The sequence below is a fragment of the Polaromonas sp. P1_F6 genome (assembly GCF_056405695.1).
On the sequence record NZ_JBFUBQ010000011.1, the window covers coordinates 1 to 100,169 of the forward strand.

The window sequence follows — 100,169 nt, forward strand, 5'->3', positions numbered from 1 at the left end:
ATTCTTCAACAACTATCGCCCCCAGTTCTACTTCCGCACGACGGACGTGACCGGTGCGATCGAGTTGCCAGAAGGCAAGGAAATGGTCATGCCAGGCGATAACGTGTCGATCACCGTCAAGCTGATCAACCCGATCGCCATGGAAGAAGGCCTGCGCTTTGCCATCCGCGAAGGCGGCAAGACCGTCGGCGCCGGCGTCGTTGCCAAAATCATTGCGTAATTTCCGCAAACCATAAGGAATTACCATGGCCACCAAGCAAAAAATCCGCATTCGCCTGAAGGCGTTTGATTACAAGCTGATCGACCAGTCGGCAGCTGAAATCGTTGACACTGCCAAGCGCACCGGTGCGATTGTCAAGGGCCCCGTGCCCCTGCCAACGCGCATGAAGCGTTTTGACATCCTGCGTTCGCCCCACGTCAACAAGACGAGCCGCGACCAGCTGGAAATCCGCACGCACCAGCGTCTGATGGACATCGTGGACCCTACGGACAAAACCGTGGATGCCCTGATGAAGCTCGACTTGCCGGCTGGCGTGGACGTCGAAATCAAGCTGCAGTAAGCAAAAAATCGGGGTTTCGGCCACAAGCTGGCCCCCAAATCGACAGGTTTTAGCCCAGGTTTGCCATTTTTGGCCGCCTGGGCTATACTCTTGGGCTGTCCTTTGCATATTGGCTTCTTGCTTCTATGGATTGGGCGGTTTTATTAACAGTCTTTCACATCAAAACGTCTGTGGCCAATTGAAGTCGCAGCGGTGAAAGTTACGAAAGAACACATCATGAGTCTGAGCAACTCCCTCGGGTTGCTGGGCCGCAAAGTTGGCATGATGCGTCTGTTCACGGATGATGGGGACACAGTTCCTGTTACCGTGGTGGATGTATCGAACAACCGCGTGACCCAGGTTAAAACCGAAGCAAATGACGGCTACGATGCCCTTCAAGTGGCATTTGGCGCACGCAAAGCATCGCGCGTGACCAAGCCGGCCGCTGGCCACCTTGCGAAAGCAGGCGTTGAGGCTGGTGAAATCCTGAAAGAATTCCGCGTGACGGCTGACGTCGCAGGCAAATACGCTGCCGGTACTGTTGTGCCCGCAGCCGACGTGTTTGCCGTGGGCCAGCTGGTGGACGTGCAGGGCACCTCCATTGGTAAAGGCTACGCCGGCACCATCAAGCGCCACAACATGAGCTCGCAGCGCGCGTCGCACGGTAACAGCCGTTCGCACAACGTTCCCGGCTCCATCGGTATGGCGCAGGACCCCGGCCGTGTGTTTCCTGGTAAACGCATGACGGGCCACCTGGGTGACGTCACCGTGACCACGCAAAACCTGAACATTGTGCGCATTGACGAAGCCCGTCAGCTGCTGATGATTCGCGGCGCTGTGCCTGGTTCCAAAGGCGGTTTTGTCACGGTTCGCGCCGCGATCAAGGCCAAGCCCACCACCGCTGCTAAAGGAGCGAACTGATGCAGGTCGAACTCCTGAATGACCAAGGTCTGGCTTCGTCCAAAGTGGACGTGCCTGATACCGTATTTGGTCGCGAATACAACGAAAGCCTGATTCACCAGGTGGTCGTGGCCTTCCAGGCCAACGCCCGCCAGGGTACCCGGGCCCAGAAGGACCGTGAGCAGGTTCGTCACTCGACCAAGAAGCCGTTTAAACAAAAGGGCACCGGTCGTGCACGTGCTGGTATGACGTCTTCGCCACTGTGGCGCGGCGGCGGTCGTATCTTCCCGAACATGCCTGATGAAAACTTCACGCAGAAGATCAACAAGAAGATGTATCGCGCCGGCATGGCGTCCATCTTCTCGCAACTGGCGCGCGAAGGCCGCCTGGCTGTGGTTGATTCGCTGGCTGTGGATTCACCCAAGACGAAAGTCCTGGCTGACAAGTTCAAGGCCATGAACCTCAACTCGGTGCTGGTCATCGCTGATGTGGTTGATGAAAACCTGTACCTGGCTTCCCGCAATCTGGTGAACATCCTCGTGGTTGAGCCCCGTTACGCCGATCCGGTGTCGCTGGTTCACTACAAGAAGGTTCTGGTCACCAAGGCCGCCATGGACCAACTCAAGGAGATGTTCGCATGAGCGCCCGTAACCCATCTTCTCCAAAACTGAAATTCGACGAAGGCCGCCTGATGCAGGTTCTGGTCGCTCCCATCGTGTCTGAAAAGGCGACGATGATTGCGGACAAGACCAATGCCGTGACCTTCAAGGTGCTGCAGGACGCTACCAAATTTGAGATCAAGGCTGCTGTGCAGCTGATGTTCAAGGTGGACGTTCAGTCGGTTGCCGTCCTCAACATCAAAGGCAAGACCAAGCGCTTTGGCAAATCCGTGGGCCGCCGCGACAACATTCGCAAGGCCTACGTGACGCTCAAGCCAGGTCAAGAGCTCAACCTCGGTGGGGAGTCTGCGTAATGGCTGTCATTAAAATGAAACCCACCTCTCCCGGCATGCGCGGGATGGTGAAGATCTCCCGGGATCACCTGCACAAGGGTGAGCCTTACGCGCCGCTGCTGGAGCCACAATTCCAGAAGTCCGGCCGTAACAACAACGGGCACATCACGGTTCGCCACAAAGGCGGTGGTCACAAGCACCACTACCGCGTGGTCGACTTCAAGCGCAACAAGGACGCCATTCCGGCCAAGGTCGAACGTATCGAGTACGACCCCAACCGCACGGCCCACATTGCTCTGCTCTGCTACGCCGACGGCGAGCGCACCTACATCATCGCCCCCCGCGGCCTTGAAGTCGGCGCCACGCTGATCAGCGGTTCGGAAGCGCCGATTCGCGTCGGCAACACCCTGCCGATCCGCAATATTCCTGTCGGTTCGACGATCCACTGCATCGAGATGCAAATCGGCAAGGGCGCGCAAATCGCCCGCTCTGCCGGCACCTCTGCAACCTTGTTGGCCCGCGAAGGTACCTACGCCCAGGTGCGTATGCGCTCCGGTGAAGTTCGCAAGATCCACATCGAATGCCGCGCCACCATTGGTGAAGTCGCCAACGAAGAACACAGCCTGCGCCGTCTCGGCAAGGCCGGTGTGAAGCGCTGGATGGGTATTCGCCCGACCGTTCGCGGTGTGGTGATGAACCCCGTTGACCACCCGCACGGCGGTGGCGAAGGCAAGACCGGCGAAGGCCGTCATCCTGTCGATCCATGGGGTAACCTGACCAAGGGCTACCGCACCCGCAACAACAAGCGCACGCAAGTGATGATTGTTTCGCGTCGCAAGAAGTAAGGCTAACCCATGACACGTTCACTCAAAAAAGGTCCGTTTGTCGACCATCATTTGGTAGCCAAAGCCGACAAGGCCGTTACCAACAAGGACAAAAAGCCGATCAAGACCTGGTCGCGTCGCTCCATGATCCTGCCCGAGTTCATCGGCCTGACCATCGCCGTTCACAACGGCAAGCAGCACGTACCTGTCTACATCACCGATCAAATGGTTGGCCACAAGCTGGGCGAGTTCGCACTCACCCGGACTTTCAAAGGTCATCCGGCTGATAAAAAAGTTGTGAGAAAGTAAGGAAAAGACCATGGAAACACGTGCAACCCTCCGGGGCGTTCGTCTGTCGGTCGACAAGGGCCGTCTGGTCGCTGACCTGATCCGCGGCAAGAAAGTGGATCAAGCCCTCAACATCCTGAATTTCACGCAGAAAAAAGCTGCTGGAATCATCAAGAAGGTTGTGGAGTCCGCCATCGCCAACGCTGAACACAACGATGGCGCCGACATCGACGAGCTGAAGGTGAAAACCATCTACGTCGAACAAGGTGCCACGCTCAAGCGTTTCTCCGCGCGCGCAAAAGGCCGCGGCAACAGCATCAGCAAGCCCACGTGCCATGTGTACGTGGTCGTTGGCAACTAAAGGCAGCAGGATATGGGACAAAAAATCAACCCAACCGGGTTTCGCCTTGCAGTTAGCCGCAACTGGTCTAGCCGCTGGTACGCAAGCAACCGTGATTTCGCCGGCATGCTGGCTGAAGACATCAAGGTTCGCGAGTATCTGAAGGCCAAGCTCAAGAACGCTGCGGTTTCGCGCGTTCTGATCGAGCGCCCCGCCAAGAATGCCCGCATCACGATTTTCTCGGCACGTCCGGGCGTCGTGATCGGCAAAAAAGGTGAGGACATCGAGAACCTCAAGAAAGAACTGAGCCGCCAGCTGGGCGTGCCGGTCGCCGTGAACATCGAAGAAGTTCGCAAGCCTGAAATTGATGCCAAGCTCATCGCTGACAGCATCACCCAGCAGCTTGAAAAACGCATCATGTTCCGCCGTGCGATGAAGCGCGCCATGCAAAATGCCATGCGTCTGGGTGCCCTGGGCATCAAGATCATGTCGTCCGGCCGCCTCAACGGCATTGAAATCGCTCGTTGCGAGTGGTACCGCGAAGGTCGCGTGCCCCTTCACACCCTGCGCGCCGACATCGACTACGGCACCTCCGAAGCCAAGACCACCTATGGTGTGATCGGCGTCAAGGTCTGGGTCTACAAGGGCGACACGCTGGGCCGCAACGATGCGCCAGGCGCCAAGATGGTGGAAACACCGGCCGACGAAGAACGCAAGCCGCGCGGCCCACGCCGTGATGCCCGTCCTGGCGATCGCCCTGGTTCCGACCGTCCTGCTCCACGCGGTGCCCGTGCACCACGCGGTGCGACCAACACCGCTCCGGTAGATGGAAGCGACAAGCCGGCTGAAGCTACTCCTGGTAGCGAAGCCCCGAAAACCACCGTTAAGCGCGTCCGTAAAGCCGCGCCAGCTGCAGCAGCTGACGGTGCCAAGACCGAGTAATCGGTCTATTAACGGAGAATCAAAATGCTGCAACCCGCTCGCAGAAAATACCGCAAAGAGCAAAAAGGCCGTAACACCGGCATCGCAACCCGGGGTTCCTCGGTTGCGTTCGGTGACTTCGGTCTTAAATGCACTGACCGTGGCCGTTTGACGGCCCGTCAAATTGAAGCCGCACGCCGTGCGATTTCCCGTCACGTCAAACGTGGCGGCCGTATCTGGATCCGTGTCTTCCCGGACAAGCCGATTTCCCAAAAGCCTGCTGAAGTGCGTATGGGTAACGGTAAAGGTAACCCAGAGTACTACGTGGCTGAAATCCAGCCCGGCAAGATCGTCTTTGAAATCGTTGGTGTGCCTGAAGAGCTGGCCCGCGAAGCGTTCCGCCTGGCATCCGCCAAGCTGCCGCTGCGCACCACCTTCGTCAGCCGCATGATCGGCCAGTAAGGGGAAATGACAATGACCAAATCTACTGAACTGCGCCAAAAAGACGTTGCCGGCCTGAAAACCGAAGTCAAAGAGCTGCAAAAAGCCCACTTTGGCCTGCGCATGCAAAAAGCCACGCAGCAACTGACCAACCTTTCCACGCTGCGTTCCACGCGTCGCAGCATCGCTCGCGCCAAGACTATCCTGGCCGAAACCATCGTCAAGCAAGGAGCCAAAAAATGACGGAAGCTAAAAAATCCCTCAAGCGCACCTTGATCGGCAAGGTGGTCAGCGACAAGCGCGCCAAGACTGTCACGGTTCTGGTTGAGCGTCGTGTGAAACATGAGCTGTACGGCAAGATCGTATCGCTGTCCAGCAAGTACCACGCCCATGACGAAAAAGGCGAGTACCACACGGGTGACGTGATCGAGATCACCGAAAGCCGCCCGATCTCCAAGACCAAGAACTGGGTTGTGACCCGTCTGGTTGAAAAGGCTGCGGTCGTTTAAGTCTTGAGTTCAACTTAGGCTGACTCCGGTCACGCTCAAAAAAACGGCTCACTTCGGTGGGCCGTTTTTGTTTGTGCTTTCTGCGATGCCGCTGGTGTGCCGCCGTCCCTCCGGGCTTTCGAAGTATGACCTTCACGTGCGCGCCGCCTTTTGCACAGTGAGCACACGCTTGCTGCCGCCGCACTACACTTCGGGGTTGATTTCCCCACTTCATTCACAACCCATCCATTCTTGAGGAGCACACCATGATCAAAGTAGGCGACACCCTTCCGGCCACCACGCTGATGGAATTTTCTGAAGTTGAAGGCAACGGCTGCAGCATTGGCCCCAATCCGGTCGACGTGGCCAAGGCCACCGCCGGCAAGACCATCGCCTTGTTCGCGCTTCCCGGTGCGTTCACGCCCACCTGTTCGGCCAAGCATGTGCCCGGCTACGTAGAGAAGTTCGCTGAACTGAAGGCCGCAGGTGTTGACGAGATCTGGTGCCTGAGCGTGAACGATGCGTTTGTCATGGGCGCCTGGGCACGCGACCAGAAGACCGGCGACAAGGTGCGCATGCTGGCCGATGGCAGTGCAGAGTTCGCCAAGGCCACGGGCCTGACGCTGGACCTGACGGCGCGCGGCATGGGCCTGCGCAGCAACCGCTACTCCATGCTGGTCAAGGATGGAAAGGTCGCCAGCCTGAATGTTGAAGGCCCAGGCAAGTTTGAAGTCAGTGATGCCGCCACGTTGCTGGCGCAAGCCAAAGGCTGATCACGCTGCCCCCCCGGCCCTTACGGGTCTGTCAAAGCCGCTGCCTCTTTGTCAGCGGCTTTTTTATTGTGCTCTGCTGGTGATGGCGGATTGACGTCGGCTAGTTAATTGCTATCAATAACATAGCTGCTTGCGCAAAGCCCCATTGGCCTGCAGCATGTTTTCCTACAAATCGACCTTGAGATAGTGCGCGCCCGGGATCGGGTTGTGATAGTAGGGCGGTATCTCGGAGAATCCCAGCTCGGCATACAGGGCGCGCGCCGATTCCATGTCGTCCAGCGTGTCCAGCAGCACCGAGGAATAGCCCGCCACGCGCGCAGCATCCAAAGTCGCCTCCGCCAGCTGCCGGCCCAGACCGAGACGGCGAAACGGCAGGCGTACATACAGCCGCTTCATTTCCCCGGCATTCGGGTAGTCGACCGAGTCCAGTGCACGCAGCGCGCAACAGCCGGCGATTTCGCCGTCGACCAGGGCCAGCAGCAGCGCACCCTCAGGGTCATCGTACTCACCGGGCAGCTCGGCCAGTTCGGCCTCAAAGTTCTGGAAGCACAGGTCAATGCCGAGCTGCTCCGCATATTCGCGAAAAATCAGCCGCGTGGCAGCCAGCTGCGCCGGCGTGTCGGGCGTGATGAACTGGATGGAGGGGCGTTGCACGGATCGGCAGGAAGAAGTCGACAACCAGTTTACCGTGATTTGCAACTGGAGAGCAGGCCCGGGACGCCCCGGCCGGAGGCATCAAAATGCAGCAGGCGCGGCCAGTGTAGACACCCAGTAAGCCACGCCACCGCAGATCGCCAGGATCAGCGCTGCAGCCAGGCGCGAGACCGTGTCGTCCCGCGATGGCGGAGCCGGCACCACCAGCTCCTTGTCACCGTGCAGCATGGCGCCGACCAGGTTGTGCTTGCGGGTCAGGTAATAAACGATGGCCGCGATGTGCAATACCACCAGGGCCAAAAGCACCCATTTGCCAATGTTCTTGTGGTAGTTGGTTGTCAGGCTGACGGTGGCGTTGGAGACGAAACGTGTCAGGGGGCCGGCAAAGGCAATTTCGTCGTCGCTCAGCAGGCCCGTGCCGACCTGGGCCACCAGAAATCCCAGCATGGCGAACACCGAACCCGCACCTATCGGGCTGTGGCCGACACCGTGTTCGGGCTTGCCCTGGCCTTTGAGGTAGTTGATGACGCTTTGGGGCGCATAGATGAACGCCCCAAAACGAGACCAGCGCCCACCCACCAGGCCCCAGACAACGCGAAACAGCAGCAGGGCGAGCACGGTATAGCCAAACCGGAAATGCCAGACCATGGCGTTGCCACCGATGGTGCCGGTAATGGCCAGCCCAAGCACACAAGCCACCAGCGCCCAGTGAAAAAACCGCGTGGGGAAATCCCAGACGCGCACCTTGTGAAGGTTTTTATTGGTGTACATGCTCACTCCTCGTTTTTGTGGTTGTTCTATGCAACGGTGCCCTTTATACGGCCTCGCTGCCACTTGGTGCTTTCCCGTAGCGCATAAGTTCCTGCGGAACTTATCTGGTCTGGCTAAACTCAGCCCTATGGCAACAGGCAAAGTGTGTTGCCATTGCCCCATCTTAAGAAAAAACCTACGAGGAAACCCATGAAAGCTTTTGCCTGTATCGCCGCAGCCGCCACATTGATGGCCATGGCTGCTCCGGCCTCCGCGCAGTTTGCCAAACCCGAAGATGCCATCAAATACCGCCAGAGCGCGTTGTTTGTCATGGGCCAGCACTTCGGGCGTGTCGGTGCCATGGCCAACGGCCGTGTTCCCTTCGACGCCAAGGTTGCAGCGGACAACGCAGAAATTGTGGCCGAGATGGCCAAGCTCCCGTGGGCCGCCTTTGGCCCCGGCACCGACAAGGGCGGCAACACCAAGGCCAAGCCTGAAATCTGGGCCGAACAAGCCAAGTTCAAGGAAGGCCATGAAAAGCTGGTCGCAGAGACCGCCAAGCTGGCCGCCGCGGCCAAGACCGGCAACCTTGATAACCTGAAGACCGCTTTCACGGCGACGGCTGGCAGTTGCAAGGCTTGCCACGACGCCTTCAGAAATCAGTAACACCCCCGTCCAGGCTCACTGCGTGTAGCCTGTTCCCCCCTCGAGGGGGCGGCGCCTGGGGCCGGCGAAGCCGGACCCTCGGCCCCCGCTTGAATGGAGACATCTCCGTCCCGGGGTTGGGCAACAAAAAAGCCGGTTCGTTTGAACCGGCTTTTCTTTTGGGGGAGCGAAACGCTTCAGGTCTCTTTGAGAAGCTTTTCAATCAGCTGGTGCAGCGCCGCAAAGTCGGGCTCGCCCACGTACTGTTTGACGATCTCGCCGCGCTTGTTGACCAGATAGGTTGTCGGCGTGAGCTGCACATCGCCCCATGCTTTGGCCACTGCGCCGGTGTTGTCGATGGCCACCTTGAAAGGTAGTTGGCGCGTCTGCGTGTAATTGACGACATAGCTGGGTGGGTCGTAGCTCATGGCCACGGCCAGCGTGTCGTAGCCTTGGGATTGGTATTTGTTGTAGGTCGAAATGACCTTCGGCATTTCTGCCACACAGGTCACGCAGCTGGTGGCCCAGAAATTGACCAGGGTGACCTTGCCTTTGAGGTCTGCGGTGGTTTTTTTGCTGCCGTCCAGCAACACAAAGGTCGACTCCGGCGCGGCCTCGGCGCCGCCACATCCCGGCAGGCAAGCAAGGGCCGCCACAGCCAAAATACCGGCCAGTGCCGTGCGGCATACTGTCAGGCGGGATGTCAATTTCATTGGAAGGACCTCATCATGCAACGTCGCAATTTTAACCAGGCCGGCGTCAGCGCGTTGGGCGCACTGATATTGGCCACCTACCACCAGGCCCACGCACTCTCGCTCGGGGACTTGTCGGGCATCAGCAATGCCGACGCCAGCGCCGGCCTGAAAACAGCCCTCGAAAAAGGTGCTGTCGCCGCCGTCGCCCTGCTGGGCAAGACAGATGGATTCCTCGGCAACCCAAAAGTTCGCATTCCCTTGCCCGGATATCTCGAAGATGCTTCGAAATTGCTAAAAAACTTCGGCCAGGGCAAGCGGATCGATGAACTGGTGACGTCCATCAACCGGGCCGCCGAAGCTGCCGTGCCCATGGGAAAGGACCTGCTGGTCAATGCGGTACGCACCATGAACGTGAATGACGCGAAAAACATCCTGACCGGCGGCGAAACCTCGGTGACCACTTTCTTCGCTGAAAAAACCCGCGCTCCGCTGGGCGTGAAGTTTCTGCCCGTGGTGACCAAGGCGACCGAAAAAGTCGGCCTGGCCAACAAGTACAACGAATTCGCCGGCCGGGCCGCCGGCTTTGGCCTGGTCAAGAAAGAAGACGCCAACATCCAGCAGTACGTAACCGGCAAATCGCTGGACGGCCTGTACCTGATCATCGGTGAGGAAGAAAAGAAGATCCGGCAAGACCCGGTAGGCACCGGCAGCGCCATCCTCAAGAAGGTCTTCGGATCCATGAAATAACGGTTTTGCTGAAATGTCGCACCGGAAATCGGTTTTCAGCCCATATAGCGCGGGCGCAAGCAGCTATCAAAAAGTGAGCGACATAGAGGGCAGGGCGGCGGGATCTGGTTGAGGAACAGAGACGGCGTTCTCATGCGCCGGGCGGCTCCGAAAAAAACGCATTTGCTTACATGCGGTTGGTAAATATGACCACGCGGGAAATGCCTTAACAGCCCCGCCGATAAACGTGCTCTGATCAGGTTGCAGCGAACGGTCTGGAGCGGCTGCGGATACCGCGGATCACCGACGGTATGTAAAGAATGCCGCTCAAGCCGCCAAGCTGGGTTATGCAGGCTTCGTCCCGTGGCTGGGGGGCAACGGATGGACGCCGGCATGAAGCGCCGCCACGTCAGCAAATCCGGACAATTGCCGAAACATGGATTTATCATCAAGAAGGACAGCCATCGCTTCTCAGTGGGTGGCAACCTTGCGGTTCACGCTTCGGGGTTGCGTCCGGTTCGGATTCGCGCTTCGCACTCCCGCACGAAACCCACGAGGTGAGCCATGAACGAGCACCCCGATCCATGCTCCAGGGGCGCCAGCCCAGACCCTTCTGCCGCCACGGTTTCGGCGGTCACGGGATTGGGTGAGCGGCTGAAGCTGCTGCTGGCTGTGCTGACGTTCGCCTCCCATGCCGCCATCGCGGCCCCCTTGCTCAATGAGCCCATCCAGCCAATCCCCCTCACACTGAAGCAGGACCCGGCCCGTGTCGAAATCGGGCGGCAGCTGTTTCACGATCCACGCCTGTCCGGAAACGGGCGCGTGTCCTGTTTCAGCTGCCATGATTTGAGCAAGGGCGGCGGTGACGGCCGTGACCGCTCCGTCGGGCTTAACGGTGGGCTGACCGGTGTCAATGCCCCGACGGTGTTCAATGCGGCGCTCAATTTCAGGCAATTCTGGAACGGCCGCGCCGAATCGCTGGAGTCCCAGGTAGACCATGTCATGCTGAACCCGATCGAGATGGGGGCGAAGTGGGAAGATGTGGTTCGCAAGATAGCGGACGACGCGAAATACAAAAGCGCGTTTGGTGCGGCCTACAAAGACGGCGTGACCAAAGCCAATATCCAGAACGCCATCGCGACATTCGAACGGACGCTGATCACACCCAACTCACGCTTCGACAAATATTTGCGTGGTGACACCAACGCCATTACCGACGCGGAGAAGGTCGGCTACGCCAAGTTCAAGCAGTACGGGTGCGTCGCCTGCCACCAGGGCGTCAACGTGGGCGGCAACATGTTCCAGAAATTCGGCGTCATGGGCGACTACTTCGCAAAGCGCGGCAGCCCGACGGAGGCCGATCTTGGCCGGTACCTCGTCACGAAGGTGGAAAGCGACAAGCACGTCTTCAAGGTACCGAGCCTGCGCAACATCGCGCTGACGGCGCCTTATTTTCACGATGCCTCGGCCAAGACACTGGAAGATGCCGTCGATGTCATGTTCAGGTACCAGCTCGGACGCGTTGCCTCCAGGGAAGACAAGGAATCCATCGTCAAATTCCTCAATACGCTCACCGGCGAACGGGACTTCAAACCGTGAAAAAAAAGAATCAACTTGCCCTGGCGCCTATGGCGGTAATCACCGCCGTGCTGCTGTCCATCCTGGTGTTCCTGTATAGCAAAACCCAAAGCTTCGACGAGTCGCACTACTTTGAGGATATGGCTGTGCTGCGCCACCTGAAGCAGCTGGACGCGCAATGGGAGCTGGATGTGCTGAAGTCCAGGATCGGGATCAACACGCACTACGATGCGCTGGCCGATAACCAGGGCGGGATGGCCCGGCTCATGGAACAACTCGAGTCGGGCACCCACGCCCACAAGCACGATGCATCGGGGCAGGTGGACAAGCTCGCGGCGCTGGAACGCGCCGTGCAGGACAAAGCCGCCCTGATCGAGCAATTCAAGTCGCACAACTCTGTGCTGCGAAACTCGCTGGCCTTTCTTCCCACCGCGGCGGAAGATGTCCAGCAGTCGCTCGGGCCCGGCCGCGGCGCCACAGAGCCGGCGCTCCGGCAGATTTCGTCTGGCGTTAGCAGGCTGCTGCTCGCGAGCATGCTGTACAGCCAGAGCCCGACCGACGAAAAGGGTGCCGAGATAGAAGAGGAACTGGGCCGGCTTGACGGCAAGCTGCGCCATACTCCGCCGGGCATTGCCGACAGGCTGGGGATCTTCCGCGCGCATGTCCAGACCATCTTGCGCGAACAAAAAACAGTCAATGAACTTCTCGCGGGTATTTCCTCGGCACCGACCGCCAAGTTGCTCGATGCGGCCAACGATGCATCAACGATCGAGCAGCAGCGCGCGGGGGTGGAGGGCGAGCGCTACGGCCGCTACCTGCTAATTTTCTCGGCCGTGCTGGTGGCTCTGCTGCTGTATGCAGCCCTTCACGTGTTTCGCAGCCATGCCGTGATCCGGCGCGTCAACACGGAACTCCAGGCGGCCAATGAGCACCTTGAACAGCGCGTGCAGGAACGGACGAAGGAGCTGCGCCAGGCGCAAAGCGAGCTGATGACCACTGCGCGCCAGGCGGGCATGGCCGAGATTGCCACCAATGTGCTGCACAACGTGGGCAACATCCTCAACAGCGTCAACGTCTCGGCCGACCTCATCGGCAGCACCTTGCACAAATCCAGGGTGCAGGGGCTTTCCCGGGGCATGCAGCTGATGAACGAGCACGCCGCAGACCTGGCCCATTTTCTGGTTCACGACGAGAAGGGCAAGATACTGCCCGGCTATTTGAATGGGATCTCCCAGACCCTGGTGCAGGAGCAGCAGGGCATGCTCAAGGAGCTGGAACTTCTCACCAGAAGCATCGACCACATCAAGGACGTCGTCGCCACGCAGCAATCGTACGCAGGCGGCGGCAGCATCGTTGAGCCGGTGCAGATCAGCGACCTGGTGGAGGACGCGCTGCGGATGAACGGTGTCTCACTGGCGCGCCACGGAGTCACTGTGGTGAAGGAGTTCGCGCAGGTGCCAGAAGCACTGCTGGACCGCTCACGGGTCCTGCAGATTCTCGTGAACCTGATCAGCAACGCCAAAAATGCCATGGCGGGTATGCCGGCCGCATCGCACCAGATCACATTGCGGGTGGAGCCTGTTGGCGAGTCGACCTTGCGGGTCTCTGTCATGGATAAGGGAGAGGGGATACCGGCGGAAAACCTCACGCTGATTTTCTCGCACGGATTTACGACGCGCAAAACAGGCCACGGCTTTGGTTTGCACAGTTGCGCGCTGGCAGTCAGCCAGATGGGCGGGACACTTTCCGCTCACAGCGACGGGCCGGGTCTGGGGGCCACCTTCACACTGGAGCTGCCAATGGATATCGCGCAGACCAAATCATGACGCAGCTACAGAACCAGCGCATCCTGCTGATCGACGACATGCTGTCGATCCATGAGGACTTTCGCAAAATCCTCGCTGCGAAACCGGTGGCGCGTGATCTGGACGTTGCCGAAACCGAGTTGTTTGGTGAGGTCACGCAGATTTCCTACGGTGATTTTGAACTGGACTCCGCTTATCAGGGCGCCGAAGGTGTGGCCAAGGTGGAGGAATCCATCCGGGCCGGGCGGCCCTATGCCATGGCTTTTGTGGACATGCGCATGCCGCCGGGCTGGGACGGGGTGGAGACCATCGAGCGGCTTTGGGGTGTTGATCCGCATGTGCAGATCGTGATCTGCACAGCCTACTCCGACCATCCTTGGGAAAATGTGCTGGCGCGGCTGGACGTGCAGGACCGCCTGCTGGTGCTCAAAAAGCCATTCGACATGATCGAAGTCAGCCAGCTCGCGAGAACACTGACCGCCAAATGGGAGCTGGCGCGGCGCGCGGCAGCACAGGTGAGCAGCCTGGAAGATACCGTGCAGGATCTCAGGGCAACCGAAGCGGCTTTGCGCCAGTCCAACAAGGAACTCGAAGCCTTCTCGTATTCGCTCGCGCATGACTTGCGCTCTCCCCTGAACTCGATTGACGGCTTCAGCCACTTGCTGCAAAAGGCGGTCAGCGGTGATGCGGCGGAACGCGCGAGGCATTACCTGAGCCGGATACGCGAGGGAGTCAGGCAAATGGGTGAGCTCACGGATGGCCTTCTGCTGCTGGCCCAGGTGTCCCGTACCAACCTGAAGATCGAGACAGTCGACCTCACGGCAATAGCCGAGCGCGTGCGCGGTGACTGCCAGAAACGCAATACCGCGCGAGATGTGAAAGTCCACATAACGCCCAACCTTACCGCTGTGGGTGACTCCGCGTTGCTGTGCCAGGTAATGGAAAACCTTATTTCCAACGCATGGAAGTTCACCGTCCATGCCACTGCCCCCGAGATCTGGGTTGGGGCGCAGCACCCCGACAACGAAAGTACGGTCTATTTTGTCCGTGATAACGGCGTCGGGTTTGACATGACGTACGCGGACAAATTGTTCGGTACCTTCCAGCGCCTGCATTCACCGGGTGAGTTTGCAGGGATGGGAATCGGGCTGGCAAGCGCTCACCGGATCATTTCCCGTCACGGCGGTCGTATCTGGGCCGAAGGGGCGGTGGGGCAAGGTGCCACATTTTTCTTCACCATTCCATCGCCTGTGCGGCAACACTCGCCCGATGAAAGCCCGGCTGATGCGAAAAAACACAGGAGCCAGCCATGACTCAACTGCAGAACCGGCGCATTTTGCTGATCGACGACATGCCGTCCATCCACGAAGACTTCCGGAAAATTCTTGCGTCCAGGCCGGTTGCGCATGACCTGGACGATGCCGAAGCCCTGTTGTTTGGCGACGCCGCACCGGTATCCGATGATGGCTTTGAGCTGGACTCGGCCTACCAGGGACGTGAGGGTCTGGACAAGGTCGAGGTCTCCGTTCGGGCCGGGCGGCCCTATGCCATGGCCTTTGTGGACATGCGCATGCCGCCGGGCTGGGATGGTGTGGAGACCATCGAACGGCTCTGGCGCGTTGATCCAAAGGTACAGATCGTCATCTGCACCGCCTACTCCGACCATGCCTGGGAAGATGTGTTCGCGCGGCTGGAAGCCCGGGATCGTCTCCTGATTCTGAAAAAACCGTTTGATCCGGTTGAAGTCAGCCAGCTGGCAAGAATGCTGACCACAAAATGGGAGCTGGCGCAGCAGGCGGCAGCGCAGGTGAGCGGCCTGGAGGAAGCCGTGCAGGAGCGCACCCGCGCCTTGCATGACAGCGAATCACAACTGCGCCAGATCACGGACAGTGTGCCCGCCTTGATTGCCTATATCGACGCCGAACAGCGCTTTCAGTTCCATAACCTTGCCTACGAAGAAGTTCTTGGCCTGAAGCACGGCCAGATCCACGGCAAGACCATGCGCGAACTGATGGGCGACGAGCTCCACGAAAAAGAGCGGGGCAAGATTGAAGAAGCGCTCGCCGGTTACGCGGCGCAATACGACCGCACGCAGGTCACGTCAGATGGCCAGCTGCGCGACTACGTCATGCAGTACTTTCCACGCTACGGCGAAAACGAGGACGAAGGCAAGGTGGTCGGCTTTTTCTCGCTGGGCACCGACGTGACCGAACTCAAGCGCATTGACCGCATGAAGAGTGAGTTCGTCTCTACCGTCAGTCATGAGTTGCGCACCCCGCTGACCTCCATTCGCGGCTCCCTGGGCTTGATCGCCGGCGGCGTGGCCGGGGAGCTGCCGGCCATGGCCAAAAACCTGGTCGGCATCGCCACCAACAATTGCGAACGGCTCATCAGGTTGATCAACGACATTCTTGACAGCGAAAAAATTGAATCCGGAAAAATGCGTTTTGACTTCCAGCAGATGGAACTGCAGCCTCTGCTGACGCAAGCCCTGACGGCCAACGAAGGCTTCGCAGGCCAGCACAACGTCAAGCTGGTTCTGGACGCACCGGCAGAAGCGGTAAGGGTCAGCGTCGACAGCGACAGGCTGACCCAGGTCATTACCAACCTGTTGTCCAACGCCGTGAAATTCGCGCCGGCCCAGTCCTGCGTGGAAGTCCGGCTGCTGTGCAAGAACGGCAGGGTCCGGGTGGAAGTCGCCGACAGCGGCCCCGGCATTCCCGAAGAGTTCCGAAAGCGCATCTTTCAGAAATTCTCGCAAGCCGACACATCGGACACCCGAAAAATGGGTGGTACGGGCCTGGGCCTGAACATCTCGCGCGCCATCGTGGAGCGGATGGGCGGCCAAATCGGGTTCACGACGGAAACCGGCGTCGGAACTGTTTTCTTCTTTGAGCTGCCCGAGGCGGTGCCGGCGCCGATTCAAACCAGCATCAGGTCCGGGGCAGCGACCAGGCCGCTCATCCTGGTCTGCGAAGACGATCCCGACATTGCCCGCCTGATCAACCTGATGCTTGATAAAGGCGGCTTTGACTCGGACATGGTGCACAGCGCAGGGCAGGCGCTGGAGCAAGTCATGCTGATGCCCTACGCTGCCATGACGGTCGACCTGAACCTGCCCGACCAGGACGGCATCAGCCTGATTCGTGCACTGCGCCGCGAAGAGGCGACGAAAGACCTGCCGATCGTGGTGGTCTCGGCCAATGCTGAAGAAGGCGAGCTCGAGTTCAATACCCAGCCCCTGGCGGTTTCAACATGGCTGGAAAAACCCATCGATGAGAACCTCCTGATCCTCAGTTTGCACCGTGCCATCGGTAACATGGCCGAAGGCCGGCCGCGCATTTTGCACGTCGAGGACGACCTCGATATCCAGCGCATTGCCGCGGCCATTGCCCAGGACTTTGCCACCTTTGAATTTGCCGCCACGCTGCGCGAGGCACGCGACCAGCTGGCGCGCCGCCGTTACGACCTGGTGCTGCTCGACCTGACGCTGAAAGACGGCTCGGGCTGGGGACTGCTGGACACCATTGAAGCGCTCGACATCGTGCCGCCAGTGGTCGTGTTTTCTGCGCACGATGTGGAGCCGAAGCAAAGCCAGCGCGCGGAGGCAGTGCTGGTGAAAGCACACACTTCCAACGAGCAGCTGATCCGTACCCTGCAGCGGGTGCTCGATGAAAGCCTGTGGGGGACGGTTCACCCACCCCTGACTGTAGACCCACCCCCGTCCAGGCTCACTGGCGTGTAGCCTGTTCCCCCCTCGAGGGGGCGGCGCCTGGGGCCGGCAAAGCCGGACCCTCGGCCCCCGCTGGTGGAATACCCCCGGTGGTAGTGCCCAAAGAATTCTTCAAGCCAGCTCGAGCCGCGGGACTGGCTTTGCCAGACCGCAGGCGGGCGGCCCCCTCGGGGGGCAGGGAGCTACACGAAGTGAGCGACCGTGGGGGCCTTACTTCTTCTGGCTGGCGCGGTAGACCTGCATCACCGTCGCGAAGTCGCGATCAAAGTTGATGGGCAGGAAGGTGTCGTTGCCGGGCAGCTGCTTTTTCAGTGTGGGCGAGAAGCTGTAGCTGAACGAGCATTTCTTCACGCGTGCCTGCAGTTCGGGCGAAACGTCCTTGCTCATGGTCCAGGTTTCCGTCATGAAAGGCGGGCTTTCCCAGATCGTGCGAATGCTCGAGCCCTTGATGTCGCCCTTGACGACCATGCGCTGGTACAAATCGCTGGCCACAGCTGCGGCCGGATAAAAACCATGCATCACGCCCGTGACGGAGCGCTCGTGGCCGTTGGAGAACACGACTTCGTAGTCCTTGTCCGGCGTCAGGCCCAGCGCCGGGAACAGCGCGCGCGGCGCGAGGTTGCCCGAGTTCGAGGTTGGCGTGGTGTGCGCGATTTTTTTGCCAACCAGGTCCTTGGGCTCCTTGTAGGGACTGTCGATACGGGTGACCAGGATCAGCTTGTAGGAGTTGCGCACGCCGCTGGCCTTGTTGCCGGGAACGCCAAACGGCGCCGGCTGGCCGGCGGTGACCAACTGCGCAGCCAGGCCGGGGTTGACTTGTGCCAGCTGGACCTTGCCGGCCGAGATACCTTCAATCAGCTCTTTTTCACCGAGGATGTCGATGTTGCTGGTCTTGTCCATCGATTCGCCTTGCGCGTTTTGCAGGTCGATGTTTCCGCAGCGTGACAGGTGGCTGAAGTAGTCGCCCCACAAGGCCATGGTTTCGCTCTTGCCATAGGTCTTGGGCATGGCCACGACCATTTTTTCGCGAGGGCCGGAATATTTTTCGGGCGCGGGCGCGGGGGTGGCGGCCGCTGCTTTTGCCTTGCGTGCAGGCTTCGCCTCGTCGGTCTGGGCTGTTGCCGAACCCAGGGCGCAGGCGGCGCTGGCCAATATTGCTGCATGGCGCAAATAAAACTTCATGAGTGATCATCCCGGTAGTTGTGGATAAAACCGCATTTGCGGTCACGCGGCAGAGACGCCGGTTAACCCAAGTGTGCTTCCGAACTAACGTTTACTTACAGGTAGACCGACTCTAAAGGGTCATAAAGCGGAATTACGTCAGAAAGTTTGTGGTTTTTTCGTTGAACGAAGGGCGTCAAGGTAGCGCGAAAAATACCTTTCCTGATAAGCGGTGTTACAAATCGCCCCCGGCATCCGCCATGCGAGCAGCATCCACCTTCCCGAGCAGCCATTGCAGCCCGGCCAGGTGTTGCTGGTCATGGCTGCACAGGTAATGCACCAGGCTGCGCAACGTGAGGGCGCCATAACCTTCGAATTGCGCCGTGCGGCCCAGTTGTTCGGGCGTGATGCCCGACAGCATAGCCATCGTCCTGGTGCGCGCTACGCGAAACGCCGCGATGGCCTCTTGCGCATCAGCGGCCGCGTAGCTGCGTTCCTTTTCCAGCGCGTAGCCGTCCAGTGATTCCAGCACGGGGCTGGCCTCTGACAAGGTACGCTGAAACCGCACGTGATAGCCGTCAATCTCGATGTCCCTGACGTGGCAGACCTGCGCAATGGCCGTGAAGTGTTCGCTCGGAATGCCTTCCCACGACGGCGGCGTCCAACCCTTGTGGCTTTCAGGAATCGCGTCGTAGAACTGCTCCAGCTGGCGCGGAAAATCCGCCATGGCCTGGAGCGTTGCAGGGTTCAGTGGCTGGGCAGGGCTCATCAGCCGGCCTTGCGCAGCGAAGGCCACAGCACCGCCTGCGCCACGATCACGTTCTCGCCATTAAAGGTCGCCGCCGGCGAGCCGTAAAGCTCGTAACCCAGCGCCAGCGCCTCGCTCACGCGGCGGCAAAAGCTCGCGTCATCAGGGCCGGTAAGGAGCCTGTAGGTGGGAAGACCGTCGGGGGGCGTGGTGGCGTGTGATGTCATGGCGGCAAGCGGCTGATGAACGGAGGGCGATATTACCGTTTCCGCCCGCCTGCTGCAGGACGCTGTGCTCCAGACCCCCTTTTCAGGCCTTGCTCAGGCCTTCGCCATCCCCGGCAATGCCATCACACGCTCCGGCGCCGGCATCCCGGTAAACGCAAAGTCGACTTCCGGCACGCGCCCGCTCACGATGTCCGCAATCGCCGCGCCCGAGCCGCAGGCATGTGTCCAGCCCAGCGTGCCGTGGCCCGTGTTGAGGAAGACATTGGAGGCCTTGCTTTTGCCGATGTAAGGCACGTTGCTCGGCGTGGCCGGCCGCAGGCCTGTCCAGAACTGCGCGCCTTCGCCGTCCGTCATGTCGGGAAAGAGTTGTTTTACACGGCGCACGATGGCGTTGCAGCGCACCAGGTTCAGCTCGGTGTTGTAGCCGTTGAGTTCGGCCGTGCCGGCAATGCGCAAGCGGTTGCCAAAACGCGAGAACACCAGCTTGTATTCGTCGTCGGTCAGGCTCACCTGGTAAGACGCCGCCTCGTTGATCACGGGCAGCGTGACCGAATAACCCTTGGCCGGGTAGATGCGCAGGCTTTGCCCCAGCACCTTGGCCCACTGCGCGCTGAAGGCGCCCAGGCACATCACATACGCGTCGGCTTTCAGCATCTCGACCTTGCCACCGGCCTCGCCACTGCCCATCGCCACCTGCACGCCGTTCAGCTGCCCCTCTGCGGCATCCAGGCCCAGCACCGTGGTGTTGTACAAAAATTTCACACCGGCCTGTTCGCAGCGCGCGGCCAGCGCGGCGGTAAACGCGCGGGCGTCACCCGATTCATCGCTGGGCGTCATGCTGCCGCCCACGATGCTGCCGCGGCATTGCGCCAGTGCGGGCTCAATCGCCACACATTCGTCGGCCGTCTTCATGTCGAGTTCGCAGCCGTGCTCGCGCATGATGCGCGCGGGTTCCTGCGCCGCGTCGTACTCGGCCTGGCTGGTGTAGAAGTGCAGGATGCCCTTGGTCTGCGCGTTGTACAGCAGGCCCAGCTCGGCGCGCAGCTTTTGCAGCGCGCCGCGGCTGTACATGCCCAGGTTCACGATCTGCTTGATGTTTTGTGCCGTGCGCGCCGGCGTGCAGTTGCGCAAAAACTCCAGCCCCCACAGCCACTGGTTCACATCGGCGCGCAGCCTGAAGAGCAGCGGCGCGTCTTCACGCGCCAGCCATTGCAACACTTTCAGCGGCGCACCCGGGTTGGCCCAGGGTTCCGCATGGCTCACCGATATTTGCCCGCCGTTGGCAAAACTGGTTTCCATCGCGGCTGCGTTGCGGCGTTCCACCACTGTCACCTCATGGCCGCGCTGCGCCAAATACCAGGCCGTGGTGATCCCCGTGACACCAGCCCCCAAAACCATGACTTTCATGGCGATTCCTTTTCATTCAAGCAGAACATTGCAGTAGCGCAAGCGCCGTGCCAGGGGTTGCTGTTGAATCGGAAGAATCGTGGCAACCGCCAAGCCATCACATGCTTGCGGCCGCTTCCACTGTCCTTGTTACCTGAGAGATTCAGCCGTTGCTTTTATGTCGATGACAAGCTTCGGCTTTGCTCCTTCGGTGCGCTGCACCTTGCGTGCGGCGTCTCTCCAGACGGCTGTGTGTTCCGGGCAGTACGGGACCTGAGCGATTATGGAAGTTTGCGCCTTCGGTGGCTGCCTTGTGGGGCAGCGCTCTCCTGCTTGAACGGGTTTGAATTTACCACCGAAGACTGTTTTGCCAAGCGTGAATAGGGCGTTCAGTACAGGTCTAGCGGGTTAATTCAGCGGCTTAATAGTAGGGAGTAGGGAGCAGGGAGGTTTAGCCTTCGCTCACTGCGTTCACAAACGCGGCTTTGGCATCGGTGTAGGCCTCCCGGTCACCCGGGTGCCTGGCCGCCAGTTCCGCCTTGAGCGCGGCATAGCGCGCCGCCAGCGCCGGGTCCGAACGCAGGGCGTCGCGAAAACGCAGGCGCTGCGCCCACACCTCGCCGCCGTGCACCACCAGGTGCAGGTGATGCGTGCGGCGCCCCTCTGCCCAGCGCATCAGCCATTTGCGGTCAGACAGCGAGGCATTGAATTCAGCGGAGGTCGTGTAGCCATTGGCGCACAGCGGCGCCAGAAGCGCTTCAGCCGCCGCGATTGATTCCACACCGGCCAGCATATCGATCACCGGCTTGGCCGCCAGGCCGGGCACGGCTGTGCTGCCGATGTGCTGGATGTCGATCAGGCGGGCCGGCAGCTGAGGGGAGAGCGCAAGCAGGCGGTCCCGCTCAGCCACAAACTGCTGGGGCCAGGCTGGGTTGTAGGCCTGCAAGACCACTTCCTCGTGGATAGCGGCAAGCAGCGATTCCTGGTCAGTCATGCGCGTGACGGCTGGCAGGTTGTTGTGCAGGGGCAAAAAACGCTGTGCGACACGCCAGAATCCTTTGCGGGGCTATTTTTGGGGCGGTTTTAAGCATCAAAAAGGCCTTCAGCCCAATCAAATATTGCGCGAGCAGCTATTAAAACAATAGCAACTAGAAGTCCCGCGGCTGCGAATGAGGCGGTCTGCATTTCATTTACCGGAGAGCCAGCACAGCTTTGCGCGCCTGGGCCAGTCGCTCTTCCAGATAGGCACCATAAAAGTCGGTAGATGCCAGGCCAACCAGCCGTTCCGCCAGGTCTTGCCCGGCCGGGCCCAGAAACAGCACGGTGGGTGTGAAACCGGCTTTCCATGCCGCGACTTGCGCGGCGGCTGTCGTCACCTGGCCGTCAAAGCCGGTCAGCGGCGTCGTGCGGTCGCTGATGTTGAGCTGCCAGGCGTGCAGGCTGCCGTCACGCTGCGCCGGCAACAGGTAGTTGCGCCGCACCAGCTCGCAAAAAGGGCAGCCGGGCAGGCTGACCAACAGCACGAGTGGTTCATTTTTGGCGAAGGCGATTCCAGCGGCCGCCGGCAAAGAGGCCGGCACAGGCAAGGCAGTGTCTTTGGCCAGTGCGAGCTGGGGCAAGGCCAGCCCGGCTGCCAGCGCGGCAGTGAACTGGCGGCGGCCCACCTGGCTCATTCGGCGCTTTCCAGCAAAATCTTCGTCAGCGCAGCCGGTTCGCTGATCATGGGGTCATGGCCGGTCTTGATCTCCACCACGCGCGAATTCGGCAGCCACGCACCGTCCCAGAATTTCGGGTCTTTCACACGCAGCCGGCTCGGCTCTATGGTGGCCAGGGCGGGTTGCGTGCAACTGACAAAAGTGCGCGGCACAGCGGCTACGCGCTGCATATCAAAGTGCAGCGGCGCCTGGTAGGTGTTGCCGGGGTGCGGCGTCTGCCGGCGCTTCACCCAGTCACGGTCAGCATCGTGCAGGCCGAACACCTCCGGGTCGGGTGCCGGAAAGCTGAAGCTGGGCGAAGCCTGCGCCGCCGCCATGCGCTGCTGCTGCGTGGCGCTGGCCTGCGTGCTGCTCCAGCTCTCGCCGGGCTTGGGCACCACCGCATCCACATACACCAGGTGCTTGATGCGGTCGGGCATGCGGTCAGTGACAGCCGTGCCGATCATGCCGGCATAGGAATGCACCGCCAGAATCACTTCATGCAGCTCTTCCGCCTCGATCAGGTTGATCACGTCGTTGATGTGCGTGTCGAGGTTGATCGTGGGTGAGAGCAAATGGGCGCGCTCGCCCAGGCCGGTCAGTGTCGGCGTGAACACCTTGTGGTGGTCCAGCTGCAGCGCCTGCGCCACACGCCGCCAGCACCAGCCGCCATGCCACGCGCCGTGGACCAGAACAAAATTGTGTTTCATTGCGTCACTTCCATGTTAAAGGTTGCTGCATCAAATGGTTTTGCTGCTCTTCAGTTCAGACAACCTGGCGTCGGAATAGTTCAGCACGCTGCGCAGCACCTCTTCGGTATGCTGGCCCAGCAACGGCGGCGGCAGGTCGGTGCGCACCGGCGTGGCGCTCATGCGGATGGGGCTGGAGACCAGCTTCAAATCATCCTTCACCGGATGCTTCCACTCCGTCACCATCTTGCGCGCTTCAATCTGCGGGTCGGCAAACACTTCTGCCAGGCTGTTGATGGCGCCGCACGGCACTTTTGCCGCCTCCAGCGCACCCAGCCAGTCGGCCTTGCTGCGCGTCTTCATCACCGCTTCCAGAATCGGCACCAGCTGCCCGCGGTTCAGCACGCGGTTGCGGTTGGTGGCAAACAGCGGGTTAGTCGCCAGCTCAGGGATGTTGGCCACGGCGCAAAACTTCGCATACTGCGAGTCATTGCCCACGGCCAGAATCAAATGGTCTTTGCTGCCATCGGGCGCAGGTGCGACTTCAAACACCTGGTAAGGCACGATGTTCTGGTGCGCATTGCCCGCCCGGCCCGGCGCCTTGCCGCTGACTAAATAGTTGGCGCCCAGGTTGGCCAGCATGGCCACTTGGGTATCCAGCAGCGCCATATCCACCTGCTGGCCCTCGCCGGTTTTCTCGGCATGGCGCAGCGCGGCCAGTATCGCCACCGTCGCATACATCCCCGTCATCAAATCCGCCACCGCCACGCCGACTTTCTGCGGCCCGCCGCCCAGGTCGTCGCGCTCACCCGTCACGCTCATCAGCCCGCCCATGCCCTGGATCGCGTAGTCATACCCCGCACGGTCGGCATAAGGCCCGTTCTGCCCAAAGCCCGTGACCGAGCAATACACGAGGCGCGGGTTGATGGCCTTGAGCGACGCATAGTCCAAGCCATAACGCGCCATGTCGCCCACCTTGAAGTTCTCCACAAACACATCGCAATGAGCCGCCAGCTCACGCACCAGTGCCTGGCCCGCAGGCTGCGCAATGTCGCAGGTCACAGATCGCTTGTTGCGGTTCGTGCCCAGGTAATAAGCCGCTTCGGTATCGGCACCCTGCGCATCCTTCAAAAACGGCGGCCCCCAGGTGCGCGTGTCGTCCCCCGTGCCGGGGCGTTCAATCTTGATGACATCGGCGCCCAGGTCAGCCAGCGTCTGGGTACACCAGGGGCCTGCGAGTACGCGGGAGAGGTCGAGGATACGGATGCCGGATAGGGAGTTCATGTATGGCATTTTGCCTTCAGCTCGGATCAAGCCAGGGGAAGGACGATGGAGAACTCGCCACCCCGCTGTGAATCGAACGAGGGCCGGGTAAACGATTAGCTCGGAAGCACCAAAAAGGCTGAAAGCTCCTCCGATTGGGGGTGGGCAAGACGGGCTGGAAGCCTAGAATTTATTGGCAGATTTTCGATTCTGGTGACTTCAAATTTGGTGCATTCTCCCGCAATCCATATACCGAAATCCTTGAATCCCTGACCGGATTTGCTTGCTCAATAACGGACAAAAGGAGGGGTTAAATGAAAAAACTATTCTTTACAGTTGCGCTCGCGCTTTCGTTTGGCGGTGCGTTGGGGCAACCCGATTCGTGCGAACGGCTCATGGCGTTTGACACGACAGTCGTCCAGAACAACATCGCGGCCAGATACTCTGTGTTGTCACTGATAAATCAGCAAAACTACGAATCCGTCAAGCAAAGCGGATCGGCGACGGTGCCAGGCTATTTTGACGGAAGCTACGACGAGTTCAAACAGAAGCGGAGYCAGCTTGAGTCACTGTTTGCGGCGTCCGGCGGGTTCTCTGTGGAACAAGGCTTTTATCGCCACGCACTCTCCCCTGCGGGTGCGCAAGCTTATGCGGAGTGTGTTGCGCGCCAAGGGAACAAGCCAATTGCAGCCTGGATAGCCAATAAGGACTCTGAGAGTGTCCTCGCCGTTACTGTAAAGAGCGGTGTCACTGGCAACGCGATGGTGGTCTTTACCGTCGATGGAACGGCCAAGCCCATGAACCCACCAGTCCCACTTTCAGCAGGCTCGAGCCAAACGTTGTTGTTTGCCCGTGACCCCAGCAAGGCATTTCTTGTTGTTGTCAACGCAACCAATCAGGCAACACAAGCCACCGACTCCGCCTTCGTTGAGTTGCCACGCATACGCAACTTTCAGATTGCGTCTGAGGAGCAAACAGCAAGAACCACCGTCATGTGTGCGGCGGGTTGCCAAGGCAATACCGCAGGCTGCCGCATCGTGGAATCTGGCAAAGTCGTTTCTCCCAGCGGCTACAACTTGGACCGCAACACTTTACGCGAGGAGAGCCGCAGAACCAGATTTGGCCCAGGAAGCAAAAATCTGGATATCAAGTGGATTGACGCTTTCCGCCAGGACGGATCTCTTCAGTCCATTGAAGGTCAAGTTCAATCGTGTGAGGGCAATAGCCCTCACACTCAAGGCGCAACCGAGATAACCTTTCAGGCTCAAGCTATTCGCCGGTTTGTCCGGGAGGTCACCAAATAAGTGGCGACCAGCAAACGATGCGATTCAACAAGACACTCGTCGATCCGGCGGCGCCCTGACAATCGTGTCGCGGACTGGTAAGCCTTATACGGCAAAAATTTGCCATGATTAAGAAAACCATCCCCGCTGCCAGTCCTGATGTTTATGTCGCCGCCTTGTCAGGCTGGCAGCGTAGTGTGGTCGAGCAACTGCGGGAGAGCATCCTGAAGAGTGGTGCGCTGGACGAAGTCATCAAATGGGGCCATCTGGTCTATTTGTCGAATGGTCCTGCGCTGCTCATTCGCGCGGAAGAAAACCGCGTGCTGTTCGGCTTCTGGCGTGGGCAGCGTCTTCGCGAGATGGACCCGCTGCTAAAACCCGGTGGCAAGTACGAAATGGCGACGAGAGAGTTTCACGAGGGTGATGAGGTCAATACCGCCTTGTCGCGCCGCCTCGTTAGAGAGGCGGTGCGGCTCAACAAGACGCTCGGCGATCCGACGAAGCTGTTGTGATGCCTCAAACTGGGGTGGGTAAGCGAGCAGCTTGCGATGCCAGAAAAAGCGACAAACTCCTCTGATTGGGGGATGGTCTGAACTCCACGGAAGCCTAGAATTTCCGAGCATGTACGGTGGGATTTGCGGGAATACGCTGAGATAGAACCGCCCATCTACCAATGTCGGTTGTTTACGGAGATTGGAAATGCGAACTCTTATCGCTGTATCTGTAGTTTTGTCATTGGCCGCTTGCGCTACAGCCTATCAACCACAGGGTCTTTCTGGCGGATTCACGGAGACACAGTTAGATAAAAATGTCTTTCGCGTGTCATTCAAGGGCAATGGATACACGAACGCTGATCGAGCTGAAGAGATGGCGCTGTTACGTAGCGCCGATTTGACACTCAAGCACGGGTTCACGCACTTCGTAATTGTTGACGGTAGATCGCGTTCCGACTTTGGAACGTATACAACGCCGATACAGTCAACCACCACTGGAAGCGCTAGCGTCTGCGGCAATACTGCTTACGGTCGCGCAACGACCACTACAACCGGCGGTCAATCGTTTCTCATTACGAAGCCGAGTACTACTAATACGATCATGTGCTTCAACGGCAAACCTGAAATCAATGGTCTCGTCTATGACGCGCAGTTCGTCTTTAACTCGTTGGCACAGAAATATGGTATTGCGCCTAGCGGCAAGTAGGCGCACTGCGTTAGGTTTTTCCCTTTGAGAACTTTGGAAATGTAATGATCCCTACTCGCGATCGAACAGAGGCTGAGACAAGGGCAGAAACCACTTCAATCCGCGCTAGCCGCACGGCATTGGTCGTAGCCGTGATTGCTGCGACCGCTGTGGTCGGGTCAACGGTGCTGAATTACATTCTCACGGAGAAAGTCAGAACTGAGATTGCATCGCAAACACTTGCGATTGAACAAGCAAAACTACAAATAGCGGCCTCCGCGCAGAAAACCACTGAGACAGCCAACCAGGTCACGCTGCTACGACTCGATTTTGACAAACAAAACGCACAGTCAAGATTAGAACTTGACAAACAGATTGCGGCACTTTCTCAGCGGAACGACTCGGTGCGAACACGGCTGGATGAGCGAAGGACGCGGACGGATGAAGTCAGGCTCACCACCGACTTTACCAAGCTGAGTAATGAACTCAGGCCGAACGTGGTTATGAAGTGCGTCATGGTGCTTCAGAATCCCAGTTTTTTTAGGCTTGATTGCAACTTCAAGAACCTTGGGGTGCATCCCGTTCGAGTGTCTCCCCCCGGGATTTGGTTGCTTGGCAACGAAACTCAGCAACCAATAAGCGACGCTATAGCTCGAATCGAGAATGTGGATGGAAACTTCCTTCCGGCTGGCGGGATGGGATCAAACACATATGACATTTACTTGACCTCACTAGGAGAGAAATTGGTGAGGCCAACTCTTCGCACGAAAGTGGACGTCAGTACGGATCAGCAGGCGATCGACATGACACGTCGGCTCGCTACCGGATACATCACGGAAAAAGAGTTGAAATCGCTCTCGATGGGCGCGTTCACATACAACATGCGCCTGAACTAGTGTGGGACATAGGCTTCGCAAGCCCGAGGTTTCTACAGCACAACCAACTGCCACAAGAGGCCACCATGAGCAACGAGGATCGCGACCCGAAGATTTCATCAGAAACCTACGAGAAAGTTCGTTCAGAGTTGCAGTCGATCATTGACGAGTTTGCTACCCAGATGCCGCCCGAAGCCGGCGCACGAATGAAAGAGGTGGTGAACTTTAGAACCTCAATTCTCAATGAAACAGATCGAGGGGCCGTACTCATGTCGGCAGCTTTCCTGGATGACAAACTAAAGGAGCTTATCGAGAAAAGGATGGTGCAGGACAAGAAAATTAGCCGACGAGCATTTGATTTCAATGGTCCTTTAGGGACATTCTCCTCAAGAATTGATTTCGCGTATCTCATTGGAATTCTTCCCAAGAATGCGCAAAGAGACCTTCACACCGTTCGCGCAATACGAAATCAGTTTGCCCATCACGCAGCACCGCTCAGCTACGAAGAGGAGAAGGTGAAGATCCTATGCGACAGACTTGTCTTCCATGGCGTAAAAGACGTGGCAAGCGGGGGGTCAAAGTTTAGGAGGTCTGTTATGGGTCTGTTGACCTATATCACGGTAGCTTTCGAGAAAACAAAGCACATAGAGGTTATCCCCGACTATGAAATACCTGATCGCGCTGAGGCGTACAAGTTGGTTTCAGCGATCTTCTCGGAGATAACTGGCGCAGAGTACCCGCTGAAACACGAGCACGAATGATCGCGATGCTATCCAAGCCGCGTTTTGTCTACGGATTCAATAAGTCTTGTACGGCAAGAACTTCCCCGACAACACCACATTCACCCGATCCCCCTTGGGATCCGGCTGGCGCACGATGTCCATGCTGAAATCAATCGCACTCATGATGCCGTCGCCGAATTCTTCGTGGATGAGTTCTTTGATCGTTGTACCGTAGACGCTGACGATTTCGTACCAGCGGTAGATGAGGGGGTCGGTGGGCACAGGGGTAGGCAACGAGCCTTTGTAAGGCACGACTTGCAGCCACTTTTGCTCTTCAGCCGTGAGGCCAAAAATCTTGCCGATCACTTTGGCTTGTTTGGCGTCGAAAGTCATCTGGCCCAGGCATCCGGCGGTTGTCCATTCTTTGCTGAGGCCGACTTTTTTGGCGACGGACTCCCAGGTGATGCCTTTGCTGACTTTGACGGTGATGATTTTTTCGGTGATGTCGTTGCGGTTCATGGTCTCTTTGCTCCTGTGTTTGAAGTGGTTTGGGTGAAGGTAAAAACTGAAAAATGAAAGCGGTGCGGTCAGTGCGCCTTGGCGCGCGTGACCAAAAAGTCGACGATGTGGTTTCGCAGGTCGTAGTAGCCGGGCAGGTGGTGCAGGCCGGCGCGAGTGCGTTCTCGCGGCAGCGGGTTGATGACTTCTTCGGCAATGCGGCCGGGCGCGTAGACGCCCTCGTTGTCGGTACCGTTGCTCATCAGCAAGATGCGGTCGGCCAGCAGAATGGCTTCGTCCACGTCATGGGTGATCATGAAAACCGTTTGCTGCGTCTCGCGCACGATGGCCATGAGTTCGTCCTGGATGGTGCCGCGCGTCAGGGCATCGAGTGCACCGAAGGGTTCGTCGAGCAGCAGCATTTTGGGCTGGATGGCGAAGGCGCGTGCGATGCCTACGCGTTGCTTCATGCCGCCTGAGAGCTGCGACGGTTTTTTGTCGATGGCGGGTGTCAGGCCCACCATGGCGACGAACTTTTCTACATGCGCATTGACTTGCGCCGAGGTCCAATCGGCCCAGCGTGACACCACCGCAAACGCGATGTTCTTGCGCACGGTGAGCCAGGGCATGAGGGCGTGGCTCTGGAACACCACGCCGCGCTCCAGGCTGGGGCCGCCGATCTCGCGGTTTTCCATGAAGATGTGGCCGGCGGTGGCGGTGTCCAGCCCGGCCAGCACGTTGAGGATGGTGGTCTTGCCGCAGCCCGAGTGGCCGATGATGCAGACGAACTCGCCCTTGCTGATGGTGAAGGACACGTCGGCAAACACCGGCCGGGCGGGCGTAAAGGCTTTGCTCAGGCCTTCGATCTTGAGGAATCCCTGCTGCATGTTGTGTTCTTTCATTGGCGTGGCGACAGGGGCGCGCGCAATAGGCTCACTCCACATAAGTGACGACCTTCTGCAGTTGAGCAAAAGCCAGGTCCAGCAGCATGCCGATGATGCCGATGACCAGGATGGCGAAGATCACGTTGGTGAGTGAGAGGTTGTTCCACTCATTCCAGACGAAGTAGCCAATGCCGGTGCCGCCCACCAGCATCTCGGCTGCCACAATCACCAGCCAGGCAATGCCCATGGAGATGCGCATGCCCGTCAGGATGGTGGGCGCCGCCGCCGGCAGGATCACCTGAAAGGCCTTGCGCAGGGGGCCGACTTCGAGCGTGCTGGCCACGTTGAGCCATTCGCGCTTGACCGAGGCCACGCCGAAAGCGGTGTTGATCAGCATGGGCCACACCGAGCAGATAAAGATCACAAAGATGCCCGAGATCGATGAGTCCTTGATGGTGTAGAGCGCCAGCGGCATCCACGCCAGCGGCGAGATGGGTTTGAGCACCTGGATGAAAGGGTCAAACGCGCGGCGCAGCAGCGGCGACATGCCGATCACAAAACCCAGCGGCACGGCGACTGCGCACGCCAGCAAGAAGCCCAGGCCTACGCGTGCCAGAGAAAAACCGAGCTGGATGGCAATGCCCTTGTCGTTGGGGCCGTTGTCATAAAACGGGTCGGCCAGGTGCCGCCAAGCGGTTTGGCCCATTTGCAGCGGTGTGGGAAAGCCGCCGGCCTTGGCCGTGCCCGGGTCTTTGCCCAGCATCTTCAGGTACTCGGCCTGCTCGGCGGACACCGCTGGCCCGGCTGCGCCGCCGTTGGCCGGCAGTGTGGCCAGTTGCCACGCCGCCAGAAACACCAGCAGCAGCAAGACCGAGACCAGCGTGGCCTTGAAGTTCAGTGACTTGAACATGTCAGCGACCGCGCAGCGAAGGGCCGCCCCGAGCAAGCGACGGCCCCCTCTGGGGGCAGAGAGATACACGCAGTGATCGAACGTGGGGGCTCATGTTTTAGGCCATCTTGTTAATGGCGAAGCTCTTCAGGTATTCGTCTGGCTTGGCCGCGTCAAACACCTTGCCCATCACCGTGAACTTGGGGTACGCGCCCTCCGGTGCCTTCTGGCCCAGGTCGGCCATGTGTTTTTTCGCGTCGGTCAACAGGAAGACCTTTTCGGCGATCTGCTTGTAGTTGATGTCGCCCTTCACATAGCCCCAGCGCTTCATCTGCGTCAGCATCCACACCGCCATCGACTGCCACGGGATAGGGTCAAAGTCGGCGCGGTCTGGCACGGTCTTGATATTGCCCAGGCCGTCGGCAAAGCGGCCGGTCAGCACCTGCGCCAGCACGGTTTCGGGCTGGTTCAGGTAGGCCTGCGGTGCAATCACCTTGGCGATCAGTTCGCGGTTTTTCGGGTCGCGCGCCATGGCGGCGGCTGTGAGCACCGAGCGGTACAGCGCCGCAAAGGTGTTGGGGTTCTTCTGGATGAATTCTGTGGAGGTGCCAAACGCGCAGCAGGGGTGGCCGTTCCACAAGTCCTTGGTCAACAGGTGCAGGAAACCGATTTCCTCATACACCGCCCGCTGGTTGAAAGGGTCAGGGCCGAGGTAGCCGTCGATGTTGCCGGCGCGCAGGTTGGCCACCATCTCGGGCGGCGGCACCACGCGGATCTGGATATCGGTGTCGGGGTTCAGCCCGGCTTCAGCCACGTAGTAGCGCAGCAAAAAGTTGTGCATGCTGAACTCAAAGGGCACGGCAAACTTGAAGCCCTTCCACATCTTCGGGTCGCGTTTGTCCTTGTGCTTGTTGGCCAGCGTGATCGCCTGGCCGTTGGTGTTCTGGATGGTGGCCACATTCATCGGCACCGGGTTGGAGCCCACGCCCATCGAGATGGCCAGCGGCATGGGGCTGAGGAAGTGCGTCGCGTCGTATTCCTTGTTGATCATCTTGTCGCGTATCAGCGCCCAGCCGGCGGTCTTGACGACTTCAACATTCAGGCCTTCCTTGCTGTAGAAGCCTAATGGGTGCGCCATGATCAGCGGCGTGGCGCAGGTGATGGGGATGAAGCCGATCTTCAGGTTGGTTTTTTCCAGCTTGCCTTTGTCCTGCGCCATGGCCTGCATGGTGCCGACGGGCAGCACGCTGGCGATAGCGGCCATGGCCGTGCCTTTGCCGACGGCACGCAGGAAGCGGCGGCGCACTTCGTCCTGCGGGAACAGGGCCTTGACCAGCGTGGCTTCAATGAATTCGTTGGAGTAGGCCTCGAACTCGCTGGTCAGGCTGCGCCGGCGCAATTCGGCGGCGGCGCCGTCGGCATTCATCTCCGGGTGGTGGTCGGCCTGGGCGTGGTTGCCGCCGCAGCTGCACTTGAGCATCAGGGGCCGGTCGGCGTCGTAAGGGGAGAAACGGTCAGACATGGCGCGCACCTTTCAGTTGAAGATGCGCCTGACTTGCAAGCGGCGGGCCAATTTTGGCCAATTGGGGCGAAAGCGCGGCAGTTGCCGCATTTCGCTGTGGACGCCATGACAGGGTGTAGGGCGTCCACTACAAAAACCGGCCCGCAAACAGCAACAACGGTGCCGCCACACTGGTTATGGCAGCGCGCAGGCCGATACGTCAGCTGGTTTCTTTCACCTTCAGCAGCGTTGCGCCAGGCTTACGGTGGCGCACAGGTTTTGTCACGCACCAAATTCGCGCAGGGCGCGGGGCTTACCCGCGGTGCGGTCAGGCCGGAGACGAGATGTCGGCCAGTGACTGGCCCACATCCTCTTCGTCCTGGCCCTTGACCGCGATATCGCCGATGGAAATGATGCCGGCCAGGCGTTGCGAGCCGTCCAGCACCGGGAGACGGCGAATCTGGCGGGACGCCATGTCTGCAAGGACCGTGTCGAGGTCGTCAGTTTCACGTGCGGTATGTATGTCGGTGCTCATCACGGTAGACAGCGGCGTGCCGCCGTTCAGGCCCTCAGCGACGGCGCGCAGCACGATGTCGCGGTCGGTCACCATGCCGAGCAGCTTGTCGCCCTCGCACACAGGGATCACGCCCACATCGAGCTCGCGCATGGCTTTCGCGGCGTCGGCCACGGTATTGCCGGGGGCCATGGTTCGCACGTTGCGGGTCATCACGTCGGTGACGGTCGTCATAAAAATACTCCTTGGATGGGTGAGCGTGGGTCCGGGCTGGGCGGTATCGGAACGACATCGCCGTCTGCAGCCAGCATGCCCTGAGCGTGCGTGTTTTTTCCGGTCATGGGCACCCCAGCGGCCGTAGGACAAGGCCGTTTGACGTGTTGCGGTCAGCTGTCGGCGGGCGCCCTGCCATGGCGCTCGGCATACAGGGCCAGTTCCACGTCGTTTTTGGCGCCGGTTTTTTCCAGGATGCGCAAGCGGTAGGTGCTCACGGTGTTGGACGCAAGGCCCAGTTGCGTGCCGATCTCGCCCACGGACTTGCCGGCCGTGAGCAGGCGGAACACCTGGTGTTCACGGTGCGACAGGGCTTCGGCGCCGCTGCGTCCCCCGCTGCCGCCGACGGCGCTGGCCAGCGCTTCGGCCGTGGCGGCTGAAACGTACAGGCCACCGGCCGCCACCTTGCGCACCGCGGCAATCATGTCATCGGGATTGGCGCTTTTATTCAGGTAGCCCGCCGCCCCCAGCTTGATACAGCGCACGGCGTACTGCTTCTCAGGGTAGGTGCTGAGCATCAGCACAGGCAGGCGAGGCCAGTTTTTCTTGAGCGCCTGCAGCACATCCAGGCCATCGCGCTCGGGCAGGGCAATGTCCAGCAGCACGGCGCTCAAGCCTTTGTCTCCACCCAAAGCGTCGACCCGCTGCAGGATGTCGGGGCCGGTCTCTGCTTCGGCTACCACTTCAATTTCGGGCGCGTCGGCCAGCACCTGCTTCAGGCCTTCACGCACGATGCGGTGGTCGTCGCCGATCAGGATTTTGAGGGTGCTCATAACTGGATCCGAAGGTTAAAGAGGGAGCCGTGGCCGACCTGGCTGGTGATCTCCAGGCTGCCGCCCAGGTGGCGCGCGCGCTCCCGCATGCCCATCACGCCATAAGCATTGGCCGCTTCAAAGGCGGCGGCTTCGGCGCCGCGGCCGTTGTCCTGCACGGCGATGCTGATGTCTTTGGCCGTGGCCCGTATGGTGATAGCTACACGACTGGCGGCTGCATGGCGGCCCACGTTGCTGAGCATTTCCTGGAAGATGCGAAAGATGGCAATCGCCGAGGGCTCGGGCAGGGGCGCGGCGTTTGCAACGTCCATCTGCCAGTCCAGGGCCAGCTCGGCCGACTGCACAAACTCATGCGCCTGCCAGTCGAGTGCGGCCCACAGGCCCTGGTGGTCCAGGATGCTGGGGCGCAGGTCGGTGATGATGCGGCCCACGTTGTCGACCGCGTTTTCAATCAGCCGGCCCATGTTCTGGCATTTGCTGCGCATGGTGTCGCGCATGGCCTGCGCGTCGCCGGGTTCGCGTTGTTGCTGTTCGCCCAGGCGTTTGTCGAGCCAGCCCACATCCATCTTCAGCGCCACCAGCAGGCTGCCCAGCTCGTCATGTACCTCGCGCGCGATGCGCGTGCGTTCTTCCTCGCGCACAGTGTGGGTGTAGGCGGTGAGCTCGCGCAGGTGTTGCAGCGCTTCAGACAAGGCCTGGGTGCGTTCGCTCACGCGCTGCTCCAGCACCGCATGCGCCTGGCGCAGCGCGTCTTCGGCCTGGCGGCGCGCCGAGATGTCGACAAAGGTGACCACCGCGCCCTGCACCACGCCGCCTTCGACGATGGGATGCGATGAGTATTCGACCGCAAACGCACTGCCGTCCTTGCGCCAGAAGAACTCTGTGTCGATGCGGCAGGGCAGCGCCTTGCGAAAGGCGTTGAAGATGGGACACAGGTGCTCGGGGTAGTGCGCGCCGCCGGCATGGGAATGATGCGCCAGCTCGTGCATGTTGTGGCCCAGCACGTCGGCGGGGGCATAGCCCAGCTGTTCGGCGCCGGCACGGTTGATGAAAGTGCAGCAGCCGTCCATGTCGATGCCGAAAATGCCTTCACCGGTGGACTCGAGCAGCTGCGACAGCTTGTCGCGCCAGACAGGCTGGTTGGCGCCGGGAAGGTGGGCGGGTGCGGGCATGGCGTGGTTCGGTTAACCGCCGTAGTCCGTAAATTCGGTAAACATCTTGTCAGGGCAACGCCCGCCGGAGCCACTGCGCTCGTAGTAGTTCCAGCGGTAAGCCATTTCCGTGTTGTCCTGGCAAGCCACGCCCTTGTAGAGCTTGCCGTAAGTGGCCCTTGCGCCTGAGGATGACCGGAAGCTGTCAAGACTTTCAACGACCAGCACACCATCTTTGGGATAAACCTTCAGCACGCCGAAAGACGCATTGCTCGGTATGTCGTAGTCCACATAGAGTTCGGTCCGCTCAGGATTCGGGCGCGCCTTCTCTACCAATATAAAAACCGCCTGTTGCTGCTCCACCAGCTCCTGCTGCGTCAGGTGGATAAACGATTGGGACTGCATTTTTTTGCCGAACTTCAGCGCCGGGCCCAGCACCAGCAAAGGTTTTCGCTCGTCCGTAGAGGCAGGGTTGAACCGGTGTTGAAGCGGTTTTTTAAACCGGTTAACGACAGCCGAGAAAATTTCGTCGTCGCTAAAGTTTTGATTCTGCAGCTCCAAAGCCCAGACAGGGCTTGCAGCACATAGCAGCAGCGCAGCCAGTAATCGTGTTTTGAAATCCATCATCATTGAACGGTTGTGATTGTTGGACCGCATCATGGCATGGCAAAGCCTGAGTTCTTTCCATACTGCACATGCGGGCATGAGCAAACATCGTGCCCAGCTTGGTGCGTGGCCGGGACTGTATCAACCCAAAATTGGTACTGAAGCGGGCTGGACGGAGCGGCCTGCCCCAGCTTCGCCCCAAAACGGGCTGCTTTTTTTGATTCCCTGTAAAGTCCAAGGCATGCTTACGATTTCTGGAGGCGCAGCGCACCTCTCGCCGCGGCCGGTCGCCGCCTTTGCCCTGTCAGTGATGATCTTGCTCGTGGCCTGTAGCCCCACGCTGAACTGGCGCGAAGTGCGGCCTGAGGGCACGCGCCTGGCGCTGCTTTTGCCCTGCAAGCCCGACAAAGCCGAAAAGGTGGTTCCACTGGGTGGCCCGGCAACTACCTTGCGCATGCTGGGTTGTGATGCCGGCGGCGCCACTTTTGCTGTGGCGGTGGCCGACCTCGGTGACGCGTCAAAAGCGGCGCCCGTGCTCGCACAGTGGCAAAGCCTCACGCTGGCCAACATGAAGGCCGGGCCTGCGCCGCAGGTGTCGCCACTCAAGTTGCCCGGCGCCGCCGCCTTGCCACCGGCCTCGCTGGTCAAGGCCGAGGGGCAGGGCCCCGACGGCAAACCGGTAAGCGGGCAGGCCGCCTACTTTGTGCAAGGCCCGCAGGTGTTCCAGGTGGTGCTGTATGCCCCGCGCATCGCGCCCGAGGTGGCCGAGACATTTTTCTCCAGCCTCAAGTTTGAATAAAGTGGCTTGCCTTTCATGACCAGCGCAGAAGCTTCCTTGCCGACCTCCCCGAATACCGCTGCGCCGGCTGCCAGTTCGCACCCGGGCCGGCTGGATGCAAAAACCGGCGCTATTGTTTTCCTGGCGTTTGCCGCCGCGTATTTCTGCTCGGCGCTGGTACGGGCCATCACCGCCACGCTGGCGCCTGTGCTCACGCAGGAGTTTTCGCTGCATGCGCGCGACCTCGGCCTGCTGGCGGGCGGCTATTTCCTGGGCTTTGCCGCCACGCAGCTGCCGCTGGGCACCTGGCTGGACCGCCACGGCCCCAAGCGCGTGATCCTGTGCTTTCTGGCGCTGTCGGTGCTGGGCTGCCTGGCCTTTTCGTTGAGCACCAGCTTTGCCTGGCTGTTGGCTTCGCGCGTGCTGGTGGGCATGGGCGTCAGCGCTTGCCTGATGGCGCCGCTCACGGGTTACCGCCGCTGGTATGAGCCGGCCACGGTGCTGCGCGCCAATTCGTGGATGCTGATGACCGGCTCGCTCGGCATGCTGGCGTCTACCCTGCCGGTGCAGTGGCTGATGCCGTTGACGGGCTGGCGGCCCCTCTTCTGGATGCTGGCCGCGATGATCTTGCTGTCGATGGCCGCGCTCGCCTGGGTTGTACCTACGTGGCAACAGACCAAGAAGCACGAAAGCACAGAGACCACCGTGCCCTCAAGCACCGATGCCGGCTACGCGCCGATCTGGCGCAGCCGCTACTTCCGCAAGATGACGCCATTGGCATTTTTCAATTACGGCGGGCTGGTGGCCGTGCAGACTTTGTGGGCTGGCCCCTGGATGATCAGGGTCGCAGGCTATACGCCGCTGGAGGCCGCCACCGGCCTCTTCTATATCAATGCCTCCATGCTGGTGACCTTCTGGAGCTGGGGCATGGTGAATCCCTGGCTGTCGCGGCACGGCTGGGGCGCTACCCGTCTGATCACCTGGGGCGTGCCCTTCAGCCTCACCGTGCTGGCGGTCAATATCGCGGCCGGCAGCTCGACGGGATGGCTGGGCTGGGCGCTGTTTTGCATGGGTTGCAGCGTCATGGGGCTGGCGCAGCCCGCGGTGGGCATGGCGTTCAAGGCCTCGCTCGCCGGCCGGGCGCTCTCGGCCTACAACCTCATGATTTTCGCCGGCGTGTTCACCGTGCAGTGGGGAATCGGCTTGCTGATTGACGTGTTTGCCGCCATGGGCCTGGCACGGGTGGCGAGCTTTCAGGCGGCGATGTCCGTGTTTTTGTGTTGTTGTATCGCCTCATATGGGTATTTCCTCAGTGTGAAAGCTGATAATTCACCGCAATGAACGGCATTTTCATCATCGCTCACGCTCCTTTGGCCTCTGCCCTGCGCCAATGCGTGTTGCATGTGTTTCCGGACAACGCAGCGGGTATTTCCGCGCTGGACGTGCAGCCCAACATGCCGCCCGAAGAAACCCTGGCCCAGGCGCGCATCATGCTGACGCAGCTCGGCACCTCGCATGCCCTGGTGCTGGTTGACGTGTTCGGCGCCACGCCCTGCAATGTGGCGCAAAAGCTGGTGGACGGCGTTCATTCCAAACTCATCACCGGCATCAACCTGCCCATGCTGCTGCGCACCGTGTCTTACCGTCACGAGTCGCTCGATGCGCTGGTAGCGCGCGCGCTGATCGGCGCCACGCAGGGCGTGATGCAGGTGGCCATCACCGCACCGCAAAATCAGGTACGCCGAAATCATGATCAAGACCAGCACGAACATCAGCAATAAGCTGGGCCTGCATGCCCGCGCCTCCGCCAAGCTCACCAAACTCGCCGGCAGCTTTGGCTGCGAGGTCTGGATGAGCAAGGGCGAGCGCCGCGTCAACGCCAAAAGCATCATGGGCGTGATGATGCTGGCCGCCGGCATGGGCAGCACCGTGGAGGTCGAGACCAACGGCAACGACGAGCAGGCCGCGATGGACGCCATCCTCGCTTTGATCGCCGACAAGTTCGGCGAAGGGGAATGACCGATGCCCAAGCGGATTTCAAAGGCGGGCCAGGCGTTTCGCGCCAATGAACGGGGAATCCAGCTTCACGACGAAGGCGAGGATGACCGTGCCCTGGCCTGCTACCGCGAGGCCCTGAGCTTCAGGCCCGACTGGGCCACGCCCTGGTACAACATCGGCCTGCTGCACAAGTACCGGTGCGAATGGCGTGAATCCCTGGAAGCGAACCTGGAGGCCATCCGCCTGGACCCGTCCAGCCAGGGGGCCGTCTGGAATGCCGGCATTGCCGCTACCGCCCTGGGCGAGTGGGCCAGTGCACGCAGCGCCTGGAAGCAATACGGCATCGACATCGGCGAGGGCGATGGGCCGGTCGATTACCCCATAGGCGCGACACCTGTTCGGGTGGCCGTCGACGGTGAGCCCGAAGTGATCTGGACCCGGCGCATCGATCCGGCCCGGGCCGTGATTGAAAGCGTACCCCTGGCGGCCTCGGGACGGCGGTACGGCGATTTGCTGCTGCATGACGGCGCACCCAACGGTTACCGAAAAATCGGCGACCTGGAGAAGGCTGTCTTTGACGAACTGCAGGTGCTCAAGGCCTCTGCCTATTCGACATTCGAAGTTGTTGTTGAAGATGCAACAAGCGCTGATCTGGATGACTTGTACGCGTGCTTTAAATCGGACAGTGTCGTCATGGAAAACTGGACGGAGACGCTTCACACCCTGTGCAAAGCCTGCTCTGAAGGCCGGCCATTTGCCGAGGGTGGTCACAATCATGATGAGCCGGCCCGCGATGACGGCTCATGGCGGCTAGGCATCGCGGCGCTGGAAGCCGGGCACGCCCGGCGCGCGCTTGATGCGTGGCTGGTCGCGAAGCCGGGTGTGAAACTCTCGGGCTTCGAATGCGTCCTGGATGCAAGCACTGCGCAACACCATGGGAGCGCTGCATGACTTTTTCCGTCCACGGTCTCGCCGTTTCTCGCGGAATCGCGATCGGCCGCGCCGTGCTGGTGGCCTCCAGCCGCGCCGACGTGGCGCACTATTTCGTGGACGACGCCAAGACGGCAGACGAGATCACGCGGGTCAGGGTGTCGCGCAATGCGGTGATGGAGGAAATCACGCGCCTGCAGCAGGACCTGCCCAAGGACGCGCCGCACGAGCTGGCCGCGCTGCTCGATGTGCACCTGATGCTGCTGCAGGACGAGCAGCTGATCAGCGGCGTGAAGCACTGGATCGTCGACCGCCATTACAACGCCGAGTGGGCGTTGACCACGCAGTACGAAATCATTGCGCGCCAGTTCGACGACATGGAGGACGAGTACCTGCGCGAACGCAAGGCCGACCTCGAGCAGGTGGTCGAGCGCATCCTGCGCCACATGAAGGGCGTGGCCTCGCCGGTGCAGCCCGCGGCCCAGGCCGGCGCCAGCCGCAAGCAGTCGCAGCAGGACCTGTTGCTGGACGACACCACCGACGTGCCGCTGGTGCTGATCGCGCATGACATTTCCCCGGCCGACATGCTGCAGTTCAAGCAGAGCCTCTTTGCCGGCTTTGCCACCGATGTGGGCGGCAAGACCTCGCACACCGCCATCGTGGCGCGCAGCATGGACATCCCGGCTGTGGTCGGGGCGCGCAGCGCCAGCCAGCTGATCAAGCAGGACGACTGGGTCATCATCGACGGCGAGGCCGGGGTGTTGATCGTCGACCCGTCGCCCATCATCCTGGCCGAATACGGCTTCAAGCAGCGCCAGGGCGAGCTGGAACGCCAGCGCCTGAACCGGCTCAAGCACACGGCGGCGCTGACCATCGACGGGCAGAAAGTCGATCTGCTGGCCAATATTGAAATGCCCGAAGACACGGTGGGTGCGGTGGCTGCCGGCGCCGTCGGCGTCGGGCTGTTTCGCAGTGAATTCCTTTTCATGGGCCGCAGCGGCAAACTGCCCGACGAGGAAGAGCAATACCAGGCCTACCGCAAGGCGATTGAAGGCATGCACGGCCTGCCCGTCACCATCCGCACCGTGGACATCGGCTCCGACAAGCAACTGGATCGCCACAAGGCGCAGGACACCCACCTCAACCCGGCGCTGGGCCTGCGCGCGATTCGCTGGAGCCTGGCCGACCCGCCGATGTTTTTGACGCAGCTGCGCGCCATTTTGCGTGCGGCCGCCCATGGCAAGGTCAACCTGCTGGTGCCCATGCTGGCGCATGGCAGTGAAATCCGCCAGACCATGGCACTGATCGACCGTGCGCGCGCGTTGCTCGACAACAAGGGCGTTCCGTACGGGCCGGTGCGGCTGGGCGCGATGATCGAAATCCCGGCCGCGGCGCTGACGCTCAAGCTCTTCCTGAAGTACTTCGACTTCCTGTCCATCGGTACCAACGACCTGATCCAGTACACGCTGGCCATCGACCGCGCCGACGAGGCGGTGTCTCACCTGTACAACCCCTGCCACCCGGCCGTGCTGCGCCTGATCGCCGACACCATCAACGAATGCAACGCGCAGGGCAAGGGTGTCAGCGTTTGCGGCGAGATGGCCGGCGACGTCACCATGACGCGGCTGTTGCTGGGCATGGGCCTGCGCAGCTTTTCCATGCACCCGTCGCAGATCCTGGCGGTGAAGCAGCAAATCCTGCGCGCCGATGCCGCCAAGCTGCAGCCCTGGGCCGAACAGGTGCTGGCCTGCGAAGAGCCGGCGACGATGCTGCAAGGTTGATGGCCGTCAGGCTGCTATTGCTATTAAAAACATAGCTGCTCGCGCACATCCTGATTGGGCTGGAGCCCGAAAACGTTGCTAAATCTTGCCCATCTGCCCATTCAGGGCGGCTGAAACAAAGCGAAACACGCCGCAACCGCGCTGCAAACCGCCCAGGGCCCCCCGCGGGCACCATGAGGAACCTTCACTTCTTCTTTGAGGCTCCTCATGAAACATCGCGTTAAAAAAATCCTGCTCGGCCTTTTCGGCGGGGCGCTCATCGTCGGCAGCCTGGGTGCGTGCTCGCACGGCGGCCACGGCTGGCACGGCGACGCCGGCTCCCCTGAGGCGCGCGCCCGCATGGTCGAAAAAATCGGCTCGCGCCTGGACCTGGACGCTGCGCAAAAGCAAAAACTCGCCGTGCTGGCCGACAAGCTGCAGGCACAGCGCGCGGCCCTGCGCGGCAGCAGTGAGCCACGGGAAGCCGTTCGCGGCCTCTTTGCCGGCAACAAGCTGGACCAGGCCGGCGCCAAAAAGCTGATCGAGGAAAAAACCGCCGCGATTCAGTCCGGCAGCCCGGAAGTGATCGCCGCAGCGGCGGACTTCTTTGACAACCTCAAACCTGAGCAACAGCAAAAAGTGCGCGACTTCATGGAGCGCGGCCGCCGCTGGGGTTACCGTGGCTGAGGCACTTTTCTTCCCGGCGGGCCGCACGGCGGCAACCGCTGTGCGTCGCATCGCCAAGGTGGCTGCCCCGGGTAGCGCCAACGGTGGCGTACGCATGCTGCTGCGTGCCGAGGGGCTGGCGGTGGTGGCTGCGGCGGCTGCGGCCTACGCCCAGTTCGGCGCGGGGTGGGGCTGGTTTGCAGCGTTATTTTTGCTGCCCGACCTGTCTTTCCTGGCCTACCTGGCCGGGCCGCGTGTGGGGGCTGCTGCCTATAACGCCATGCATTCCTACCTGGGCGCCGTCGGCCTGCTGGCGGCTGGCGTTTTGGGCGCTGCACCCATGCTGGTGGCGGCTGGGTTGGTCTGGTGCGCGCATATCGGCTTTGACCGCCTGCTGGGTTACGGGCTCAAGTACGGTGCGGGGTTCGGGCACACCCATCTGGGGTGCATCGGGCCCAAAGATCCGTGGTGAATAGCGCCTTTCTCCGCTTCAAAGGAGCCCGATGTTGAAATCGCTAACTTGCAGCATGCTCGTTGCTTTGGCGTCGATCGCCGGCGTGGTGGACGCCACTGAACCTTCCGGCGGAGCCGGCTTTCGTCTGATTCAGCTTCCCGATCCTGTCACGCAGCAACCGATGCAGGCGGCGGTGTTCTATCCGGCAGCGCCCACGTCTGAAACAACCAGGATGGGGGCTGTCGTTGTGTCTGCCGTGAAGGATGCGGCGCCGATAGGTGCGCGCCATCCTATGGTGCTGCTCTCGCATGGCAATGGTGCCGGCCGGTTCAGTCACCACGATACAGCGACATTCCTCGCGCGTCATGGCTACGTGGTGGCCGCAATCGAGCATCCGGGCGACAATTTTCGCGACAGCAGCGGGGTCGGCACCGATCGGGTGCTGATTGGAAGAGCGCTGCAACTGTCCGCACTGCTGGATTTCCTGTTGCAGGCTCCGGCCTCTGCGGGCCTGATCGATTCCCGGCGGGTGGGCGTTGCGGGTTTTTCGGCAGGCGGCTATTCGGCCCTCTTGCTGATGGGCGCCAAACCGAAGTTCGAGCTGCTCAGTGCCTATTGCAAAGCCTTGCCGACAAGTGTTCTATGTGCCGGTGGCGGAAAGGTTTCCCTGTCGTCGCCCCCGTTGATCGCGAAGACTGACGACCGCATCCGCGCCGCGTTCGTCATGAGCCCGCCGGGAGCCTTCTTTGACCGCGAAAGCCTGTCGCAGGTCTCGAGGCCGGTGAATCTGTACGCGGCCGGCGCCGATTCCGTGCTCCCGGCCAGGGAGAACGCGATCAAAGTGAAGGAACTGCTCCCCTCATTGGCCCGATACACGGAGATCCCCGTGGCCGACCACTTCGTGTTTCTCGCGCCGTGCACGTCGGAGATGCGCGGCGTCGCACCCGCTCTGTGTACGGATCCACAAGGCGTCAATCGGGCTGCTGTGCATGACAATGTGAACCGCGATGCATTGATGTTTTTTCAGGAGCAACTCCAGGTCGATGCGAGTTTTCTGAAGCGAATGTAGCCAATCCTATGCCCCATATCCTGCTGATCGACGACGACGAGCACCTGGCTGCGCCGCTGGCCGCCTACTTTGCCCGCTTTGACTTTGTGCTGGAAAGCGCGCTGCGCCCCGGCGAAGGCCTGGCCATGCTGCGCGCCGGCGCGTATGACGCAGCCATCCTGGACGTCATGCTGCCCGAGATGGACGGCTTTGCGCTGTGCCGCGAGATCCGCAAGGAAAGCGACATCCCCATCGTGATGCTGACGGCCCGCGGCGACGTGATGGACCGCGTGGTCGGGCTGGAGCTGGGCGCCGACGACTACCTGCCCAAGCCTTTTGAGCCGCGCGAGCTGGTGGCGCGCCTGCAGACCATTTTGCGGCGCCAGCGCAGCGCACCGGCTGCGGCCACCCAGCGCCATGTGTTCCAGGGGCTGGTGATCGACGTTGAAACGCGCGAGGTGCTGCGCCTGGGCGAAAAGGTCGAGCTGACGGGCACCGAGTTTGAATTGCTGGCCCTGCTGGCGGCCGAGCCCGGCAAGGTGTTCAACCGCGACGACATCCTCAACCGCCTGCGCGGCCATGAGGCCGAGCTGTACACGCGCGCCGTCGACATCGTGGTGAGCCGGCTGCGCAAAAAACTGGAGCCGCTGGACTGCATCAAGACCTTGCGCAACGCGGGCTATGCCCTTGCCGCCGGCAAAGTGGGTGTGCCATGAGGCGCTGGAAAACGCGCCGGGACTGCCGGGCCCGCGAGCGCTCACGCCCCGAGCGCTGGCGCCACCGCTGGAAGCATTCGCTGCGGCTGCGGCTGATTACCGTGTTCCTGCTGCTGGCGCTGGCCATGGGCGCGGTGTTCATGAGCGGCATGCAGCGGGCGTTTTCAACGGGCTGGCGCGACGCGGCCAAGCCGCTGATCAGCGACTACATGGACCGGCTGGTGGCTGACCTGGGTTCACCACCCGATGTGGGACGTGCCCAGGCGCTGGCCGCGCGGCTGCCGATTTCCATCCGCATCGAAGGGCCGCAGGTCAACTGGCAGTCGCATCCCGACAGGCCCGACCGCAAGGTGTTTGACGCCCGCGCCAAAGACTGGCTGAGCCGGACCACGGCCGACGGCCACCGCGTGATTTTTGGCCCGGGCACCGCGCCCTGGCAGACGGCGCCACACGGGGTGTTTGGCTGGATCACGCTTGCGCTGCTGTTGGGCTTGCTCGTGGGCGCCTATGCCTATGTGCGGCGCCTGCTGCGCCCGCTGGACGACATCCGCGCAGGCGCCGAGCGCTTTGGCCGCGGCGAGTTCGCAACGCCAATTCCCCTGCGCCGCCGCGACGAACTCGGCGACCTGGCCGGGCGCATCAACACCATGGCGCACGATATTGAAGGCATGCTGAACGCCAAACGCGCCTTGCTGCTGGCGCTGAGCCATGAGCTCCGTTCCCCGCTCACACGTGCGCGGCTCAATGCCGAGCTGTTGCCCACCACGCCCGAGGGCACCGGTGCCGGCGAGCGCGAACGCGAGGCGCTGCTGCGCGACCTGGGCGAGATGCGCGACCTGATCAGCGACCTGCTCGAAAGCGAGCGCCTGGCCAGCCCGCACGCCGCGCTGCAGCGCGAACCGGTGGACCTGGCGGCGCTGGTGCGCGAAACAGCCACCGAGGTGCCGGGGGCATCAGAGATGGTGCTGGACCTGGCGGCCGGCCTTGCGCCGCTGGCGCTGGACCGCATGCGCGTGCGCCTGCTGGTGCGCAACCTGATGGACAACGCGCTGCGCTACAGCAGCGGCGCCGGGAGGCCGCCGCAGGTGTCGCTGCAGCCGGCGGGCGGCGGCGTGATGCTGGAAGTACGCGACTTCGGCCCGGGCGTGGACGCCGCGCAACTGGCACATTTGACCGAGCCCTTTTACCGCACCGACGGCGCACGCCAGCGCGCAACGGGCGGTGTGGGACTGGGCATGTACTTGTGCCGGCTGGTGGCCGAGGCGCATGGCGCCGAACTGCAGGTGCGCAATGCGGAGCCGGGCCTGGCCGTGTGTGTGCTATGGCCTGCTATTGAATCAGGAGCTGCTCGCGCCCGTTCTTAAAGGGCTGCGGGCCTATTTGGCTCTTGTTCCCAGCAGCGCAGCGCCGATGATCATCACCGCCGCCAGGGCGATGCTCCAGCTCGGCGCGCGGCCGCTCACCCCCATCAGCAGCGCAGTCGAGCCCAGCGGCGTGAGGTAGCTGAGGATGCCGATCTGCTGCGCGTCGCCCAGCTTCAGGGCCTTGTCCCAGAGAAAGAACGCCGCGCCCAGCGGCCCTGCGCCCAGCACCGCCAGCAATAGCCAGTCTTGCACCGACAGCGTGGCGGCAGGCTCCAGCGCCCAATGGCACAGCAGCGAGAGCACGCCTGAGACCAGGCCGAAGAGGCCGATGGCTGCGGTAGGAAAGGCCGGCACCCGTTTTGTCAGCAGCGAGTAGCTGGCCCAGATAAAGGCCGAGGCGAGCGCCGGGAGATAGCCCCATGACCAGCCGCCGGAGGAAGATCCGTCGGCCCCTGTGCCCAGAATGGCGATGGCCGCGCCAGAAAAGCCCAGCAGGCCTGCGACCACATGCACGGTGCGTAACTGCACCCCAGGCAGAAACAGCGGCGCCAGCACCACCATGAAGAGTGGCCAGAGATAGTTCACCAGGTTGGCCTCTACCGCCGGCGCATACCGCAGCGCGATGAAAAGCAGGAAGTGATAGCCGAAGAGGCCATACACGCCGAGCGCCAGCGTGGCGGTGGGAATCTTCCATTGCGCGCGGTCCCGCAGCACAAAAGGCAGGGCCAGCAGGCTGCCGGTCAGCAGCGCAACGCCGGTGAGCAGAAAGGGTGGAACGTGTTTGAGCGAGACCCCGAGCGAGGCAAGCAGGGTCCAGAGGGCGATGGCGCCCAGTGCGTACAGATTGGCTGGCATGGCGGCAAGGATAGGGGGCTGCGCCGTATGCGTCGTCGCAGGGCAACGCTTTGTTGTCGTGCAACGACGGTTCTAGGGGCTATGTCCTACGCGCAGACCAACATCCGGTAACGAGCTTCACGTGCGAGGGGCGCCGCAGACACCTTGCCCGTACGGACTTCAGTTGCAATGGCATGGCAGATTTCTCCGAAATCGCATGAAACCCAAGGAGACTCACCATGAAAAAGCTTTCCATCCTCTTGCTGGCGCTGGCCGGCATGGCCGCCCTGTCGGGTTGCGTGGCTTACCCGGTAGCCTATGACAACGGACCGCAATACCGTGTCGTGCCCGCCCCCGCCCCCGCCCCCGCGCCAGGTTATGGCCCTGGCTATGGCCGGGGTGACCGCGATGGCGACGGTGTGCGCAACCGCTACGACCGCCGGCCGAACGACCCGAGCCGCTATTGAAAATCCGTAAAGGTCAGGCGCTGCCCGGCCCGGCGCGCCGCATCGCGGCCGTCAGGGCTGAGGGCGACTGGTAGCCGCAGTGCAGCGCGGTGTCGGCCACGCTCATGCCGCGGCCGCGCAGCTGCACGGCCAGTGCCAGGCGTTGCCGGCGCAGCCACTGCATCACGCTGAGGCCGGTCTCGCGCCGGCAGCGCGCGGCAAACTGCGTCGGGCTTAAAAACACCTGCGCGGCCAGTTGCGCGACGCTCAGTGGCTCATGCAGGCGCTGCTGTGTCCAGGTGGCCAGCTGTTCCCAGTGGATGGGCCGCGCATAGCGCAAGGGCGTTGATGCGGGTGTTGTGGGTTGCCAGGCTTCCAGCAACAGCGCCGGGCCATGGTGTTGGGCAAGGCCACCGGGTTGCTGCAGTGCTTCGGCCAGGTAATGGGCCAGCGCCAACGCTTGCCCGGTTTTGGCGGGGTCCGCTGCGCAGCGGGCCCAATCAGGTTGTGCGGTGTCCAGCACCAGGCAGCGGCTGTCGTCACGTGATTCGAAGTCATGCCGGTCGCCGGGTGTGATCACGCAGCCCTGGCCGGCCGCGATGCGCCGCCCGCGGCCGCGCACCTCCAGTTCCAGCACACCGCTCAGACCCAGCAGTACCTGGAAGTGGTCATGCGCATGGCTGCCGTGCGACGCGCCGTAGTGGCGCAGCGACAGGGAGCCTTGCGGCAGGGTCATGTTGCGGGAATTAAAGAGCAGCGATGGCCGCGTCTGCCTTGTCGGCCACGCCTGCGGCGTGGGCCTGCTGGTCGGCGTGGTAACTGCTGCGCACCATGGCGCCCACGGCGGCGTGCGTGAAGCCCATCTTGTAGGCTTCTTCTTCAAACATCTTGAAGGTGTCGGGGTGCACATAGCGGCGCACCGGCAGATGGCTGGTGGAGGGCGCCAGATACTGGCCGATGGTCAGCATGTCGATGTTGTGCGCGCGCATGTCGCGCATCACCTGCAAAATTTCTTCGTCGGTCTCGCCCAAGCCCACCATGATGCCGCTCTTGGTCGGCACATCGGGGTGCAAGGCCTTGAACTTCTTGAGCAGGTTCAGGCTGAAGTTGTAGTCGCTGCCGGGGCGCGCTTCTTTATAAAGGCGCGGCGCGGTTTCGAGGTTGTGGTTCATCACGTCGGGCGGTGCGGCCTTCAGGATCTCGAGCGCGCGGTCGTCGCGGCCGCGGAAGTCGGGCACCAAAATTTCAATGGTGGTGGCGGGCGAGAGCTCGCGGATCTTCTGGATGCATTCCACAAAGTGGCCGCTACCGCCGTCGCGCAGGTCGTCGCGGTCCACGCTGGTGATCACCACGTATTTGAGCTTGAGCGCCGCGATGGTTTTCGCCAGATTCAGCGGCTCGCTCACGTCCAGTGGATCCGGTCGGCCGTGGCCGACGTCGCAAAACGGGCAGCGGCGCGTGCACTTGTCGCCCATGATCATGAAAGTGGCCGTGCCCTTGCCGAAGCATTCGCCGATGTTGGGGCAGCTGGCTTCTTCGCACACCGTGTTGAGCTTGTTCTCGCGCAGGATCTGCTTGATCTCGTAAAAGCGCGTGGTCGGGCTGCCGGCCTTGACGCGGATCCAGTCGGGCTTCTTGAGCATTTCGCCCTGCACCACCTTGACGGGGATGCGCGACAGCTTGGCCGCGGCCTTTTGCTTGGCCAGCGGGTTGTAGCCTTCCACGGTCTGGACGTCGCGGACCACGGGGTTGGCCGTGGCTTGGAGGGGGTCAGGTGTGCTCATGAATTGGTGTTTCGTGTTGGCGGCAGGTGGTTTTGCACTTCAGGGAGCTTCAAGGCGCCAGGTAGGTGACGAGCTTGCGGCCCAGCACATCCGCGGCTTCCTGCCAGCTTGCCGATACCCCGATTGTAGAAAGGTCTGTAGTTTTGAGCCCCACATACCCGCAGGGGTTGATCCGCGAGAAGGGTTCCAGGTCCATCGCCACATTGAGCGCGACCCCGTGGTAGGTGCAATTCCGGCTGACTTTGATGCCCAGGGCGGCGATCTTCCCAAGGCCGCGAAAAGGGTCCATCGGGTTCACCGGGCCGGTCAGGGCCGCGTGGGAAGCCGGGTCGTCCAGCCGCACATAAATGCCGGGCGAACCCGTTACGCGGTGCCCGGTCACGCCGAAATGCGCCAGGGTCTTGATGACGGATTCCTCGATGCGGTAAACGTATTCCTTGACGTAGTAGCCGGCACGCTTCAGGTCGATGAGCGGGTAGGCCACCACCTGGCCGGGGCCGTGGTAAGTCACCTGGCCGCCGCGGTTGGTTTGCACTACCGGGATGCTACCGGGGTTCAGCACATGGTCGCTTTTACCCGCCAGCCCCTGGGTGTAGACCGGAGGGTGCTCACAAATCCATAGCTGGTCGCGCTCGTCCTGATTGGGCTGCAGCCCGTTTTCGCTTGAAACCCCGGCGCTGCGCGCCGCCGTGAAGGCCTGCATGGCTTCGTAGGTGGACAGGTAATCAACCCGACCTAGTGTGCGTGTTTCGGCCTGCATGTGCGGCGGCTTTCCCGTTGGGTCGTGACTACAACACGACCTTGACCATCGGATGCGTCGACAGCGTGCGGTAAAGCTCGTCGAGCTGCTCGCGGCTGGTGGCTGTGACGGTGATGGTGACGCCCAGGTATTTGCCGCCCTTGCTTTCGCGCAGCTCGATGGTGGAGGCGTCGAAGGCCGGGTCGAACTGGTGCGCGATGGACGTGATGGCCGCCACCATGCCGTCGACCTTTTCACCCATCACCTTGATCGGGAACTGCGAGGGATATTCGATCAGCGATTCCTGGCGCGAGGGCTCCGTTCCGGGAACTCCGATGATTTTGGGGATGCTGGGGGAAGTCGTCATGGCAATGGGTCCTTTCAGGCCACTTTGGCACGCTGGTATTGAGCGTACAGCTTTGCATAAATGGGGCCAGGTTTGCCTTTTTCCACTCCGTGGCCGACCGCCTGGCCGTCCAGCAGGGTGATGGGCAGAACCTCCTTGGTGGCCGACGAAAGCAGCAGCTCGTCCGCTGCCAGCACTTCGGCGCGGGTGATGCGGCGCAGCTCAAAAGGAATGCCCGCCGCGCGGCACATCTCTTCGATCAGGCCAAAGCGGATGCCTTCAAGGACCAGGTTGTCCCTGGGCGGCCCCGAGACTTTGCCGTCCTTGACGATCCAGACGTTGCTGGAAGCGGCTTCGCTCAGGTAGTCGCCGCGGAACATCACGGTTTCGACCGCGCCGGCGTCGACGCTGATCTGGCGCGAAAACACCGCGCCCAGCAGGCTGGTGCTTTTGATGTGGGCCTTTTCCCAGCGGAAGTCGTCGGCGGTGACGCAGGCCACACCTTTTTCGCGTGCCTGGTCGCTGGGCAGCTTCATCGGGTTGCACATCACAAAGACGGTGGGTGTCAGGCCCGGCAGCATGGGATGGTCGCGCATGGCCACGCCGCGGGTGATCTGGATGTACACCAGTTGATTGCCTTTTTCGGCTGGGGCGCCCGTGGATTGTGCGCAGGCAGCTATCAATTTAAGAGCAATATCCAGCCACCCGGTACGGGTCAGCGGGTTGGTGATGCGCAGCTCGGTGAGGCTGCGTTCCAGCCGCGCCATGTGCTGCTCAAAACGAAACGGCTTGCCTGCATACGCCGGCACCACTTCATAAATACCGTCGCCGAAGATGAAGCCACGGTCCATCACGCTGATCTTGGCGTCTTTGAGCGGGGTGAATTCGCCGTTGAGGTAGCAGGGGGTGTCGGGAAGGGGGCTGGCGGGAAGCGTGGTCATGGGTCTGTTTGAAAAGGAAATGAAAGTGCGTCGGAATGGCTGCTGGTGGACGGCCTGTACCGGATTGTCTAACGTCTGGCCGTTTGCCGGCGGCGGCGTTTGAACCAGATGCGAACGCGCCAGCCCAGCTTGACCAGCAGATAGCCGGTAATCGAGCCCAGCACGGCAAAGATGCCCATGCCCAGGATGGCAGGCCCGCCGAAGGAGGCTGCCCACGCCACGATGCCTGCGCCTTCCGAGATGCGGATGGGCGGCGGCGCGTCCAGCAGCAGATCGCCCACCTGATAGGCCAGCCAGAGCCAGAAGCCCACGGTGAAAGGGTTGGTAATGAAGGTGATGCCGGCGGCCACCGGAATATTGGCGCGCCACCAGACGCTGTGGGCGGCGGCCGCCACGGTTTGTGCAAATGGCAGGGCAAATGCCCAGAATATGCCGATGGCCACACCGCGCGCCACGGCCTCGTGCTGCAGCCGCCACAGCTGGGGATCCAGCAGGCGATGGGCCACCGGTTTGAGCCACCGGTTTTGCGCCAGGACTTCACGTGTCGGCACGGATGCTTTCAGCCGGTCCGTCCAGTGCCGGTGTTGCGGCGCCTTCCTTTTAGGGGCGCTCATGGCAGGCGGTTTTCAAGATGGCCGGTTTGCTCCGGCATCAGGCAACAAAGATCACGGCGGCGATCGCCAGCGCGCCCAGCACCAGGTTGACCATGGCCAGGGTGGCGATCTGCCCGACGCGGCGCCCGCCTTCGGGCCAGTCGGACGCGCTGACAGCGAGCTTCAGGCGACGGAAAGGGCCGAAATACAGATGCCCGAACAGCGCGAACATCAAGAGGCCGACGCCGAACATCAGGTGCCAGCCCAGGGGGGCGGTTTTCATGCCCGCGGCCAGCAGCATGGCCAGGCCTGTCACCAGCAGGACGCCGATGGTGCCCCAGACCAGAGCGAAAAATCGCTGCATGACCTTTGCGATGAGCGGCAGGCGTTGGGGTGGCGCCAGCTGTTCGGCGACGGCAGGCCGCAAGGCGAACAGCATGAAGACCACCCCGCCCAGCCAGGCAATGGCGGCGGCAATGTGCAGGAATTTCATCAGGGCGGGCATGGCTTCTTTCGGTGGGTGGAAGGTGATGGATGCGGGGCTTGGGCCATCGTGGAGCATCACGTGCAACTACGTAGGAGGGTCGGCGCGCCGCAGTCGCCGGACAATTGTGAACCACCCGCTGCGAGCCGCACCCAAATGATGCGAATCGCCCCTAATTCATATTCAGGCCGGGGGTTTTGTCGGATACGCAGGGGTTTCTACGTATAATCAAGGGCTTTGCTGATAACGGCCCTGTAACTTTTCCGTAATTTGTGACGACCAAAATGGCAAATTCGGCAAAGTCAGCGACAAACCCGGGAAATCCGGGTGTTACAGGGCGTAGTGTCACGGAAGAGATGGAGACTGGCGATGAGGGTTTCAAGCCCTTGACGCGTGAAGAGGCCCAAAAGCTTCGTGAAGCGGACCCCTCGGTTTCCCCTTGGGTGGTATTGGCAGGGCAAAGTGTGGTGGGTCTTGTGGTGGCGCTGGCCGCCTGGGGATTGACCGGAAGGCAAAGTGCAGGCTGGTCCGCCCTTTATGGTGCGCTGGCGGTGGTCATCCCGGGTGCGTTGTTTGCGCGCGGCCTGACCAGCAAGATGTCTTCAATGAATCCGGGCGCTGCGGTGGCTGGATTTTTTTTGTGGGAAATGGTCAAGATTGGCCTGACGGTAGCGATGTTGTTCGCTGCTCCCCGAATGGTTTCGGATTTGAGCTGGCCGGCAATGCTGGTTGGCCTTGTAGTGACAATGAAGGTGGTCTGGCTGGTGCTTTGGTTCCAGTCCCGGCCGAAAAAGTTGGCGTAATCCATTTTCAAGAGTTGAAAAGAGTTCGTAAATGGCTGAATCTTCCGGAAACGCTTTGACCGCTGGTGAGTACATTGGTCACCACCTGGTCCATCTGCAAAACCACAAACAGACTGGCATCGTCGACTTTTCCGTTGTCAATTTCGACACGATTTTCTGGGCCATCACCCTGGGTGTGATCGGTATGTTCGTGATGTGGCGTGTGGCCAAAAGCGTGCACGCCGGCGTTCCCGGCCGCCTGCAGGCGGCTGTTGAAATCCTGCTCGAAATGGTGGACAGCCAAGCCAAGGGCATCGTTAAAAACGCCGAATCGCGCAAGGCCGTCGGCCCACTGGCGCTCACCGTATTCATCTGGATTTTCCTGATGAACTCCATGGACTTCCTGCCTGTCGACCTGTTCCACACAATTTTTGCTGTGACCGGCCTCGATCACAGCATTCACAACTTCCGCGTGGTTCCCACGGCCGACCTCTCGGCCACGCTGGGCATGTCCTGCGGCGTGCTGCTGGTTTGCCTGTACTACAACGTCAAGATCAAGGGTTTTGGCGGCTGGGTGCATGAGCTGTTCTCGGCCCCGTTCGGCGACAAATGGTTTTTGTATCCCGTCAACTTCCTGATGCAGATGATCGAATTTGCCGCCAAGACCGTATCTCACGGCCTCCGGCTTTTCGGCAACATGTACGCGGGCGAACTGCTGTTCATGCTGATCGCGCTGATGGGTGCAGTGGGCTTCGGCTCTGCGACCGGTGTATTCCTCTTCATCGGCCATGTGCTCGCGGGCACGGGCTGGGCAATCTTCCACATCCTGATCGTTGCGCTGCAGGCGTTTATTTTCATGATGTTGACGCTGGTCTATGTGGGGCAGGCCCACGACCATCACTGATTCTCACGAATCAGTTTCCCCTGGTTTTCTGGTTTCCGCTTTCTTTTTTTTATTTTTGTTAGTTAGTTAAATCCATAGGAGCATTAAATGGAACACGTACTCGGTTTTGTCGCTTTGGCCGCTGGCCTGATCATTGGCCTGGGCGCTGTCGGCGCATGTATCGGCATCGGCATCATGGGTAGCAAATACCTCGAAGCCGCTGCACGCCAGCCAGAGCTGATGAACGAACTGCAGACCAAGATGTTCCTGCTGGCCGGTCTGATCGATGCCGCTTTCCTGATCGGCGTGGGTATTGCCATGCTGTTCGCATTTGCCAACCCGTTTGTGTTGAAGTAAATCGCACGCCTTTCTAGACAACCTACAGAGGTGCCGCTGTGAGTATTAACTCCACATTCTTTGCGCAGCTCGTCGTGTTTGCGATTCTGGTGCTGTTCACGATGAAATTCGTGTGGCCACCGATTGCAGCTGCGCTCGACGAACGCGCCCGGAAGATCGCCGACGGCCTTGCCGCTGCCGATAAAGCCAAGTCTGAACTTTCCGTTGCCAACAAGCGCGTGGAAGAAGAACTGGCCAAATCGCGCAACGAATCGGCAGTGCGCCTGGCGGAAGCCGAGCGCCGCGCCCAGGCCCTGATTGAAGAGGCTAAGGCCCGCGCAACCGAAGAAGGCAGCAAGATCATTGCCGCCGCCAAGGTTGAGGCCGAGCAGCAAACCGTCAAGGCCCGCGAGACCCTGCGTGAGCAGGTCGCCGCACTGGCCGTCAAGGGTGCAGAGCAGATTCTGCGCAAGGAAGTCAATGCCGGTGTGCATGCTGACTTGCTGGGTCGCCTGAAGACCGAACTTTAAGCGAGCGTAAAACATGGCCGAACTAGCCACCATTGCCCGTCCCTACGCTGAAGCGTTGTTCAAGGCCTCTGGTTCCGACCTGGGCGGTACTGCCGTCTGGCTCGATGAGCTTGCAGCCATTGCCGCCAACGTGCAGTTGCAGCAATTTGCGGGCAACCCCAGCGTGACGGTAAACCAGACGTTTGACGTAGTTTCCGGGGTGGCCAAAACGAAGCTGCCGGAAGCCGCCAAGAACTTCCTGCGGACCGTGATCGAGAACGGCCGCATCAGCGTCCTGCCGGAAATCGCCGCACAGTTTCGCGCACTGAAAAATGCGCAAAGTGGTTCTTCGGATGCCACCGTTTACAGCGCATTCCCGCTGGAAGGCGCTGCGCTGGCCGATTTGGCAACAACGCTGGAAAAGCGGTTTGGCCGCAAGCTCAACCTTTCGGTCGAGCTTGAGCCGGCGCTGATCGGTGGCGTACGTGTCGTGGTGGGTGACGAGGTGTTGGACACCTCGGTCAAAGCCCGTTTAGAGCAAATGAAAGTGGCGCTGATTTCCTGAGCTTGCGCTCAGGCGCGCCCCGGTTTTTAGCCAACAACATAGAAAGAAGGAAAGAGTCATGCAACTCAATCCCGCAGAAATTTCTGAACTGATCAAGAGCCGCATCGAAGGCCTGACAGCCAGTGCCGATGTCCGCAACCAGGGCACCGTGGTGTCCGTGACCGACGGTATCGTCCGCATCCACGGCCTGTCCGACGTGATGCAAGGCGAAATGCTGGAGTTCCCCGCAACCGCCGACGGCACGCCTACTTATGGCCTGGCGCTGAATCTGGAGCGCGACTCTGTCGGCTCCGTGATTCTGGGCGAGTACGAGCACATCGCCGAAGGCGACACCGTGAAGTGCACGGGCCGTATTCTGGAAGTGCCTGTGGGTCCTGAGCTGCTTGGCCGTGTGGTCAACGCACTGGGCCAGCCGATTGACGGCAAAGGCCCGATCAATGCCAAACTCACCGACGTGATTGAAAAGGTTGCGCCCGGCGTGATCGCCCGTAAATCCGTTGACCAGCCCCTGCAGACCGGCCTGAAGTCCATTGACTCCATGGTGCCCGTCGGCCGCGGCCAGCGCGAACTGATCATCGGTGACCGCCAGACCGGCAAGACCGCTGTGGCCATCGACGCCATCATCAACCAGAAGGGCAAGGGCGTTTCCTGCGTCTACGTCGCCATCGGCCAGAAGGCCTCGTCGATCAAGAACGTGGTGCGCTCGCTCGAGCAAGCCGGCGCGATGGAATACACCATCGTCGTGGCAGCTTCGGCTTCCGAATCCGCCGCCATGCAATATGTGAGCGCCTACTCTGGCTGCACCATGGGCGAATACTTCCGCGACCGCGGCGAAGACGCGCTGATCGTGTATGACGATTTGTCCAAGCAGGCCGTGGCTTACCGCCAGGTCTCGTTGCTGCTGCGCCGTCCACCAGGACGCGAAGCCTATCCCGGCGACGTGTTCTATCTGCACAGCCGCCTGCTCGAGCGCGCAGCACGCGTGAACGAAAAGTACGTTGAAGACTTCACCAAGGGTGCCGTCAAGGGCAAGACTGGTTCGCTGACCGCGCTGCCGATCATCGAAACGCAGGCCGGCGACGTGTCCGCTTTCGTGCCAACCAACGTGATCTCGATCACCGACGGCCAGATCTTCCTGGAAACCAGCCTGTTCAATGCCGGTATTCGTCCCGCCATTAACGCCGGTATCTCGGTGTCCCGCGTCGGCGGCGCTGCCCAGACCAAGCTGATCAAGAACCTGTCCGGCGGTATCCGTACCGACCTGGCCCAGTACCGTGAACTGGCTGCCTTCGCGCAGTTTGCTTCCGATCTGGACGAAGCCACCCGCAAACAGCTGGACCGCGGTGCCCGCGTGACCGAACTGCTCAAGCAAGCCCAGTACTCGCCTTTGTCCATCTCCAACATGGCCGCCACGCTGTTCGCAGTGAACAAGGGCTTCATGGACGACATCGAAGTCAAGAAGGTCCTGGCTTTCGAACACGGCCTGCACGCCTTCCTGAAGGACAAGAACGCGGCCCTGATGGCCAAGCTCGAAGCCAACAAGGCCATGGACAAGGATGCTGAGGCTGAACTGAACGCGGCTGTGGCCGAGTTCAAGAAGTCGTTTGCCTGATCTCGCCTGACGCATCGTCAAGCAAGTAATTAAGCAACCCTCAGGAACCCCTTAGGAATCCATATGGCAGCAGGCAAGGAAATACGCGGCAAGATCAAATCGGTGGAAAACACCAAGAAGATCACCAAGGCCATGGAGATGGTGGCCGCCTCCAAGATGCGCAAGGCGCAGGAGCGGATGCGCGCTGCCCGTCCTTACAGCGACAAGATCCGCAACATCACGGCCAACCTGAGTCAGGCCAACCCCGAATACACCCATGCGTTCATGGAGTCCAACGACGCCAAGGCCACCGGGTTCATCGTGGTGACGACTGACAAGGGCTTGTGCGGCGGCATGAACACCAACGTGCTGCGCGCCGTGACCTCAAAGCTCAAGGAAGTGCAGGCCGCCGGCCATGATGCGAAGGCTGTGGCCATCGGCAACAAGGGCCTTGGTTTTCTGAACCGGGTCGGCGCCAAGGTGGTGTCGCACGCGACGCAGCTCGGCGACAAGCCTCACCTGGAAAAGCTGATCGGCCCCGTCAAGGTGCTGCTCGACGCGTACAGCGAAGGCAAGATCAACTCGGTGTACCTGTGCTACACCAAGTTCATCAATACCATGCGCCAGGAACCGGTGGTCGAGCAGCTGCTGCCTTTGACGGCAGCACACCTGCAGGCCGATAAAGACCAGCACGGCTGGGACTACATCTACGAACCCGATGCGCAGACCGTGATCGACGATTTGCTGATCCGCTATGTGGAAGCGCTGGTGTACCAGGCAGTTGCCGAGAACATGGCGTCCGAGCAGTCTGCCCGCATGGTGGCCATGAAGGCCGCCACCGACAACGCCGGCAGCGTGATCGGCGAACTCAAGCTGGTGTACAACAAAACGCGTCAAGCGGCGATCACGAAAGAACTTTCGGAAATCGTTGCCGGTGCTGCAGCGGTCTGATAGTGGTTTAGGCCGCCACACCCGATTTAAAGATTTAAAGAAACGAAAGAGGATTCAATCATGGCTCAAGCTCAAGGCAAGATTGTTCAGTGTATTGGTGCGGTGGTTGACGTGGAATTCGCGCGCGACCAGATGCCCAAGATCTATGACGCGTTGAAAATGGAAGGCTCCGCGCTGACGCTGGAAGTCCAGCAGCAGCTGGGCGACGGCATCGTGCGTACCATCGCGCTGGGCACGTCCGACGGCCTGCGCCGCGGCAACATGGTGTACAACACCGGCGCCAACATCACGGTTCCCGTGGGCAAAGCCACGCTGGGCCGCATCATGGACGTGCTGGGCGCGCCCATCGACGAGCGCGGCCCGGTCGACCAGACGCTGACCGCCCCCATCCATCGCAAGGCGCCTGCCTACGACGAACTGTCGCCATCGCAGGAACTGCTGGAAACCGGCATCAAGGTGATCGACCTGGTTTGCCCGTTCGCCAAGGGCGGCAAGGTGGGCCTGTTCGGCGGCGCCGGCGTCGGCAAGACCGTGAACATGATGGAACTCATCAACAACATCGCCAAGGCGCACTCGGGTCTGTCCGTGTTTGCCGGTGTGGGTGAACGTACCCGCGAAGGCAATGACTTCTACCACGAGATGGCCGACTCCGGCGTCGTGAACCTCGAGAACCTCGGCGAATCCAAAGTGGCCATGGTCTACGGCCAGATGAACGAGCCCCCAGGAAACCGTCTGCGCGTGGCGTTGACCGGCCTGACAATCGCCGAATCCTTCCGTGACGAAGGCCGCGACGTGCTGTTCTTCGTGGACAACATCTACCGCTACACGCTGGCCGGTACCGAAGTGTCCGCACTGCTGGGCCGTATGCCTTCCGCCGTGGGTTACCAGCCTACGCTGGCCGAAGAAATGGGCCGCCTGCAAGAGCGTATTACCTCCACCAAGGTTGGCTCCATCACTTCCATCCAGGCCGTTTACGTTCCTGCCGATGACTTGACCGACCCGTCGCCTGCCACGACCTTTGCCCACCTGGACTCCACCGTGGTGCTTTCGCGTGACATCGCTTCGCTGGGTATCTACCCTGCGGTTGACCCGCTCGACTCGACCAGCCGTCAGCTGGATCCGAACGTCGTGGGCGAAGACCACTACGCCACGGCCCGCGCCGTGCAGGGCACGCTGCAGCGCTACAAGGAACTGCGCGACATTATTGCGATTTTGGGCATGGACGAACTGGCTCCCGAAGACAAGCTGGCCGTAGCCCGCGCCCGCAAGATCCAGCGTTTCCTGTCGCAGCCTTTCCACGTGGCTGAAGTGTTTACCGGCTCCCCCGGCAAGTACGTCAGCCTGGCTGAAACCATTCGCGGCTTCAAGATGATTGTGGCCGGCGAGTGCGATCACCTGCCCGAGCAAGCGTTCTACATGGTCGGCACGATTGACGAAGCGTTCGAAAAGGCCAAGAAGGTTTAAGGGCTCAGGCCCTGCAACTTTTTTCCATTAAGGAGCGTTTATGTCAACCACCATTCACGTCGACGTGGTCTCCGCGGAAGAGTCCATCTTCTCCGGTGAAGCGCACTTTGTCGCTTTGCCCGGCGAGGCCGGCGAGCTGGGCATTTACCCGCGCCACACCCCGCTGATCACCCGCATCAAGCCGGGCGCCGTGCGCATCGAAAAGGCTGACGGCAGCGAAGAATTCGTGTTCGTGGCCGGCGGCTTGCTTGAAGTGCAACCGAACTGTGTCACCGTGCTGTCCGACACCGCCATTCGCGGCAAGGACCTGGACGAAGCCAAGGCGCTGGAAGCCAAGGCAGCTGCTGAAGAAGCGTTGAAAAACGCAAAAAGCGATATCGATATTGCCATGGCCCAGTCCGAGCTCGCCGTCATGGCCGCCCAGATTGCCGCTTTGCGCAAATACCGCCAGAAAAAGTAATAAGCCTCCATGCTTCAGGAAAAACCGGCCAAAGGGCCGGTTTTTTATGGGCGCTTCGATCTGGAGAAATTCGAATCAATTTGCCCGCTCATGCAGTTGGCGAAGCGCTCACAGTCATTCCTGAAAATGACGAAGATGGTTGTTTTGTGCTCCCTCTGCGTAGCGGGCCAACTGGCTGGCCACCCGAGTCCTTCATTGGAACCTTTGCGAATGTCTACCTTGGGGCGGCCGATATCCGCACGCGTACGCCGGGCGAACGGCTGATCCGCTAGACGCCGACCATCCGTGGGTCGAGGACGGAGGGCGCGGCGTTTGTTTTATCGAGAAGGTAGTGCAATCGGCGCGCAGCGAGCAGAAGCGGACGTCGATGAAGTAGCTTCCCGCAGCCATGAGTGGCTGCGGCGCGACGTTCCCATTGCACCATGCGGAAACCGGGCGTGCTTCCGCTATTTGAGCGAAAAAAGGCCTCCAGCCCATACAGGGTGAGCGCAAGCAGCTATCAAATAGGGAGCGTTTTCCGAAAAAACGCTTGGGCTGAGCCAGCAAGGTAACAACTGGACACGCTAAATGACAGCCATGGCCCGGGCTGCTCCCTTATCGTTGTGACGGGTTCAAGCCAGCAACGAGGTGCGAAATGGACAGTCTTTTAGACAGCCTGATATGGGGAGAAGAAGCGTCGCCGGAGCGTCGGGCCAGACGCGCGCGCAAAGCCTGGCTGACGCGGGTTGTGCTCGCGGCAGTCGCCCTCTTTGTGTTGGTCGTGGTTCTGGCGCCCTGACGCGACGCTATCGGCGACAGGCCTGCGGTACCTGCCAACCGGCTATTGCAGCCAGGGTGCGTCGGGCAGTTCGTTGGGATTGTCGGGTGCGTCGCCCTGCGTGCCATCGATGGCGAAGTGCGCCATCAGCAGCGCCGAGGTTTCTTCCAGTGCCTGCGTCAATCCGTCCTCGTACCGGTTCTCCCTGAATGCCTGGGCCATGCGCACCACCATGGCCTGCCACTGCGCCTGATTCACATGGCGCGCCACGCCGCGGTCCGCCACGATTTCAATGGCGTGCTCGGCCAGCAGCAAATAAATCAGCACGCCGTTGTTGTGTTCGGTGTCCCATACCCGCAGCTTGCCGAACATCGTGAGGGCGCGCTGGCGCGTCAGCCGTGCGATGGTGTTTTCCTTGTTCATCCGCCACAGATAGCTGATGGGCAACGAAGCCTCCACGCATATCCGTATTTCGCCGCTGTGCCGCCGCTCGCTGGCCGCCACCCGGCTGGCCAGCTGGTTGAGCATGTCGGGTGCAATCGCGCGCTGGGCATCGGAGGCGTCCAGCCAGAGGTGCTTGAGGATGGTCTTGAGTTTATTGGGCATGTGCCTACCAGTCGCCTGATGCGCCGCCGCCGCCGAAATCACCGCCACCGCCGCTGCTGAACCCGCCGCCACTGCTGCTGCCTCCGCCCCAGCTCCCTCCGCTGCTGCCGCCGCCAAAGCCGCCGGTGTTCCATCCACCCGAAGAGCGGCCGCCCCGGCCCAGGGCACCCAGGCTGGTCACCAGCGCGAACACCATACCCGCCACAGTCGCCAGGCCGGCCACAATCAGGCTGCTGGTGAACACCCAGGCCAGTACGCCGACGGCACCGCCGGTGGCGATGGAGCCCAGCTTGCGCCCCAAGACGCCGGCGGCCAGGCGCCCGCCAATCGGCACGGCAAAGAACAGGAACACCGCGAGGTCGGTCCACTCGAAGCCGCTGTCAGCCATGCCCGAAGCACTTTTCTGCTCAGGCGCCGGGAGGTTTTCGCCGCTGATCAGCGCCATGATCTGGTCGGCCGCGGCATTCAGCCCACCGGCAAAGTCACCCTGTTTGAAGCGCGGGGTGATGGCGGTGTCTATCACCTGGCGCGCCGCGAGGTCCGGAATGGCGCCTTCCAGCGCCTTGGTGGTCTCGATACGGACCTTGCGATCATTCTTGGCCACAACCAGCAACAGCCCATCGCCTACGCTCTTGCGCCCGATCTTCCAGGTGTCGCCCACACGCTGGGCATAAGCGGCGATGTCCTCGGGTTGGGTGCTGGGCACGATGAGCACCACCACTTGTGCGCCGCGGCTTTGTTCGAACGCAGCGAGTTTGGCTTCCAGTGCCGCGCGCTGCGTAGCGTCCAGCGTACCGGTGCTATCCATGACGTGCGCCGTGAGGGCCGGCACCGGCTGCACGCCTTGCGCCCAGGCCGCAAGGGGCAGCCACACGGCCAGCAACAAGCCCGCCATCCAGCGTAGGTTGCGGCCCGATGTCCAACCCGCTAGTTGCTGCACGGCAAGTTTCGCAAAGACTTATTTCTTGGTGAAGTCCACCACAGGAGGCGCGGAAATCTGCGCCTCGTTGGTCACGGTGAAGTTCGGCTTGACGTTGTAGCTGAAGACCATGGCCGTCAGGTTGCTCGGGAAGCTGCGTGCCAGCACGTTGTATTCCTGGACCGCCTGGATATAACGGTTGCGCGCTACGGTGATGCGGTTCTCGGTGCCTTCCAGCTGCACGCGCAGGTCGCGAAAGCCCTGGTTGGCCTTGAGGTCGGGGTAACGTTCACTGACCACCATCAGGCGGCTCAGCGCACTGCCGAGTTCGCCCTGCGCCGCCTGGAATTTCTTGAAGGCTGCCGGATCGTTCAGGGTTTCCGGTGTCACCTGGATGGAGGTGGCCTTGGCGCGTGCTTCAATCACCTTGGTCAGGGTGTCCTGTTCAAAAGCGGCTTCGCCCTTGACCGTGGCCACAATGTTGGGCACCAGGTCGGCACGGCGCTGGTACTGGTTCAGCACTTCAGACCAAGCCGATTTGGTTTGTTCGTCGAGGCGCTGAAAGTCGTTGTAGCCGCAACCCGTGAGGAGCAGGCCCAGCATGCTGACAAGGAACAGGTTTAAAAAGCGGGATTTCATGGCGATGTCTTTCGAAAATGCAAGCTGCAACACTAACATAGTCGAATGTCGATGAGGCCTCATTCCCCCGTGTCCGTACAGGCATTGCAAGCTCTGCAGGCCAACCTGCGCCCCTTGGCGGCGGCAGCCCCGAAACCGCGTCTGATGATTGCCGGCGCGACCGGCGTGCTGGGCAATGAAGTGTTGCGCCGCCTTGTCGGCAGCGGCCGTTATGCACACACCGAGGTGCTGGCTACTGAAACCATGACCACCGGGATGGCCGGCGTGGGGATTGTGCTGGCAGGTGATGCTTCAGCGATCGACGCGTGGCCCGCGCGGCCTCAGCTTGTTCATACCGGCCTGGTCATGTTTGAGCCGCCACGGCTTTTTTATGGGCGTGAGCGCACACTGTGGACGCCCGTGCCGGGACAACTACCGGTGCTGGCCCGCTGGTTGAAACGCTGTGGCGCACAGACACTGGTTGTGGTGGTGCCCCACGCTTCGGGGCGTTTACCCGATGCCCTCAAGCGCGGACTGGCCGACCTCGATGAGCAAGCCGTGGCTTCGCTGGGTTTTGAACGCGTGTTGTTGGTGCGCTCGGCGCGCAAGACCGAAGGTATTGCGGGCGCCAATTTTTTCGAGAAGACGGCGTCATGGATGCTGTCAACCCTCAAGTTCATGATTCCCGCAGCCGAGCAGCCGGTGCGTCCTGCCAAGCTGGCAGAATTTATCGACGCCGCGCTGCAGGTTTTGCCGCCGGGCACCCATGTGGCCGCTCCTGAACTGCTTTGGCAGGCTAACCAGAGCGGTGGAAACGGCCGGCGCGCCGGGCCGCAAGACAACAGCATGCAAGGTGTCGTACGCTCGTGGCTTGCTGCAAGGCTCAATCCCGAGCAGAATTCACCACCCAACGCCAAGCCGGACTGACGCCTTCCCATGCCCAAACCCAAAGTCCCGCCCGCCAGCAGCGGCAACGCCGATGACATCGAGGCGGCTTTCTATGAGGCGCTGCAAAGCGGCGACATCGAAAAGCTCATGGCCTGCTGGGGCGATGACGACGACATCGTCTGTGTGCACCCGGGTGGCGCCCGGCTGGTGGGCCCGGCGGCCATACGCGCCACTTTCGACGCCATGTTTGCCAATGGCACCATCAATGCCCAGGCCATCAAGGTGCGAAAGGTCGAGACCATGAGCGCCTGCGTGCACAGCGTGCTGGAACGCATCGAAGTGCTGACCGATGAAGGGCCGCGGCATGCTTACGTGATTGCCACCAATGTGTATCACAAGGGTGCGCAAGGCTGGCGCATGGTGGCCCACCATGCCAGTCCCGGCACGCCGCGAGAAATGCAGGAAGTGTCGGAAACACCGACCGTCCTGCACTGAAGGGCCTGCGATGAAATACGCAGCACCCTGGTGGCTGCCGGGCGGCAATTTGCAAACCATCTGGGCTGCGCTGCGGTCACGCCGCTACCTGGGCCCGCCGCCCGTGTTTCGCCGGGAGCGCTGGGATACCCCTGACAACGATTTTGTCGACGTTGACTGGATGCTCGATGGAAATGAGCCTTCGTCGGGGCTTCCGGAGATTTCTCCGGCGGGAAGCGAATCCATCGAGGTGAGACGCAAGGACGCGCGCAAGGAAGTGCCACTCCTGGTGGTATTTCATGGGCTTGAGGGGTCATCTGCCAGCCACTACGCCGAAGCGCTTGCCGATGTGGCCCGCGAGCGCGGCTGGGGCTGCGCCATTCCACACTTCCGGGGGTGTTCCGGTGAATTGAACCTGGCGCCGCGGGCCTATCACTCAGGAGATTTTGCAGAGATCGACTGGATACTGCGGCGTTTTGCGCAGGCCCATCCCGGGCCGGTCGTTGCCATGGGCATTTCATTGGGCGGCAATGCGTTGATGCGCTGGGCCGGCGAGCTCGGCGCAGAGGCCCGCCAGGTGGTTAGCGGCATTGCGTCCGTCTGTTCGCCGCTGGACCTGACGGCCAGTGGCTGGGCCATTGGCCGAGGGTTCAACCGGCAGGTCTACACCCGCATGTTCCTGAGAACCATGGTGCCGAAGGCGCTGAAAAAACTGGAGCAGCACCCAGGCCTTTTTGACCGCGACCGATTACTGGCCGCGCGCGACTTGTACGCTTTCGACAATGTATTCACTGCGCCTGTCCATGGGTTCAAGGATGCGGATGACTACTGGCTGCGTGCATCTGCCAAGCCGCATTTGCGCAGCATTGCCGTGCCGGCGCTGGCCCTGAACGCGTTGAACGATCCCTTTGTGCCGGCCGGCAGCCTGCCGCAAGCCGCAGAGGCCGGCAGCCATGTCACGCTTTGGCAGCCGGCACAGGGCGGTCATGTTGGATTTCCTTCTCCGCCATTTCCCGGCCATGTGCGTGCCATGCCGGAAGCGGTCACCGGTTTCCTGGCTGCACATCTCTAATGCTTACCCATAACCCTGCCCGCATCGCACCTGCCGTGTGCAGCGCAAAATAGCGGCATGGATGACATCGTCAGGCAGGCCATTGCCAAATGGCCCAATGTTCCCGACTGCTACGGCTGGCTGGGACTGGACGCACGCGGTAACTGGTACATGCGTGATGAGAGGGCCCAGGCTGCCGGGCCTTTTGGCGGCGCGCCTGGCCTGGATGCCGCGCGCCATGCGGCCAGCAAGGGCTCGCTGCTCAAGCATGACAAGCTGATCGATTTCATTCAGCGGAATTATGAAAGCGATGCTGCTGGCCAGTGGTTCTTCCAGAATGGGCCGCAGCGCGTGTATGTGGAGCTCGAAGCGACGCCGCTGATCTGGCGTGTCGCCCCCGCGCCTATGTTTGAGGTCACGGCCCATTCCGGTCAAACGGCGCGGCCGCAGCGCTGCATCGTGGACGGATCCGGCAGGGTCTACCTGGAAACCAACCTGGGTTTTGGCCTCGTTCATACCCAGGACATGACGCATGCGGCTGACGCGATAGAGCAGGGCCTGTGGGTGCCCGAGGAGGTCCTGGCCAGCGATTTGTCGCGCCGGTTCGGCTATGTGCGAAGCCCGCAGTTGCTACAAAAAAAGTAGCTGCTTGCGCCCGTCATGCTTGGGCTTCAACCCATTTTCCTTTGAATTTCTCATCAAGATTCCATTAAAAAAGCCGGTCATTGACCGGCTTTTTTTGGGCTGGATTTCCTTGCTGTGTTTACTTGGACGCATTGACCATGTACTGCACCACGGCCTTGATTTCGCCATCGGGGGCAGCCGAGCCGCCCTTGGGTGGCATGGCACCCTTGCCTTTGACAACGCTGGCCGTCAGAGCCTCGACACCTGCGGAAATCCGGGGAGCCCATGCGGCCTTGTCGCCCAGCTTGGGTGCATTGGCAACGCCGGCCACGTGGCAGGCCGCACAGACCTGGCCATACAGCGCGGGTGCGGCGCCACCGGCAGCAGCCGGCGTTGCACCGGCGGCCGGCGCTGCCGTCTTGTTGGCTGCAGCGAGTGCGGCGACCACATCTGCCGACGGTGCGGCGGCTGCTGCGGGTGCCGTAGCGGCAGCAGCAGCCGGGGCGGCTGGCTCTGCAAACTTGCCGCCTGCGGCAGCCGTCATGTAAACCACTGCACGGCCAATTTCGACGTCTTCAAAATCACCGCCGCCTTGGGCGCCCATGGCACCCTTGCCCTTCAGGGCGGAGTGCCAGAGCGCGTCAAAACCGGTCTTGATACGGGCTGCCCAGGCACCCGTATCGCCAAACTTCGGCGCACCGGCTGCGCCAGTGCCATGGCAAGCGACGCACTGTGCTTTGTAGACTTCTTCGCCCGATTTGAGGGGGCGGTTGGCATCACGGATTTCAACCGCACCGATCTTCTGGATGCGCTGCGCAACCGCCTTGGCGCCTTCGTCCGCACCCGCAGCTGGCTTGTTGGCCGAAGCGACGTAATACACCAGGCCGATGATGGCGAAAACAGGAACGACAAAAGAGAAAAAAACCGCGGCCAGCAGTTGCTGGGGGGTCTTGATGGGGCCAGTATGGGCTTCTTCGTGGGCCGTGGTGTGGTCGTTTGCGCTCATGGCGTCCTCAAAAAACTAAGAATCGGGGGGCTATCGCGTGGTGATATGGCGCTCTTGGGCAGCGCTTGCTCAGCAACCTCACATTATAACTGGGGGCTTGCAGAGGCCGGGGAGCGCCGTGGCCGGCTGGTAGAATCGCAGGCGTTGCGCGGCGTGAATCGCCCGCACAGTGCAAATTGCCCTGATTTCGCGCCCCTCGGCCGCAATCCGGCGCAAACCGTTTCCAGCGTTGCGGCTGTAGCTCAGTGGATAGAGTATTGGCCTCCGAAGCCAAGGGTCGTGGGTTCGATCCCCGCCAGCCGCACCAATCATGGTTTTTCTTGTCTGCCGTTGTCGCGCAGGCACGCCGCAGCGTTTCAAAGCCCAACTTCACTGAAATTCGTCACGGTGAAGCGACTGGCGGGTTTTACTATTCTAGGCAGCCGAAGCAAGTGATGCGATCAATTCCCTGAGCCATTGCTGCACCTGATGTGCATCGTTCCGTCGATGCCAGATGAGGTCGAAGACAACTTCTGGCAGCGCAACAGGCGGCGGAAACAAGACCAGCTTGCGCAGAGCCGGGGAATTGAGGGCCACGCGCTTCATTACCGTCGCCGTGGTATCTGTCTGGGCCACCACCGCGGGCGCGGCAAACATCTGCGGAAGCGTCAGTGCGAGGGTGCGGCGTTTTCCCAGCCTGGCCAGCGCCTCGTCAACCAGGCCGTGGCGATCACCCTCCGGTGACACGAGTACATGAGGCAGCGCAAGAAATGCCTTCAGACCCATGCTTCGCTTCACTGCCGGGTTGTCGCGGCGAACGATGGTCACGAACTCGTCTCTCAGAACAGGCCGTGTCAATATCCGGCTCTCTGCACGGGTCGGCGGGACGCCAACTGCCGCATCAATCGTTCCTGCGTCCAGCATGTCGACCGCACTATCCCGATTGTTAATCGCGTGCACGCTCAGCGATATTCCCGGCGCCGCGCGCGCCAGCTCCCTGACAAGTGCGGGCAGCAGTACGAAAGCCGGATAGTCGGACAGCCCAAGGTTGAATACCAGAGATGCCTGCTCGGGCTCGAAGCCCGGTTCTTGCACGAGAGCTGTCTTGATTTGCCGCAGTGCTTGCGACACGGGCCCCACGATTTCCCTGGCACGCGCTGTCGGCAGAAGTCCTTCTGCGCTGCGCAGGAACAGCGGGTCGCCAAACAACGTTCGCAGACGTGACAGCGCGGCACTCATGGCAGGTTGGCTCACGCCTACCCGCGCGGCTGCGCGGGTCACATTGCACTCGTCCATCAGCGCGTCAAACGCCACGAGCAGATTCAGATCAATGCCATGAAAATCCATGAATCAAATATAACTGTATATGAGTCATTTGTTGGACGGATTTTCATCGGCCGACCAGAATCGACCTTCTTCCACTTCAACCACCGAAAGCCGGACAAATGACCGACACCACACAAATGATGGCTGAGCGCCGCGCCGTCGAAACCTTGTATCGCGCATTCAACGACAAGAACCCTGACCTGCTGGACAGCGCTGTGACTGCCGACTGGGATGACATTCCGCTGGCGCCCGGGCAAGGCCCGGGACCCGAGGGTTTGAAACCGATCATCCGCAGCTTCATCGGAGCCCTGCCGGACGTTCATATTGCCATTCACGACTTGATTCAGGTACCCGGGCGTATCGGTGTACGGGCTGAGATAACGGGTACCCATCTGGGGCCACTCTTCGGCATTGCGGCAACCGGAAAAAAGGTCAGCATCCGCATCCACGAGTTCCACGAATTCCATGAGACGCGTATCCAGCGAACCTGGCACCTGGAAGACTGGTTTGGCGTTTTCCTGCAACTTGGAAGCTTCCCTCCACTCGGCGATTAACGGGGAAAGTATTTGATGAAAGCACTTCGCATCCACGCATTCGGCGGCGCCAGCCGGGCGGATATTGAACACGCCGTCCTGGGCACACCGGGTGACGGTCAGGCCCTGGTTCGCGTCGAGGCGGCGAGCGTGAACCCGCTGGATCTGAAAATCCTTGGCGGGTCCATGCAGCCTGTCTTTCCTGTCACTTTGCCCTATACGTTAGGTACTGACCTCGCCGGTGTGATTGAAGCCGCGGGTCCAAAGGTTGGCCGGTTCAAGCCTGGTGACCGCGTCGTGGGGAGGCTCGCGCCGACGGCGGGGGGTGCCTTCGCACAGTCTGCCCTGCTGTCTGCAAGCGCGTTGTGCCTGGTTCCTGCAGAGATGAGCTACGAGCAGGCCGCAGCGTTGCCGACGGCAGCAGGTACGGCCTGGCTGGCACTGTTTGGGGCTGGAAAGTTAAGGGCGGGGCAGCGCGTGCTGATTCACGCGGCAGCCGGTGGCGTGGGCAGCTTCGCCGTCCAGTTCGCAAGGCAGGCAGGTGCGCACGTCTTAGCCACGGCTTCTGCAAAGAACCACACACTGGTCAAAGAATTGGGTGCGGACGAAGTCATCGATTACCGCCGTGATGACTTTGCAGAGCGTTGGCGAGACCTGGACCTGGTCATCGACACGATTGGTGGGGAGACCCTCGAGCGGTCGTGGCGAGCGACAAGGCCGGGCGGGACGGTGGTGTCGATCGTCGATCACACGATACAGCCGCGTGGAGATATCCACGGCGTCTTCGCATTCTTCAGCGGGGATGCTGCGGCATTGACGCTGATTCTCAAGCGCTTCGACGACAAACGGCTCCAGGTGATCCTCGACACAATCCATCCGCTGGATGACGCCCGCGCGGCGCTTGAGCAGGTGGCCGGCGGTCATGCGCGCGGCAAGGTCATCATCCGCACGTCGCGCTGATCCGCGAGGCAATGGCGCCTTGGGACCTTCCGTCAAAAACGCACGCTCAGCGGCTAACCCCTTAGAGCGCACGGGGTTAGCGCCAGACCGCATTCCAGCAGTGGAGTCGAGATACGTCCACGCCGAATTTGCGTGGAACCGATGCCTACCCGGTATCAATCCAGTGGCCAACGTCCATTACGTGTCGCGCTGATCCTCGCTGCTGGATTCTTGCTCATAAGATACTTTTAAAGTATCGATGTACCAGAATCAAGATATTTTACAGGTAGCGGTTGTCTTCCTAGAATCGCCAACAACACCGTAAGTTGCAAGTTATTACAACTGATCTTTCCGGTGGATCTCCTAAAAAAGGCCGTGAAGGGAAACGCTGGATTTGTGATCCATTTGTAGTGCGTACGCCGGGAGCGCCCGGCATTCGAGCACAACGCGTCAAGCCTTTCGATGTCTGCATTTTTGACAAAGCGAGATACAGGTATGACACGTGCTCGAAACAGGTGGTTACAACTGGTGGTGGCAATGGGCTTGGCTTTCTTTGGCGCGCGTCTTTTCGCTGCAGCTGATAAAGCCGCCGGCGAACCGCCCAGGGAGCAGGTAATTGACCTGGAAGCCGCGGGCACCGCTTATCCCTTTGCGGTCTATTCCAACATTGACTTGCGCCAGCCGGACGCCGGGATCAAGCGTGCGGTCATTTTTGTACATGGCGTGCAGCGCGATGCCGACCGTTATTTTGGCGTGGGCCTGGGCTTGCTGGAAGCCGCGCGGCTGGACGCATCAAGCACGTTGCTGCTGGTGCCCCACTTCCTGACGGCATCAGACACTTCGCCTGACGGCAATATCCCGCTTTGGCGCGGTGGCAACTGGATGCAGTGCCAGCCCTCCCGGGGCAAGGAGGCTATCAATTCCTGCGGCGTGCTGGACGATATCGCCCGCTACCTGAGCGCGGGCAAGCGTTTTCCCGTACTTAAGGAAATCGTTTTCATCGGCCACTCGGCCGGTGGGCAGCTAATGCAGCGCTATGCCGTGCTCAACAACAGCGAGGAGGGGTTGCGCAAGTCGGGCATCCGCGTGCGGTATGTGGTCTCCAGCCCGTCTTCCTATTTGTACCTGGATGACAGCCGTCCGGAGGGTGGGAGCTTCAAGCCTGTGAACAGCATCCTCTGCCCCGGTTACAACAACTTCCGCTACGGCCTGGGCAACATGGTTCCCTATGGGCAGGGCTTGGACGGCGAACAGTTGTTCAAGCGCTATGCGGCGCGCGAGGTCCTCTACCTGGTGGGCGCGCAGGACAACGACCCAGCCTACGAGTCACTCGACAAATCCTGCGGGGCCGCCATGCAGGGCACGGACCGGCTGAATCGGCACAGGAATTACATGCGCTACGAACAGTTTTTAGCCCAGAAATGGCAGACACCCGTGACGCGTGCGGTCATGGTGGTGCCGGACGCGGGCCACGAAGCGGCCGAAATTTTTGAGTCCCGCGATGTTGCTGCAAAAATTTTCCATGCCGCCGGCAACTAGCGAATAGCCGGGACAAACAGAGACAAGCCGAACGAGCACAACAAGAAAAAAGAAGAAGCACAGAGACGCGCGGATACAACACCAAGACAGAAGACGAAAACCATGATGGAACCCTCACGCCTTGCCGCACCACGGCGAAAAATCCTCGCATCGCAGATCTGCGCAATGCTGGCCGCCGCACCTTTTGCCGTCCATGCACAGACGCCGCCCAGCGCCGGTACTCTTTTCGACGCGAACCGGCAACAGCTCTCGCCGACGGAAAATGCCGGCCCGCCGGCGGCAGTGCAGCGTCCTGCGCGCATCGAAAAAGAGGTGGAAGGCAGTGATGAGGGCCAGAGCCCCCCCGCCGGTGGGACGGGCATACAGGTCACGGGTTTTGTACTGAGCGGCAACCGGTCTCTGCCGGCATCCGAGCTGCAAGCCCAACTGCAGGAGTTTGTCGGCCGCGAGCTGGACTTCGCCGGACTGGGCAAAGCCGCCGCCAAAATCACGGCCTACTATCGCACCCGGGGCTACCTGGTAGCGCGCGCCTACCTCCCCGCACAGGAAATACAAGGCGGTGTGGTTGCCCTCGGCATCCGTGAAGGCGTCATCGGCCGGGTGGTGGCCGAGCCCGATGCCAACGTGCGCCTGGACCCGGACCTGATAGGCCGACATCTCGCGGGACTACAGCCGGGCGAGGTGATCCAGGAAAGCGACCTCGAAAACACGCTGCTGCGGCTCTCTGACATCGCCGGTGTGACGGTCAAGGCGGTGTTGCGGCCTTCGGCAGAACCGGGCGCCACCGACATCATCGTCAAGGTCAGCGAGATGGGGGCGATCACCTCGCGCGTGAGCATCGACAACGGTGGCAGCTATTACACCGGTGCCAATCGCCTGTCCGCCAACCTGAGCCTCAACGACGCACTGGGCATGGGCGAAAGCTTCAGCCTGAATACGCAGCAAACTTTTGAAGGCCTGCGCATTGCAGGCGTTGGTTATGTGCAGCCCCTCGGCACGACAGGGCTGTCGGTAGGCGCGAACTTTGCGGGTCTGCAATACAACATTGGCAAAAACCTCAAGGAAGTAGAGGCCAGAGGTGAAGCCCGCGTGAGCACGCTGTTTCTCAACGCGGCGTTGCTGCGCAGCCGGCGCGCCAACATGAATCTGTCGCTGGCGACGGAATACCGGCATTTCCAGGACACGACTGGCGGCACGACCGTCGAAAAGTCTGCCAACCTGATGAGTGCGGGCCTGTCTGGCGACTGGCGTGACGACTGGACAGGCGCGTCGGCGAACAACAGCTGGAACGCGCGTTTGGGTATGGGTTATCTGAAAAAAGAAACGCCCAACGACGCAGCGCTGGACCGTTTCACGGCCAATGCGGCAGGCGACTACAAAAAGCTCAACCTGTCGTTCAGCCGCCTGCAGCAGCTTGGCGGCGGCTACTCTCTGCTGGGCTCGGTCACCGCGCAGTACGCCGACAAGAACCTGGACGCGTCAGAGAAAATGAGCCTGGGCGGATCCGGCGGCGTGCGCGCGTACCCTGCCGGCGAAGCCGCGGGCGACCAGGGCATGCTGGCGCGTCTGGAACTGCGCAAGACCCTGGGTGTTGTCGGCAACTCCGTCGTGGAAGGTGCGCTGTTCGCCGATGCGGGGCGCGTGACCATTAACAAGAAGCCGTGGGACAACAGCGAAAACCGCGCGAGCCGCTACGGCTATGGCGTGGGCCTGAACGTCTACAACAAGGACCTGGTGTTCAATGCCAGCATCGCGGTGTCGCCCGGCGTCAATCCAGTCAGCGAACCAAAAAGCGCGCGTCGCCTGTGGCTATCGGTGTCGGGTTCACCCCAGGCCTTCACGGGCCTGGCCTCCAGCAGCGGCAGCCGGGGCGAGGATTTCGAGGAGGCGGAAGACGGCATGCGGCTGTACGGCTCACTGGGCATCATCCCCGAATACGTGAGCCGCTCAGGCGCGACGCCTGCGGCGCCCGCCGACCAGAGCAAGCTGGCCACGCCCAATGGGCGCAACATGTCGGGCTTCTGGCGTGCGCGCGACAATGTGTCGTATGTGGGCGCGCGTGGCGGCATCCCCATTTATGAACAGTGGAAGGCGCTGTGGCAGCTGGAGCTGGGCCTGTCGCTGAGCGCGGGCGCGGCCGGAGACGACGCGACCCCGAACTGGACACACAGGCAAGAGCTGCGTAATACCGGCGTGGCTGTCGCCCATCCAGACGCTGGCACCGCGATGTACGGCAACTGGGACATGCCGCTCAAGGAAAGCACCTCTTCCTTCGACCCCTTCGGGGCGACCACCAGTGCGGCGCACTACAACATCATCGGGTCACCGGGCTTCGCCACCAGCATCACTAAAAACTCCGGCCCGGTGGGCACGGCGGCGGTGGAAAACAACGACGATGCCGCTTTCAACCGCCGCCAGGCCGGCGTGTTCGGCTACTGGACGCCCAAGATGGGCGGCTTCCAGCTCAAGCTGGCTTATTCGAACAACGGCATGAAGGCCGCGCCGGACGTTGATACAGGCTACCTCTACGGCGGCAGCCTGTCGTATGAGAACGGCGGATTCTCTGCTGTGGTTGCGGCTGAGCAGCATGTGAATTATTTCGGCATAGCCAGCCTGGGCCGCAACGCGCGCGGGGTAGGTACCAATACCCACGTCACGCAAGGCACTTCGTCCAATGACTACAGCGTGCGCTACGGCGTGGCCTACGATTTTGGCGATACCAAGGTTTCGCTGATCGCCGACGAACTGAGCTATGCCGAGTCCGGTGTCATCAACACCAGCGTCACTTCAAGCGACCTCGCCAGCTACCGCCGCCGCGCCTACATGGTCGGCGTCTCACACAAGATAGGTGCCTGGCAGTTGCGCGCCAGCCATGCCAAAGCCTTCGCAGGCGACTGCGCCATGATTTCCGGCAATGGCGTGAACTGTTCGACGGAAGGTATGGGTGCGACCTCCCAGGCCATCGGTTTCTCCTATGCCTGGAGCAAGCAGCTCAGGATTTTCGGGCAGTACGTGCTGCTGCGCAACCAACCGCTGGCCAATTACAACTACGCCGTTGCCGGCGTGTTCGGCAGTGCAGGCGCAGGCACCACGATCCGCGCGATCGGTTTCGGTATCAACTACACGTTCTGAGGGGCTCGCATGACATACCACTCTTCCCCGGTTTCCCCACGTAAAAGCCGCCCGACGCTGACACCGCTGAGTGCAGCCATGCTGTCAGCGCTTTGCGCCATTTACCCGGTACGGGGATATGCGCTGGACGCCAGCGCCTTACCTACCAATGGTCAGGTCACAGCTGGCAGCGGCAGCATCAGCCAGAGCGGCAACGTCATGAACGTGGTACAGGGCAGCGACCGGATGGTCGCTACCTGGAACACTTTCAACATCGGTAGCGCGGCCAAAGTCAATTTCGCGCAGCCCTCGGCCTCGTCGGTGGCCCTCAACCGCGTCACATCCAGCGATGCCTCGCAGATCATGGGCCAGCTCAATGCCAACGGGCAGGTCTACCTGATCAATCCCTCGGGCATCCTGTTCGGCCAGGGTTCAGCTGTCAATGTCGGCGGCCTGGTGGCCAGCTCACTGAACATCTCGGACGGCAACTTCATGGCCGGCAACAATCGGTTTGAAGCCGGCAGCGCGGGCGGCGCCGTGATCAATGAGGGCAGCATCGTGGCGGCTGACGGCGGGTACGTGGCGCTGCTGGGTGCGCAGGTGCGCAATGTGGGCAGCATCACTGCCCGTCTGGGCAGCGTGATGCTGGGCGCCGGCAAGAATATCACGTTGGACTTCAACGGTGACGGCCTGATCAATATGCAGGTGAGTGACCCTTCGCTGGGCGCCAGTGTGGTGAACCAGGGGCTGCTCAAGGCCAACGGTGGCCTGGTCGTCATGTCGGCCCGCTCCGGCGACGCGCTGATGTCCAATGTGGTCAACAACGAAGGCGTGATCGAGGCGACCAGCCTGCAGCGCCGAAACGGCACGGTCCTGCTTGACGGCGGGGAGGCAGGCATTGTCGCCTTGAGCGGCCGTGTCGACGTCTCCGGCCGCGATGCCGGTGAAACCGGCGGCAGTTTCAAGGCTTTGGGCCAGTACGTCGGTGTGTTCGACGGCGCCCGAATCGATGCTTCCGGCGATGCCGGTGGCGGCACGGTACTGGTCGGCGGCAACTACCAGGGCAGTGGTACCGAGCGCCAGGCCGTCGGAACCTATATGGGGGAGGGCGCCCGCATTCACGCTGACGCGCTCAACAGCGGCGACGGCGGCAAAGTCATCCTGTGGTCCACCGACAGCACGCAGTTTCACGGCGGCATCACGGTGCTGGGCGGCGGGCAGACCGGCAGCGGCGGCCTGGTCGAGACCTCTGGCCACCACCTGGATGCAACGGGTTCGGTGAATATCAGTGCGGCCTCCGGCAAGGGCGGCACCTGGCTGATCGACCCCTACAACATCAACATCACGAGCGCGGCAAGCTCCGGCGCGACCGGGAGCTCGCCCTTCACCTCGAGCGGTGCAGCCAATTCCACCCTGAATTCGGGCGTACTCAACGCTTCGCTGTCCGAAGGCGCCAACGTGATAGTCCAAACCTCTGCCGCCGGCGGCACCGCGGGCGACATCAATGTGCTGGACAACGTCAAGGGTGTGGGCAATGCCTCGCTGACCCTGCAGGCGCACCGCAACATCATCATCGGCAGCGGCCGCGTCATTTCCAACGGCACCGGCAAAAGCCTCAATGTCTCGCTGGTCTCCAACTACGGCGACACCGGCAACGGCTCGGTGGCATTGACCGGCAGCACCATCACCACCAACGGCGGGGCCATCACCATCAGCGGCGGCAGCAATCCGCTGACCGGCTATGCCGCCACTAACCAGAGCGGCGCCTCGGGCGTGGCACTGAATGGCGCTTCGCTGAGCACCAGCGGCGGCAACATCACGATACGCGGCGCCTCCACCTCGACAAGCGCCACCACCAGTGCGGTGAATATATCCGGCGCCTCCACGCTCAATGCCGGTGGCGGCAACATCTCCATCCTGGCCAATGTCGCCAGCGCCAGTGCGACCGGCGACGCCTTTGTGCTCACCGGCGGCAGCAACGTGCTCACCAGCGGCGCCGGTTCCATCACGGTGGAAAGCATCAACCTGGGCAGCGGCAATGGCACGCGCATCTTCAGCACCAACAACACCCTGGCCGCCAGCGGCTCGGGCAATCTGACGATCAGCGGCAATGCCAGCTCGGGCTTCGGTGTGCTGATCTGCTCGACGGCCAGCACCTCCACGCAAAAACTCAGCGTGGGCAGCGGCAACCTGACCATCCAGGCCAATGCCAACGGCTTTGCCGGTGCCGGCCGCGGCGTTTACCTCGCGGCCTCCGGCAACGGCGCCGTGGTGCTCAATGCCACGGCGGGCGGCGCCATCACGCTGGGCGGCAGCAGCACCGGCAGCTACGGCACGGTGCTCAACTCGACGGGTTCCGGCTCTTCCATCAGCATCTTCTCCGACGGCAACATCACGGTGGCCGGCAACACCTCGGGCGGCACCACGCCGGCGCTGGGCCTGCTGAGCTCGGGCAGCGGCACCAGCGCGGCCACCGCCTCGCAGGTCAACATCAACAGCACGGCCGGCGCGCTCAAGCTGCTGGCCAACAACAGCGTGGTCAACCCCACCACCGGTTCTTTCAAGGCCGTGTCGCTGGACGCCAGCGGCGCCTACGCCAGCATCAACCTGGGCACGCAGTCGGGTGCGCTGACGCTGGACGGCACCAGTTATTCGGGGCGCGGCGTAGACATCGCGCCTTCCGGCGCCAACGCGGCGATCAACATCAGCACCGGCAGCGGCGCCATTGCCGTCAACGGCAACAGCACCAGCAGCTTCGGCGGCTACGGCATCTTCCTGAACTCCACCGGCAATTCGAACGGCGTCAACGTCAGCACCGTGAGCGGCAACATCACGCTGCGCGGCGACTCCATAGGCACCTCGGACGCCATCGCCCTGGGCGGCAGCGCCACCAGCACCAACTCGGTCAACAACATCGCCTCGCAGGGCGGCAACATCACGCTGGTCGGCAACTTCCACTCGCCCAACGTCGGCGAACTCGACCACGGCATCGCCATCCAGAACGTCGCCAACCGCATCCAGACCACGGGCGCGGGCAATGTGACGCTGGTCGGCAACGCCGCCGACCAGGGCAACGGGGTCAGCATCTACGGCGGAGGAAAGGCCCTGGTCAGCGTCGAGAACGGTGCGCTCGCAATCACCGGGAGCAGCGTTTACGGTGACGGGGTAGGCGTGCTGACCGGCAACAACGTCATACGCGCCACTGGCAGCGGTTCGGTGAGCGTGGCCGGCAGTTCCACTTATGGCAGCGGCGTCGCCATTTACCCGTCGACGGCGACCAGTTCCGCCGCCATTTCCACGGTGTCGGGCAAACTCTCGATCACGGGCAACAGCAGCGCGGCGTCTGCGGCGCCGGCAGTTCTCCTGCGCACTGCGGCCTCGGGCGCCGCCAACGGCATCAGCATCACATCGGGCAGCGGCGACATCGACATCCAGGCGACGACCGCCGGCTCCGGCGAGGGCCTCTCTATCGTCGGCAGCAGCGCCAATGCCTTCAATACCGTCAGTACGGGTGGTAACGGAAATCTTCGCGTATCGGGCTCCGGCGGCAGCTATGGTGTGCGCATAGACGGCGGCACCAACAAGCTGCAGGTGGAAAACGGCGTCTTGCTCATTAGCGCCAGTGCGCCGAGTGGGCAGCCCTTCAGCCAGTCTTCGGACGCCACGACGATCACCGCCACCGGATCCGGTGTCGTGCTGCGTAATCTCGGCGGCAAGATGAGCAACAGCCTGACCAGCGCCGATTCGGCCGCCGCGACCGCCGCGCTGCAGTCGGATATGGCCGGTAGCGACTGGATGGCGCCCCTTGTCGGCGATACTGCATCCCCATCCTCCAGCGGCGGAGCGGACAGGCTCACTATTTCCGTGGTGTCGTCCAATGCCAATCTCAATGCATCCGCCGCAGGCAAAGAAGATGCAACGCCTTGAACCTGCGTCCGCCGCGGCGTTCACTGGCTCCATAATGCCGCGCCGCGCCGGGCGGCTGGTTCTGCTGTTGCTGGTATCGCTGTCCGCTGTGGCTGTCGCCGCAGACAAGAAAGCCGGGCAAGCCGAGCACGACAACTTCCATTTCCTCGGCGAGATGAACAAGGCCTCAACCGTGATGGTGGTCGAGACAAAAATCGTCCCGCCTGAGCTTGGGAAAAAAATCGCGCGGGCTGTTGAACAAGTGATCAGGGAAGGCAACCAGTCGGGTGCCAAGCGCCCGGGTGACTATTTGCAGTATGAGCCGTTGATCCTGGCGTTGGCCGGCCCCGACGGTTCGCGCATGCATTCAGGCCGTAGCCGCCAGGACATCCTGTCCACCACGCGGCGCCTGATCCAGCGCGAGCGTGCGCTAGTTCTAATGGACGCGATGATCCAATCGAAAGCGCAACTACTGGCTGTGGCCGAGAAGAACCTGGACACCATCGTGCCGGCCTATACCAACGGCGTGCAGGCCCAGCCCACTACTTACGCGCACTACCTGCTGGCCTTCGCCTCGGTCTTCGGGCGCGACAGCGCGCGACTGAAGGAGGCTTATGCGCGCCTCAATATGAGCCCGCTGGGCGCGGGCGCGCTCGGTACCTCGAGTTTTCCGGTGAATCGTCAACGCCTGGCGGAGCTGCTGGGTTTTGACGGCGTGGTGGAAAACTCCTACGACGCGGCCCAGCTCGGCGCGCTCGACCAGGGCGTGGAATTGGTGGGCCTGTGCAGCAACGCGGCGCTGATGATAGGCCTGCTGGCGCAGGACCTGCACACCCAGTACCACCAGACCGCTCCCTGGATCACCATCCAGGAGGGGCGGCTCACCGGCACGAGCAGCATCATGCCGCAAAAGCGCAATCCTTATGCCCTCAACGTGCTGCGGCTGCAGGCCAGCGAGGTGGTGGGCGGCGCCTTCACCTACCAACTGGAGGCGCACAACGTCACGCCCGGCATGCCCGACTACAAGCGCGACCAGGTCGAGAAAACCCTGGACCTCACGGCCAATGCCTTCGTGAAGCTGGCTGACCTGATGAACCACCTCGTCATCGATCGCAACCGCGCGCTGCAGGAAGTTGACGCCGATTACTCCACCACCACCGAGCTGGCCGACATCCTGCAGCGCGACGCCGACGTTCCCTTCCGGGTCGGCCACCATTTCGCCTCGGACCTGGTCAACTACGGCCGCGCCAACAAGCTCAAGCCCGCCGAGATTCCCTTCGACGTCGCCAGGCAGTTGTATGCAGAGGCGGTGAAGGCCTTTGATTTCCCACGGGCGGAATTTCCGCTGACGCAGGAGCGCTTCCGTACGTCGCTGACCGCGCAGAACATGCTGGCCTCCAGCAAGGGCCTGGGCGGTCCGCAGCGCACGGAGACCGTCAGGATGCTGGCGGCCGAGAAGAGCCGGTTAGAGCAGGACTCCGCCTGGCTCAAGGCGCAGCAGGACAAGCTCGCGCGTGCCCAGTACAACCTGGACCGCACCTTTTCCGGGCTGGTCCAGTGAGTTTCACGGCGGTAGCGGCGATACTGGCGCTGTCGGCCTGACGGGGCCATCGACAAGGGCACCATGGCTGACGATATTTTTTCGCTGGAGAATTTCGAATACCTGTGCTACTCCCGCCAGCAGGAGCCGGCTGCGCGAGAGCTGGTCAAGCTGCTGCTGCTCATAGACAGGAACTACGGCAACCTGGACGGCAACTTCGCGCTCAGCCTGTCGGCCGCCATAGGTGCGCAGGAGCGTGACGCGCACGGCCTGACCCGCCTCACCAGCGCCATCTCGGCCCTGTTTTCCGACCCGACCTTCCATGTCTCGCCCGGCGGCTTCGGCCAGCTCATCAACTTCCAGCGCTGGTTGTCGGCGCTGTTTGCCGCCAGCGCCTTTGTCCATTGCGACCATATCCTGAGGTCGCTCAATTTCCTGGGCTCCGGCGCACCGGAGTTCCACGTGAGCGAACGGGATCTCGTGAAGTTCTGCATCCTGTATTCCCCCGAATCGGAAATCCCGCTGGACGTGGAATTGCTGTGGCGGCAGAACAAAAAGCTGGCCGCCGCGCTGTTCACGGCCCTGCTGTCGCCGCGCTTTCTCGGCTCGCCAGCTGCGCATTCCAAGCGCGAGGCGCTGCTCGCCTGGCTCCCCGCCCACCTCGAGGAAATCGAAAGCCTGGACATCCTGCCGGTAGGCATCCTGCACGACGTGTACATGCACTGCAGCTACGCCGACCTGCCCGACCGCCACGAGATCAAGCGCCCCATCAACCGGCTGGTTCGCAAGAAGCTCGAGGCGCTGGGCCTGGGGCGCGTTGCGCCCGCGCTCGCCGCGCAAAGTGCGGACAAGCCCATCATGCTGGTACTGCTCGAGTGGTTCTCCGGTGGGCATTCGATTTACCGCACGCATTCCAGGACTTTGGAGGCCGCTCGCCGGCATTTTCGCCTGGTGGCCATTGCTTACCCCGGCAACATCGACGAACTGGGCCGGGCGGTGTTTGATGAGGTGATTGATTTCGCCGCGCCCAATGACATGATCGCCTGCCTGCGCCAGCTGCACGCGCTGGCCGGCTCCCTCAGGCCCGCCGTGTTTTACATGCCCAGMGTCGGCATGTTTCCCATCACCATGTTCGCGGCCAATCAGCGCCTGGCACCCGTGCAGGTGGCAGCGCTGGGCCATCCCGCCACCACGCATTCCGACCGTATCGATTACATCAGCGTGGAAGACGATTTTGTCGGCGATCCCGCCTGCTTCAGCGAAACCCTGCTGCGTCTGCCGAAAGACGGGCAGCCCTACCGCCCGTCCGCCATCGAAGTCTCGCTGGCACGGCCGCAGCGGCAGGACTCGGCGGTCGTCAACATCGCCGTGGCCGCGACCACCATGAAGATCAATCCGAAATTCCTGGTGACCTGCCAGAAAATACGCGCGGGCTCACGCAAGCAGATACGGTTTCATTTCCTGATTGGACAGGCAACCGGCCTGATCTATCCGCAAGTGCGAAGGGTGATACGCCGCTATCTGCCGGACGCGGAAATCTACGCGCACCAGCCCTACCCGGACTACCTGGCTATCTTCAGCCGCTGCGACATGTTCCTGAGCCCCTTTCCCTTCGGCAACACCAATGGCATTACCGATGCCGTGACGGTCGGTTTGCCCGGCGTGTGCAAGACAGGGCCGGAAGTGTTTGAACACATCGACGAAGGGCTGTTCCGCCGGCTGGGCCTGCCGGACTGGGCCATCGCCGACAGCGTGGAGGGCTACATTGCCGCCGCCGTTCGCATGGCTGACAACTACCCGGAACGGGCTGCACTGTACCGGCAGCTGGAGCGGCCCGAGTGCCTGAATACCTTGTTCGAAGGCCGTGCGGAATGCCTGGGCGAACGCCTGTATCAGATCTGGTCGGCGACGGCGGACGAGGAGGAGGCCTTGCCCGACAGGGCCTGATGCATCGCTTGGCGGTCCAGGGCTTTTTCCCAGGCGCACACGACGACGCAGGCCACGCAGTTGCCGAGCATGTTGGTGAGGGAGCGGCATTTCATCAACCGCTCTATGCTCAGCAACAGGACAATGCCCGCGATCGGTATGAGGTTCTGGCTGGCCAACGTCGCGGTCAGGGCCACAAAGGCCGAACCGGCGACGCTGGCGGCGCTCTTGGATGTCAGCATCGCGATGCCCAGCAGTGACAGCAGTGACCAGAAACCCAGCTCGACATGCGCCACCTGCGCCAGGAAGATCGCCGCCATGGCGATATAGATGTTGCTGCCGTTCAGGTTGAAACTAAAACCGGTCGGCAGCATCAAGCGCGCCACCGGTTTGGCGCAGCCCATTTTTTCCATTTTTCCGACCAGACTCGGCAAGGCGGCTATTGACGAAGTGGTGAAGAAGACCAGCAGCAGCTCTTCTTTGACATAGGCGACCAGGCGGAAGATGTTGCAACCGGCGGCGCGCGCGAGAAGGCCCATCACCACGAAGACAAACAGGATGCTGACGAGATAAATCGCGGCGAGAAAATGCAGCAGTGGCAACACCGAGGACATCCCGTAACGGCCAATCATGAAGGCGACTGCACCGAATGCAGCCAGTGGGGCCAGCTTCAGGACCATGCCGACCATGCCGAGCCATACTTGCTGCACCGCTTCGATGAGCTCCAGCAGCTTGTGCCCGCGTTCACCCGCGCGCGCCAGTGCAATGCCCGACAGCAGCGCCAGCAGCAGGATCTGCAGGTTGTTGTTGCCGGTGAAGGCGCTGGCAAATGTCGGGGGGATGATGTTGAGCAAAAAGTCGGTTGTGCTTTCCGCGGCCTTTGCAGGCGCAGCGCGCTGTGCGACGTCAGCCGCAAAATCTGGCGCGAAACCCTTGCCGGGCGTCAGCAACAAGGCGCCCAACATGCCCGCCAGCAGCGAGATCAAGGTCATGGCCTCGAAGTAGATGATGGCCTTGACACCCACCTTTGTGGCCTGCAGCCGGTTGCGCATGCTGGCGATACCGGACACCACCAGGCAAAAGATCAGCACGCCGATCAGCATGCTGATCAGGCGCAGAAAGCCGTCGCTGAGGGGTTTCATCATCGCGCCGACTGAGGGAAAAAAATTCCCCAGCAGGATGCCGGCGGCAAAGGCGAGAGCCATTTGCGCAATGGGATGGCAAAGCGTTCTTCTGATTTTGATCATCGATCACCCAGTCTACGGGCGGCTTGGCCGCCACGGCGCGGGGGCCGCGCCATACGGTTGTTTTTTGCGGATGGACGGCGAGTATCAAGACGCGAAGGTGTCACGCATCGTCGCGGGCATATACATAAAATCCGAAAATACGATCCCCGATACCTAAAAAAGATGGGCTGACACCATGGAGCTGAGACATCTGCGCTACTTCCTGATGGTTGCCGAGGAGCAGCATTTCACGCGCGCCGCCGAGCGGTTGAATATGCAGCAGCCGCCCTTGAGCCACCAGATCCGGCTGCTGGAAGAGGAGCTGGGCTTCGAATTGTTCCGCCGCCACCCCAAAGGCGCGGCGCTGACGGCCGGTGGCGCGGTGTTTTTGCAGGAAGCCCAGGCCATCCTGCGCGGCGTCGAGCAGGGCGCGGCACGCGCCGCGCGCGCCGCACAGGGCTTTGAAGGCACGCTGGCCATAGGCTTTACCAGCTCTGCCGCGGCTCATCCTTTGATTCCGGGGATCATCCGGGCCTATCGCGGCGCCTATCCCGATGTGCACCTGGACCTCAGGGAAGCCAATGCGGCGGAATTAACCGAGGGCATAGACAGGGGCAAGGTCAATATCGCGATTCTGCGTACGCCCGTCAGCCATCCGCGCGGTGTGAGTTTTTTTTCCTTGCTCGAAGAAGAGATGCTGCTGATTCTGCCGGTGGGCCATGCGCTGGTGGCGGGCGCCGCCAAGGGCAAGATGCCGGTCATTGATCTGAAATCCCTGGCTGATGAGCAGTTCATTCTGGTGCGCAGACACGGCGCACCAGGCATGTATTCGGATCTGATCGAAGCCTGTGAACAGGCGGGCTTCACGCTCAGGATCGCCTCGGAGGTGGAGCGCATGCTGACCAATATCAGCCTGGTCGCGGCGGGCGCGGGCGTTTCCGTGGTTCCCGCATCCATGAAGGATTTTCACCGTGAGAGCGTGGTGTACTGCCGTATCACCAATGCCAGGCCCGCGCTGGTGGCGCCTATCACGCTGGTGAGCCGGGAAGACAGCAACTCGCCGGCCGAAAAGAATTTCCTGGATCTGGCCAAAATATTTGCGCGGCAGCACAAAGCCTGAGTGCGTGCGGGTACATGGACACCAAACATCTCGGCCCCCAGGCGGGCTCAGTACAAAATGAGTCGGCGAGTTTGCTTGGGGCCTAGTCCAATCCGTTGAATCCCGGCTTCGAGCCGTTGCCCTGCACCATGGATACCAGAAACAATGACAGCGGCAGTCCGGGCGTCCTCAGTGGGTGCGGCATGATGCAACAATCCGTGATTCGGCCCGCGTAGTGACGATCAGTTGGGCACAACTTTAAAGCAGAGGCCACGGTGCCACACACGGGGAACATTCTGGCCGGGATGGAGTCCCAAGTCTTGTGATCAATTCAATTTCAGGCAGGAGTAACCGTGAGGGTATTTAAATTAGTTTCCGGTCTTGTTGTCGCGGCGCTGTGTGCCGCCGGCTGCGCGTTGACAGCGATAAAGCCCGGCATGACCCGTGAGAACGTCATCGCGCTTCGCGGAACGCCGTCCCGGGTGGTGCCGCTGGATGCGGGAACCCGGCTGCAGTATTCGGGCCAGCCGCTTGGTCAGTTCGCCACGATGGTAGATCTGGATGCCGCCGGCAGGGTCATCGGCGTCCGCGAGGTTCTGACGCCAGCAGAGTTCTCAAGAGTCCAGCCGGGCAAGTGGACGCGCTCGGATATGGAACGCGAATTTGGCCGGCCGGCAAAGATTGACCGTGTAGCGTCATGGTCCGGCGACATCATGACTTACCGCTGGCGAGACAGCGATCAACCCATGTTTTTCTGGGCTTACCTGGACGGCAACAACGTGGTGCAGCGCATCGGGCAAGGCATGGAATTTCCCATGCGAGTCAATGATCGCTGATGGGCGTATTGCACGCTAGTCGGGTGTTGCGGAGCGGCCGATATCCGGCCACCGGTGATGCAGATACACCCAGGCAACCAACCCGATGCACATCATCCCGAGCGAGACTGCCGCCAATGCCCGGGTGGAGTGCATTGCGAGCGGGGCGATGACACCGGCAACAATGCCGTTGGCGGTTGAGCCCACGAAGGCCTGAAGGGAAGAAGCCATGCCGCGCCGTTCAGGATAAAGGTCCAGCACCAGCAGCGTGACGACCGGCACCATCAGCGCCCAGCCGAATGCAAACACTGCGATCGGAAAGAGGGACCACGAAGCATGCGGGGCGAACAGCATGTTGGCAATCAGGTTAAGCACCGAGGTGACCAGCATGATGACAAAGCCGTGCCGTATTTGCTGCTTGGGGGCAATCTTTCCTGCCAGGCGGCCGCTCAGCCACGCGCCGGACATGATGCCGGAGATTGTCAGGATGAAAAACCAGAAAAATTCGGTAGGCTGCAGTGCCAGGTGTTCCCCCAAAAAAGCGGGCGCTGACAGTACATACAAAAACATGCCGTTGAATGGCACGCCGCTGGCCAGCGCCAGCAATAAAAAGCGGGGACTGGAACCCAACTGCCAGTAGCCCCGCATCAGGTGCCTGACTTCAAACGGCTGGCGTTCCAGCGGCGGAAGTGTCTCGGGCAAGAACCGGAAGTTGGTAGCCCACAGGATCACACCCACTCCCGTCAGAAACCAGAAGATGCTGTGCCAGCCCAGATGCACAAAAAGCCAGCCGCCGACAATGGGCGCCAGGGCTGGGGCCACTCCGAAATAGATGGTGACCTGGCTCATGACCTGTTGGGCCTGAGCCGGCGGGTACATGTCGCGTATGACGGCGCGCGACACCACAATGCCCGCACCTGTCGACAAGCCCTGCATGGCCCGGAAAAAAACCAGTTGCCCGATGCTTTGCGACAGCGCGCAACCGGCCGACGCCAGAGTGAATAGCGCGATTCCCCACAACACCACCGGCCTGCGGCCAAAACTGTCGGCCAGCGCGCCGTGAAACAGGTTCATGAAAGCAAAACCGAACAGGTAGGCCGACAGCGTCTGCTGCATTTCTACCGGTGATGCTCCCAGCGACTGCGCCATGCCGGAAAAGGCGGGAATGTAGGTGTCGATGGAAAACGGCCCGAGCATCCCGAGCACAGCCAACAAGGCGGCAAGCGTCCAGCGTGGGGCGCGCCAGAGTTCGTCGGCGTTGGGGTTCATTCTTTTTTCAGCTTGAGTGCGGTGTCATAGAGCTCGTTGCGCCCCACGCCGGTGATTTCTGCCGCGACTTTTACAGCAGTCTTGAGCGGCAACTCCGCCAGCAACAACTGCAACACCCGTGTGCCATCTTCAGGGTTATCCGCAGCGGCGCAAGGATGCAGCACCAGTGCAAATTCACCGCGCGTACGCTGGGCGCCAGCAGCCAGCCAGCCGGAAAAATCCTGCGCCGGCACGGTCGCAATTTCCTCGAATTGCTTGGTCAGCTCACGGCCAACGGTGACCAGGCGGGCTTGCAGCACCGCCAGTGCTTTCGCAAGCGCCTCGATGCGGTGCGGCGCTTCCAGAATCACGATGGCCCGGGTATCGGTTTGCAGCTGCTGGATGGCCTGGTCGCGTTCACCGGCCTTGCTCGGCAGAAAACCGGCGAATACGAACCCGGTGTCACCGCCCGGGCTGCTCAGCCCGGCCACGCTGAGCACCGCGGTGACGCTGCTGGCACCCGGCAGGGGCATGATGGCCAGGCCAGCGGCACGAACGGCGGCGACCAGGCGGGCGCCGGGATCGCTCACGGCCGGCGTGCCGGCGTCGCTGATATAGGCCACGCGCTCACCCCGCTGCAGGCGTTCGATCACCAGGCCTGCGGCCTCTGCTTCATTGTGTTCGTGCACCGCCAGCAGGGGCTTGTCGATGCCGTACTGCCGTAGCAGGGGCTGCGAATGCCGTTTGTCTTCGCAGGCTATGGCGTCTACCAGTTGCAGTACTTGCAGGGCGCGCAGGCTGATATCGGCCAGGTTCCCGATCGGGGTCGCCACCACATAGAGCGCGCTTTCCGGATAATGCTGCATGCCTGCTGCGGCGCGTGCCGCATTCAGTGCCAGGTCGAAGGAAGCGTTCAATGTGGTTTTCCAGAAAACAGGTTGCCGGGACGGCGTCAAAAGCGACGGCCCTTCAGGCCCCAGCCTCGCCTGGGCAGGTTACCACCAAGTCGAGGGGTGATGCTGCGGAAGCTGCCGCGCGCGCCTACCTTGCCAAGGCCGGACTGGTATTGGTCGACACCAATTATCGGACGCCGGGCCGCGGTGGCGGCGAGATCGACCTGGTCATGCGCGCACCCGACGGTACCTTGGTGTTTGTGGAAGTGCGCCAGCGCACCGGCGTCTCGCACGGCGGCGCCGGCGCCAGCATCAGCCCCGCCAAGCAGCAGCGAATCATCTTTGCCGCGAGGCACTATCTCATGCGTTTCGGCAGCCCACCGCCTTGTCGATTCGACGTGGTCCTGGTCAACGGGCCGCAGGATGACGGGGCGGCTCCTGACATTGAATGGCTGCCCGGAGCTTTCGACGCGTCCTGAGCGCCGGGAATGGATGGCGGAATTTGTAACCATCCATTGCCAGCCTGCGCAAACCCCTCCGGGGCCGGCGGCGCAGTCCGACCCGCTATCATTGACCCCATGCTTGAACAACGTATCGAACAGCAGTTCATTGACAGCGCCGACCTGAAATACCAGGCGGCACAGGTCCTGTCCAAACCGATTGCGGCCGCAGTGCAGGCCATCCTGGCCAGCGTCACCAGTGGCGGCAAAGTCCTGGCCTGCGGCAATGGTGGCTCGGCAGCGGATGCCCAGCACTTCGCTGCGGAGTTTGTGGGGCGCTATGAGCGTGAGCGGCCCGAGTTGGGTGCGATTGCGCTGACGACCGACAGCTCCATCCTCACCGCCATTGCCAACGACTACGACTTCACGGTCATCTTCTCGAAGCAGGTGCGTGCCCTGGGCGGCGCCGGCGACGTATTGCTGGCCATCAGCACCAGCGGCAATTCGGCCAATGTGCTGGCCGCCATCGAAGCCGCCCATGAGCGCGAGATGACCGTGGTGGCGCTGACGGGGCGCGGGGGCGGCAAGATGACCCATGCCCTGCGCGAAACCGATGTGCATATCTGCGTGCCGCATGAGCGGACCGCGCGTATCCAGGAAGTGCACCTTCTTGTCCTCCATTGCATTTGCGATGGTGTGGACACCCAGTTACTTGGCGATCAGGAGACCTCTGTATGACATATGCCCCGTTGAAACGACTCGCTCTGGCCATTGGTACGTCGGTATTGCTTGGCAGCGCCCTGACAGCCTGCTTTCCTTTGGTGGTGGGCGGCATGGCCGGCGGTGCGCTTGTTGCCACCGATCGCCGTACGTCGGGTGCGCAGCTGGAAGACGAAGGCATTGAATTGCGCGCGCTGAGCCGGATTCGCAGCAATGTGGGTGATCGTGTTCACGTCAACCTGACCAGCTACAACCGGCAGGTCTTGCTGACGGGGGAAGTCCCCAATGCCCAGGACAAGCAACTCGTCGAACAGATCGTTTCGCGTGTGGAGAATGTGAACTCGGTGGTCAATGAGCTTGCCATCATGGGCAGTTCCACTCTGACGCAGCGCTCGTCCGACACCCTCGTCACTGGCCGTGTCAAGGCGATGCTGATTGACGCACGTGACCTGTCGTTGAACGCCTTCAAGGTGGTGACCGAACGTGGTACGACCTACCTGATGGGGCGCGTTACACAGCGAGAAGCGGATCGTGCCACAGACGTGGTTCGTTCCACTCCGGGTGTGCAAAAAGTCATCCGCATGTTTGAAATCATCAGCGAGGAAGAGCTGGCACGCATGCTGCCGTCAAAACCCGTAGAGCCGCCCGCCGGCGCCAAACCCGCCGGGAGTTGAAGTTAGGGGCTGGCAGTGCTGGCCTCGCCAGCACTGTCGTTCTGCTTTTCGTCCGCTTTTGTCGGGTTCGGCCCAGTCTTTATTTCAGGCGCTTGATCAGGCTCGATGTGTCCCAGCGCTGGCCGCCCATGGCCTGCACGTCGGCATAAAACTGGTCGACCAGGGCCGTCACGGGCAGGCGCGCACCATTGCGCTTGGCTTCGTCCAGTACCAGGCCCAGATCCTTGCGCATCCAGTCCACGGCAAACCCGAAGTCAAACTTGTCGGCCACCATGGTTTTGCCGCGGTTGTCGAGCTGCCAGCTTTGCGCTGCGCCTTTGCCAATCACGTCCAGGACCTGGTTCACATCCAGACCGGCCTTCTGGCCAAACGCCACCGCTTCGCTCAGGCCCTGTACCAGGCCGGCAATGCAAATCTGGTTGACCATCTTGGTAAGTTGCCCCGCGCCGCTTGGGCCCATCAGCGTGAAGGCTTTTGAAAAAGCCATGCCCACTGGTTTCGCGGCATCAAATGCTGCGGTGTCTCCGCCGCACATCACTGTAAGCGCGCCATTTTGCGCACCTGCCTGGCCACCCGAGACGGGCGCATCTATGAAGTGCAAGCCGATCTTGGAGGCCGCCGCGGAGAGTTCACGCGCCACATCGGCCGAGGCCGTGGTGTGGTCCACGAAGATGGCGCCCGGTTTCATGCCGGCCAGCGCTCCATCGTTACCCAGTACCACGCTGCGCAGGTCGGCATCGTTGCCCACGCAACAGAAAATGACGTCTGCACCTGCAGCCGCCTCGCGCGGCGTGGCGGCTGCACGGCCCTTGAACTCGCTCGTCCAGGAGGCAGCCTTGGCGGCGCTGCGGTTGTAGACCGTGACGTCATGGCCCGCCAGCGCCAGGTGCCCGGCCATCGGGAAGCCCATGACACCGAGGCCCAGGAAGGCGACAGTACGTGAATCGGAAGTTTCGTAGGTTTTGGGGTGAATTGATGACACAGTTAAATCTCTTGAGGCCCGTCGGGCAAGGGGGTTTGGGTAGCAATGATTATGGCTTGATTGCGCGCTTTGCCCCGTGAACCTCCCTGTTTTCCCATGAAGGAGCAGCTTCACATTCATGACGCATCTCAGCGCGTTGGGGGGGTATGCAAAACAGACTGTCCTGCCCCATTTATTAACTGAATTGCATCATGCCGTTTCCAAAAGACCAGTTCTCACGCGACGTCTCAACCAGATTGATGATGACGTCGGCCGCACTAAAGCTGCAATTCGACGAGATTTGTTTTCCGATTTCCCAGAAGAGCGCCTTCTTCATGTCCAGCGATCGACCGGGGGCACAAAATATTTGAATAAAAACCACGTGGGCGGAGTGCGTGACCCCAAGGAATTCTTCGGAGCAAATGAGTTGGCGCGGTGTATGACGCGTGAGCGTCTGGAAGCGATCCGGCTCCGGCACATTGAACGTGTCTACCAGGGCTTGGTGCACAAGGCTCGACACGGCCGAAAGCTCTTCGTCCGGCGTGGTGTCAGGAAGGTCAATTCGTACGAGAGGCATGAAGTTTCCTTTTGGATTAATCGGTTGGTGCGCTGTGCGGGCGACGGAGGTGAATGTGGGCAGTGGTCAGTTCCCGCGCTTGCCTAGCCTGCGGCAGCTCCAATGGCCATTCCCAGGTCGGCGTTGGTATAGGCTTTGCCGGCAATTCCCCAAGCACCCTCCACCGCATAGGTCACGTTGACAAAGGTGCGCTCTCTCGGGTGTTTTCCCGCCTTGAGTTCGTCAATGATGTCTGTTGCCGCCTTGACGAAGTTGTCTTTCACCGACTGATCGGGGAAGGTGACAGAAGGGACCTTAACCTCTATGACCGCAAGCGACTGGGGTTTGCCGCCGGCATAGCTGTGCTCTTCAGGGTAAATGTCGACATGCCCGATGACTGCGGGAGTCATGAAGGTGTTTCCGCTGAGGCCGTGTACCTGCAGCAAGGCGTCTGCAACTCTGGAGAAAACCTCGCGCTCGCCGGCCGGCGTTAAAAGTCCCTGCGATAGCTGGATGGAGATGGGCATAAAAATCCTTTGAAGAGCGACGGCACAACATGTCCGCGCGAAGTGAACTGTGCCCATGACGGCGCCCGCTGGAAATCCCCCCGAATGCATAATGCTTGTGTCAAATCTGCACAAGCATGAAAAACCTCAGCCTTGACGACTTCTCGCTGTTTGCGCAGCTTGCATCTGCCCAGTCGCTCTCGACAGTAGCGAGGGAACGCAACGTTGCGGCCAGCCATATGTCGCGGTCGCTCGCGCGCATGGAGGCTCAATGCGGCCTGCGGCTGATGCACCGGACCACTCACAGCCTCTCTCTCACTGACGAAGGTGAGGTCTTCCTTGAATACGCCCAGCGCATCCTTGCCGAACACAGGCAATTGCAAAACAGCTTCGCCAGCCGAAGCCGCTCAGTGGTGGGAACGGTCCGTTTGAGCATCAGCCAGATTCTTGCTGAATATGTACTGATTCCCCGGCTGGGCAAGCTGCGGGCCTTGCACCCGGAATTGAAGCTGGACCTGCATCTGGATGATCGCCTTGTCAGCATGGCCGATGAGGCGATGGATATCGTCGTGAGGGCGGGTGTTGCACCTGCGCAGACGGCCATTGCCCGTAATCTTGGAAGCCATGGGCGTGCTTTGTACGCCTCACCCGTGTATCTCAAGAAGCATGGCGTTCCGCGTGCGCCGGCAGATCTTCAATTGCACAGCCTGATATCAAATACCACTTCGATTACCCACAATCAATGGACCTTCGAAGAAAACGCGGTCGTCACCCCGCTCACGGTGCAGGGGCAGTTGCGCGTCAATAGCAGCGCTGCGGTGGTTTCACTTGCCTTGGCGGGAGCCGGCATTGCCCGGATCAACGACGTTATCGGCCGCGAGCTGGTGGCGCAAGGCCGGTTAAAGCCGGTGCTGGCCCGGCACACGGTGAGCGATGTCTATTCTATTGATGCGGTGATTCTGGCCGAACGCCATCGGGCTCCCAAAATCCGGGCCACTATCGATTACCTTCAGGTCTGCTTCGCGGCCTTTAGCCCTTCGAACTCAGCCCTTGGCCGGAACGACGCCGGCAGTTCAGCGGCTTAGACGATAGCGAAGTTTTCCGTGCCTGCAGCCAGGTCGACGGACTTGGCACGCTGCGAGTTGAGCTTGATCTGCAGGCGCAGGTCGTTCACCGAGTCGGCGTTGCGCAAGGCGTCTTCGTAGGTGATGAAGTGGCTCTCGAAGGCGTCGTACAGCGCCTGGTCGAAAGTCTGCATGCCCAGGTTGCGACTTTTTTTCATGATCTCCTTGATTTCGGAGACTTCGCCCTTGAAGATCAGATCGGAGATCAGAGGCGAGTTGAGCATGACCTCCACCGCCGCAAAACGACCCTTGCCGTCCTGCTTGGGCACCAGCCGCTGTGAAATCATGGCCTTCAGGTTGAGCGAGAGGTCCATCAGCAACTGGGTGCGGCGCTCTTCGGGGAAAAAGTTGATCACGCGGTCCAGCGCCTGGTTGGCGCTGTTGGCATGCAGGGTGGCCAGGCACAGGTGGCCGGTTTCCGCGAACGCGATGGCGTGTTCCATGGTTTCGCGATCGCGGATCTCGCCCATCAGGATCACGTCGGGCGCCTGGCGCAGCGTGTTTTTCAGGGCCGCTTCCCAGCTGTCGGTGTCCAGGCCCACTTCACGTTGCGTGATCACGCAGTTCTTGTGCGCATGGACAAATTCCACCGGGTCTTCAATCGTGATGATGTGGCCGAACGACTGTTCGTTGCGCCAGTCGACCATGGCCGCCAGCGTGGTGGATTTACCCGAACCGGTAGAGCCCACCAAAATGGTCAGGCCGCGCTTGCTCATCACCACTTCCTTGAGCACCTGGGGCACACCCAGCCCGTCGATGGTGGGCAGCACGGCGGGAATCGTCCGCATTACCATGCCGACCTTGCCCTGCTGGATGAAAGCATTGACGCGAAAGCGCCCCACGCCGGGCGGCGAGATGGCGAAATTGCATTCCTTGGTGCGTTCGAATTCGGCGGCCTGCTTGTCGTTCATGATGGAACGGGCAAGGGCGAGCGTGTGGCCGGCGTTCAGCGGCTGCGGCGACACCTTGGTCACCTTGCCGTCGACTTTCATGGCCGGTGGGAAGTCGCCTGTGATGAACAGGTCACTGCCATTACGGCTGACCATGAGTTTCAGCAGATCATTGATGAATTTACTGGCCTGGTCGCGTTCCATTTGCGACTCCTTTCAAACAAACTCTGTCGTTGCCGGAAACTCGGCAGGATCGGTGACGGTGGTTCTCTCTTCAATCAAGCAGGGGCCGCGGAACCGGCTTTGCCGGGCCGCAGGCGCAGCGGCCCCGTACGTAAGGAAAGGGGCAGCGCGCCGTAGGCTCGAAGTGACAAGCGTGGGGGCCATAGCTTCTAGCCGGGGAAGTTTTCCGGGATTTTTGCCTTGCCGCGGGCTTCGGCAGCAGAAATCACATTGCGCTTCACCAGTTCGGTCAGGTTCTGGTCCAGCGTCTGCATGCCCACACTGTTGCCGGTCTGGATGGATGAATACATCTGGGCGACCTTGGCCTCGCGGATCAAATTGCGGATGGCGCTGGTGCCCAGCATGATTTCGTGTGCAGCCACGCGGCCCGCACCGTCTTTGGTTTTGCACAACGTTTGCGAGATCACGGCCTGCAATGACTCGGACAGCATGGAGCGGATCATTTCCTTTTCCTCGGCCGGAAACACGTCGATGATCCGGTCAATGGTTTTCGCGGCGCTGGAAGTATGCAGCGTGCCGAAGACCAGGTGGCCCGTTTCAGCGGCCGACATAGCCAGCCGGATGGTTTCCAGGTCACGCATTTCACCCACCAGGATGGCGTCCGGATCTTCCCGCAGGGCCGACTTCAGCGCGGCGTTAAAGCTCAGGGTGTGCGGACCGACTTCGCGCTGGTTGATCAGGCACTTTTTGGATTCGTGCACGAATTCGATCGGGTCTTCCACCGTCAGGATGTGGCCGTACTCGTTTTCGTTCAGGTAGTTGACCATGGCGGCCAGTGTGGTCGATTTGCCCGAGCCGGTGGGGCCGGTGACCAGCACCATGCCCCGCGGTTTCATGGCCAGGTCGCCAAAAATCTTGGGGGCGTTGAGCTGTTCCAGTGTCAGGATTTTGGATGGAATGGTCCGCAGCACCGCACCGGCGCCGCGATTCTGGTTGAAGGCATTGACGCGAAAGCGCGCCAGTCCGTCGATTTCGAACGAGAAGTCGACCTCCAGGAACTCTTCGTAGGTTTTGCGCTGGGTGTCGTTCATGATGTCATACACCATGGAATGCACCTGCTTGTGGTCCAGCGGATCGATGTTGATGCGCCGCACGTCGCCGTGAACCCGGATCATGGGCGGCAAGCCTGCCGACAAATGCAAGTCAGACGCCTTGTTCTTGACGCTAAAAGCCAGCAACTGCGTGATATCCATCCCGGGACCCTTTGAAAATGGTTTTCAAACTAAGTTTACAGTTCGATTATGACCACGATTGTGCGCAATCTCCAGCTTGTCCGTGACCGGATAACCACGGCCTGCGTAGCTGCCGGGCGCAATCCGGCGAGCGTACGGCTGCTGGCGGTCTCCAAAACCTTCGGTGCGGACGCCGTGATCGACGCCGCGTCGGATGGGCAGCGCGCCTTCGGCGAAAACTACATCACCGAGGGCGTAGAGAAAATTGCCACCCTCCGCGCCTGGCAAGGCGCTGAGGCTCAGGGCGCTGCGATTGCGCTGGGGTGGCATTGCATCGGCCCGGTTCAGAGCAACAAGACCCGTCTCGTGGCTGAGCATTTTGACTGGGTGCAGTCGGTCGATCGCCTAAAAATCGCCCAGCGGCTGAGCGAGCAGCGGCCGCCCGGTTTGCCGCCGCTCCAGATCTGCCTGCAGGTCAACGTGGATGACGGCGCCAACAAGTCGGGCGTGGCGCCTGAGGATGTCCTGGCGCTGGCGCAGGCGGTTGTGCAGCTGCCGAACCTCACCTTGCGCGGCTTGATGGCAATACCGGAGCCTGCTATCGATTTTGTAGCTGCTTGCGCTGTCCACGCGCGGACAAAAGCCATTTTTGACGAAATCAATGCGTCAGGTGCGTTGCCTGCACCCATGGATACGCTGTCAATGGGCATGACCGCCGACCTGGAGGCGGCGATCCATTCGGGCAGCACCATGGTGCGCGTAGGCACTGCGATCTTCGGCAAGAGATAGGCCCCCACGGTCGCTCACTTCGTGTAGCTCCCTGCCCCCCGAGGGGGCCGCTGCGCCTGAGGCCCGGCAAAGCCGGTTCCTCGGCCCCTGCTGGTGAAGAGATCTCCCTCGGTTATTTCTTCGGTGGAGTGATCGGCTTGATCGTGCCGCAATCAGCCGACAGCCATTTGCCTGCAGCATCCATGGTCATCTTCTCGGGCTTGCCTTTGACGGTGGTCGTGGTGTTCATCTTCATGGTGTAGGCGGTGTCGCCGTTGAAGGTCATCACACCTTCGCCGCTGGAGGGCGGTTGGGTGCACACATAAGAAATCTTGATGGTGTTGCCGCTGCGCGGCGACTGGGTGGTTTTGCAGTCGCCTTGCTGCTGCTGGGGCATTTCGTTGCGCTCGGCCATTTCCTTGGTGATGCACATCTTCATGCTCATGCCACCGCCGGCGCCGGGCCCCATGGACATGCCCTGTTTGCCCATCATGTCCTGCATCTGCTTGCGCTGCTCGGGCGACATGCTGGCCAGCTGCTTTTCCATGTTGGCCATGGCYTTTTCCATCTCGCCGGAGCTTGATTGCATCTTGCTCGTCATTTCCCACAGGCCTGGTTTGGTGGTCTGCGCAGAAACCCCGGCGGACAGGGCCAGCGTGACAACAGCAAGGGCGGCTGGAAAGGGGGTAGAAAGCTTCATGGGTGTTCCTGGTGAATGGCAAACAGGGGATGAGCCCGCATTATTGCCAGCATGGGCCGTTTTGCAAGTTTCGATGCCGTCAGCGCATGAATTTTCCGCCACGCCCGATGATGGTGAGGTCGGTGAAGCGGGAGCCCTCGTGACTTTGGGGGCTGTAGTTCACCGTGAAGCCACCCATGTTGTAGTCGCGCATGGACTCCAGCGCCGTCACCAGGCTCTCACGGGTCAGGTTCTTGCCGGCGGCCCGGCGCAGGCCTTCGGTAAAGACCTTGGCCACCAGAAAGCCTTCCATGCTGGAGAAGTCAAAGTCCTTGTGGCCGCCCTCAGCCATGCGTTGCTGGTATTCACGCACGATGGCCGATGAGGGTGTGTAAGGGAAGGGCATCACCTGCGAAATCGTCACGCCCGCCCCGGTGTCTCCCAGCTCTTCGGCCAACGCCTTCGAGCCGACAAAACTCACGTTGAAAAACTGGCCGCCATAGGCCTTGGCCCGTGCCTGCCGGATCAGCGCGGCGCAGGACTTGTAGGCACTGATCTGGATCACGGCCTCGGGCGTGACCTTGAGTATTTCTGCCAGCGGCGCGGCAACATCCACGCTGTTGCGCTCGACCGTGACGCTGGCAGCGGGCTTGAGGTTGCGCCGGGTCAGAGCCCGCATCACGCCTTCCAGCCCGGCCTTGCCATAAGAGTCGTTCTGGTAGAAGACCGCGATTTTGGTGATGCCGACGGTGCTCAGGTGCTGCACGATGCGCTCGGTCTCATCAAAGTAACTGGCGCGCACGTGGAACAGGTTCCGGTTGAAAGGCTCGCGCAGGCCCTGTGCGCCGGTGAACGGGCCCACCAGCGGAATGCCTGCCGCGTTGATGGCCGGCACCGCGGCCAGGGTGGTGGGTGTGCCGACCGAACCGATCAGCGCGAACACCTTGTCTTCTTCGATCAGGGCCTTGACCGCGGCAGCGGCCTTTTCAGGTTCATAACCGTCGTCCCGCGAAACCAGTTTGAGGGTGCGGCCGTTGATGCCGCCGGCGGCGTTGACGGCATTGAAGTGCGCCAATATGCCCAGTTGCATGCGCTTGCCCAGCTCGGCGGCGGGGCCGGTCTGGGCGGCGAATTGCCCGACGCGTATTTCGGTATCCGTCACGCCGATTTCCGCCGACTGCGCCGCTGCGGCGACAAGCATCCCCACCAACACGCCCAAACGCCACCATGGCTTGTTTTTCATCAGGGTCCTCCGTTTTTTTCGTGGTGATGGTTTTTTCACCATCTGCATATGCAACTTCCTGCATATGTGCACTGCAAGGTAGTCCAATGCGCACGGCTTGGCAACGCGGTTAGTCCGGGTGCGGCTGGATTTGAGCGGGAATCCGTGAGAAAAGTGCCGCTAACGCGGCCTTTTCAGGCAGGCAGCAGATGCCCGGCCTAGACCCCCAGCGCCAGCCGGGTGGTATTTTTCACCTCTTCCATCACCGCGTAAGTGCGGGTTTCGCGCACACCCGGCAGCTGCCACAGCACGGTGCCGGCAAAAGAGCGGTAGGCCACCATGTCGGCCATGCGGGTTTTGAGCAGGTAGTCAAAGCCGCCGGCCACCATGTGGCATTCGGAAATTTCAGGGTGAACCTGCACCGCCGCCTTGAAGGCTTCAAACACATTGGGCGTGGTGCGGTCCAGCAGGACTTCGACAAACACCATCATGCCGGCGCCCAGCTTGAGCGGGTTGAGCAGGGCTTCGTAGCCCAGGATGTAGCCGTCCCGGCTCAAACGCTGCACCCGCGCCAGCACGGCGGTCGGCGACAGCGCCACGCTCTCGGCCAGCTTGAGGTTGGAAATCCGCCCGTCCTGCTGCAGGACATTCAGGATTTTCAGGTCAATGCGGTCAATTTCGGGTGAGGCTTCAAACATGCGTAGTGAATTATTCTGTGAATTGCGTAAATTTAGCGGGAAATTCGGCAACATTCAACAGAACATCATCGTATTGACTGAATAACCGCCATTTACCGTGAAAACCTCCATGAACCACTTGAAGCCTGCATCTCCGCGCCTGCCCTTTCCGTACCGCCCTGAAGCCGGCATTGTGGCCGCGCACCTGCAGCGCCTGACCGGCGCGCTCGACTGGGCCGCGGCGGCGCACTCCGCCCAGCCCTGGGTGCAGGCCGTGCGTGACAACCCGCCGCCTTTCTGGGCGATGGAAAGCCTGCTCAAGGAATACCCGATCTCCAGCGCGGAGGGCTTGGCCCTGATGCGGCTGGCCGAAGCCTTGTTGCGTGTGCCGGACGCCGAAACCGCGATTGCCCTGACGGCTGACCAGCTCGGCCGCGCTGATTTCGACAGCGCCGGCGACGGTGTGATGGCGCGCCTGTCGGCTTCAGCCATCGCCATGTCCAAGAAATTCCTGCCGGAAGGCGGCCAGCCCCACATCATGAGCAAGCTGGGCGCGCGGACGGTGGTGGCTGCCACCTTGCGCGCCGTGCAGCTGCTGGGCCGGCAGTTTGTGCTGGGGCAAACCATTGCCGACGCCATGGCTGAAGCCGATGACAGCCGTAAAAAGATTCCCAGTCTCCGCTTCAGCTACGACATGCTGGGCGAGGGTGCACGGACCGACGCCGACGCGTTGCGCTATCTCGCCAGTTACACAAATGCTATCAAATCCATAGCTGCTGGCGCAGATCCAGCGGGCGCTACCGAGCAAAACGATGGTATATCCATCAAGCTCAGCGCGCTGCACCCGCGCTACGAGGATGCCCAGCGCGACCGCGTGATGGCCGAGCTGGTGCCGCGCGTCTGGGGGCTGTGCGAGCTGTCGGCCCGGGCCAATATCAACCTCACCATCGACGCCGAAGAGGTCGACAGGCTTGAGTTGTCGCTGGATGTGTTTGAGGCTTTGGCTGCGCTGGTGGCCCAGCGCCACCCGCAGTGGCAGGGCTTTGGGCTGGCCATGCAGGCCTACCAGACCCGCGCGCTGGAGCTGATCGAGCACATCGCCGCCATCGCCCGCAAATACAAGCTGCGCCTGATGTGCCGCCTGGTCAAGGGCGCGTACTGGGATTCGGAAATCAAGCGCGCACAGGAGATGGGCCTGCCGCACTACCCGGTCTTCACGCACAAACACCACACCGATGTGTCGTACCTGGCCTGCGCGCAGGCGCTGCTGGCCGCGCCCGACGCCATTTACCCGCAGTTTGCCGGCCACAACGCCGCCACCATCGCCGCGATTTTGCAGATGGCATCGCGCAACGCCGTACCGTTCGAGCTGCAGCGCCTGCACGGCATGGGCGAGGGCGTGTTCCGCGAGGTGCTGAAGAACCCGCTGATCAGCTGCCGCGTTTACGCGCCTGTGGGCGCCCACCGCGACCTGCTCGCTTACCTGGTGCGCCGGCTGCTCGAGAACGGCGCCAACTCCTCGTTTGTGCACCAGCTGGCCGACGAGTCGGTCGGCATGGGTGAGCTGCTGACCTCACCGATGCGCCTGGAGCCCGAATCTTCTTTGCCGCTGCCACCCGCGCTGTACGGCCCTGGTCGGCCCAACAGCCTGGGGCTGGACCTGACAGTGCAAAGCATGCGTGCGCCGCTGCTGGCCGCGCTGGCGACCACGCAGGTTCCTGTGGTGCCGGTGTTTGATGCCAAATCGGCCGACAGGGCAATCGTGACGGGCGCGAGCAGCTATCAAAAATGGAGCAAAGTACCCGTTGCCGGGCGGGCTGCCGTCTTGCGCCGTGCTGCCGGCGCGATGGAGCAGCAGATGCCGAAGTTCTGCGCGCTGCTGGTCAAAGAGGCCTTCAAGACCTGGGGCGATGCCGTGTCTGAAGTGCGCGAAGCGGTGGACTTCCTGCGCTATTACGCGGGCGAAGCCGAGCGCATCATGCAGCCAGTGACGCTGCCCGGCCCCACAGGCGAAACCAACGAGCTGCGCCTGTCGGCGCGCGGCGTCTGGGTCTGCATCAGCCCGTGGAACTTCCCTCTGGCCATCTTCACCGGTCAGGTTGCGGCGGCACTGGCCACCGGCAACGCTGTAATGGCCAAGCCCGCCGAGCAAACCCCCGGCGTGGCGTGGGAAGCTGTGAAGCTGCTGCGTGAAGCCGGTGTGCCCGAAGGCGCGCTGCAACTGGCGCACGGCCCCGGTGAAACCGTGGGCGCCGCGCTGGTGGCGGCACCGCAGGTGGCCGGCGTGGTGTTTACCGGCTCCACCCAGGTCGCCAAGATCATCAACCGCGCGCTGGCCGCCAAAGACGGCCCCATCGTCCCGCTGATCGCCGAGACCGGCGGCATCAACACCATGCTGGTGGACAGCACGGCCCTGCCCGAGCAGGTGGCCGACGCGGTGGTGCAAAGCGCGTTCCGCTCCGCCGGCCAGCGCTGCTCGGCGCTGCGCCTGCTGTGTGTGCACGAGGGCATCGCTGAGCACGTGATCGAGATGATCAAGGGTGCCGCGCAGGAGCTGGTCGTGGGCGAGACGGCCGACCTGGCGACGGATGTCGGCCCGGTGATCGACCGCGAAGCCTTTGACAACATCCAGAAGCATCTTCAGCGCCTGAATTCAACGTCAAAAGTGCTTGTAAGCCATGCAGAACGGGCGCAAGCAGCTCCTGATTCAATAGCAAATGCCATCCCCCCCGCAGCCTTTGAAGTACGCAGCCTGGCCGAAGTGAAAGACGAAATCTTTGGCCCCGTGCTGCAGATCGTGCGCTGGGGCAGCGGCGAGTTGGCCACGCCGGAAGCCGTGATCGCGCAGATCAACGCGCTGGGTTACGGCCTCACGCTCGGTATCCAGACCCGCATCGACTCGCGCGCACAGGCACTCGCGGCCAGCGCCCACGTCGGCAATATCTATGTGAACCGCAACATGATCGGCGCGGTGGTGGGCGTGCAGCCGTTCGGTGGTGAAGGCCTGTCCGGCACGGGCCCCAAAGCGGGTGGACCGCATTACCTGTATCGATTTTGTGCCGAGCAGACTGTCACTGTGAATACGACGGCGGCGGGGGGGAATGCGGCGCTGCTGGCTGGAGGGGCCTGACGGGGTGCTCTTTGCTGAGTGTTGCTGGCCGGGGGTAGCCCGGCAGCTACTTACTTTTCTTTTGCTTCGCCAAAAGAAAAGTAAGCAAAAGAAAAGGCGACCCTGCTGTCTGCGTCCCCTGCGCTTCGCTGCGGGGCAACCTGCGGTGCTCGGTCCAGGCGGGGTCTCGCTCGAACTCGCTTCGCTCAGACAATCGCGATCCCTGATCCGCCTGAACCTGCGCTCCTCGGCGCAGACAGAAGGGGCAATCGGGAGCGGGGACTGAAGACAAATGCCAACTCCAATACCAACAAGGACACGCCATGGCGTGTCCTTGTTTCTTCAGGTATTCGGGTTCTGGTATTCGGTTGTTGGCTGTTCGGTATTCCTCTCCCACCCCCTTGTGGATGCGCCGAGGAGCGGAGGGCCAGACGGATCAGGGCAAAAACTTGTTTGAGCGAAGCGAGTTGTTTTTGACCCCGGCTGGACCGAGCACCGCAGGTTGCCCGAAGCGCAGCGAAGGGACGCAGGAACCAGGGTCGCCTTTTCTTTGCTTACTTTCTTTTGGCGAAGCAAAAGAAAGTGAGTTGCATGCCGGGCAACCCCCGGCCAGCA

108 protein-coding genes, 1 tRNA gene and 1 riboswitch are annotated in these 100,169 nt (G+C 61.4%); of the genes, 66 read left to right on the forward strand and 43 right to left on the reverse strand.

Translation table 11 applies throughout. The features are described 5' to 3' along the window. The 13 genes from AC1DY9_RS21340 to AC1DY9_RS21400 all read left to right on the forward strand — a co-directional run. Window positions 1–220 (forward strand): EF-Tu C-terminal domain-related protein (locus AC1DY9_RS21340; protein ID WP_477667593.1); only part of this gene is annotated, 220 nt, incomplete at its 5' end. A gap of 25 nt (window positions 221–245) precedes the next feature. Further along, the gene (rpsJ, locus tag AC1DY9_RS21345; RefSeq protein WP_007838118.1) at window positions 246–560 is read left to right on the forward strand and encodes a 30S ribosomal protein S10; all 315 of its coding nucleotides are present in this window, start codon (window positions 246–248) and stop codon (window positions 558–560) included. Window positions 561–776: 216 nt separating this feature from the next. Next, a complete protein-coding gene (rplC, locus tag AC1DY9_RS21350; RefSeq protein WP_011481229.1) occupies window positions 777–1,460 on the forward strand; it encodes a 50S ribosomal protein L3 in 684 nt (227 codons plus the stop codon). Then, the gene (gene rplD / locus AC1DY9_RS21355; protein ID WP_011481230.1) at window positions 1,460–2,080 is read left to right on the forward strand and encodes a 50S ribosomal protein L4; all 621 of its coding nucleotides are present in this window, start codon (window positions 1,460–1,462) and stop codon (window positions 2,078–2,080) included. Before rplC ends, rplD begins: the two co-directional genes overlap by 1 nt. Beyond that, window positions 2,077–2,412, forward strand: coding sequence for a 50S ribosomal protein L23 (gene rplW / locus AC1DY9_RS21360; RefSeq protein ID WP_457281637.1), 336 nt, complete (start codon window positions 2,077–2,079; stop codon window positions 2,410–2,412). The genes rplD and rplW overlap by 4 nt, the downstream gene beginning before the upstream one ends. Then, window positions 2,412–3,236 carry a 50S ribosomal protein L2 gene (gene rplB, locus AC1DY9_RS21365; RefSeq protein ID WP_011481232.1) on the forward strand — a complete coding sequence of 275 codons (825 nt, stop codon included), beginning with the start codon at window positions 2,412–2,414 and terminating at the stop codon, window positions 3,234–3,236. The genes rplW and rplB overlap by 1 nt, the downstream gene beginning before the upstream one ends. Window positions 3,237–3,245: 9 nt before the next feature. Then, on the forward strand, window positions 3,246–3,524 hold the full coding sequence (gene rpsS, locus AC1DY9_RS21370) for a 30S ribosomal protein S19 (RefSeq protein WP_007866503.1): 279 nt from the start codon (window positions 3,246–3,248) through the stop codon (window positions 3,522–3,524). A gap of 10 nt (window positions 3,525–3,534) precedes the next feature. Next, on the forward strand, window positions 3,535–3,864 hold the full coding sequence (rplV, locus tag AC1DY9_RS21375) for a 50S ribosomal protein L22 (protein ID WP_007866508.1): 330 nt from the start codon (window positions 3,535–3,537) through the stop codon (window positions 3,862–3,864). A gap of 12 nt (window positions 3,865–3,876) precedes the next feature. Next, window positions 3,877–4,785, forward strand: coding sequence for a 30S ribosomal protein S3 (rpsC, locus tag AC1DY9_RS21380; protein WP_457281636.1), 909 nt, complete (start codon window positions 3,877–3,879; stop codon window positions 4,783–4,785). Between the two features lie 24 nt (window positions 4,786–4,809). Beyond that, window positions 4,810–5,226 (forward strand): 50S ribosomal protein L16, encoded by a 417-nt coding sequence (rplP, locus tag AC1DY9_RS21385; RefSeq protein ID WP_122954483.1) that lies wholly within the window; start codon window positions 4,810–4,812, stop codon window positions 5,224–5,226. A 12-nt stretch (window positions 5,227–5,238) separates the two neighbouring features. Continuing rightward, window positions 5,239–5,448: a 50S ribosomal protein L29 gene (gene rpmC, locus AC1DY9_RS21390; protein WP_431098894.1), complete on the forward strand. Its 210-nt coding sequence runs from the start codon at window positions 5,239–5,241 to the stop codon at window positions 5,446–5,448. Beyond that, entirely contained in the window at window positions 5,445–5,714 is a 270-nt protein-coding gene (gene rpsQ, locus AC1DY9_RS21395; protein WP_457281635.1) for a 30S ribosomal protein S17, read from the forward strand. The genes rpmC and rpsQ overlap by 4 nt, the downstream gene beginning before the upstream one ends. Before the next feature lie 245 nt (window positions 5,715–5,959). After that, window positions 5,960–6,466, forward strand: coding sequence for a peroxiredoxin (locus tag AC1DY9_RS21400; protein WP_457281634.1), 507 nt, complete (start codon window positions 5,960–5,962; stop codon window positions 6,464–6,466). Window positions 6,467–6,631: 165 nt separating this feature from the next. Here the strand turns inward: AC1DY9_RS21400 and AC1DY9_RS21405 are convergent, their stop codons facing one another. Together AC1DY9_RS21405 and AC1DY9_RS21410 are read right to left on the reverse strand one after the other, a co-directional pair. Further along, window positions 6,632–7,120: a GNAT family N-acetyltransferase gene (locus AC1DY9_RS21405; RefSeq protein ID WP_457281633.1), complete on the reverse strand. Its 489-nt coding sequence runs from the start codon at window positions 7,118–7,120 to the stop codon at window positions 6,632–6,634. A gap of 81 nt (window positions 7,121–7,201) precedes the next feature. Further along, complete coding sequence (locus AC1DY9_RS21410) at window positions 7,202–7,891, reverse strand: cytochrome b/b6 domain-containing protein (protein ID WP_457281632.1); 690 nt, start codon at window positions 7,889–7,891, stop codon at window positions 7,202–7,204. Window positions 7,892–8,080: 189 nt separating this feature from the next. Between AC1DY9_RS21410 and AC1DY9_RS21415 the strand changes: the two genes are divergently transcribed. After that, window positions 8,081–8,536, forward strand: coding sequence for a c-type cytochrome (locus AC1DY9_RS21415; RefSeq protein WP_457281631.1), 456 nt, complete (start codon window positions 8,081–8,083; stop codon window positions 8,534–8,536). Between the two features lie 176 nt (window positions 8,537–8,712). Here the strand turns inward: AC1DY9_RS21415 and AC1DY9_RS21420 are convergent, their stop codons facing one another. Then, complete coding sequence (locus AC1DY9_RS21420) at window positions 8,713–9,228, reverse strand: TlpA disulfide reductase family protein (RefSeq protein ID WP_457281630.1); 516 nt, start codon at window positions 9,226–9,228, stop codon at window positions 8,713–8,715. 15 nt (window positions 9,229–9,243) lie between these two features. On the opposite strand from AC1DY9_RS21420, the gene AC1DY9_RS21425 reads away from it, so the two are divergent. From AC1DY9_RS21425 to AC1DY9_RS21445, 5 genes are all read left to right on the forward strand, one after another. Further along, complete coding sequence (locus tag AC1DY9_RS21425; protein WP_457281629.1) at window positions 9,244–9,957, forward strand: DUF4197 domain-containing protein; 714 nt, start codon at window positions 9,244–9,246, stop codon at window positions 9,955–9,957. 543 nt (window positions 9,958–10,500) lie between these two features. Continuing rightward, window positions 10,501–11,535 carry a cytochrome-c peroxidase gene (locus AC1DY9_RS21430; protein WP_457281628.1) on the forward strand — a complete coding sequence of 345 codons (1,035 nt, stop codon included), beginning with the start codon at window positions 10,501–10,503 and terminating at the stop codon, window positions 11,533–11,535. Continuing rightward, window positions 11,532–13,340, forward strand: a complete 1,809-nt coding sequence (locus AC1DY9_RS21435; protein ID WP_457281627.1) for a DAHL domain-containing protein — start codon at window positions 11,532–11,534, stop codon at window positions 13,338–13,340. Before AC1DY9_RS21430 ends, AC1DY9_RS21435 begins: the two co-directional genes overlap by 4 nt. Next, complete coding sequence (locus AC1DY9_RS21440) at window positions 13,337–14,632, forward strand: sensor histidine kinase (RefSeq protein ID WP_477667594.1); 1,296 nt, start codon at window positions 13,337–13,339, stop codon at window positions 14,630–14,632. The genes AC1DY9_RS21435 and AC1DY9_RS21440 overlap by 4 nt, the downstream gene beginning before the upstream one ends. Further along, entirely contained in the window at window positions 14,629–17,064 is a 2,436-nt protein-coding gene (locus AC1DY9_RS21445) for a response regulator (protein WP_477667595.1), read from the forward strand. Before AC1DY9_RS21440 ends, AC1DY9_RS21445 begins: the two co-directional genes overlap by 4 nt. Before the next feature lie 198 nt (window positions 17,065–17,262). Here the strand turns inward: AC1DY9_RS21445 and phnD are convergent, their stop codons facing one another. The 8 genes from phnD to AC1DY9_RS21485 all read right to left on the reverse strand — a co-directional run bounded on the left by phnD (window position 17,263) and on the right by AC1DY9_RS21485 (window position 24,241). Continuing rightward, window positions 17,263–18,234 (reverse strand): phosphate/phosphite/phosphonate ABC transporter substrate-binding protein, encoded by a 972-nt coding sequence (gene phnD / locus AC1DY9_RS21450; protein WP_477667596.1) that lies wholly within the window; start codon window positions 18,232–18,234, stop codon window positions 17,263–17,265. Window positions 18,235–18,448: 214 nt separating this feature from the next. Next, complete coding sequence (locus AC1DY9_RS21455; RefSeq protein WP_477667597.1) at window positions 18,449–18,982, reverse strand: DinB family protein; 534 nt, start codon at window positions 18,980–18,982, stop codon at window positions 18,449–18,451. Continuing rightward, window positions 18,982–19,188, reverse strand: a complete 207-nt coding sequence (locus AC1DY9_RS21460) for a DUF1737 domain-containing protein (protein ID WP_477667598.1) — start codon at window positions 19,186–19,188, stop codon at window positions 18,982–18,984. Before AC1DY9_RS21460 ends, AC1DY9_RS21455 begins: the two co-directional genes overlap by 1 nt. Window positions 19,189–19,281: 93 nt before the next feature. Continuing rightward, window positions 19,282–20,595 carry a D-amino acid dehydrogenase gene (locus tag AC1DY9_RS21465; RefSeq protein ID WP_477667599.1) on the reverse strand — a complete coding sequence of 438 codons (1,314 nt, stop codon included), beginning with the start codon at window positions 20,593–20,595 and terminating at the stop codon, window positions 19,282–19,284. 111 nt (window positions 20,596–20,706) lie between these two features. Next, window positions 20,707–20,828: riboswitch (glycine riboswitch) on the reverse strand. Between the two features lie 197 nt (window positions 20,829–21,025). Then, window positions 21,026–21,568 carry a GrpB family protein gene (locus AC1DY9_RS21470; RefSeq protein WP_477667600.1) on the reverse strand — a complete coding sequence of 181 codons (543 nt, stop codon included), beginning with the start codon at window positions 21,566–21,568 and terminating at the stop codon, window positions 21,026–21,028. A gap of 196 nt (window positions 21,569–21,764) precedes the next feature. Continuing rightward, entirely contained in the window at window positions 21,765–22,247 is a 483-nt protein-coding gene (locus tag AC1DY9_RS21475) for a thioredoxin domain-containing protein (RefSeq protein ID WP_477667601.1), read from the reverse strand. Then, complete coding sequence (locus tag AC1DY9_RS21480; protein ID WP_477667602.1) at window positions 22,244–22,978, reverse strand: alpha/beta fold hydrolase; 735 nt, start codon at window positions 22,976–22,978, stop codon at window positions 22,244–22,246. Before AC1DY9_RS21480 ends, AC1DY9_RS21475 begins: the two co-directional genes overlap by 4 nt. A gap of 30 nt (window positions 22,979–23,008) precedes the next feature. After that, window positions 23,009–24,241 (reverse strand): CaiB/BaiF CoA transferase family protein, encoded by a 1,233-nt coding sequence (locus tag AC1DY9_RS21485; protein ID WP_477667603.1) that lies wholly within the window; start codon window positions 24,239–24,241, stop codon window positions 23,009–23,011. 293 nt (window positions 24,242–24,534) lie between these two features. On the opposite strand from AC1DY9_RS21485, the gene AC1DY9_RS21490 reads away from it, so the two are divergent. From AC1DY9_RS21490 to AC1DY9_RS21510, 5 genes are all read left to right on the forward strand, one after another. Then, window positions 24,535–25,524 (forward strand): hypothetical protein, encoded by a 990-nt coding sequence (locus AC1DY9_RS21490; RefSeq protein WP_477667604.1) that lies wholly within the window; start codon window positions 24,535–24,537, stop codon window positions 25,522–25,524. Between the two features lie 104 nt (window positions 25,525–25,628). Further along, the gene (locus AC1DY9_RS21495) at window positions 25,629–26,015 is read left to right on the forward strand and encodes a DUF1801 domain-containing protein (protein ID WP_477667605.1); all 387 of its coding nucleotides are present in this window, start codon (window positions 25,629–25,631) and stop codon (window positions 26,013–26,015) included. 187 nt (window positions 26,016–26,202) lie between these two features. Beyond that, window positions 26,203–26,703 (forward strand): CC0125/CC1285 family lipoprotein, encoded by a 501-nt coding sequence (locus AC1DY9_RS21500; protein WP_477667606.1) that lies wholly within the window; start codon window positions 26,203–26,205, stop codon window positions 26,701–26,703. Between the two features lie 44 nt (window positions 26,704–26,747). Further along, window positions 26,748–27,578 carry a hypothetical protein gene (locus tag AC1DY9_RS21505; RefSeq protein ID WP_477667607.1) on the forward strand — a complete coding sequence of 277 codons (831 nt, stop codon included), beginning with the start codon at window positions 26,748–26,750 and terminating at the stop codon, window positions 27,576–27,578. 65 nt (window positions 27,579–27,643) lie between these two features. After that, complete coding sequence (locus AC1DY9_RS21510; RefSeq protein WP_477667608.1) at window positions 27,644–28,318, forward strand: hypothetical protein; 675 nt, start codon at window positions 27,644–27,646, stop codon at window positions 28,316–28,318. Window positions 28,319–28,354: 36 nt separating this feature from the next. Here AC1DY9_RS21510 and cynS read toward each other — a convergent pair whose 3' ends face one another. The 8 genes from cynS to AC1DY9_RS21550 all read right to left on the reverse strand — a co-directional run bounded on the left by cynS (window position 28,355) and on the right by AC1DY9_RS21550 (window position 35,392). Then, window positions 28,355–28,798 (reverse strand): cyanase, encoded by a 444-nt coding sequence (gene cynS, locus AC1DY9_RS21515; protein ID WP_122954467.1) that lies wholly within the window; start codon window positions 28,796–28,798, stop codon window positions 28,355–28,357. 68 nt (window positions 28,799–28,866) lie between these two features. Continuing rightward, complete coding sequence (locus AC1DY9_RS21520) at window positions 28,867–29,679, reverse strand: ABC transporter ATP-binding protein (protein WP_477667609.1); 813 nt, start codon at window positions 29,677–29,679, stop codon at window positions 28,867–28,869. Window positions 29,680–29,710: 31 nt separating this feature from the next. After that, window positions 29,711–30,571 carry a nitrate ABC transporter permease gene (gene ntrB, locus AC1DY9_RS21525; RefSeq protein ID WP_477667610.1) on the reverse strand — a complete coding sequence of 287 codons (861 nt, stop codon included), beginning with the start codon at window positions 30,569–30,571 and terminating at the stop codon, window positions 29,711–29,713. Window positions 30,572–30,668: 97 nt separating this feature from the next. Beyond that, complete coding sequence (locus AC1DY9_RS21530) at window positions 30,669–32,072, reverse strand: CmpA/NrtA family ABC transporter substrate-binding protein (RefSeq protein WP_477667611.1); 1,404 nt, start codon at window positions 32,070–32,072, stop codon at window positions 30,669–30,671. A gap of 307 nt (window positions 32,073–32,379) precedes the next feature. Next, window positions 32,380–32,799 (reverse strand): CBS domain-containing protein, encoded by a 420-nt coding sequence (locus AC1DY9_RS21535; RefSeq protein WP_477667612.1) that lies wholly within the window; start codon window positions 32,797–32,799, stop codon window positions 32,380–32,382. 152 nt (window positions 32,800–32,951) lie between these two features. Beyond that, window positions 32,952–33,611: a response regulator transcription factor gene (locus tag AC1DY9_RS21540; protein WP_477667613.1), complete on the reverse strand. Its 660-nt coding sequence runs from the start codon at window positions 33,609–33,611 to the stop codon at window positions 32,952–32,954. Beyond that, a complete protein-coding gene (locus AC1DY9_RS21545) occupies window positions 33,608–34,783 on the reverse strand; it encodes a sensor histidine kinase (RefSeq protein WP_477667614.1) in 1,176 nt (391 codons plus the stop codon). Before AC1DY9_RS21545 ends, AC1DY9_RS21540 begins: the two co-directional genes overlap by 4 nt. Before the next feature lie 12 nt (window positions 34,784–34,795). Continuing rightward, complete coding sequence (locus AC1DY9_RS21550; RefSeq protein ID WP_477667615.1) at window positions 34,796–35,392, reverse strand: hypothetical protein; 597 nt, start codon at window positions 35,390–35,392, stop codon at window positions 34,796–34,798. A 217-nt stretch (window positions 35,393–35,609) separates the two neighbouring features. Between AC1DY9_RS21550 and AC1DY9_RS21555 the strand changes: the two genes are divergently transcribed. The 11 genes from AC1DY9_RS21555 to AC1DY9_RS21605 all read left to right on the forward strand — a co-directional run bounded on the left by AC1DY9_RS21555 (window position 35,610) and on the right by AC1DY9_RS21605 (window position 45,082). Further along, window positions 35,610–36,167 carry a hypothetical protein gene (locus AC1DY9_RS21555; RefSeq protein WP_477667616.1) on the forward strand — a complete coding sequence of 186 codons (558 nt, stop codon included), beginning with the start codon at window positions 35,610–35,612 and terminating at the stop codon, window positions 36,165–36,167. Window positions 36,168–36,182: 15 nt separating this feature from the next. Continuing rightward, window positions 36,183–37,487 (forward strand): MFS transporter, encoded by a 1,305-nt coding sequence (locus AC1DY9_RS21560; RefSeq protein WP_457281605.1) that lies wholly within the window; start codon window positions 36,183–36,185, stop codon window positions 37,485–37,487. Continuing rightward, window positions 37,484–37,927 carry a PTS sugar transporter subunit IIA gene (locus AC1DY9_RS21565; RefSeq protein WP_477667617.1) on the forward strand — a complete coding sequence of 148 codons (444 nt, stop codon included), beginning with the start codon at window positions 37,484–37,486 and terminating at the stop codon, window positions 37,925–37,927. The genes AC1DY9_RS21560 and AC1DY9_RS21565 overlap by 4 nt, the downstream gene beginning before the upstream one ends. Next, the gene (locus AC1DY9_RS21570; protein WP_477667618.1) at window positions 37,896–38,165 is read left to right on the forward strand and encodes an HPr family phosphocarrier protein; all 270 of its coding nucleotides are present in this window, start codon (window positions 37,896–37,898) and stop codon (window positions 38,163–38,165) included. Before AC1DY9_RS21565 ends, AC1DY9_RS21570 begins: the two co-directional genes overlap by 32 nt. A 3-nt stretch (window positions 38,166–38,168) precedes the next feature. Further along, window positions 38,169–39,095 (forward strand): tetratricopeptide repeat protein, encoded by a 927-nt coding sequence (locus AC1DY9_RS21575; RefSeq protein WP_477667619.1) that lies wholly within the window; start codon window positions 38,169–38,171, stop codon window positions 39,093–39,095. Continuing rightward, window positions 39,092–40,855, forward strand: coding sequence for a phosphoenolpyruvate--protein phosphotransferase (gene ptsP / locus AC1DY9_RS21580; protein ID WP_457281601.1), 1,764 nt, complete (start codon window positions 39,092–39,094; stop codon window positions 40,853–40,855). Before AC1DY9_RS21575 ends, ptsP begins: the two co-directional genes overlap by 4 nt. Before the next feature lie 207 nt (window positions 40,856–41,062). Continuing rightward, window positions 41,063–41,521: a Spy/CpxP family protein refolding chaperone gene (locus tag AC1DY9_RS21585; protein ID WP_457281600.1), complete on the forward strand. Its 459-nt coding sequence runs from the start codon at window positions 41,063–41,065 to the stop codon at window positions 41,519–41,521. After that, a complete protein-coding gene (locus tag AC1DY9_RS21590) occupies window positions 41,514–41,972 on the forward strand; it encodes a DUF4260 domain-containing protein (protein ID WP_477667620.1) in 459 nt (152 codons plus the stop codon). Before AC1DY9_RS21585 ends, AC1DY9_RS21590 begins: the two co-directional genes overlap by 8 nt. Before the next feature lie 31 nt (window positions 41,973–42,003). Beyond that, complete coding sequence (locus AC1DY9_RS21595) at window positions 42,004–43,023, forward strand: alpha/beta hydrolase family protein (protein WP_477667621.1); 1,020 nt, start codon at window positions 42,004–42,006, stop codon at window positions 43,021–43,023. Between the two features lie 8 nt (window positions 43,024–43,031). Next, window positions 43,032–43,718: a response regulator transcription factor gene (locus AC1DY9_RS21600; RefSeq protein ID WP_457281597.1), complete on the forward strand. Its 687-nt coding sequence runs from the start codon at window positions 43,032–43,034 to the stop codon at window positions 43,716–43,718. Continuing rightward, a complete protein-coding gene (locus AC1DY9_RS21605; RefSeq protein WP_477667622.1) occupies window positions 43,715–45,082 on the forward strand; it encodes a sensor histidine kinase in 1,368 nt (455 codons plus the stop codon). The genes AC1DY9_RS21600 and AC1DY9_RS21605 overlap by 4 nt, the downstream gene beginning before the upstream one ends. Window positions 45,083–45,094: 12 nt before the next feature. Here the strand turns inward: AC1DY9_RS21605 and AC1DY9_RS21610 are convergent, their stop codons facing one another. Continuing rightward, the gene (locus AC1DY9_RS21610; protein ID WP_477667623.1) at window positions 45,095–45,937 is read right to left on the reverse strand and encodes a DMT family transporter; all 843 of its coding nucleotides are present in this window, start codon (window positions 45,935–45,937) and stop codon (window positions 45,095–45,097) included. Between the two features lie 218 nt (window positions 45,938–46,155). Between AC1DY9_RS21610 and AC1DY9_RS21615 the strand changes: the two genes are divergently transcribed. Next, the gene (locus AC1DY9_RS21615) at window positions 46,156–46,383 is read left to right on the forward strand and encodes a hypothetical protein (protein WP_477667624.1); all 228 of its coding nucleotides are present in this window, start codon (window positions 46,156–46,158) and stop codon (window positions 46,381–46,383) included. Between the two features lie 13 nt (window positions 46,384–46,396). Here the strand turns inward: AC1DY9_RS21615 and AC1DY9_RS21620 are convergent, their stop codons facing one another. From AC1DY9_RS21620 to AC1DY9_RS21650, 7 genes are all read right to left on the reverse strand, one after another. After that, window positions 46,397–47,098 (reverse strand): helix-turn-helix domain-containing protein, encoded by a 702-nt coding sequence (locus tag AC1DY9_RS21620; RefSeq protein ID WP_477667625.1) that lies wholly within the window; start codon window positions 47,096–47,098, stop codon window positions 46,397–46,399. Between the two features lie 10 nt (window positions 47,099–47,108). After that, the gene (gene lipA, locus AC1DY9_RS21625; protein ID WP_457281592.1) at window positions 47,109–48,146 is read right to left on the reverse strand and encodes a lipoyl synthase; all 1,038 of its coding nucleotides are present in this window, start codon (window positions 48,144–48,146) and stop codon (window positions 47,109–47,111) included. A gap of 49 nt (window positions 48,147–48,195) precedes the next feature. Next, on the reverse strand, window positions 48,196–48,906 hold the full coding sequence (gene lipB / locus AC1DY9_RS21630) for a lipoyl(octanoyl) transferase LipB (RefSeq protein WP_477667626.1): 711 nt from the start codon (window positions 48,904–48,906) through the stop codon (window positions 48,196–48,198). Between the two features lie 28 nt (window positions 48,907–48,934). Then, a complete protein-coding gene (locus tag AC1DY9_RS21635) occupies window positions 48,935–49,252 on the reverse strand; it encodes an HP0495 family protein (protein WP_457281590.1) in 318 nt (105 codons plus the stop codon). Between the two features lie 14 nt (window positions 49,253–49,266). Continuing rightward, complete coding sequence (locus AC1DY9_RS21640; protein WP_477667627.1) at window positions 49,267–50,172, reverse strand: D-amino acid aminotransferase; 906 nt, start codon at window positions 50,170–50,172, stop codon at window positions 49,267–49,269. A 68-nt stretch (window positions 50,173–50,240) separates the two neighbouring features. Continuing rightward, window positions 50,241–50,786, reverse strand: coding sequence for a DUF2062 domain-containing protein (locus AC1DY9_RS21645; protein WP_457281588.1), 546 nt, complete (start codon window positions 50,784–50,786; stop codon window positions 50,241–50,243). Between the two features lie 37 nt (window positions 50,787–50,823). Further along, window positions 50,824–51,327 (reverse strand): DUF4149 domain-containing protein, encoded by a 504-nt coding sequence (locus AC1DY9_RS21650; protein ID WP_477667640.1) that lies wholly within the window; start codon window positions 51,325–51,327, stop codon window positions 50,824–50,826. A 206-nt stretch (window positions 51,328–51,533) separates the two neighbouring features. Here AC1DY9_RS21650 and AC1DY9_RS21655 point away from each other — a divergent pair, with 206 nt between their 5' ends. The 10 genes from AC1DY9_RS21655 (at window position 51,534) to AC1DY9_RS21700 (ending at window position 59,568) form a co-directional block, all read left to right on the forward strand. Further along, window positions 51,534–52,052 (forward strand): ATP synthase subunit I, encoded by a 519-nt coding sequence (locus AC1DY9_RS21655; RefSeq protein WP_477667641.1) that lies wholly within the window; start codon window positions 51,534–51,536, stop codon window positions 52,050–52,052. 31 nt (window positions 52,053–52,083) lie between these two features. After that, complete coding sequence (atpB, locus tag AC1DY9_RS21660) at window positions 52,084–52,935, forward strand: F0F1 ATP synthase subunit A (protein ID WP_457281586.1); 852 nt, start codon at window positions 52,084–52,086, stop codon at window positions 52,933–52,935. A gap of 87 nt (window positions 52,936–53,022) precedes the next feature. Beyond that, entirely contained in the window at window positions 53,023–53,271 is a 249-nt protein-coding gene (gene atpE, locus AC1DY9_RS21665) for a F0F1 ATP synthase subunit C (RefSeq protein ID WP_293400282.1), read from the forward strand. 38 nt (window positions 53,272–53,309) lie between these two features. Next, complete coding sequence (locus tag AC1DY9_RS21670; protein ID WP_457281585.1) at window positions 53,310–53,780, forward strand: F0F1 ATP synthase subunit B; 471 nt, start codon at window positions 53,310–53,312, stop codon at window positions 53,778–53,780. Between the two features lie 13 nt (window positions 53,781–53,793). Beyond that, complete coding sequence (locus AC1DY9_RS21675) at window positions 53,794–54,324, forward strand: F0F1 ATP synthase subunit delta (protein ID WP_477667628.1); 531 nt, start codon at window positions 53,794–53,796, stop codon at window positions 54,322–54,324. 58 nt (window positions 54,325–54,382) lie between these two features. Further along, window positions 54,383–55,936, forward strand: a complete 1,554-nt coding sequence (atpA, locus tag AC1DY9_RS21680) for a F0F1 ATP synthase subunit alpha (protein WP_457281583.1) — start codon at window positions 54,383–54,385, stop codon at window positions 55,934–55,936. A 63-nt stretch (window positions 55,937–55,999) separates the two neighbouring features. Beyond that, on the forward strand, window positions 56,000–56,866 hold the full coding sequence (gene atpG, locus AC1DY9_RS21685) for a F0F1 ATP synthase subunit gamma (protein WP_457281582.1): 867 nt from the start codon (window positions 56,000–56,002) through the stop codon (window positions 56,864–56,866). 60 nt (window positions 56,867–56,926) lie between these two features. After that, the gene (gene atpD / locus AC1DY9_RS21690; protein WP_293400292.1) at window positions 56,927–58,330 is read left to right on the forward strand and encodes a F0F1 ATP synthase subunit beta; all 1,404 of its coding nucleotides are present in this window, start codon (window positions 56,927–56,929) and stop codon (window positions 58,328–58,330) included. 40 nt (window positions 58,331–58,370) lie between these two features. Further along, window positions 58,371–58,790 carry a F0F1 ATP synthase subunit epsilon gene (locus AC1DY9_RS21695; RefSeq protein ID WP_457281581.1) on the forward strand — a complete coding sequence of 140 codons (420 nt, stop codon included), beginning with the start codon at window positions 58,371–58,373 and terminating at the stop codon, window positions 58,788–58,790. 634 nt (window positions 58,791–59,424) lie between these two features. Further along, window positions 59,425–59,568, forward strand: coding sequence for a hypothetical protein (locus tag AC1DY9_RS21700; protein ID WP_457281580.1), 144 nt, complete (start codon window positions 59,425–59,427; stop codon window positions 59,566–59,568). Window positions 59,569–59,610: 42 nt separating this feature from the next. On the opposite strand, the gene AC1DY9_RS21705 is transcribed toward AC1DY9_RS21700, so the two are convergent. The 3 genes from AC1DY9_RS21705 to AC1DY9_RS21715 all read right to left on the reverse strand — a co-directional run bounded on the left by AC1DY9_RS21705 (window position 59,611) and on the right by AC1DY9_RS21715 (window position 61,711). After that, window positions 59,611–60,153: a TPM domain-containing protein gene (locus tag AC1DY9_RS21705; protein WP_457281579.1), complete on the reverse strand. Its 543-nt coding sequence runs from the start codon at window positions 60,151–60,153 to the stop codon at window positions 59,611–59,613. Window positions 60,154–60,157: 4 nt separating this feature from the next. Then, complete coding sequence (locus AC1DY9_RS21710; protein ID WP_477667642.1) at window positions 60,158–61,048, reverse strand: TPM domain-containing protein; 891 nt, start codon at window positions 61,046–61,048, stop codon at window positions 60,158–60,160. 63 nt (window positions 61,049–61,111) lie between these two features. Beyond that, entirely contained in the window at window positions 61,112–61,711 is a 600-nt protein-coding gene (locus AC1DY9_RS21715; protein WP_457281578.1) for a LemA family protein, read from the reverse strand. Between the two features lie 51 nt (window positions 61,712–61,762). On the opposite strand from AC1DY9_RS21715, the gene AC1DY9_RS21720 reads away from it, so the two are divergent. From AC1DY9_RS21720 to AC1DY9_RS21735, 4 genes are read left to right on the forward strand one after another with little or no spacing between them, the layout of a single operon-like run. After that, window positions 61,763–62,617 (forward strand): hypothetical protein, encoded by an 855-nt coding sequence (locus AC1DY9_RS21720; protein ID WP_477667629.1) that lies wholly within the window; start codon window positions 61,763–61,765, stop codon window positions 62,615–62,617. A 9-nt stretch (window positions 62,618–62,626) separates the two neighbouring features. Next, window positions 62,627–63,073, forward strand: coding sequence for a YybH family protein (locus AC1DY9_RS21725; protein WP_457281576.1), 447 nt, complete (start codon window positions 62,627–62,629; stop codon window positions 63,071–63,073). Between the two features lie 10 nt (window positions 63,074–63,083). Then, on the forward strand, window positions 63,084–64,124 hold the full coding sequence (locus AC1DY9_RS21730) for a YheT family hydrolase (protein WP_477667630.1): 1,041 nt from the start codon (window positions 63,084–63,086) through the stop codon (window positions 64,122–64,124). Window positions 64,125–64,181: 57 nt separating this feature from the next. Continuing rightward, window positions 64,182–64,748 carry a DUF2946 family protein gene (locus tag AC1DY9_RS21735; RefSeq protein WP_457281574.1) on the forward strand — a complete coding sequence of 189 codons (567 nt, stop codon included), beginning with the start codon at window positions 64,182–64,184 and terminating at the stop codon, window positions 64,746–64,748. A 118-nt stretch (window positions 64,749–64,866) separates the two neighbouring features. Here AC1DY9_RS21735 and AC1DY9_RS21740 read toward each other — a convergent pair whose 3' ends face one another. Continuing rightward, entirely contained in the window at window positions 64,867–65,733 is an 867-nt protein-coding gene (locus AC1DY9_RS21740) for a c-type cytochrome (protein ID WP_457281573.1), read from the reverse strand. 231 nt (window positions 65,734–65,964) lie between these two features. Between AC1DY9_RS21740 and AC1DY9_RS21745 the strand changes: the two genes are divergently transcribed. Then, window positions 65,965–66,040: transfer RNA gene (locus tag AC1DY9_RS21745), tRNA-Arg, on the forward strand. A 107-nt stretch (window positions 66,041–66,147) separates the two neighbouring features. Here AC1DY9_RS21745 and AC1DY9_RS21750 read toward each other — a convergent pair. Beyond that, window positions 66,148–67,059: a LysR family transcriptional regulator gene (locus AC1DY9_RS21750; protein WP_477667631.1), complete on the reverse strand. Its 912-nt coding sequence runs from the start codon at window positions 67,057–67,059 to the stop codon at window positions 66,148–66,150. A gap of 98 nt (window positions 67,060–67,157) precedes the next feature. On the opposite strand from AC1DY9_RS21750, the gene AC1DY9_RS21755 reads away from it, so the two are divergent. The 7 genes from AC1DY9_RS21755 to AC1DY9_RS21785 all read left to right on the forward strand — a co-directional run bounded on the left by AC1DY9_RS21755 (window position 67,158) and on the right by AC1DY9_RS21785 (window position 80,553). Next, window positions 67,158–67,592, forward strand: coding sequence for an ester cyclase (locus AC1DY9_RS21755; protein WP_477667632.1), 435 nt, complete (start codon window positions 67,158–67,160; stop codon window positions 67,590–67,592). 15 nt (window positions 67,593–67,607) lie between these two features. Continuing rightward, on the forward strand, window positions 67,608–68,531 hold the full coding sequence (locus AC1DY9_RS21760; RefSeq protein WP_457281570.1) for an NADP-dependent oxidoreductase: 924 nt from the start codon (window positions 67,608–67,610) through the stop codon (window positions 68,529–68,531). A gap of 474 nt (window positions 68,532–69,005) precedes the next feature. Further along, entirely contained in the window at window positions 69,006–70,049 is a 1,044-nt protein-coding gene (locus AC1DY9_RS21765; RefSeq protein WP_457281569.1) for an alpha/beta fold hydrolase, read from the forward strand. Between the two features lie 102 nt (window positions 70,050–70,151). Beyond that, window positions 70,152–73,181 (forward strand): ShlB/FhaC/HecB family hemolysin secretion/activation protein, encoded by a 3,030-nt coding sequence (locus AC1DY9_RS21770; RefSeq protein WP_477667633.1) that lies wholly within the window; start codon window positions 70,152–70,154, stop codon window positions 73,179–73,181. Window positions 73,182–73,190: 9 nt separating this feature from the next. After that, window positions 73,191–77,087 carry a beta strand repeat-containing protein gene (locus AC1DY9_RS21775; protein ID WP_457281567.1) on the forward strand — a complete coding sequence of 1,299 codons (3,897 nt, stop codon included), beginning with the start codon at window positions 73,191–73,193 and terminating at the stop codon, window positions 77,085–77,087. Then, window positions 77,074–78,627 (forward strand): argininosuccinate lyase, encoded by a 1,554-nt coding sequence (locus AC1DY9_RS21780; protein WP_477667634.1) that lies wholly within the window; start codon window positions 77,074–77,076, stop codon window positions 78,625–78,627. Before AC1DY9_RS21775 ends, AC1DY9_RS21780 begins: the two co-directional genes overlap by 14 nt. 63 nt (window positions 78,628–78,690) lie before the next feature. Next, window positions 78,691–80,553: a peptide transporter gene (locus AC1DY9_RS21785; RefSeq protein ID WP_477667635.1), complete on the forward strand. Its 1,863-nt coding sequence runs from the start codon at window positions 78,691–78,693 to the stop codon at window positions 80,551–80,553. On the opposite strand, the gene AC1DY9_RS21790 is transcribed toward AC1DY9_RS21785, so the two are convergent. Next, the gene (locus AC1DY9_RS21790) at window positions 80,499–81,737 is read right to left on the reverse strand and encodes a cation:dicarboxylate symporter family transporter (protein WP_457281564.1); all 1,239 of its coding nucleotides are present in this window, start codon (window positions 81,735–81,737) and stop codon (window positions 80,499–80,501) included. The genes AC1DY9_RS21785 and AC1DY9_RS21790 overlap by 55 nt on opposite strands. A gap of 217 nt (window positions 81,738–81,954) precedes the next feature. On the opposite strand from AC1DY9_RS21790, the gene AC1DY9_RS21795 reads away from it, so the two are divergent. Both AC1DY9_RS21795 and AC1DY9_RS21800 read left to right on the forward strand, forming a co-directional pair. Beyond that, window positions 81,955–82,878: a LysR substrate-binding domain-containing protein gene (locus tag AC1DY9_RS21795; RefSeq protein ID WP_457281563.1), complete on the forward strand. Its 924-nt coding sequence runs from the start codon at window positions 81,955–81,957 to the stop codon at window positions 82,876–82,878. 416 nt (window positions 82,879–83,294) lie between these two features. After that, on the forward strand, window positions 83,295–83,693 hold the full coding sequence (locus tag AC1DY9_RS21800) for a hypothetical protein (protein WP_457306447.1): 399 nt from the start codon (window positions 83,295–83,297) through the stop codon (window positions 83,691–83,693). A gap of 15 nt (window positions 83,694–83,708) precedes the next feature. Here the strand turns inward: AC1DY9_RS21800 and AC1DY9_RS21805 are convergent, their stop codons facing one another. Further along, window positions 83,709–84,941 carry a multidrug effflux MFS transporter gene (locus AC1DY9_RS21805; RefSeq protein ID WP_457281561.1) on the reverse strand — a complete coding sequence of 411 codons (1,233 nt, stop codon included), beginning with the start codon at window positions 84,939–84,941 and terminating at the stop codon, window positions 83,709–83,711. Then, window positions 84,938–85,786: a 16S rRNA (cytidine(1402)-2'-O)-methyltransferase gene (gene rsmI, locus AC1DY9_RS21810; protein WP_457281661.1), complete on the reverse strand. Its 849-nt coding sequence runs from the start codon at window positions 85,784–85,786 to the stop codon at window positions 84,938–84,940. Before rsmI ends, AC1DY9_RS21805 begins: the two co-directional genes overlap by 4 nt. A 50-nt stretch (window positions 85,787–85,836) precedes the next feature. On the opposite strand from rsmI, the gene AC1DY9_RS21815 reads away from it, so the two are divergent. From AC1DY9_RS21815 to AC1DY9_RS21825, 3 genes are all read left to right on the forward strand, one after another. Beyond that, window positions 85,837–86,292, forward strand: coding sequence for a YraN family protein (locus AC1DY9_RS21815; protein ID WP_457281560.1), 456 nt, complete (start codon window positions 85,837–85,839; stop codon window positions 86,290–86,292). A gap of 99 nt (window positions 86,293–86,391) precedes the next feature. Beyond that, window positions 86,392–86,991, forward strand: a complete 600-nt coding sequence (locus tag AC1DY9_RS21820; protein WP_431098788.1) for a phosphoheptose isomerase — start codon at window positions 86,392–86,394, stop codon at window positions 86,989–86,991. Next, complete coding sequence (locus tag AC1DY9_RS21825; RefSeq protein ID WP_457281559.1) at window positions 86,988–87,647, forward strand: BON domain-containing protein; 660 nt, start codon at window positions 86,988–86,990, stop codon at window positions 87,645–87,647. The genes AC1DY9_RS21820 and AC1DY9_RS21825 overlap by 4 nt, the downstream gene beginning before the upstream one ends. A 79-nt stretch (window positions 87,648–87,726) precedes the next feature. Here the strand turns inward: AC1DY9_RS21825 and AC1DY9_RS21830 are convergent, their stop codons facing one another. The 3 genes from AC1DY9_RS21830 to AC1DY9_RS21840 all read right to left on the reverse strand — a co-directional run bounded on the left by AC1DY9_RS21830 (window position 87,727) and on the right by AC1DY9_RS21840 (window position 89,691). Then, window positions 87,727–88,629 carry an NAD(P)-dependent oxidoreductase gene (locus AC1DY9_RS21830; protein ID WP_457281558.1) on the reverse strand — a complete coding sequence of 301 codons (903 nt, stop codon included), beginning with the start codon at window positions 88,627–88,629 and terminating at the stop codon, window positions 87,727–87,729. Between the two features lie 175 nt (window positions 88,630–88,804). Beyond that, window positions 88,805–89,185: a tautomerase family protein gene (locus tag AC1DY9_RS21835; protein WP_477667636.1), complete on the reverse strand. Its 381-nt coding sequence runs from the start codon at window positions 89,183–89,185 to the stop codon at window positions 88,805–88,807. Window positions 89,186–89,268: 83 nt separating this feature from the next. Continuing rightward, window positions 89,269–89,691 (reverse strand): 4-oxalocrotonate tautomerase, encoded by a 423-nt coding sequence (locus AC1DY9_RS21840; protein WP_457281556.1) that lies wholly within the window; start codon window positions 89,689–89,691, stop codon window positions 89,269–89,271. A 116-nt stretch (window positions 89,692–89,807) separates the two neighbouring features. On the opposite strand from AC1DY9_RS21840, the gene AC1DY9_RS21845 reads away from it, so the two are divergent. Next, window positions 89,808–90,755, forward strand: a complete 948-nt coding sequence (locus AC1DY9_RS21845) for a LysR family transcriptional regulator (protein ID WP_457281555.1) — start codon at window positions 89,808–89,810, stop codon at window positions 90,753–90,755. On the opposite strand, the gene AC1DY9_RS21850 is transcribed toward AC1DY9_RS21845, so the two are convergent. Next, on the reverse strand, window positions 90,752–91,888 hold the full coding sequence (locus AC1DY9_RS21850; RefSeq protein WP_457281554.1) for a PilT/PilU family type 4a pilus ATPase: 1,137 nt from the start codon (window positions 91,886–91,888) through the stop codon (window positions 90,752–90,754). The genes AC1DY9_RS21845 and AC1DY9_RS21850 overlap by 4 nt on opposite strands. 188 nt (window positions 91,889–92,076) lie before the next feature. Then, window positions 92,077–93,120: a type IV pilus twitching motility protein PilT gene (locus AC1DY9_RS21855; RefSeq protein WP_457281553.1), complete on the reverse strand. Its 1,044-nt coding sequence runs from the start codon at window positions 93,118–93,120 to the stop codon at window positions 92,077–92,079. A gap of 48 nt (window positions 93,121–93,168) precedes the next feature. Between AC1DY9_RS21855 and AC1DY9_RS21860 the strand changes: the two genes are divergently transcribed. Continuing rightward, window positions 93,169–93,888, forward strand: coding sequence for a YggS family pyridoxal phosphate-dependent enzyme (locus AC1DY9_RS21860; RefSeq protein ID WP_477667637.1), 720 nt, complete (start codon window positions 93,169–93,171; stop codon window positions 93,886–93,888). A gap of 112 nt (window positions 93,889–94,000) precedes the next feature. Here AC1DY9_RS21860 and AC1DY9_RS21865 read toward each other — a convergent pair whose 3' ends face one another. From AC1DY9_RS21865 to AC1DY9_RS21875, 3 genes are all read right to left on the reverse strand, one after another. Further along, entirely contained in the window at window positions 94,001–94,567 is a 567-nt protein-coding gene (locus AC1DY9_RS21865) for a DUF3617 domain-containing protein (protein ID WP_457281551.1), read from the reverse strand. 79 nt (window positions 94,568–94,646) lie between these two features. Beyond that, window positions 94,647–95,789, reverse strand: a complete 1,143-nt coding sequence (locus tag AC1DY9_RS21870; RefSeq protein ID WP_477667638.1) for an ABC transporter substrate-binding protein — start codon at window positions 95,787–95,789, stop codon at window positions 94,647–94,649. Window positions 95,790–95,986: 197 nt separating this feature from the next. After that, window positions 95,987–96,466 (reverse strand): Lrp/AsnC ligand binding domain-containing protein, encoded by a 480-nt coding sequence (locus tag AC1DY9_RS21875; RefSeq protein ID WP_457281549.1) that lies wholly within the window; start codon window positions 96,464–96,466, stop codon window positions 95,987–95,989. Between the two features lie 109 nt (window positions 96,467–96,575). Here AC1DY9_RS21875 and AC1DY9_RS21880 point away from each other — a divergent pair, with 109 nt between their 5' ends. Next, window positions 96,576–99,575 carry an L-glutamate gamma-semialdehyde dehydrogenase gene (locus AC1DY9_RS21880; protein WP_477667639.1) on the forward strand — a complete coding sequence of 1,000 codons (3,000 nt, stop codon included), beginning with the start codon at window positions 96,576–96,578 and terminating at the stop codon, window positions 99,573–99,575. Window positions 99,576–100,169 lie beyond the last annotated feature (594 nt).

Bases quoted from the DNA above. Each gene is read 5' to 3' on its own strand.
- AC1DY9_RS21455 (WP_477667597.1), bottom strand. From the start codon at position 18,982: ATGAGCCCTGCCCAGCCACTGAACCCTGCAACGCTCCAGGCCATGGCG.
- rplP (WP_122954483.1), top strand. From the start codon at position 4,810: ATGCTGCAACCCGCTCGCAGAAAATACCGCAAAGAGCAAAAAGGCCGT.
- AC1DY9_RS21840 (WP_457281556.1), bottom strand. From the start codon at position 89,691: ATGCCCATCTCCATCCAGCTATCGCAGGGACTTTTAACGCCGGCCGGC.
- AC1DY9_RS21530 (WP_477667611.1), bottom strand. From the start codon at position 32,072: ATGTCTGACCGTTTCTCCCCTTACGACGCCGACCGGCCCCTGATGCTC.
- AC1DY9_RS21550 (WP_477667615.1), bottom strand. From the start codon at position 35,392: ATGATGATGGATTTCAAAACACGATTACTGGCTGCGCTGCTGCTATGT.
- AC1DY9_RS21415 (WP_457281631.1), top strand. From the start codon at position 8,081: ATGAAAGCTTTTGCCTGTATCGCCGCAGCCGCCACATTGATGGCCATG.
- AC1DY9_RS21835 (WP_477667636.1), bottom strand. From the start codon at position 89,185: ATGCCTCTCGTACGAATTGACCTTCCTGACACCACGCCGGACGAAGAG.
- AC1DY9_RS21475 (WP_477667601.1), bottom strand. From the start codon at position 22,247: ATGAGCCAGGTGGGCCGCCGCCAGTTCACTGCCGCGCTGGCAGCCGGG.
- AC1DY9_RS21860 (WP_477667637.1), top strand. From the start codon at position 93,169: ATGACCACGATTGTGCGCAATCTCCAGCTTGTCCGTGACCGGATAACC.
- phnD (WP_477667596.1), bottom strand. From the start codon at position 18,234: ATGAAGTTTTATTTGCGCCATGCAGCAATATTGGCCAGCGCCGCCTGC.
- AC1DY9_RS21480 (WP_477667602.1), bottom strand. From the start codon at position 22,978: ATGAAACACAATTTTGTTCTGGTCCACGGCGCGTGGCATGGCGGCTGG.
- AC1DY9_RS21775 (WP_457281567.1), top strand. From the start codon at position 73,191: ATGACATACCACTCTTCCCCGGTTTCCCCACGTAAAAGCCGCCCGACG.
- AC1DY9_RS21770 (WP_477667633.1), top strand. From the start codon at position 70,152: ATGATGGAACCCTCACGCCTTGCCGCACCACGGCGAAAAATCCTCGCA.
- rplV (WP_007866508.1), top strand. From the start codon at position 3,535: ATGGAAACACGTGCAACCCTCCGGGGCGTTCGTCTGTCGGTCGACAAG.
- AC1DY9_RS21655 (WP_477667641.1), top strand. From the start codon at position 51,534: ATGGCAAATTCGGCAAAGTCAGCGACAAACCCGGGAAATCCGGGTGTT.
- AC1DY9_RS21800 (WP_457306447.1), top strand. From the start codon at position 83,295: ATGACCCGTGAGAACGTCATCGCGCTTCGCGGAACGCCGTCCCGGGTG.
- AC1DY9_RS21725 (WP_457281576.1), top strand. From the start codon at position 62,627: ATGCCCAAACCCAAAGTCCCGCCCGCCAGCAGCGGCAACGCCGATGAC.
- AC1DY9_RS21595 (WP_477667621.1), top strand. From the start codon at position 42,004: ATGTTGAAATCGCTAACTTGCAGCATGCTCGTTGCTTTGGCGTCGATC.
- AC1DY9_RS21815 (WP_457281560.1), top strand. From the start codon at position 85,837: ATGTGGTTTTCCAGAAAACAGGTTGCCGGGACGGCGTCAAAAGCGACG.
- AC1DY9_RS21560 (WP_457281605.1), top strand. From the start codon at position 36,183: ATGACCAGCGCAGAAGCTTCCTTGCCGACCTCCCCGAATACCGCTGCG.
- AC1DY9_RS21545 (WP_477667614.1), bottom strand. From the start codon at position 34,783: ATGCCCGCACCCGCCCACCTTCCCGGCGCCAACCAGCCTGTCTGGCGC.
- rsmI (WP_457281661.1), bottom strand. From the start codon at position 85,786: ATGCAGCATTATCCGGAAAGCGCGCTCTATGTGGTGGCGACCCCGATC.
- AC1DY9_RS21740 (WP_457281573.1), bottom strand. From the start codon at position 65,733: ATGAGCGCAAACGACCACACCACGGCCCACGAAGAAGCCCATACTGGC.
- AC1DY9_RS21485 (WP_477667603.1), bottom strand. From the start codon at position 24,241: ATGAACTCCCTATCCGGCATCCGTATCCTCGACCTCTCCCGCGTACTC.
- AC1DY9_RS21410 (WP_457281632.1), bottom strand. From the start codon at position 7,891: ATGTACACCAATAAAAACCTTCACAAGGTGCGCGTCTGGGATTTCCCC.
- AC1DY9_RS21650 (WP_477667640.1), bottom strand. From the start codon at position 51,327: ATGCTCCACGATGGCCCAAGCCCCGCATCCATCACCTTCCACCCACCG.
- AC1DY9_RS21780 (WP_477667634.1), top strand. From the start codon at position 77,074: ATGCAACGCCTTGAACCTGCGTCCGCCGCGGCGTTCACTGGCTCCATA.
- AC1DY9_RS21610 (WP_477667623.1), bottom strand. From the start codon at position 45,937: ATGCCAGCCAATCTGTACGCACTGGGCGCCATCGCCCTCTGGACCCTG.
- AC1DY9_RS21640 (WP_477667627.1), bottom strand. From the start codon at position 50,172: ATGACCACGCTTCCCGCCAGCCCCCTTCCCGACACCCCCTGCTACCTC.
- AC1DY9_RS21735 (WP_457281574.1), top strand. From the start codon at position 64,182: ATGGATGACATCGTCAGGCAGGCCATTGCCAAATGGCCCAATGTTCCC.
- AC1DY9_RS21760 (WP_457281570.1), top strand. From the start codon at position 67,608: ATGAAAGCACTTCGCATCCACGCATTCGGCGGCGCCAGCCGGGCGGAT.
- atpB (WP_457281586.1), top strand. From the start codon at position 52,084: ATGGCTGAATCTTCCGGAAACGCTTTGACCGCTGGTGAGTACATTGGT.
- AC1DY9_RS21750 (WP_477667631.1), bottom strand. From the start codon at position 67,059: ATGGATTTTCATGGCATTGATCTGAATCTGCTCGTGGCGTTTGACGCG.
- AC1DY9_RS21565 (WP_477667617.1), top strand. From the start codon at position 37,484: ATGAACGGCATTTTCATCATCGCTCACGCTCCTTTGGCCTCTGCCCTG.
- AC1DY9_RS21700 (WP_457281580.1), top strand. From the start codon at position 59,425: ATGGACAGTCTTTTAGACAGCCTGATATGGGGAGAAGAAGCGTCGCCG.
- AC1DY9_RS21720 (WP_477667629.1), top strand. From the start codon at position 61,763: ATGAGGCCTCATTCCCCCGTGTCCGTACAGGCATTGCAAGCTCTGCAG.
- atpG (WP_457281582.1), top strand. From the start codon at position 56,000: ATGGCAGCAGGCAAGGAAATACGCGGCAAGATCAAATCGGTGGAAAAC.
- AC1DY9_RS21555 (WP_477667616.1), top strand. From the start codon at position 35,610: ATGCTTACGATTTCTGGAGGCGCAGCGCACCTCTCGCCGCGGCCGGTC.
- AC1DY9_RS21440 (WP_477667594.1), top strand. From the start codon at position 13,337: ATGACGCAGCTACAGAACCAGCGCATCCTGCTGATCGACGACATGCTG.
- AC1DY9_RS21715 (WP_457281578.1), bottom strand. From the start codon at position 61,711: ATGAAATCCCGCTTTTTAAACCTGTTCCTTGTCAGCATGCTGGGCCTG.
- rpsJ (WP_007838118.1), top strand. From the start codon at position 246: ATGGCCACCAAGCAAAAAATCCGCATTCGCCTGAAGGCGTTTGATTAC.
- AC1DY9_RS21575 (WP_477667619.1), top strand. From the start codon at position 38,169: ATGCCCAAGCGGATTTCAAAGGCGGGCCAGGCGTTTCGCGCCAATGAA.
- atpE (WP_293400282.1), top strand. From the start codon at position 53,023: ATGGAACACGTACTCGGTTTTGTCGCTTTGGCCGCTGGCCTGATCATT.
- AC1DY9_RS21570 (WP_477667618.1), top strand. From the start codon at position 37,896: ATGATCAAGACCAGCACGAACATCAGCAATAAGCTGGGCCTGCATGCC.
- rpmC (WP_431098894.1), top strand. From the start codon at position 5,239: ATGACCAAATCTACTGAACTGCGCCAAAAAGACGTTGCCGGCCTGAAA.
- AC1DY9_RS21500 (WP_477667606.1), top strand. From the start codon at position 26,203: ATGCGAACTCTTATCGCTGTATCTGTAGTTTTGTCATTGGCCGCTTGC.
- AC1DY9_RS21870 (WP_477667638.1), bottom strand. From the start codon at position 95,789: ATGAAAAACAAGCCATGGTGGCGTTTGGGCGTGTTGGTGGGGATGCTT.
- AC1DY9_RS21675 (WP_477667628.1), top strand. From the start codon at position 53,794: ATGGCCGAACTAGCCACCATTGCCCGTCCCTACGCTGAAGCGTTGTTC.
- AC1DY9_RS21520 (WP_477667609.1), bottom strand. From the start codon at position 29,679: ATGAAAGAACACAACATGCAGCAGGGATTCCTCAAGATCGAAGGCCTG.
- AC1DY9_RS21820 (WP_431098788.1), top strand. From the start codon at position 86,392: ATGCTTGAACAACGTATCGAACAGCAGTTCATTGACAGCGCCGACCTG.
- AC1DY9_RS21605 (WP_477667622.1), top strand. From the start codon at position 43,715: ATGAGGCGCTGGAAAACGCGCCGGGACTGCCGGGCCCGCGAGCGCTCA.
- AC1DY9_RS21765 (WP_457281569.1), top strand. From the start codon at position 69,006: ATGACACGTGCTCGAAACAGGTGGTTACAACTGGTGGTGGCAATGGGC.
- rplW (WP_457281637.1), top strand. From the start codon at position 2,077: ATGAGCGCCCGTAACCCATCTTCTCCAAAACTGAAATTCGACGAAGGC.
- AC1DY9_RS21705 (WP_457281579.1), bottom strand. From the start codon at position 60,153: ATGCCCAATAAACTCAAGACCATCCTCAAGCACCTCTGGCTGGACGCC.
- AC1DY9_RS21430 (WP_457281628.1), top strand. From the start codon at position 10,501: ATGAACGAGCACCCCGATCCATGCTCCAGGGGCGCCAGCCCAGACCCT.
- rpsC (WP_457281636.1), top strand. From the start codon at position 3,877: ATGGGACAAAAAATCAACCCAACCGGGTTTCGCCTTGCAGTTAGCCGC.
- AC1DY9_RS21425 (WP_457281629.1), top strand. From the start codon at position 9,244: ATGCAACGTCGCAATTTTAACCAGGCCGGCGTCAGCGCGTTGGGCGCA.
- lipA (WP_457281592.1), bottom strand. From the start codon at position 48,146: ATGAGCACACCTGACCCCCTCCAAGCCACGGCCAACCCCGTGGTCCGC.
- AC1DY9_RS21645 (WP_457281588.1), bottom strand. From the start codon at position 50,786: ATGAGCGCCCCTAAAAGGAAGGCGCCGCAACACCGGCACTGGACGGAC.
- AC1DY9_RS21795 (WP_457281563.1), top strand. From the start codon at position 81,955: ATGGAGCTGAGACATCTGCGCTACTTCCTGATGGTTGCCGAGGAGCAG.
- AC1DY9_RS21535 (WP_477667612.1), bottom strand. From the start codon at position 32,799: ATGACGACCGTCACCGACGTGATGACCCGCAACGTGCGAACCATGGCC.
- AC1DY9_RS21845 (WP_457281555.1), top strand. From the start codon at position 89,808: ATGAAAAACCTCAGCCTTGACGACTTCTCGCTGTTTGCGCAGCTTGCA.
- AC1DY9_RS21585 (WP_457281600.1), top strand. From the start codon at position 41,063: ATGAAACATCGCGTTAAAAAAATCCTGCTCGGCCTTTTCGGCGGGGCG.
- rpsQ (WP_457281635.1), top strand. From the start codon at position 5,445: ATGACGGAAGCTAAAAAATCCCTCAAGCGCACCTTGATCGGCAAGGTG.
- atpA (WP_457281583.1), top strand. From the start codon at position 54,383: ATGCAACTCAATCCCGCAGAAATTTCTGAACTGATCAAGAGCCGCATC.
- AC1DY9_RS21880 (WP_477667639.1), top strand. From the start codon at position 96,576: ATGAACCACTTGAAGCCTGCATCTCCGCGCCTGCCCTTTCCGTACCGC.
- AC1DY9_RS21400 (WP_457281634.1), top strand. From the start codon at position 5,960: ATGATCAAAGTAGGCGACACCCTTCCGGCCACCACGCTGATGGAATTT.
- AC1DY9_RS21825 (WP_457281559.1), top strand. From the start codon at position 86,988: ATGACATATGCCCCGTTGAAACGACTCGCTCTGGCCATTGGTACGTCG.
- AC1DY9_RS21635 (WP_457281590.1), bottom strand. From the start codon at position 49,252: ATGACGACTTCCCCCAGCATCCCCAAAATCATCGGAGTTCCCGGAACG.
- rplD (WP_011481230.1), top strand. From the start codon at position 1,460: ATGCAGGTCGAACTCCTGAATGACCAAGGTCTGGCTTCGTCCAAAGTG.
- AC1DY9_RS21755 (WP_477667632.1), top strand. From the start codon at position 67,158: ATGACCGACACCACACAAATGATGGCTGAGCGCCGCGCCGTCGAAACC.
- AC1DY9_RS21805 (WP_457281561.1), bottom strand. From the start codon at position 84,941: ATGAACCCCAACGCCGACGAACTCTGGCGCGCCCCACGCTGGACGCTT.
- AC1DY9_RS21615 (WP_477667624.1), top strand. From the start codon at position 46,156: ATGAAAAAGCTTTCCATCCTCTTGCTGGCGCTGGCCGGCATGGCCGCC.
- AC1DY9_RS21875 (WP_457281549.1), bottom strand. From the start codon at position 96,466: ATGTTTGAAGCCTCACCCGAAATTGACCGCATTGACCTGAAAATCCTG.
- AC1DY9_RS21540 (WP_477667613.1), bottom strand. From the start codon at position 33,611: ATGAGCACCCTCAAAATCCTGATCGGCGACGACCACCGCATCGTGCGT.
- AC1DY9_RS21790 (WP_457281564.1), bottom strand. From the start codon at position 81,737: ATGGCTCTCGCCTTTGCCGCCGGCATCCTGCTGGGGAATTTTTTTCCC.
- AC1DY9_RS21420 (WP_457281630.1), bottom strand. From the start codon at position 9,228: ATGAAATTGACATCCCGCCTGACAGTATGCCGCACGGCACTGGCCGGT.
- AC1DY9_RS21730 (WP_477667630.1), top strand. From the start codon at position 63,084: ATGAAATACGCAGCACCCTGGTGGCTGCCGGGCGGCAATTTGCAAACC.
- rplB (WP_011481232.1), top strand. From the start codon at position 2,412: ATGGCTGTCATTAAAATGAAACCCACCTCTCCCGGCATGCGCGGGATG.
- AC1DY9_RS21495 (WP_477667605.1), top strand. From the start codon at position 25,629: ATGATTAAGAAAACCATCCCCGCTGCCAGTCCTGATGTTTATGTCGCC.
- AC1DY9_RS21600 (WP_457281597.1), top strand. From the start codon at position 43,032: ATGCCCCATATCCTGCTGATCGACGACGACGAGCACCTGGCTGCGCCG.
- ptsP (WP_457281601.1), top strand. From the start codon at position 39,092: ATGACTTTTTCCGTCCACGGTCTCGCCGTTTCTCGCGGAATCGCGATC.
- AC1DY9_RS21855 (WP_457281553.1), bottom strand. From the start codon at position 93,120: ATGGATATCACGCAGTTGCTGGCTTTTAGCGTCAAGAACAAGGCGTCT.
- AC1DY9_RS21710 (WP_477667642.1), bottom strand. From the start codon at position 61,048: ATGGCGGGCTTGTTGCTGGCCGTGTGGCTGCCCCTTGCGGCCTGGGCG.
- AC1DY9_RS21445 (WP_477667595.1), top strand. From the start codon at position 14,629: ATGACTCAACTGCAGAACCGGCGCATTTTGCTGATCGACGACATGCCG.
- AC1DY9_RS21465 (WP_477667599.1), bottom strand. From the start codon at position 20,595: ATGAAAGTCATGGTTTTGGGGGCTGGTGTCACGGGGATCACCACGGCC.
- lipB (WP_477667626.1), bottom strand. From the start codon at position 48,906: ATGCAGGCCGAAACACGCACACTAGGTCGGGTTGATTACCTGTCCACC.
- cynS (WP_122954467.1), bottom strand. From the start codon at position 28,798: ATGAACCGCAACGACATCACCGAAAAAATCATCACCGTCAAAGTCAGC.
- AC1DY9_RS21695 (WP_457281581.1), top strand. From the start codon at position 58,371: ATGTCAACCACCATTCACGTCGACGTGGTCTCCGCGGAAGAGTCCATC.
- rplC (WP_011481229.1), top strand. From the start codon at position 777: ATGAGTCTGAGCAACTCCCTCGGGTTGCTGGGCCGCAAAGTTGGCATG.
- atpD (WP_293400292.1), top strand. From the start codon at position 56,927: ATGGCTCAAGCTCAAGGCAAGATTGTTCAGTGTATTGGTGCGGTGGTT.
- AC1DY9_RS21850 (WP_457281554.1), bottom strand. From the start codon at position 91,888: ATGGAACGCGACCAGGCCAGTAAATTCATCAATGATCTGCTGAAACTC.
- AC1DY9_RS21620 (WP_477667625.1), bottom strand. From the start codon at position 47,098: ATGACCCTGCCGCAAGGCTCCCTGTCGCTGCGCCACTACGGCGCGTCG.
- ntrB (WP_477667610.1), bottom strand. From the start codon at position 30,571: ATGTTCAAGTCACTGAACTTCAAGGCCACGCTGGTCTCGGTCTTGCTG.
- AC1DY9_RS21510 (WP_477667608.1), top strand. From the start codon at position 27,644: ATGAGCAACGAGGATCGCGACCCGAAGATTTCATCAGAAACCTACGAG.
- rpsS (WP_007866503.1), top strand. From the start codon at position 3,246: ATGACACGTTCACTCAAAAAAGGTCCGTTTGTCGACCATCATTTGGTA.
- AC1DY9_RS21470 (WP_477667600.1), bottom strand. From the start codon at position 21,568: ATGACTGACCAGGAATCGCTGCTTGCCGCTATCCACGAGGAAGTGGTC.
- AC1DY9_RS21505 (WP_477667607.1), top strand. From the start codon at position 26,748: ATGATCCCTACTCGCGATCGAACAGAGGCTGAGACAAGGGCAGAAACC.
- AC1DY9_RS21460 (WP_477667598.1), bottom strand. From the start codon at position 19,188: ATGACATCACACGCCACCACGCCCCCCGACGGTCTTCCCACCTACAGG.